The 114,967-nt window shown below is 61.6% G+C and carries 107 protein-coding genes (1 of these 107 running past the window's edge); 49 read left to right on the top strand and 58 right to left on the bottom strand.

Features of this window, described 5'->3' with window-relative positions:
• Positions 1-219: the start of a Dps family protein gene (locus tag N6L25_RS07255; RefSeq protein ID WP_271979132.1), read on the bottom strand. 255 nt of this gene lie to the left of the window's left edge; only the first 219 of its 474 coding nucleotides appear in the window; the start codon lies at positions 217-219; the stop codon falls past the left edge of the window.
• A gap of 188 nt (positions 220-407) precedes the next feature.
• Here N6L25_RS07255 and N6L25_RS07250 point away from each other — a divergent pair, with 188 nt between their 5' ends.
• The gene (locus N6L25_RS07250; protein WP_271979131.1) at positions 408-701 is read left to right on the top strand and encodes a DUF2061 domain-containing protein; all 294 of its coding nucleotides are present in this window, start codon (positions 408-410) and stop codon (positions 699-701) included.
• Here the strand turns inward: N6L25_RS07250 and ccoG are convergent.
• The 3 genes from ccoG to N6L25_RS07235 form a co-directional block, all read right to left on the bottom strand.
• Positions 639-2,045: a cytochrome c oxidase accessory protein CcoG gene (ccoG, locus tag N6L25_RS07245; protein ID WP_271979130.1), complete on the bottom strand. Its 1,407-nt coding sequence runs from the start codon at positions 2,043-2,045 to the stop codon at positions 639-641. The genes N6L25_RS07250 and ccoG overlap by 63 nt on opposite strands.
• A 117-nt stretch (positions 2,046-2,162) precedes the next feature.
• Positions 2,163-3,572, bottom strand: a complete 1,410-nt coding sequence (locus tag N6L25_RS07240; protein ID WP_271979302.1) for an aminotransferase-like domain-containing protein — start codon at positions 3,570-3,572, stop codon at positions 2,163-2,165.
• 54 nt (positions 3,573-3,626) lie between these two features.
• Positions 3,627-5,069, bottom strand: a complete 1,443-nt coding sequence (locus tag N6L25_RS07235) for a dihydrolipoyl dehydrogenase (RefSeq protein ID WP_271979129.1) — start codon at positions 5,067-5,069, stop codon at positions 3,627-3,629.
• Between the two features lie 195 nt (positions 5,070-5,264).
• On the opposite strand from N6L25_RS07235, the gene N6L25_RS07230 reads away from it, so the two are divergent.
• From N6L25_RS07230 to N6L25_RS07205, 6 genes are all read left to right on the top strand, one after another.
• Positions 5,265-5,927: a LysE family translocator gene (locus tag N6L25_RS07230; protein ID WP_271979128.1), complete on the top strand. Its 663-nt coding sequence runs from the start codon at positions 5,265-5,267 to the stop codon at positions 5,925-5,927.
• A gap of 224 nt (positions 5,928-6,151) precedes the next feature.
• Positions 6,152-6,490, top strand: coding sequence for a hypothetical protein (locus N6L25_RS07225; protein WP_271979127.1), 339 nt, complete (start codon positions 6,152-6,154; stop codon positions 6,488-6,490).
• 90 nt (positions 6,491-6,580) lie between these two features.
• Positions 6,581-6,859 carry a hypothetical protein gene (locus N6L25_RS07220; protein ID WP_271979125.1) on the top strand — a complete coding sequence of 93 codons (279 nt, stop codon included), beginning with the start codon at positions 6,581-6,583 and terminating at the stop codon, positions 6,857-6,859.
• A 67-nt stretch (positions 6,860-6,926) separates the two neighbouring features.
• Entirely contained in the window at positions 6,927-8,417 is a 1,491-nt protein-coding gene (locus N6L25_RS07215) for an efflux RND transporter periplasmic adaptor subunit (RefSeq protein WP_271979124.1), read from the top strand.
• 14 nt (positions 8,418-8,431) lie between these two features.
• Positions 8,432-8,773 (top strand): copper-binding protein, encoded by a 342-nt coding sequence (locus tag N6L25_RS07210; protein ID WP_271979123.1) that lies wholly within the window; start codon positions 8,432-8,434, stop codon positions 8,771-8,773.
• 68 nt (positions 8,774-8,841) lie between these two features.
• Positions 8,842-11,988 carry an efflux RND transporter permease subunit gene (locus N6L25_RS07205; RefSeq protein ID WP_271979122.1) on the top strand — a complete coding sequence of 1,049 codons (3,147 nt, stop codon included), beginning with the start codon at positions 8,842-8,844 and terminating at the stop codon, positions 11,986-11,988.
• Positions 11,989-12,108: 120 nt separating this feature from the next.
• Here N6L25_RS07205 and N6L25_RS07200 read toward each other — a convergent pair whose 3' ends face one another.
• From N6L25_RS07200 to N6L25_RS07185, 4 genes are all read right to left on the bottom strand, one after another.
• Positions 12,109-13,041: a 6-bladed beta-propeller gene (locus N6L25_RS07200; RefSeq protein ID WP_271979121.1), complete on the bottom strand. Its 933-nt coding sequence runs from the start codon at positions 13,039-13,041 to the stop codon at positions 12,109-12,111.
• 15 nt (positions 13,042-13,056) lie between these two features.
• Positions 13,057-13,974: a transporter gene (locus N6L25_RS07195; RefSeq protein WP_271979119.1), complete on the bottom strand. Its 918-nt coding sequence runs from the start codon at positions 13,972-13,974 to the stop codon at positions 13,057-13,059.
• Positions 13,964-14,275 (bottom strand): heavy-metal-associated domain-containing protein, encoded by a 312-nt coding sequence (locus N6L25_RS07190; protein ID WP_271979118.1) that lies wholly within the window; start codon positions 14,273-14,275, stop codon positions 13,964-13,966. Before N6L25_RS07190 ends, N6L25_RS07195 begins: the two co-directional genes overlap by 11 nt.
• 268 nt (positions 14,276-14,543) lie before the next feature.
• Positions 14,544-15,584 carry a 3-deoxy-7-phosphoheptulonate synthase gene (locus N6L25_RS07185; RefSeq protein ID WP_271979301.1) on the bottom strand — a complete coding sequence of 347 codons (1,041 nt, stop codon included), beginning with the start codon at positions 15,582-15,584 and terminating at the stop codon, positions 14,544-14,546.
• Between the two features lie 405 nt (positions 15,585-15,989).
• On the opposite strand from N6L25_RS07185, the gene N6L25_RS07180 reads away from it, so the two are divergent.
• Positions 15,990-16,763: a secretin gene (locus N6L25_RS07180; protein WP_271979117.1), complete on the top strand. Its 774-nt coding sequence runs from the start codon at positions 15,990-15,992 to the stop codon at positions 16,761-16,763.
• Positions 16,764-16,774: 11 nt separating this feature from the next.
• Here N6L25_RS07180 and N6L25_RS07175 read toward each other — a convergent pair whose 3' ends face one another.
• Complete coding sequence (locus N6L25_RS07175) at positions 16,775-17,323, bottom strand: DnaJ domain-containing protein (protein ID WP_271979116.1); 549 nt, start codon at positions 17,321-17,323, stop codon at positions 16,775-16,777.
• A 237-nt stretch (positions 17,324-17,560) separates the two neighbouring features.
• Between N6L25_RS07175 and N6L25_RS07170 the strand changes: the two genes are divergently transcribed.
• The 5 genes from N6L25_RS07170 to N6L25_RS07150 all read left to right on the top strand — a co-directional run bounded on the left by N6L25_RS07170 (position 17,561) and on the right by N6L25_RS07150 (position 25,057).
• On the top strand, positions 17,561-18,670 hold the full coding sequence (locus tag N6L25_RS07170) for an efflux RND transporter periplasmic adaptor subunit (protein WP_271979115.1): 1,110 nt from the start codon (positions 17,561-17,563) through the stop codon (positions 18,668-18,670).
• Positions 18,670-21,735, top strand: coding sequence for an efflux RND transporter permease subunit (locus N6L25_RS07165; protein WP_271979114.1), 3,066 nt, complete (start codon positions 18,670-18,672; stop codon positions 21,733-21,735). Before N6L25_RS07170 ends, N6L25_RS07165 begins: the two co-directional genes overlap by 1 nt.
• Positions 21,736-21,875: 140 nt before the next feature.
• Complete coding sequence (locus N6L25_RS07160) at positions 21,876-22,199, top strand: DUF3301 domain-containing protein (protein WP_271979113.1); 324 nt, start codon at positions 21,876-21,878, stop codon at positions 22,197-22,199.
• Positions 22,200-22,323: 124 nt separating this feature from the next.
• Positions 22,324-23,640 carry a substrate-binding domain-containing protein gene (locus N6L25_RS07155; RefSeq protein ID WP_271979112.1) on the top strand — a complete coding sequence of 439 codons (1,317 nt, stop codon included), beginning with the start codon at positions 22,324-22,326 and terminating at the stop codon, positions 23,638-23,640.
• 118 nt (positions 23,641-23,758) lie between these two features.
• The gene (locus tag N6L25_RS07150) at positions 23,759-25,057 is read left to right on the top strand and encodes a pyridoxal phosphate-dependent aminotransferase (protein WP_271979111.1); all 1,299 of its coding nucleotides are present in this window, start codon (positions 23,759-23,761) and stop codon (positions 25,055-25,057) included.
• A gap of 58 nt (positions 25,058-25,115) precedes the next feature.
• Here N6L25_RS07150 and N6L25_RS07145 read toward each other — a convergent pair whose 3' ends face one another.
• From N6L25_RS07145 to N6L25_RS07130, 4 genes are all read right to left on the bottom strand, one after another.
• Positions 25,116-25,505, bottom strand: coding sequence for a roadblock/LC7 domain-containing protein (locus N6L25_RS07145; protein ID WP_271979110.1), 390 nt, complete (start codon positions 25,503-25,505; stop codon positions 25,116-25,118).
• Positions 25,506-25,522: 17 nt separating this feature from the next.
• Positions 25,523-26,056, bottom strand: coding sequence for a GTP-binding protein (locus N6L25_RS07140; protein WP_271979109.1), 534 nt, complete (start codon positions 26,054-26,056; stop codon positions 25,523-25,525).
• A 19-nt stretch (positions 26,057-26,075) separates the two neighbouring features.
• Positions 26,076-27,023 (bottom strand): hypothetical protein, encoded by a 948-nt coding sequence (locus tag N6L25_RS07135; protein ID WP_271979108.1) that lies wholly within the window; start codon positions 27,021-27,023, stop codon positions 26,076-26,078.
• Positions 27,024-27,202: 179 nt separating this feature from the next.
• Positions 27,203-27,559 (bottom strand): hypothetical protein, encoded by a 357-nt coding sequence (locus tag N6L25_RS07130; protein WP_271979107.1) that lies wholly within the window; start codon positions 27,557-27,559, stop codon positions 27,203-27,205.
• 339 nt (positions 27,560-27,898) lie between these two features.
• Here N6L25_RS07130 and N6L25_RS07125 point away from each other — a divergent pair, with 339 nt between their 5' ends.
• A complete protein-coding gene (locus tag N6L25_RS07125; protein WP_271979106.1) occupies positions 27,899-28,708 on the top strand; it encodes an inositol monophosphatase family protein in 810 nt (269 codons plus the stop codon).
• Between the two features lie 22 nt (positions 28,709-28,730).
• On the opposite strand, the gene slmA is transcribed toward N6L25_RS07125, so the two are convergent.
• The 9 genes from slmA to N6L25_RS07080 form a co-directional block, all read right to left on the bottom strand.
• Positions 28,731-29,321: a nucleoid occlusion factor SlmA gene (gene slmA, locus N6L25_RS07120; RefSeq protein WP_271979105.1), complete on the bottom strand. Its 591-nt coding sequence runs from the start codon at positions 29,319-29,321 to the stop codon at positions 28,731-28,733.
• Positions 29,322-29,370: 49 nt separating this feature from the next.
• The gene (locus N6L25_RS07115) at positions 29,371-30,180 is read right to left on the bottom strand and encodes a thiazole synthase (RefSeq protein ID WP_271979104.1); all 810 of its coding nucleotides are present in this window, start codon (positions 30,178-30,180) and stop codon (positions 29,371-29,373) included.
• A 101-nt stretch (positions 30,181-30,281) separates the two neighbouring features.
• Positions 30,282-30,482, bottom strand: a complete 201-nt coding sequence (gene thiS / locus N6L25_RS07110; RefSeq protein ID WP_271979300.1) for a sulfur carrier protein ThiS — start codon at positions 30,480-30,482, stop codon at positions 30,282-30,284.
• A gap of 19 nt (positions 30,483-30,501) precedes the next feature.
• Positions 30,502-30,822 carry a DUF423 domain-containing protein gene (locus tag N6L25_RS07105; RefSeq protein ID WP_271979298.1) on the bottom strand — a complete coding sequence of 107 codons (321 nt, stop codon included), beginning with the start codon at positions 30,820-30,822 and terminating at the stop codon, positions 30,502-30,504.
• Positions 30,823-30,883: 61 nt separating this feature from the next.
• Complete coding sequence (locus N6L25_RS07100) at positions 30,884-31,684, bottom strand: symmetrical bis(5'-nucleosyl)-tetraphosphatase (protein WP_271979103.1); 801 nt, start codon at positions 31,682-31,684, stop codon at positions 30,884-30,886.
• Positions 31,681-32,517 carry a 16S rRNA (adenine(1518)-N(6)/adenine(1519)-N(6))-dimethyltransferase RsmA gene (gene rsmA, locus N6L25_RS07095; RefSeq protein ID WP_271979102.1) on the bottom strand — a complete coding sequence of 279 codons (837 nt, stop codon included), beginning with the start codon at positions 32,515-32,517 and terminating at the stop codon, positions 31,681-31,683. Before rsmA ends, N6L25_RS07100 begins: the two co-directional genes overlap by 4 nt.
• Positions 32,514-33,524: a 4-hydroxythreonine-4-phosphate dehydrogenase PdxA gene (gene pdxA, locus N6L25_RS07090; protein WP_271979101.1), complete on the bottom strand. Its 1,011-nt coding sequence runs from the start codon at positions 33,522-33,524 to the stop codon at positions 32,514-32,516. Before pdxA ends, rsmA begins: the two co-directional genes overlap by 4 nt.
• Positions 33,524-34,846 (bottom strand): peptidylprolyl isomerase, encoded by a 1,323-nt coding sequence (locus N6L25_RS07085; RefSeq protein WP_271979100.1) that lies wholly within the window; start codon positions 34,844-34,846, stop codon positions 33,524-33,526. Before N6L25_RS07085 ends, pdxA begins: the two co-directional genes overlap by 1 nt.
• 95 nt (positions 34,847-34,941) lie before the next feature.
• Positions 34,942-37,266 carry an LPS-assembly protein LptD gene (locus N6L25_RS07080; protein ID WP_442915222.1) on the bottom strand — a complete coding sequence of 775 codons (2,325 nt, stop codon included), beginning with the start codon at positions 37,264-37,266 and terminating at the stop codon, positions 34,942-34,944.
• Positions 37,267-37,574: 308 nt separating this feature from the next.
• On the opposite strand from N6L25_RS07080, the gene N6L25_RS07075 reads away from it, so the two are divergent.
• From N6L25_RS07075 to N6L25_RS07065, 3 genes are read left to right on the top strand one after another with little or no spacing between them, the layout of a single operon-like run.
• Positions 37,575-38,621 (top strand): aminoglycoside phosphotransferase family protein, encoded by a 1,047-nt coding sequence (locus N6L25_RS07075; RefSeq protein ID WP_271979099.1) that lies wholly within the window; start codon positions 37,575-37,577, stop codon positions 38,619-38,621.
• Positions 38,618-39,313 carry an N-acetylmuramate alpha-1-phosphate uridylyltransferase MurU gene (murU, locus tag N6L25_RS07070; RefSeq protein WP_271979098.1) on the top strand — a complete coding sequence of 232 codons (696 nt, stop codon included), beginning with the start codon at positions 38,618-38,620 and terminating at the stop codon, positions 39,311-39,313. Before N6L25_RS07075 ends, murU begins: the two co-directional genes overlap by 4 nt.
• Positions 39,310-40,065: a molecular chaperone DjlA gene (locus N6L25_RS07065; RefSeq protein ID WP_271979097.1), complete on the top strand. Its 756-nt coding sequence runs from the start codon at positions 39,310-39,312 to the stop codon at positions 40,063-40,065. Before murU ends, N6L25_RS07065 begins: the two co-directional genes overlap by 4 nt.
• A gap of 30 nt (positions 40,066-40,095) precedes the next feature.
• Here N6L25_RS07065 and N6L25_RS07060 read toward each other — a convergent pair whose 3' ends face one another.
• On the bottom strand, positions 40,096-41,250 hold the full coding sequence (locus N6L25_RS07060) for a DUF3530 family protein (RefSeq protein WP_271979096.1): 1,155 nt from the start codon (positions 41,248-41,250) through the stop codon (positions 40,096-40,098).
• A gap of 98 nt (positions 41,251-41,348) precedes the next feature.
• On the opposite strand from N6L25_RS07060, the gene rpe reads away from it, so the two are divergent.
• From rpe to trpC, 6 genes are all read left to right on the top strand, one after another.
• Entirely contained in the window at positions 41,349-42,020 is a 672-nt protein-coding gene (gene rpe / locus N6L25_RS07055; protein WP_271979095.1) for a ribulose-phosphate 3-epimerase, read from the top strand.
• A 2-nt stretch (positions 42,021-42,022) separates the two neighbouring features.
• A complete protein-coding gene (locus N6L25_RS07050) occupies positions 42,023-42,712 on the top strand; it encodes a phosphoglycolate phosphatase (RefSeq protein WP_271979094.1) in 690 nt (229 codons plus the stop codon).
• Between the two features lie 307 nt (positions 42,713-43,019).
• Positions 43,020-44,507 carry an anthranilate synthase component I gene (gene trpE / locus N6L25_RS07045; RefSeq protein WP_271979093.1) on the top strand — a complete coding sequence of 496 codons (1,488 nt, stop codon included), beginning with the start codon at positions 43,020-43,022 and terminating at the stop codon, positions 44,505-44,507.
• 11 nt (positions 44,508-44,518) lie between these two features.
• Positions 44,519-45,097, top strand: a complete 579-nt coding sequence (locus N6L25_RS07040) for an aminodeoxychorismate/anthranilate synthase component II (protein ID WP_271979092.1) — start codon at positions 44,519-44,521, stop codon at positions 45,095-45,097.
• A 228-nt stretch (positions 45,098-45,325) separates the two neighbouring features.
• Positions 45,326-46,357, top strand: coding sequence for an anthranilate phosphoribosyltransferase (gene trpD / locus N6L25_RS07035; RefSeq protein WP_271979091.1), 1,032 nt, complete (start codon positions 45,326-45,328; stop codon positions 46,355-46,357).
• Between the two features lie 31 nt (positions 46,358-46,388).
• Positions 46,389-47,201, top strand: a complete 813-nt coding sequence (gene trpC / locus N6L25_RS07030; RefSeq protein ID WP_271979090.1) for an indole-3-glycerol phosphate synthase TrpC — start codon at positions 46,389-46,391, stop codon at positions 47,199-47,201.
• Between the two features lie 56 nt (positions 47,202-47,257).
• Here trpC and N6L25_RS07025 read toward each other — a convergent pair whose 3' ends face one another.
• From N6L25_RS07025 to N6L25_RS07005, 5 genes are all read right to left on the bottom strand, one after another.
• Positions 47,258-47,923 (bottom strand): glutathione S-transferase family protein, encoded by a 666-nt coding sequence (locus tag N6L25_RS07025; RefSeq protein ID WP_271979089.1) that lies wholly within the window; start codon positions 47,921-47,923, stop codon positions 47,258-47,260.
• Positions 47,924-47,974: 51 nt separating this feature from the next.
• On the bottom strand, positions 47,975-48,589 hold the full coding sequence (locus N6L25_RS07020; RefSeq protein WP_271979088.1) for a glutathione S-transferase family protein: 615 nt from the start codon (positions 48,587-48,589) through the stop codon (positions 47,975-47,977).
• 79 nt (positions 48,590-48,668) lie between these two features.
• Entirely contained in the window at positions 48,669-49,403 is a 735-nt protein-coding gene (locus tag N6L25_RS07015) for an alpha/beta fold hydrolase (RefSeq protein WP_271979087.1), read from the bottom strand.
• Between the two features lies 1 nt (position 49,404).
• A complete protein-coding gene (locus N6L25_RS07010; protein WP_271979086.1) occupies positions 49,405-50,505 on the bottom strand; it encodes a M14 family zinc carboxypeptidase in 1,101 nt (366 codons plus the stop codon).
• 110 nt (positions 50,506-50,615) lie between these two features.
• Positions 50,616-51,584 carry an META domain-containing protein gene (locus N6L25_RS07005; protein ID WP_271979085.1) on the bottom strand — a complete coding sequence of 323 codons (969 nt, stop codon included), beginning with the start codon at positions 51,582-51,584 and terminating at the stop codon, positions 50,616-50,618.
• Positions 51,585-51,994: 410 nt separating this feature from the next.
• Here N6L25_RS07005 and N6L25_RS07000 point away from each other — a divergent pair, with 410 nt between their 5' ends.
• Positions 51,995-52,744 carry a glutathione S-transferase family protein gene (locus tag N6L25_RS07000; RefSeq protein ID WP_271979084.1) on the top strand — a complete coding sequence of 250 codons (750 nt, stop codon included), beginning with the start codon at positions 51,995-51,997 and terminating at the stop codon, positions 52,742-52,744.
• Positions 52,745-52,751: 7 nt separating this feature from the next.
• On the opposite strand, the gene N6L25_RS06995 is transcribed toward N6L25_RS07000, so the two are convergent.
• Positions 52,752-53,204, bottom strand: a complete 453-nt coding sequence (locus N6L25_RS06995) for a YbaY family lipoprotein (RefSeq protein WP_271979083.1) — start codon at positions 53,202-53,204, stop codon at positions 52,752-52,754.
• 73 nt (positions 53,205-53,277) lie between these two features.
• The gene (locus N6L25_RS06990) at positions 53,278-54,369 is read right to left on the bottom strand and encodes a helix-turn-helix domain-containing protein (protein WP_271979082.1); all 1,092 of its coding nucleotides are present in this window, start codon (positions 54,367-54,369) and stop codon (positions 53,278-53,280) included.
• An 89-nt stretch (positions 54,370-54,458) separates the two neighbouring features.
• Between N6L25_RS06990 and N6L25_RS06985 the strand changes: the two genes are divergently transcribed.
• The 8 genes from N6L25_RS06985 to N6L25_RS06950 all read left to right on the top strand — a co-directional run bounded on the left by N6L25_RS06985 (position 54,459) and on the right by N6L25_RS06950 (position 61,206).
• Positions 54,459-55,385 (top strand): sterol desaturase family protein, encoded by a 927-nt coding sequence (locus tag N6L25_RS06985; protein ID WP_271979081.1) that lies wholly within the window; start codon positions 54,459-54,461, stop codon positions 55,383-55,385.
• Positions 55,386-55,526: 141 nt separating this feature from the next.
• On the top strand, positions 55,527-56,468 hold the full coding sequence (locus N6L25_RS06980; RefSeq protein ID WP_271979080.1) for an alpha/beta fold hydrolase: 942 nt from the start codon (positions 55,527-55,529) through the stop codon (positions 56,466-56,468).
• An 82-nt stretch (positions 56,469-56,550) separates the two neighbouring features.
• Complete coding sequence (locus N6L25_RS06975; RefSeq protein WP_271979078.1) at positions 56,551-56,928, top strand: winged helix-turn-helix domain-containing protein; 378 nt, start codon at positions 56,551-56,553, stop codon at positions 56,926-56,928.
• A 79-nt stretch (positions 56,929-57,007) separates the two neighbouring features.
• Positions 57,008-57,823, top strand: a complete 816-nt coding sequence (gene modA / locus N6L25_RS06970) for a molybdate ABC transporter substrate-binding protein (protein ID WP_271979077.1) — start codon at positions 57,008-57,010, stop codon at positions 57,821-57,823.
• A complete protein-coding gene (modB, locus tag N6L25_RS06965) occupies positions 57,820-58,500 on the top strand; it encodes a molybdate ABC transporter permease subunit (RefSeq protein WP_442915219.1) in 681 nt (226 codons plus the stop codon). Before modA ends, modB begins: the two co-directional genes overlap by 4 nt.
• Positions 58,497-59,573 carry a molybdenum ABC transporter ATP-binding protein gene (gene modC, locus N6L25_RS06960; protein WP_271979073.1) on the top strand — a complete coding sequence of 359 codons (1,077 nt, stop codon included), beginning with the start codon at positions 58,497-58,499 and terminating at the stop codon, positions 59,571-59,573. Before modB ends, modC begins: the two co-directional genes overlap by 4 nt.
• Positions 59,574-59,669: 96 nt before the next feature.
• Positions 59,670-60,578, top strand: a complete 909-nt coding sequence (locus tag N6L25_RS06955) for an alpha/beta fold hydrolase (protein ID WP_271979071.1) — start codon at positions 59,670-59,672, stop codon at positions 60,576-60,578.
• A gap of 25 nt (positions 60,579-60,603) precedes the next feature.
• Positions 60,604-61,206, top strand: coding sequence for a DUF938 domain-containing protein (locus N6L25_RS06950; RefSeq protein ID WP_271979070.1), 603 nt, complete (start codon positions 60,604-60,606; stop codon positions 61,204-61,206).
• A 21-nt stretch (positions 61,207-61,227) separates the two neighbouring features.
• Here the strand turns inward: N6L25_RS06950 and crp are convergent, their stop codons facing one another.
• Positions 61,228-61,869, bottom strand: a complete 642-nt coding sequence (gene crp / locus N6L25_RS06945; RefSeq protein WP_091811031.1) for a cAMP-activated global transcriptional regulator CRP — start codon at positions 61,867-61,869, stop codon at positions 61,228-61,230.
• Positions 61,870-62,227: 358 nt separating this feature from the next.
• Between crp and N6L25_RS06940 the strand changes: the two genes are divergently transcribed.
• From N6L25_RS06940 to N6L25_RS06925, 4 genes are all read left to right on the top strand, one after another.
• Entirely contained in the window at positions 62,228-62,650 is a 423-nt protein-coding gene (locus N6L25_RS06940) for an OsmC family protein (protein WP_271979069.1), read from the top strand.
• A 341-nt stretch (positions 62,651-62,991) separates the two neighbouring features.
• Entirely contained in the window at positions 62,992-63,783 is a 792-nt protein-coding gene (gene speD / locus N6L25_RS06935) for an adenosylmethionine decarboxylase (RefSeq protein WP_271979068.1), read from the top strand.
• Positions 63,784-63,931: 148 nt separating this feature from the next.
• Positions 63,932-64,534 carry an FMN-dependent NADH-azoreductase gene (locus N6L25_RS06930; protein ID WP_271979067.1) on the top strand — a complete coding sequence of 201 codons (603 nt, stop codon included), beginning with the start codon at positions 63,932-63,934 and terminating at the stop codon, positions 64,532-64,534.
• Between the two features lie 29 nt (positions 64,535-64,563).
• Positions 64,564-65,406, top strand: a complete 843-nt coding sequence (locus tag N6L25_RS06925) for a pirin family protein (RefSeq protein WP_271979066.1) — start codon at positions 64,564-64,566, stop codon at positions 65,404-65,406.
• A gap of 86 nt (positions 65,407-65,492) precedes the next feature.
• On the opposite strand, the gene N6L25_RS06920 is transcribed toward N6L25_RS06925, so the two are convergent.
• From N6L25_RS06920 to N6L25_RS06910, 3 genes are all read right to left on the bottom strand, one after another.
• Positions 65,493-67,535 carry a CHASE domain-containing protein gene (locus N6L25_RS06920; protein WP_271979065.1) on the bottom strand — a complete coding sequence of 681 codons (2,043 nt, stop codon included), beginning with the start codon at positions 67,533-67,535 and terminating at the stop codon, positions 65,493-65,495.
• Positions 67,536-67,712: 177 nt separating this feature from the next.
• Complete coding sequence (locus tag N6L25_RS06915) at positions 67,713-69,131, bottom strand: sigma-54-dependent transcriptional regulator (protein ID WP_271979064.1); 1,419 nt, start codon at positions 69,129-69,131, stop codon at positions 67,713-67,715.
• A gap of 37 nt (positions 69,132-69,168) precedes the next feature.
• The gene (locus N6L25_RS06910; protein WP_271979063.1) at positions 69,169-72,249 is read right to left on the bottom strand and encodes a response regulator; all 3,081 of its coding nucleotides are present in this window, start codon (positions 72,247-72,249) and stop codon (positions 69,169-69,171) included.
• Between N6L25_RS06910 and N6L25_RS06905 the strand changes: the two genes are divergently transcribed.
• The gene (locus N6L25_RS06905; protein ID WP_271979062.1) at positions 72,236-72,700 is read left to right on the top strand and encodes a hypothetical protein; all 465 of its coding nucleotides are present in this window, start codon (positions 72,236-72,238) and stop codon (positions 72,698-72,700) included. The genes N6L25_RS06910 and N6L25_RS06905 overlap by 14 nt on opposite strands.
• 216 nt (positions 72,701-72,916) lie before the next feature.
• Positions 72,917-75,010 (top strand): putative bifunctional diguanylate cyclase/phosphodiesterase, encoded by a 2,094-nt coding sequence (locus tag N6L25_RS06900; RefSeq protein ID WP_271979061.1) that lies wholly within the window; start codon positions 72,917-72,919, stop codon positions 75,008-75,010.
• Positions 75,011-75,222: 212 nt separating this feature from the next.
• On the opposite strand, the gene N6L25_RS06895 is transcribed toward N6L25_RS06900, so the two are convergent.
• The 11 genes from N6L25_RS06895 to N6L25_RS06845 all read right to left on the bottom strand — a co-directional run bounded on the left by N6L25_RS06895 (position 75,223) and on the right by N6L25_RS06845 (position 89,282).
• Positions 75,223-76,377: a hypothetical protein gene (locus tag N6L25_RS06895; protein ID WP_271979060.1), complete on the bottom strand. Its 1,155-nt coding sequence runs from the start codon at positions 76,375-76,377 to the stop codon at positions 75,223-75,225.
• Positions 76,378-76,416: 39 nt separating this feature from the next.
• Positions 76,417-77,175, bottom strand: coding sequence for a type II secretion system F family protein (locus N6L25_RS06890; protein ID WP_271979059.1), 759 nt, complete (start codon positions 77,173-77,175; stop codon positions 76,417-76,419).
• A 59-nt stretch (positions 77,176-77,234) separates the two neighbouring features.
• Entirely contained in the window at positions 77,235-78,110 is an 876-nt protein-coding gene (locus tag N6L25_RS06885; RefSeq protein ID WP_271979058.1) for a type II secretion system F family protein, read from the bottom strand.
• Positions 78,107-79,420, bottom strand: coding sequence for a CpaF family protein (locus tag N6L25_RS06880; RefSeq protein WP_271979056.1), 1,314 nt, complete (start codon positions 79,418-79,420; stop codon positions 78,107-78,109). The genes N6L25_RS06885 and N6L25_RS06880 overlap by 4 nt, the downstream gene beginning before the upstream one ends.
• Before the next feature lie 2 nt (positions 79,421-79,422).
• Complete coding sequence (locus tag N6L25_RS06875; RefSeq protein WP_271979055.1) at positions 79,423-80,157, bottom strand: hypothetical protein; 735 nt, start codon at positions 80,155-80,157, stop codon at positions 79,423-79,425.
• 10 nt (positions 80,158-80,167) lie between these two features.
• Positions 80,168-82,123 carry a pilus assembly protein N-terminal domain-containing protein gene (locus tag N6L25_RS06870; protein ID WP_271979054.1) on the bottom strand — a complete coding sequence of 652 codons (1,956 nt, stop codon included), beginning with the start codon at positions 82,121-82,123 and terminating at the stop codon, positions 80,168-80,170.
• 10 nt (positions 82,124-82,133) lie between these two features.
• Positions 82,134-82,895 carry an OmpA family protein gene (locus N6L25_RS06865; RefSeq protein ID WP_271979053.1) on the bottom strand — a complete coding sequence of 254 codons (762 nt, stop codon included), beginning with the start codon at positions 82,893-82,895 and terminating at the stop codon, positions 82,134-82,136.
• Between the two features lie 253 nt (positions 82,896-83,148).
• Positions 83,149-83,919 (bottom strand): hypothetical protein, encoded by a 771-nt coding sequence (locus tag N6L25_RS06860; protein WP_271979051.1) that lies wholly within the window; start codon positions 83,917-83,919, stop codon positions 83,149-83,151.
• A 76-nt stretch (positions 83,920-83,995) separates the two neighbouring features.
• A complete protein-coding gene (locus N6L25_RS06855) occupies positions 83,996-84,376 on the bottom strand; it encodes a hypothetical protein (RefSeq protein ID WP_271979050.1) in 381 nt (126 codons plus the stop codon).
• 269 nt (positions 84,377-84,645) lie between these two features.
• A complete protein-coding gene (locus N6L25_RS06850; protein ID WP_271979049.1) occupies positions 84,646-85,512 on the bottom strand; it encodes a phosphoribulokinase in 867 nt (288 codons plus the stop codon).
• Positions 85,513-85,535: 23 nt separating this feature from the next.
• Positions 85,536-89,282, bottom strand: coding sequence for a DUF1631 family protein (locus N6L25_RS06845; protein WP_271979048.1), 3,747 nt, complete (start codon positions 89,280-89,282; stop codon positions 85,536-85,538).
• Between the two features lie 303 nt (positions 89,283-89,585).
• Between N6L25_RS06845 and N6L25_RS06840 the strand changes: the two genes are divergently transcribed.
• Positions 89,586-90,656, top strand: a complete 1,071-nt coding sequence (locus N6L25_RS06840) for an aminopeptidase (protein ID WP_271979047.1) — start codon at positions 89,586-89,588, stop codon at positions 90,654-90,656.
• Here the strand turns inward: N6L25_RS06840 and argA are convergent.
• The 7 genes from argA to coaBC all read right to left on the bottom strand — a co-directional run bounded on the left by argA (position 90,627) and on the right by coaBC (position 99,786).
• Positions 90,627-91,943, bottom strand: a complete 1,317-nt coding sequence (gene argA, locus N6L25_RS06835) for an amino-acid N-acetyltransferase (RefSeq protein ID WP_442915218.1) — start codon at positions 91,941-91,943, stop codon at positions 90,627-90,629. The two genes, N6L25_RS06840 and argA, sit on opposite strands and share 30 nt — an antisense overlap.
• The gene (gene argE / locus N6L25_RS06830) at positions 91,943-93,118 is read right to left on the bottom strand and encodes an acetylornithine deacetylase (RefSeq protein WP_271979045.1); all 1,176 of its coding nucleotides are present in this window, start codon (positions 93,116-93,118) and stop codon (positions 91,943-91,945) included. The genes argA and argE overlap by 1 nt, the downstream gene beginning before the upstream one ends.
• Positions 93,115-94,392 carry an acetylornithine deacetylase gene (locus N6L25_RS06825; protein ID WP_271979044.1) on the bottom strand — a complete coding sequence of 426 codons (1,278 nt, stop codon included), beginning with the start codon at positions 94,390-94,392 and terminating at the stop codon, positions 93,115-93,117. The genes argE and N6L25_RS06825 overlap by 4 nt, the downstream gene beginning before the upstream one ends.
• Before the next feature lie 34 nt (positions 94,393-94,426).
• A complete protein-coding gene (gene argB, locus N6L25_RS06820) occupies positions 94,427-95,323 on the bottom strand; it encodes an acetylglutamate kinase (RefSeq protein WP_271979042.1) in 897 nt (298 codons plus the stop codon).
• Positions 95,324-95,369: 46 nt separating this feature from the next.
• A complete protein-coding gene (locus N6L25_RS06815) occupies positions 95,370-98,000 on the bottom strand; it encodes a phosphomannomutase/phosphoglucomutase (protein WP_271979040.1) in 2,631 nt (876 codons plus the stop codon).
• Positions 98,001-98,094: 94 nt separating this feature from the next.
• Complete coding sequence (gene dut / locus N6L25_RS06810) at positions 98,095-98,556, bottom strand: dUTP diphosphatase (RefSeq protein ID WP_271979038.1); 462 nt, start codon at positions 98,554-98,556, stop codon at positions 98,095-98,097.
• 15 nt (positions 98,557-98,571) lie between these two features.
• Entirely contained in the window at positions 98,572-99,786 is a 1,215-nt protein-coding gene (coaBC, locus tag N6L25_RS06805; protein ID WP_271979036.1) for a bifunctional phosphopantothenoylcysteine decarboxylase/phosphopantothenate--cysteine ligase CoaBC, read from the bottom strand.
• Between the two features lie 366 nt (positions 99,787-100,152).
• On the opposite strand from coaBC, the gene radC reads away from it, so the two are divergent.
• From radC to rpmG, 3 genes are all read left to right on the top strand, one after another.
• Positions 100,153-100,827 (top strand): RadC family protein, encoded by a 675-nt coding sequence (gene radC / locus N6L25_RS06800; RefSeq protein WP_271979035.1) that lies wholly within the window; start codon positions 100,153-100,155, stop codon positions 100,825-100,827.
• A gap of 185 nt (positions 100,828-101,012) precedes the next feature.
• Positions 101,013-101,249, top strand: coding sequence for a 50S ribosomal protein L28 (gene rpmB, locus N6L25_RS06795; protein ID WP_271979034.1), 237 nt, complete (start codon positions 101,013-101,015; stop codon positions 101,247-101,249).
• 11 nt (positions 101,250-101,260) lie between these two features.
• Complete coding sequence (rpmG, locus tag N6L25_RS06790) at positions 101,261-101,416, top strand: 50S ribosomal protein L33 (protein WP_271979033.1); 156 nt, start codon at positions 101,261-101,263, stop codon at positions 101,414-101,416.
• A gap of 71 nt (positions 101,417-101,487) precedes the next feature.
• Here the strand turns inward: rpmG and N6L25_RS06785 are convergent, their stop codons facing one another.
• The 3 genes from N6L25_RS06785 to N6L25_RS06775 form a co-directional block, all read right to left on the bottom strand.
• Positions 101,488-102,348 (bottom strand): endonuclease/exonuclease/phosphatase family protein, encoded by an 861-nt coding sequence (locus N6L25_RS06785; protein ID WP_271979032.1) that lies wholly within the window; start codon positions 102,346-102,348, stop codon positions 101,488-101,490.
• A 62-nt stretch (positions 102,349-102,410) separates the two neighbouring features.
• Positions 102,411-103,046 carry a thiol:disulfide interchange protein DsbA/DsbL gene (locus N6L25_RS06780; RefSeq protein ID WP_271979030.1) on the bottom strand — a complete coding sequence of 212 codons (636 nt, stop codon included), beginning with the start codon at positions 103,044-103,046 and terminating at the stop codon, positions 102,411-102,413.
• 200 nt (positions 103,047-103,246) lie between these two features.
• Positions 103,247-103,855, bottom strand: a complete 609-nt coding sequence (locus N6L25_RS06775; protein WP_271979028.1) for a c-type cytochrome — start codon at positions 103,853-103,855, stop codon at positions 103,247-103,249.
• A gap of 177 nt (positions 103,856-104,032) precedes the next feature.
• Here N6L25_RS06775 and yihA point away from each other — a divergent pair, with 177 nt between their 5' ends.
• Positions 104,033-104,683: a ribosome biogenesis GTP-binding protein YihA/YsxC gene (yihA, locus tag N6L25_RS06770; protein WP_271979027.1), complete on the top strand. Its 651-nt coding sequence runs from the start codon at positions 104,033-104,035 to the stop codon at positions 104,681-104,683.
• Positions 104,684-104,897: 214 nt separating this feature from the next.
• Here the strand turns inward: yihA and N6L25_RS06765 are convergent, their stop codons facing one another.
• A complete protein-coding gene (locus N6L25_RS06765; RefSeq protein ID WP_271979026.1) occupies positions 104,898-105,569 on the bottom strand; it encodes a TetR/AcrR family transcriptional regulator in 672 nt (223 codons plus the stop codon).
• Positions 105,570-105,791: 222 nt separating this feature from the next.
• On the opposite strand from N6L25_RS06765, the gene N6L25_RS06760 reads away from it, so the two are divergent.
• The 3 genes from N6L25_RS06760 to N6L25_RS06750 all read left to right on the top strand — a co-directional run bounded on the left by N6L25_RS06760 (position 105,792) and on the right by N6L25_RS06750 (position 108,248).
• Complete coding sequence (locus N6L25_RS06760) at positions 105,792-107,237, top strand: coniferyl aldehyde dehydrogenase (protein ID WP_271979025.1); 1,446 nt, start codon at positions 105,792-105,794, stop codon at positions 107,235-107,237.
• A gap of 110 nt (positions 107,238-107,347) precedes the next feature.
• The gene (coaD, locus tag N6L25_RS06755) at positions 107,348-107,830 is read left to right on the top strand and encodes a pantetheine-phosphate adenylyltransferase (RefSeq protein WP_271979024.1); all 483 of its coding nucleotides are present in this window, start codon (positions 107,348-107,350) and stop codon (positions 107,828-107,830) included.
• Between the two features lie 169 nt (positions 107,831-107,999).
• The gene (locus N6L25_RS06750; protein ID WP_271979023.1) at positions 108,000-108,248 is read left to right on the top strand and encodes a YfhL family 4Fe-4S dicluster ferredoxin; all 249 of its coding nucleotides are present in this window, start codon (positions 108,000-108,002) and stop codon (positions 108,246-108,248) included.
• 233 nt (positions 108,249-108,481) lie between these two features.
• On the opposite strand, the gene ppk1 is transcribed toward N6L25_RS06750, so the two are convergent.
• Both ppk1 and hemB read right to left on the bottom strand, forming a co-directional pair.
• Positions 108,482-110,620 (bottom strand): polyphosphate kinase 1, encoded by a 2,139-nt coding sequence (gene ppk1 / locus N6L25_RS06745; protein ID WP_271979022.1) that lies wholly within the window; start codon positions 110,618-110,620, stop codon positions 108,482-108,484.
• A 61-nt stretch (positions 110,621-110,681) separates the two neighbouring features.
• The gene (gene hemB, locus N6L25_RS06740) at positions 110,682-111,695 is read right to left on the bottom strand and encodes a porphobilinogen synthase (RefSeq protein ID WP_271979021.1); all 1,014 of its coding nucleotides are present in this window, start codon (positions 111,693-111,695) and stop codon (positions 110,682-110,684) included.
• A gap of 295 nt (positions 111,696-111,990) precedes the next feature.
• Here hemB and N6L25_RS06735 point away from each other — a divergent pair, with 295 nt between their 5' ends.
• From N6L25_RS06735 to N6L25_RS06725, 3 genes are all read left to right on the top strand, one after another.
• Positions 111,991-112,620, top strand: coding sequence for a TetR/AcrR family transcriptional regulator (locus tag N6L25_RS06735; RefSeq protein ID WP_271979020.1), 630 nt, complete (start codon positions 111,991-111,993; stop codon positions 112,618-112,620).
• Between the two features lie 2 nt (positions 112,621-112,622).
• A complete protein-coding gene (locus N6L25_RS06730; protein WP_271979019.1) occupies positions 112,623-114,323 on the top strand; it encodes an isovaleryl-CoA dehydrogenase in 1,701 nt (566 codons plus the stop codon).
• Between the two features lie 69 nt (positions 114,324-114,392).
• Positions 114,393-114,731 carry a DUF503 domain-containing protein gene (locus tag N6L25_RS06725; RefSeq protein ID WP_271979018.1) on the top strand — a complete coding sequence of 113 codons (339 nt, stop codon included), beginning with the start codon at positions 114,393-114,395 and terminating at the stop codon, positions 114,729-114,731.
• The last annotated feature ends 236 nt before the right edge of the window (positions 114,732-114,967 follow it).

The raw sequence follows: 114,967 nt of genomic DNA, 5'->3' as shown, positions 1-114,967 counted from the left end.
TGTGAGCACCCGTTCCGCCACCTCATCCACCTTGAGCAACAAGTCGTTGTACAACTCCTCGAACTTCGCATGCAGTTCAAAAAAATTCTCGCCCTTGATGTTCCAGTGATAGCCCCGGACGTTCATATAGAAGATCTGGTAATTGGCCAACAAGTCGTTCAGGGCCTCGGCCAGCTGTTGGGTCTTGGCGGTGTCCAATCCAATGATATTGGTGCTCATTCAGCATCTCCCTGGATGATCGTGTGAGTTGACATGCATCCAATATAGCCACCACTGGCTGAGCCGTGAAATTTAAGCTGCCAATCCAACCGATAGCTAACTCCAATGATCTAAAGACAAACAATTCCATTATGCTATCAACAATCCTGATCATGACTCGTCACTGAACATGCACACCGGAGTCCACCATGAGTGCCATGAAGCAGCTGATCCAGCAGCGCCACCGGGTCACCGACCGGTCGCTGCTCAAAACCGCGACCTTCGCCATCACCCACTTTACGGTCGCCTTCTCCGTGGCCTACCTGTTGACCGGCGATCTCCTGATCGGCGGTCTGATCGCCATGGTGGAACCGGCCATCAATACCGTCGCCTACTTTGTCCATGAGCAAGTATGGCTGCGCCTCGACACCGCTGCCGGCTCACGAGCCCGGGGGCCCGGTGAAACGGCTGACACGGCTGACACGGCTGGCGTGCTGGCCTGACTGCTCAGCGTCGATGGCGCTGAACACCAGTTCGCTGCTGACTCGGTGCAGTTGTTCCGGCGCCAGCGCAACCGCCCACGCCAACTCCCGGCTCTCCCCGGCGGCCAGCCGTACCCGGGTCTGGCCATTGACCGTCAACGCCTCAGCGCCGCTGACCGACAGCAACAGCGTGCGGGGCTCGCTGGCCTTGTTCAACAGCTTGAGCCGGTAGCTGTTCTCGACTTGGCCGGCGGCGTTGTAGCGGAACAGCGACCGATCCTTGGCCACTTCCAGGCCGATCAGATCCCTTGTCGCCACGCCCCAGGCCAGGGCCACCACCATCGCCGTCAGCACCGCGGCATAGGCCAGCAGCCGCGGCCGCCATAGCCGCAGGGGCCCACCGCTCAGCTGACGCTGGCTGGCGTAGCGGATCAGCCCGCGCCGGTAGCCCATCTTGTCCATCACCGAATCACACACATCGATGCAGGCGGCACAGCCGATACACTCCATCTGCAGCCCATCGCGAATGTCGATGCCGGTGGGACAGACCTGCACGCACTGCTGGCAATCAATGCAATCGCCCAGCCCGGCCTCCGCCGGCGCCAGCTCCCGCCGGCGATGGCCACGGGGATCGCCCCGGCCGGCATCGTAGCTGATCACCACCGAATCGTCGTCCAGCATCACCGACTGAAAACGGCCATAGGGACACATGTGCAAACAAACCTTCTCCCGCAACCAGCCGGCATTGAGGTAGGTGGCGGCGGTAAAGAAAAACAGCCAGAACAGACTCATCGCCCCCGCCTCCAGGGCCACCAGCTCCGACACCAACGGCCGGATCGGGGTGAAGTAGCCAACAAACGTCAACCCGGTGGCCACACTGATCAGCAGCCACAGGACATGCTTCTGGCCCCGGCGCCACAGCTTGGTCACTCCCCAGGGAGCACGATCCAGCTTAAGGCGCTGGTTGCGGTCACCTTCGCTGAACTGCTCCACCCACAGGAACAGCCAGGTCCACATGCTCTGGGGGCAGCTGTAGCCGCACCAAATCCGGCCCGCCAACACGGTGATGAAGAACAGGCCAAAGGCACAGATCACCAGCCCCCCGGTCAACAGGGTCAGGTCCTGCGGCCAGAAAGTGGCGCCGAAGATGTGAAACTGACGCTGGGAGATGTCCCAAAGCACCGCCTGGCGACCGTCCCAGCTCAGCCAGACGGTGACGAAATACAGGCCGAACAGCAGTCCCCCACCGGCAATCCGGAGATTGCGGTAACGGCCGCGGAAGCTCTTGGTGACAATGGGTTCAGCGTTGTGCGCCGGCGCGACGGTTTGAACCGGAATGTTGGTGGCAGGTATGCGCTCGCTCATGGGCGGGTTCCCAAGCTAGGTACTGGATCGACACCAGTGTCCCCTTGCGGCCGCCTAAGAAACAGACTCAGTTTTACTATTTAAAAGCGTATCAGTTAATCAGAAGCCGCGACCCCCTCAGGCTTGGCCGATCAGCCCCCCCAGGGTCGCCATGGCCGCATCCAGCTGCTCCGACCAGGGATGGCCGAAATTCAGCCGTAGGCAGTGGTGGAAGGAGCGAGTGGCGGAAAACATCGGCCCCGGCGCGATCGAAATGCCAGCCTCGGCCGCCCGCCGGAACAGTTGCAGGCTGTCGACGTTCCTGGCCAGCTCCAGCCACAGGAAGTAGCCGCCATCCGGTCGGGTCACCCGCACGTCGGCTGGAAAGTAGCGGTCGATGGCCGCGAACAGCTGATGCTTCTGGGCCTCCAGCTCGGCCCGCAGGCCGCGCAGGTGGCGGTCAAAACCACCGAACTCCAGGTAATCCGCCAGCGCCGCCTGGGCGGGCACCGAGGCGGACAGCGTGGTCATTAATTTGAGGCGCTGTAGCCGTTCCAGATAGCGCCCCGCGGACACCCACCCCACCCGATAGCCGGGCGCCAGGCACTTGGAGAACGAACTGCAGTGCAATACCAGGCCATCCCGGTCAAAGGACTTGGCCATCACCGGTGCCTGCTGGCCAAAATACAGCTCGCCGTAGACGTCGTCTTCCACCAGCGGAATCTGGTGGCGGTGCAGCAGCGCCACCAGCTGCTGCTTGCGCTCGGCATTGAGCGAGACCCCGGTGGGGTTCTGGAAATTGGTCATGAACCAACAGGCCTTGATGTCGTGCTGTTGCAACGCCCGCTCCAGCACCGCCAGGTCAATGCCACCGCTGGCCGCCACCGGAATCTCCACCGCCTGCAGCTGTAGCCGCTCCAGCACCTGCAGGCAGGCATAGAATGCCGGCGCTTCGATGGCCACCAGGTCGCCGGGCTGGGTGATCGCCTGCAGGCACAGGTTCAGCGCCTCCAGGGCACCGTCGGTTACCAGGATCTCGTCCGCCGGCACCGACACCCCCGAGATGGCATAGCGCACCGCGATCTGCCGCCGCAACTGCAGGTTGCCCGGCGGCAGATCGGTCACCACCGAGTTGACGTCCATCAGCCGGGTCGCTTTGGCCATGGAACGGGCCAGGCGCCGCAACGGAAACAGGCTGGGACTGGGGAAGGCCGAGCCCAGCGGCACCTGGCTGGCCTCCCGCATGGAGCGCAGGATGGAGAACACCAGTTCGCTGACATCCACCGGCGTGGTCCTTGGCTCCCGCTGCGGGGCGGAGGTTTCCGGTAATGGATGGGACGTCAGGCTGGTGACAAAGTAGCCGGACTGGGGGCGGGCATGAACCAGCCCCAGGTTTTCCAGCAGATAGTAGGCGCGGAAGACGGTGGACGGGCTGACATTGTACTGGCGACTGGCCATACGCACCGAGGGAATCCGCTGGCCGGGCTGCAAGGTACCGCCGCGGATCAGCTCCGCGATGTCATGGGCAAGTTGTTCGAATCGCTTCATCGACGCCATTTCGGGCCGTCCACCGTTGGGCGGCCCGCCGCTGCGGCCAGGAGGTCAGGCGCCCGGACCGCAATCCATGCAGCGCTCGACCATTTCCGGGCCGATGTGGAGGTTGTGGTTTAGGTCGCGCAGGACCGTGCGCAGTCCTTCTTCAATCACCGGGTGGTAGAACGGCATGTCCAGCATCTCGCTCACCGTCATGCGCATTTGCACCGCCCAGGCCAGCAGGTGGCCCATGTGCTCGGCCGCCGGCGCAAACATCTCGGCGCCCAGAAATAACCCCGAGCCCTGCTCGCCATACACTCGCAACAAGCCGCGGTTGCGGCCCATCACCCGGCTGCGGCCCTGGTCTTCGAACGACACCTCACCCACGCCGTAGCAGCCCTGGCAGCGCACATCCACTTGCTCAAGGGTCAACCCGATCGTGGCGATCTGGGGATCGGTGAACACCACCGCCAGCGGAACCCGTCGCAAGCCGGAACGGAGGTCAGGATACCGGCCCGCGTTGTCACCGGCAATGCGCCCCTCATCCGCCGCCTCGTGCAGCAGCGGCAGATCGTTGTTGGCGTCGCCCGCAATGAACACCGGGCGGTCGCCACATTGCAGGGTGAAACGGTCAAACTTCGGCACGCCCCCCGTATCCAGCGGCAGTTCGCCGTGCTGCAGGTCCAGGGTATCGACATTGGACCGCCGCCCGGTCGCCGCCAGCAGGTAGTCGAAGGTCTCGGTGACCTCATCACCGCCGGCGCCGGTGAACGTCACCGCCACACCGGCCCCGGTTCGCGCCACCGCCGAAACCCGGGCGTCCGGGTCCAGCGGAAACTCGGTGTTAAAAGTGGCCAGGGCATAGTCGCGAATGGCCGGATCGCGGATCGGCCCCACCGCCCCGCCGACGCCAAACATGCGCACCCGCACACCCAGCCGGTTCAGGGCCTGACCTAATTCCAGCCCGATGACTCCGGGCCCGAACACCGCCACCGACGTCGGCAGCGCCTCCAGTTCGAACAAGTCGTCGTTGACGAGGAGCCGATCCTCCGCCCCCCGTAAAAACGCCGGGACGTTCGGTCGCGAACCGGCGGCGATGACAATCCGCTCCGCCTGCAGTTCCAGCCGGTCGTCGATCACCAGCCGCTGGGGTGCGACAAAACGGGCCTGGCCCTGGACCTTGTGCTCGTCGGCAAAGTCCGCCAGCGATGCCAGCACGAAGCCGACGAAGCGGTCCCGCTCGGCACGCACCCGCGCCAGGACCGCCTTGCCATCAACCCACGGCGCGTCGGCGTGGACGCCGAACAGCGCCGCCCGGTCGATGTCATGGGCGGCGTCCGCCGCCGCAATCAGCAATTTGCTGGGCATACAGCCCACCCGGGCGCAGGTGGTTCCATGGGGGCCGGCCTCGATCAGCGCGATGCGGTCGGTGTGCTTGCGGGCGGCCCGGTAAGCCCCCAGACCGGCGGTGCCCGCGCCGATGATGGCGACGTCCACGTTACGCGTTTCCATACAGTCCTCCCCACCGTGTGGGGACGATGGCCAATAGCCATCGCCCTATGGGTTTATGCGGATAGCTCACACATTAATTCACTGTAGTTTAGCCAGGACAAGTTGGCGTGCCGCGATTAACCTGGCTCCGGAGCATCGCTGGCGTTTGCAGGCGCCCCGAATACCATCATCCCCAGCAACGAGGCTAAGAGGATCATGCACAGCTATTGGCCGGAATTTCTGACCGTCGCAATCGTTCATCTGCTCGCCGTCGCCAGCCCCGGCCCGGACTTCGCCGTGATGATTCGCCAGGCACTGTGCCAGAGCCGGCGCAATGCCCTGCTTACCGCCACCGGCATCGGCGCGGGCATCCTGGTGCATGTGACCTACTCATTGCTGGGGATCGGCCTGATCATCCAGCAGTCGCTGGTGCTGTTCAGTATCCTCAAGGTGGTGGGCGCGCTGTACCTGACCTGGATCGCCATCCAGTGCTTGCGTTCCAAGGCCGGCAGCCTGCCGGTAGACGCCGGCGATGCCCGGCCACAGAGCGGCTTCGCCGCCATCCGCCTGGGCTTTTTGACCAACGCCCTCAATCCCAAGGCCACGCTGTTCTTCGTCTCGCTGTTCTCGGTGCTGATCAGTCCGGACACCCCCATCGCCATCCAGACCGCCTATGGGCTGTATATTGCCCTCGCCACCGGGCTCTGGTTCGCCATGGTGGCCAGCTTCTTTACCCTGCCCCGGGTAAGGCGCGGGTTCAGTCGCTTCGGCCACTGGCTGGACCGGATGATGGGCGGCATCCTGGTCCTGCTGGCGGGGCAGCTGCTGTTCTCCACGGTCTCCGGCGCCAGCGAGCCGGCGCTGAGCACTAAGCACTAAGCACTAAGCACTAAGTACTAAGCGCTATGCACTTAGCGCCATCGCCATCGCCATCCCCATCGCCTCAACCTTATTGTTGACCTGTGAGTAGCACACAGGTTTACCATGACGCTTGTTGAAATAACGACGTACACAGGATTATCGATTAACCAGCGGGATCACCTTTCTTGCCACACCAGCCGCGCCACAAAGTCATCTTGACCCTGTTAATTCTGGCAGTGCTTATGCAGCCGGTACTGTCGCTCGGGCAATCAACGGTGGAAGCCACAAGCCAGAATGTTTGGGCTGCACACGCGGCCATGATGGATTGCTGCCAAGCGGTATCACCCGATACCTCCGAGCATGTTGCACAAGGTATGGCTTGTAATGACATGACATTAGCCGATTGCGCCTTCTACGCCAGTATTGGCAGTTGTGGCGCATCGGTGCCCGCACTCCTTCAAAACAGTGAAGGCGTGATCGCTCCATCCATTTCCAGGCTGAACGCCCGTGATCTCCCAAACGGCTATCTCAGCATCGTACTCGATACCTTGACCCCTCCGCCAAATTCCTCGTTGGGCTAACTCTCAGCCTTTTTTCAAAGCTTATCGGACACCGGAACGACAATCGTCGGCGCTGGTGGGCAACCGTGCGCCAATTACGAGGACTCCACCATGAATCTCATTTACTCCACCATCCTTTTATCTGCGCTGTCATTAGGCAGCCCTGTCGCATTGGCCGACAGCCGCTATTCGGAGGAGCTCCCGCCCCCCGAAAAAAGCCCTGAGGCCACCCTACCTCAGCCACAAGAGCGTGACATGGACATGATGCATCGGAACATGCACGAGATGATGCGCGGCATGTCCGCCAGCCACTCGCGCAGCATGATGCACACCTGCATGAACATGATGCTGGAATTTCAGGGCGACAAGAGTTCGCAAATTGATCACTGATTGGCGCTTGGCAAGGCGGATCCACTAACACGACCCGCCTTGCCCAACCCACTCCAGGAGCGCATCCATGCGTGTTGCATTTATCGCGGTAGTGGTCGCTATCGCCTTTAGTGCCGGTTGGTTGGCCAGTCGGCAAACTTTACCTACGTTCGAGTCAACCGCTGCCAGCGGCCAGACTGGGAGACCGCCTGACAAAGAACCTCTGTATTGGGTCGCCCCCATGGATCCCAATTATCGCCGTGATAAACCCGGCAAATCCCCAATGGGGATGGACCTGGTGCCCGTTTACGAAGAAGACACCGGTCGGGCTGATGGCGGTGTGCGGATAAGGCCCGCCGTTAGAGCCAGCCTGGGGGTCAGAACTCAGGCGGTTACCCAGGGGCCAGTTTCCGTCCCGATCCGCACGGTAGGCTACGTCACCGACGATGAGGAGGGACTGATCCATGTACATAGCCGCATTGCCGGTTGGATAGAGGTGCTGCATACCCGCTCACTGGGAGAGAAGGTACGCCGTGGCGAGCCGCTGTACGAGATCTATTCGCCCGAGCTGGTGAACGCCCAGCAGGAGTTCCTGATGTCCGAGCGCATGAACCGGGATTCGGCAGCGACCACAACGGGCGGCAAGCTAAGGGCATTGGGCATGACCGACGCCCAAATTGCCAACCTGAGAAAAACAGCACAGGTGGCCGAGCGCATCACCGTGTTTGCCCCCCGCTCCGGTTACGTGGCCTCGCTCCCAGTTCGCACCGGCATGTACGTGCGGCCAGATTCCGAGATCATGGCCATAGGCAGTCGCAGCTCGGTATGGGTGATCGCCGAGTTCTTTGAACGTCAGGCCGGTCTGGTCAGGGCCGGCCAGGCGGTCGAATTTACCACGCCCTCCATGCCAGGCACCCAATGGCAAGGCAGCCTTGATTACGTCTACCCCGAGCTGGATGCGACAACGCGAACGCTGCGGGCACGGATGCGAGTTCCCAACGGAGATGGCCGACTGCGCCCTAACATGTTCGTGGACCTTACAATGAACGCCCCCATCGGCGACAACCTTCTGACCATCCCTCGCCAGGCACTGATCCAGCGTAGTGATCGCCAGCACGTGCTAGTGGCCGAAGACGACGGCTATTTTCGCCCAGCGCTCGTCACTACTGGCCAAGAAGCCGGTGACCGAGTTGTGATTGAGGGAGGACTTGAGCCGGGTCAGAAAGTGGTCGTGTCCGCCCAATTTCTCATCGACTCCGAGACCAACCTTGAGGCCGCCCTGCTGCGACTTGAAACAGAGGAGCAACGTGCTAGCGATGCTGGTTCAGATAACTCGTCGTCAGAGCTGATCGGGGGCGTAGGACGGATTGCAGAACTAGACACCGAAAGCAACTCGATCACCCTTGATCATGCCCCCATCGACAAACTGAACTGGCCCGCCATGATCATGGCGTTTGATCTTGCCAAGTCCGTGAGCACCGACACTCTCGCCCTCGGTCAGCTCGTCAACTTCAGCTTTCGAGAGACACCGGAAGGCTACCTAGTCGAAAGCGTTCAACCAGCGCAAGACGCGCAATAACTCTGGAGAAAGCGATGCACCTAAACACCTTACTAACTGTACTTGTACTCGGGTCAACCGTGGCCCCCTCCCTGGCGGTCGCGGAAGACACCCACGGTTCCATGCCTGGCATGGCCACCCAAGCATCAATGGACCCGGTTCAGGGCCGGGGCGTGATCACCGCGATCAACGCCGACAAGCGCCAAGTCACCCTCGATCACGAGCCAATTGCAGAGCTCAACTGGCCACGCATGACTATGGGGTTTTCCATCGCGCCAGAGGTGGATCTGGACGGCCTGAACAAGGGTGACGTCGTTACCTTTACCCTGACGCCAACCGGAAAAGGCCAGCAGTTGACGACCATCAGCAAGCAATAACGAATGTCCGGGAGCGGAGCCTGGTGCCTGGTGCCTGCTCCCGGCAACCAACAAGCCGGATTCCGCTCATGATTAACGCCATTATCCAGTGGTCGCTTCATAATCGATTTTTTATAGTGCTTGCCACCCTTATATTGACGGGCTGGGGAGGCTATTCCATCAGAGAAACGCCCATTGATGCCATACCGGACCTGTCGGATGTGCAGGTGATCATCAAGACCTCCTATCCGGGCCAGGCACCACAAGTGGTAGAGGATCAGGTCACCTACCCACTCACCACCGCCATGCTCTCAGTGCCGGGCGCCAAGACCGTTCGGGGCTATTCGTTCTTCGGCGATTCCTTTGTCTATGTGATTTTTGATGACGACACCGATCTGTACTGGGCCCGGTCTCGGGTGCTGGAATACCTAAGCCAGGTTGCCGGGCAACTACCCGACGCCGCCAAACCGGAACTGGGGCCGGACGCCACCGGTGTAGGCTGGGTTTATTCCTACGCCCTGCTTGACCGCAGTGGTCAGCATGACTTGGCGGAACTGCGGGCTATACAGGACTGGTTCCTGAAATTTGAACTGCAAACCGTGCCCGGAGTCTCCGAAGTGGCCAGTGTGGGCGGCATGGTCAAGCAGTATCAGGTGGTGGTGGACCCAAACCGACTGCGCGCCCACGACATCACCCTGCAGCGAATCCATGCCGCCATCCATCAAGCCAATCAGGAAACCGGCGCATCGGTGGTGGAAATGGCCGAGGCGGAGTACATGGTTCGCGTCACCGGCTACCTACAGAACGAAGCCGACCTGCGCCGGGTGCCACTTGGTGTAAATGATAATGGCAAGCCTTTGTTATTGAGCGATGTGGCGGAGATCCAACTCGGCCCCCAAATGCGCCGGGGCATTGCCGAACTGGACGGCGAAGGGGAAGTGGCCGGTGGTATCGTGGTGATGCGTTTCGGAGAAAACGCCCTCGAAACCATCAACGGCGTAAAGCAACGCCTGAACGACATCAAGGCCAGCCTGCCGAACGGCGTTGAAGTGGTGCCCACCTACGACCGCTCCACGCTGATCAATAACGCCGTGGACAACCTGTACGGTAAGTTGCTGAAGGAATTTCTGCTCGTCGTCGTGATCTGCGCAGTGTTCCTGTTCCACCTGCGCTCGTCGTTGGTGATCATCGTCAGCTTGCCAGTGGGTATCCTCGCCGCCTTTGTGGTCATGCACGCCCAAGGCATTAACGCCAATATCATGTCTCTCGGTGGCATTGCCATCGCCATCGGCGCCATGGTTGATGGCGCCATCGTGATGGTGGAAAACGTTCATAAGCACATGGAACGCACGCCCCTCTTGACGGAAAATCGGTGGGGAGTGATCGCACAGGCCGCCGGTGAAGTGGGACCCGCGCTGTTCTTCTCGCTGATGATCATTACCGTGAGTTTTCTGCCGGTGTTCACCCTGGAGGCCCAGGAAGGAAAGCTCTTTGCGCCCCTGGCCTTTACCAAAACCTACGCCATGGCAGCTGCCGCCGGGCTTGCCATCACCTTGGTGCCGGTACTGATGGGATACTTTATCCGCGGCAAGGTACTGCCAGAGCACCGCAACCCCATCAACCGACTGCTGACTGCCAGCTATACGCCGGTCATCGCATGGGCACTGCGGCGGCCATTGCTGACCCTTGCCGGTGGCCTGATGATACTGGTGGTGGGCTTCTGGCCAACCAACAAACTGGGCAGTGAATTCATGCCACCGCTGGACGAAGGGGACCTGATGTACATGCCCACCACTTACCCCGGCATCTCCATTGGCAAGGCGCGGCAGATTTTGCAGCAAACCGACAAGCTAATCGCCACTGTTCCGGAAGTGGAAACGGTCTTCGGCAAGATCGGTCGCGCCGAAACCGCCACTGACCCCGCCCCCCTGACGATGATCGAAACCTTTATTCAGCTCAAGCCCCGGGACCAATGGCGACCCGGAATCACACCGGAGTCCCTGCGCGAAGAGCTGGACAAGGCGGTCAAACTTCCCGGCCTCACCAACGCCTGGGTCATGCCGATCAAAACCCGCATCGACATGCTGTCCACCGGCATCAAGACCCCGGTGGGCATCAAGGTCGCCGGGCCAGACCTGGCGGTAATACAGGAGATTGGTGTCGCACTGGAGCTGGTGCTGTCCGGCATTCCCGGCACTGCCTCCGTCTTTTCCGAGCGTGTCGCCGGTGGCCGCTACATCAAGGTGGACATCCAGCGCGAGGCCGCCGCCCGTTTCGGACTGAATATCGCAGATATCCAATCGGTGGTGCGAACCGCCATTGGTGGCATGAACGTAACCAGCACCGTAGAAGGCCTGGAGCGTTACCCCGTCAATCTCCGCTACCCTCAAGGCTACCGGGATTCAGTTGAACAGATGCGATTGCTTCCGCTCATCACCCCCAACGGCCAGCGTATCGCCCTCGCGGACGTGGCAGACATCCGGATCGACCAGGGGCCACCCATGATCAAATCGGAAAATGCCCGCCTCAACGGCTGGACCCTGGTGGATATCGACGGTCGTGATCTGGGCAGCTGGGTCACCGAAGCCCAAGCCCGGGTACGGGATCAGGTGGCCCTGCCTCCTGGCTACTCCCTCGCCTGGTCGGGCCAGTACGAATATATGCAGCGAGCCAAGGAGCGTCTGACCCTGGTAGTCCCCTTAACGCTAGCCATTATCATAATCCTGCTCTACCTGAATTTCCGCAATCTGACCGAAGTAGGCATTATCCTCGGAACCCTGCCGTTTGGCATGATCGGTGGCGTCTGGCTGATGTATCTGCTGGACTACAATCTTTCGGTCGCGGTCATCGTAGGTTTTATAGCCCTTGCAGGGGTAGCGGTGGAAATCGGCGTGCTCATGCTCGTATATCTGAATCAATCCCTGCATAACGCGTTGGAATCGGTGGATCACCAACCGGCCGAGCTTTCATCGCACGCCCTGCGCCGGGCGATCAGCCAAGGTGCAGCGCAGCGGGTGCGGCCGATCATGATGACCTTCGCCGCTATTGTCGCCGGCCTGATACCCATCATGCTGGGCAGCGGTACCGGTTCGGAGGTCATGCAGCGCATTGCCGGCCCCATGATCGGCGGCATGGTGACTACGCTGCTGCTGACGCTGCTACTGATCCCGGTGATTTTCTATCTCTGGCAGCGCGCACGACTGACCAAACTCGCCAGAAAAACAGACGCTCAATAATCCGATGGCAGGTGATCAGAACCCTGCGGCTGTGCCTGCAGATTTCAGCGTCCCTGAACGCACCAGCTCGGGCCACGGTGGATCGGAATTTCGTTTGGTAATGACGGTTTCCGACCTGCTTTATGGCCGCCAGCGCTCGACCCGGCTTGCATCAGAATTCACTGTCCACAGGGTCTGATCGGCATCGACCGCAACCGACACATGGGATTGTGCCGGACCCTGGGAAAGGGTGCCGAACGCCGTGAGGAAACGCCCCCACGGGGTAAATTTCTGGATGCGGTCGTTGTAAAAGTCGGCAACGTAGACCATCCCGTCTGGACCGACCGCCACCGATGTCACGACGCTAAACCACCCCTTGAATGGCCCATGGATGTTCATCGCAAACGGACCGCCCCATTTGTGGACGAACTCGCCGTCGCGGCTGAACTGCAGGACCCTATCGTTGTAGCCGTCAGCCACGTAGAAGCCACCATCGAGCGCCACGGCTACATCGGTGGGATAGTTGAACGCCCCTGGGCCGATACCCCGCCCATTCCAGCTCTCAAGCCGTTTGCCAGCAGGGTCAAGGTGGACAACTCGCTGGCCATAGGTATCAGCAATCAGCAGTGTGCCGTCGGGGCGCACCGCAACACCGCCAGGACTGGTTAAGCCATCGTCTGCCTCAATCGCCCGGCGGTATTCACCATCCAGAGTGAAGACATGGATGACGTCCTTGAAATAGTCAGGCACGTAGAGCCTGTCGCCGGCGATCGCCAAATTCATTGGACGACCCAACACCGTGCTGCCAAAGCCCCGTTTGTACCGACCCAGTTTATCGAAGACCTGAATACGGCTGTTGCCGGCATCTGCAACGAAAACCTCATCGGCCGTCACAGCAATACCGGTGGGGTTATTGAATTGACCCCGGCCGTGGCCTTGCTCGCCCCAGTGCCGGGCCAGTACATAGGATGGCTCCCGGTGCCAGTTAAGCGCACCTCCCGCCCACGCCAAAACGACGAGCAGTGCCAGAATAGCTAAGGTGCCGTAGCCCAGCCAAGGGCCAAACCTGACCATCCCCTGCCTCCAATGCTAGAAATTGCGACGAAATCCCACCCGCACGATGTAATCGTCCTGGATCGCGGCTCCATTCGGGGCTTCCGCCACGGGCAGCTGCACCGTGCCTTCAACGATCCAACGCCGGTTGACGTATTGCAGCCCCGGTGCCAACAACCACTGTGTACCGCCGGATTCAGTCCTGGTAGCGCCGCCAATTTCATCTCGCTCACGGTGGATGAGGTTGGATTCAAACAGGGCATAGACGAAATCTGGCGTTCCGGCCAGGTCGTTCATGCGCGGGGGCCAAATCCGATACTGCAGCGAGGCATCGAAGTGCATTTCGTCGCCGCGCGCGAAGCCGTCGTGGCGACCGTTCTCATGGTAGAGCAACTGCGCATCCAGCTGGTACTGCAGGGTTTGGTAGGTGACCACCAGGCCGCCAAAGGCATCCCAGGCGCCATCACCGGTCTGCAGCGGTCGCGGCAGTTCGCCGAGGGAATCGCGGTCGTTGTCTTCGCCGGTGGGCGCCGTCACACCGAACACCGGTGCTATACGCAGGGTACCGCCGGTGAAGTCGTCCTGGAGAATCGTGTAGCGGCCGAAAACCGACACATCGCCCATGCCACGGGTGTCACGCTCAACCCGGCCCATTGACGAGGTAACGTCTAACGCCTTGTTGTAAAAGTAAGGCACTGCCCCGAACAGGGCGAGCTTTGACGTGACGCCATAACCCAGAACACTAACCAGTGCCCGTATCGACACCTCGCGATCCATGGTGCCACCACCGGAGCGCTCACGAAGCACCAGTTGCTCGCGCCACAGGTATTGCCCCTCGGCCACTGGCAGAGCGGTGTTGGAGGTGTTGGGAGCGGCCAGCGCCGGGTTTCCCCCGGACAGTAGCAAGACGCTAACCAGCAGTGACCTACCCATTGGGTAGCCGTCACTGCGCATCGTTAGCTCCGGTTTTGGCCACGGAGAATGATCGCAGAGTGAAGCCAGCCTCCGCGACTGCCTGACGCGCCTGCTCCTCGGTGAGCGTCTTGCCCTCTTGCAGGGTTACTCGTACCACACCATCAGCGACTTCGACCTCGATGCCGGTGACGCCCTCAACTTTGGTCAACCGCTTCTCGACACCGAAGGCGCAGAACGGGCAGGCCAGACCATCCACGCCAAGAATGTAGTGATTGTCGACCGCGAGCGCGACGACGCTGAACGCCAACGCCGCTAAGGACAAAGACAGCTTCTTAACCATCACGGCGCCCTTTTCTTATGAACCGTGTCATTGTACAACCTGGCACCTACTCCCAAGTCAAGGCACCTTAGCCCGTCAATACCTATCAAGTCACCGGCCACGAGGCTTTTGTAGCCCTAGGGCCTAGCACCGTCGATGAGCAAGACGTCCCTCTCGAGCCACACGACTGTACGGGGTGATACGATCCGGCGAACCCCACCACGCCCTCCCCATCAGCGATGAGCCGATTCAACCAGCCCGGCTCGGCCCAGGCTCATCGGCACAACGGTTACAGCGAACGCAACAGCGCCTCGGTCTGCGCCCAGCCAAGGCACGGATCGGTAATGGAGCAGCCGTACACCAGCTCATCGCCGTCGTCCTGCCGCCCCGGCTGCAGGAAGCTCTCCAGCATCAAGCCACGAATGTGATCGTTGCCCGCCCGTTTCTGGGCGATCACCTCCCGGGCGATGTCCAGCTGGCGTTCGGCCTGCTTGCGGGCGTTATCGTGGCTGCAGTCCACCATGATCGCCGGGGAGACACCGGCGGCGGTGAGCGCCGCCACCGCCTCGGCAATGCTGTCGGCGTCGTAATTGGTGAGCCCCCGGCCGCCGCGCAACACCAAGTGAGTATCCGGGTTGCCCGCGGTGGTGACCATGGCCGGTACACCGGCGTCGGTCATGCCCAGGCGATGATGACCGTGGGCCGCCGATGTCATGGCATTGATCGCCACCGTCATGCCGCCGTCGGTGCCGTTCTTGAAACCCACCGGCATCGGCAAGCCACTGACCAGCTCGCGATGGATCTGGGATTCGGTGGTGCGGGCGCCGATGGCGCTCCAGCTCACCAGGTCCGCCAGGTAATCCATGGCCATGGGGCTGAGGGCCTCGGTGGCTAGGGGCAGCCCCAGCTCGGCCAGGTTCAGCAGCAGCCGGCGACAGCGGATCAAGCCCTCATGCAGATCGCCCTCTCCGGTTCGCGCCGGATCGTACAGCAGCCCCTTCCAGCCGACCGTGGTGCGGGGCTTCTCCAGGTAGGCGCGCATGACGATCAGGAATCGGTCACTGACCTGATCCGCCAGCGCCGCCAGTTTTTCGCCGTACTCCAGCGCAGCCACCTCATCGTGAATGGAGCAGGGCCCCACCACCACCAGGGTGCGGGGATCGTCGCCGTACAGGACCCGGCGAACGCTCTGCCGGTGCCGCTCAATTTGCTGGCCAAGCACGGCAGGCACCGGCATGTCGTGGCGCAGCTGCTGGGGTGTGGGCAGGATCATGGTGCGGGTCTCCTTGTCGATGGCCGAGACGGCGGTTGCTCCTGCCCGGGCGGGCATTTCCGTGGTTTCCCGGGAATCCATGGTTTCCATGGTTTCGATGTTCAACGGCATGTTCATGGTCAGTGTTTCCATTTCCCTAATCCAGAATCAAAAAAGCCCCGGCTGGGCTACCAGTCGGGGCTTGTTGAGTCCGGTGGCAGCCTGGGTTCCTGCCGGGCTGCCTTCCTCGTTATTCGGTCGATGAAGATCTTATGGACGGCCCGGGCTCTGGCTAAAATAAAAGCCATAACCAAACCACCAGAAAAACACAGCAGCGACCTCAGCCATCGGTACCGAGATGGCTGACAAAACATTCAATTGACAGGTCGAGTGTGAGGTCTTCATGCTCAACAATATATAATCCGGGTTTTACCCATTGCAACCCATTTGCGCAAATTCCCCTGATTTTGGTTGGACACGCCCATGCTAACCGTTCGTTTCTGGCTGACCTTCGTACTGGCCCTGCTACTCGCTTCCCCATCGATGGCGGCAATCGAGACACGCAACTATGAGCTGCACCATAGCCCCGCCGAGGACGTGGCCCTCCAGCTGCGGACCCTGTATCCCGGCGACCAGGCAGCCATCACCGCCCATGGCCAGCGCATGGTGATTCGCGCAGACACCGTGATTCTCGATGAGATCGGCCAGCTCATCGACACCATGGACGTCGCCCCGGTCCAGTTGCGCATCACCGTACGCAGCGGCGGCACCGACAACGGGGTGCACCGCGGCGGCAGTGTCAGCGTGCAGGATGGCCGCGTCACCGTCAGCGCCGAGAGCCGAACCACCACCACCCGTCGCCAACGGGAACAGACCCTGGTGATTCTGGATGGTCAATCCGCCCATATTCACTCAGGCCAGGTACGCGTGCTGCCGCTGGCGCTGCAGGGCGGCTTCAACCCTGCGGTGCTGTATCAACAGGTGCCCATTCGCAGCGGCTTTGTGGTGAGCCCCCGGGTGATCTCGGGGCAACAGGTGGAACTGAGCGTAATGGCCTTCGACAACATGCCGGTCAGCGAGCAGCCGGGTTATCAAACCGAGGCGGTGATGACCTCTCGCCGGGTCGCCCCGGGCACCTGGGTGGACCTGGGCAGCAGCAGCCAAAGCTCCGTGCGTTCGGAGCGGGGTATCGTGTATCAGGTTGGCAATGATGGTCAGGGCGGACAGCGATTTCAGGTTCGCATCGACCTGCTCTAGGCAGACTCTGGCTAACCTCGCTGCCGGAGCAACACCGTCTTCGCCTCATTGAGCTTGGCCGCCAGGTAGTCGGTGCCCCCGCGATCCGGATGCAGCTTCTGTATCAGCCGCCGATGCGCGGCCACCACCTCCTCCGCGGTGCAGTCCGGCGCCACCCCGAGCACCTCGCAGGCTTCCCGATAGGACATGGCCCCGCTACCACTTGCCTGCTGGTGCCGCCCTCCCTGCTGCTGGTTATGCTCGCTGCCCCGATGGCTCTCTCGTTCGCTCCGTTGTTCCCCCCCTGGCCTATCACGGCGCTGCTGGCTCGCCCACCGGTCCAGCAGCGGCCAATAGCGCAACAGCGCCGGTAATTTCTTCAGTAGCGGCAACAGGGCGGCAATACCGGCGGTGATGACGTGAATACGGCCGGTCACCACCAGTATGATCAACACAATCGCAAAGCCTGCCAGCAACAGTTTCCAGCCGGACCGCTTGCGCTGCTCCGGCGACATGGCCCCCCATTGCCTCAGGACCACAAACACGATGGCGGCCAGGGCCAGCCCAAGTACCCATTGCATTTATGCTGTTCCCTATATCTCTGCCGGTAACTTTAAGGAGCCTAAGGATTCTACTTCGGTAACTTACCGTAAGTATTAACCCAGATAACCCGGTGACAACACCCATCTGGCTTGTATAGGATGCTATCGTTTAAGCTAAAGCTACACATTCTCAACTTTTTACTTGATTCATCATTCTCTGGTGGCGGCATTCCGGGGCTGCCACCGTTACGGAACTTGTGATCCAGGACCTGAATTATGCGCACCGCCTCCCGCTTTCTGATCGTTCTGCTCTTCCTCGGTGTCGTCCTCGGCGGCATTTTTGGCTACAAGTTTTACCAGTTTGGCCAGATGAAGCAGATGTTTGCCCAGCCCCAGCCACCGGTGATGATCTCCGCTGCCACCGCGCGCCTGGACAGCTGGACACCCGCCAAGAAGGCCGTGGGCAGCACGCTGGCGGTCAACGGCATCGAAGTCGCCAACGAAGTGCCCGGTGTGGTTGAGGTCATCAATTTCGAATCCGGCGACGCGGTGACCGCCGGAGACGTGTTGCTGCGACTCGATGCCGCCATTGACGAGGCGGCGCTGCGCACCCGCCGGGCCGAAGCCCAGCTGGCGGAGCAGGAGTTCAAACGGGTTTCCGACCTGCTGCCCCGACGTGCGGTGTCACAATCCCAGTACGACGAAGCCAAGGCCAATTTCGACGCCGCCCAGGCCCGGGTCAACGAGGCCGAAGCCACCCTGAGCAAGAAAGTGATCCGGGCGCCGTTCGACGGCACCCTGGGCCTGCGCATGGTAGACCAGGGCGAGTACCTGGCCACCGGCAGCGCCATTGTCGAGATCAACATGCTGGACCCGATCTACGTCGATTACACCCTGTCGGAGAAGGATCTGCCCCTGGTCCAGACCGGCTATGACGTGGAGGTCACCGTGGCCGCCATGCCCAACGAAGTGTTCCATGGTCGGGTCAGCGCCATCAACACCTCGGTGAACCCGGAAACCCGCACGGTGCGCATCCGCGCCACCATCGACAACCCCGCCGGCAAACTGCGCCCGGGCATGTTCGCCACCATCCACACCCGCCAGCCCGACGACGTGGAGGTGATTACCGTGCCGCAGACCGCGATTTCCTACAACACCTACGGCGACTTTGTCTTCGTGATCGAAGCCAGCGAAGGTGACCAGCTGGTGGTCAACCGCCGCACCGTGGAAACCGGCGCCGTGCGGGATGGCCGGGTAACGGTGCCGAGCGGCCTGATGGCCGGCGAACAGGTGGTGTCCAAGGGCCTGCTGCGGCTGCGGGCCGGTCAGCACGTCAAGATCCAGGATCCCGCCGCGGAACAGCCCACCACGGAGGCCACTGAGTAATGAGATTCACCGACATTTTTGTCCAGCGACCGGTGCTGGCGACAGTGGTCAGCCTGCTGATCCTGTTGCTGGGTACCCGCGCCGCCCTGGACATGGAAATCCGCCAGTATCCGAAACTGGAGAGCACCACGGTCACGGTCACCACCGCCTATCCGGGGGCCAGCTCTGACCTGGTCAAGGGCTTCATCACCAACCCGCTGCAACAGGCAATTGCCGAGGCCAGCGGCATCGATTACCTGACCTCCACCAGCTCCCAGGGTGTATCCACCATTCAGGCCCGGATGGAGCTGAACTACGACGCCAACGCGGCGCTGGCGGAAATTCAGGCCAAGGTGGCCAGTCAGCGCAACGTGCTGCCGGCGGCGGCCCAGGACCCGGTGATCACCTCCACCACCGGCGATTCCACCGCGCTGATGTACATTGCCTTCTACAGTTCGGAACTCAAGGTGCCCCAGATCACCGATTACTTGGCGCGGGTGGTGCAGCCCAAGCTGCAGGCCTTGCCGGGCGTGGGTCAGGCCGGCCTGCTGGGCCGCAAGTTCGCACTGCGGGTGTGGCTGGACCCGGACCGACTATCGGCGGTGGACATGACGCCGCGGGAAGTGGTCGACATTCTGCTGAAGAACAACTACCAGGCTGGGGTCGGCAACACCGAGAGCGACTACACCAAGATCTCGCTGACCAGCGATACCGACGTCGCCGACCCGGACCAGTTCCGGGATCTGGTGATCCGGGAGTCGCAAGGCACCCTGATTCGCCTACGCGACATCGCCCGAGTGGAGCTGGGCTCGGAATCCTACGATGAGCTGGCGCTGTACAAGGGCCAGCCGGCCACCTACGTGGCCATCGAGCTGTCCCCCGGCGCCAACCCGCTGTCCGTGGCCGGGCTGGTGAAAGACATGCTGCCGGAAATCGAGCGGCAGCTGCCGTCCGGCCTCGACGTGCGGCTGGCCTATGACGCCTCGGACTTCATCGACGACTCCATCGACGAGGTGATCCAGACCCTGGTCGAAGCCCTACTGATCGTACTGGCGGTGGTGTTCCTGACCCTGGGCTCACTGCGAGCCGCGATCGTGCCGTCGGTGGCGGTACCGCTGTCACTGGTGGGCGGTGTGTTCCTGATGCTGCTGATGGGCTTCTCCCTGAACCTGCTCACCCTGCTGTCGATGGTGCTGGCCATCGGCCTGGTGGTGGACGACGCCATCATCATGGTGGAGAATGTCCACCGTCACATCGAATCCGGTGAGACCCGCTTCAACGCGGCCCTCAACGGCGCCCGCGAAATGGCCATCCCCATCATCGCCATGACCACCACCCTGGTGGCGGTGTACGCCCCCATTGGCTTTATGGGCGGTCTGGTGGGCTCCCTGTTTACCGAGTTTGCCTTTACCCTGGCGGGCACGGTGGTCGTCTCCGGGATCGTGGCGCTGACCCTGTCGCCGATGATGGCCGGCAAGGTGCTCAAGCCCCACGGCAACCCGGGCAAATTCGAGGTGCTGGTGGAGCGGGTCTTCACCGGCCTGGCCAACGGCTACAGGCGCGCGCTGTCCTCAGCCATGGAAACCATCTCCGTGGTGCTGTTCTTCGCCACGATGGTGCTGGTGTCCATCGTGTTCATGTTCATGCTGAGTCAGAACGAGCTGGCCCCCACCGAGGATCAGGGCATCCTGTTCTATCAGGGCCTGGGGCCGCAGACCGCGAACCTGGACTACCTGCAGGAGCACGGCGACGAGGTGCAACGGCGGATGGCGACCATTCCGGGTTACGAGGAAGACTTCATGATCCTCGGCATCACCGGTCCCAACGCTGTGTTCGGCGGCTTCAAGATGGCGCCGTGGAGTGAACGGGAGATCTCCCAGTTCGAGGTGCAGCCGATGCTGCAACAGGAGCTTGGCAAGGTCACCGGCCTGCAGACCGCGGTGTTCCCGGTGCCGTCCCTGCCCGGCTCCGACGGCCTGCCGTTCCAGTTCGTGATCACCACCGGCGACGACTATGATCGCCTCGACGGCGTTGCCAACGAGCTGCTCGGCCGCGCCATGGCCAGTGGCAATTTCATGTTCCTGCAGAAGTCCATCAACTTCGACCGCCCGGTCACCCGCATCCACGTCGACCGCGACCGGGTCGCGGATCTGGGATTGTCGATGCAGGATGTCGGCCAGGCGCTGTCCAGCATGCTCGGCGGCGGCTACATCAACTGGTTCAGCATGGACGAGCGCTCCTATCAGGTGGTGCCCCAGGTGGAGCGTGACTTCCGCGCCAGCGCCGAGGCCCTGGATGCCTACTACATCCGCGCCGACAGCGGCGACCTGGTGCCCCTGGGCAGCGTGGTCAGCTTCAGCCACGACGTGGAGCCGTCCCAGCGCACCCAGTTCAACCAGCTCAACTCGCTGACCCTGCAGGGCGTGGTGATGCCCGGGGTGACCTCCGGCGACGCCATGGCGTTCATGGAAGGCCTGGCCGAGGAACTGCTGCCGCCGGGCTTCAGTTTCGACTACACCGGCGAGAGCCGGCAGCTGGCCACCGAGGGCAGCGCCCTGATGGTGACCCTGTTGCTGTCCTTGCTGGTGATCTACCTGGTGCTGGCGGCGCAGTTCGAGAGCTGGCGTGACCCGCTGATCATCCTGGTGTCGGTGCCCATGTCCATCGCCGGCGCCATGGCGTTCATCGTGCTGGGCTTCACCACCGTCAACATCTACACCCAGGTGGGGCTGATCACGCTGATCGGGGTGGTGGCGAAGAACGGCATCCTGATTGTCGAGTTCGCCAACCAGCTTCAGCAGGAACGGGCCCTCAACAAACGCCAGGCGGTGATCGAGGCGGCGGCGATCCGGCTGCGGCCGATCATCATGACCTCGCTGGCGTTGATCGTGGCCATGGTGCCGCTGCTGATTGCCTCTGGCGCCGGCGCCCAGAGCCGCTTCGCCATCGGCATCACCATCACCGCGGGCCTGGGCATCGGCACCCTGTTCACCCTGTTCGTGCTGCCGGCGGTGTACATCCTGCTGGCCCGGGAACACCACGACGTGGCCCCGGCGAAGCTGCACCAACCGGAACCCCAGGCCTGATCGCCTTTTAGCCTCAGGGGGACAGGCTTAAGCCTGTCCCCTCCCATCCTGAACCTGTCCCCCTCGCCTTTCAGTCGCATTTCCCCGGCGGTTCGGTGTAGGCTTGCATCACTTTCCCTCACCCACTGCGAGACCCTGACGTGACCCTCGGCACTCTCTTCTGGCTGTTCCTGTTCGGCTTTGTCATCTGGTACTGGTGGCGGGCCAAGGCCATCAAGGACTCGGTGCTGACCGCCGCCAAACGCTATTGCCAGCAGATGGACGTGATGTTGCTGGACGATGCCGTGTACCTGCGAGGGCTGTGGTTCAAGCGCGACCGCCAGGGCCGCATCCGGGTGTGGCGGCGATTCCTGTTCGACTTCACCGCCACCGGCGAAGAGCGCTACGTGGGCCGGGTGATCATGCTGGGTCAGCGGATCGAACACATGGAGCTGGAACCCCACCGTTTTGACAGCAGCCACTGACACCACCCTCACCCCAAGCCATTGATCCGGCAACACTTTGTTACACGGCTGTCATCGAATTGTCATAAAACTGTCGCATTCTGACCGCGTTTCCCAAATTTGCTGGTCATTATGAGGCTCTATCATGTTGTCTGCGGTCCGCCACTTCCGGGCACTGTGCCTGCTCGCCCTTGCCCTGCCCGTCCTGACTCACGCCAATGACATCGAGCTGCACGGCTCCAACACCGTGGGCGCCACCCTGGCGCCGATGCTGGTGAGCGGTTTTCTCGGCCAGCGCTTTGGTAGCGAGGTGAGCGCCAGGGCAGGCCAGGCGGATAACGAACAACTGCTGACCGCCAGCCAGGGCAGCAAGCCGGTCTCCGTGCGGATCGCCGCCCACGGCTCCAGTACCGGCTTCCGCGCCCTGAACGACGGTACGGCTGACCTCTGGGCCTCGTCCCGACCGGCCAAACCGGCCGAGATCGATGCCCTGGCCGCCGAGGCAGACCTGACGGCCGCCGACAACGAACACGTCATCGCCATCGACGGCCTGGCCATTCTGGTGCACGCCTCCAACCCACTGGATCGCATCAGCATCGACACCCTGGGCCGGATTTTCGCCGGGCAGATCCGCAACTGGTCCGAGCTCGGCGGCCCCAATCGCCCGATCCGCCTGTACGCCCGGGACCACCAATCCGGCACCTGGGACACCTTCAAGACCCTGGTGCTCGGCAACACCTATACCCTGGACGGCTCCGCCTTCCGCTACGAATCCAACGACCAGCTGTCCGACGATGTCAGCCGTGATCCCGCCGCCATCGGCTTCAGCGGCCTGGCCTCGGTGCGTAACAGCAAGCTGCTGGCGGTGTCCGATGGCCAGGCCCCGGCCCTCAAACCGACCCAGCTGACAGTGGCCAGCGAAGACTATCCGCTGTCCCGACGCCTCTTTTTGTATAGCCGTAATGACGATCCGACACTGGTGAACGAACTCATCGAGTTTGCCCAGAGCAGCGCCGGCCAGGACCTGGTCGCCGCCGCCGGCTTCATCTCGCAAACCCCCATCGCGATGGATGTGGCTCACGACCACAGCGTGCCGGAGACCTTCCGCACGCTGACCCGGGACTACCGCCGGCTGTCAGTCAATTTCCGTTTCGCCGAGGGCCGCACCCGGCTCGACAACAAGGCCCACCGGGACTTGCTGCGTATCCGCGAGTACCTGGCGCGGGAAAACAGGGAAGGCTCTGACCTGATGCTGATCGGTTTTGCCGACCAGCAAAGTAACGAGCTGCGCGCGCAGATGATTTCCGAGTTACGGGCGATGTCGGTCAGCCGAGCACTGCGGAACCTTGGCTCCAGGGTCACCGCCTACACTGGCTATGGTCACTACATGCCTGTGGGTAGTGCCGGCGGCGAGAGCGGCGCCCAGCGCAATGGTCGGGTGGAAGTCTGGGTCAAGCGCTGAGCCGATCCAGAGCGGACACAGGCCTTCGGCAATTCCCTATTCCGCTGCACTAACCCCGGCGAGAACGGTTTTCTATACTGCAAGTGAGGCTTACCCCTTTCACTTGCAGACCGGGACCATGGACATCAACAGCAGCGACCACCACTACGCCATCAACCTGAACGTTCGCGGCATTCAGCCGTCGGCCACCCTGCGCATCAACGAGCTGAGCAATCAGCTGCGCCAGGAAGGCCGGGACATCATCAAGCTCGGCCTGGGCCAGTCACCGTTCCCGGTCCCCGATCGGGTGGTCAAGGCCTTGCAGGCCCATGCCCACGAGAAGGACTACCTGCCGGTCAAAGGCCTCAGGGCGCTGCGGGAGTCCATCGCCGGTTACATCAACCGGGGCGAACGCATGCGCTGCAGCTGGGAGGACGTGCTGATCGGCCCCGGCTCCAAGGAACTGCTGTTCATCCTGCAGCTGGCCTACTACGGCGACCTGCTGATTCCGCGGCCAAGCTGGGTGTCTTACGCCCCCCAGGCGCGGATCATCGGCCGCTCGGTGTACTGGCTACCGACCCACGCCGAGAACAACTGGCAGCTGACCGCCGAAGAGCTGGACATCATCTGTCGCGACGACCCGTCCCGACCGCGCATCCTGATCCTCAACTACCCGTCCAACCCCACCGGCTGCACCTACACCGACGACCAGCTGCTGGCCATCGCCAACGTGGCGCGCCGGTACAAGCTGATCCTGCTGTCGGACGAGATTTACGGCGAGGTTCACTTCGAGGGCAAGCACAAATCCATCGCCCGCTATTACCCGGAAGGCACCATCATCAGCACCGGACTGAGCAAGTGGGCGGGCGCCGGCGGCTGGCGCCTGGGCACCTTCATCTTCCCGGCGGAACTGCGGCCGTTGCAGGACGCCATGGCGATCATCGCCAGCGAAACCTACACCGCCACCAGCGCACCGATCCAGTACGCCGCCATCACTGCGTTCGACGGTGGTGACGACATGGATGAGTACCTGACCCAGTCACGCCGGGTCTTGAAAGTGGTGGGGGAATACCTGCACCGCCGGCTGAGCGAGATGGGGGCCATCGTGCAGAAACCGGAAGGGGCCTTCTACCTGTTCCCCAACTTCGACAACTTCCGCGACGCCCTGGCCCGCCACGACATCATCACCAGCCAGGCGCTGTGCCAGGCGCTGCTGGAGAGCACCGGCGTGGCCATCCTGCCGGCCAGCGACTTCGGTTTCGTGCCGGACCACCTGGGCGCCAGGCTGGCATTTGTGGATTTCGATGGCGCCGGCGCCCTGGAACTGGCCGGCGGCGACTACGCCAACCAGCCTCTGGGCGACGACTTCGTCCGGCAGGCCTGCCCGCGCCTGGTGCTGGCGATGGACAAGATGGAGGGGTGGCTGGGGCAGTTGTAGGCCCGCCCAGCATCACAGAGGGCACCTGCGGCTCACTGCCGGGTGCGCCAGGCTCGGCCTACTTCAAACACTTGGCCAGCTTCTCCGCCGCGGTGCGGCTGATGTTATGCAGAATACCCAGGTTGGCGTCGGTGGAGGCAATCACACTGAGCACCAGTTTGTCCTTCAGTTTCAGGGTCAGGATGTAGCCGTCGCTGTTTTCCACAATGACGAACTGGCACTGCTCCTGCTTGGCTTCCCGGGCGATGGTTTCGCCCAGCGCCAGCATGGAACTCATCATTGCCGCCAGCTTGGCACTGGGCAGGTCCCGCTTGAAACGATTGATCACGTCGTGCCCGTCCACCGTGGATATCAGCACGCCATAGACCGCGGCGCTCTTCGCCATCATGGTGTCAAATACGTCTTCGCAAAAACGCTGGCCACCTTCAGTGATTTTTACTTGGTTCATGGGTTCTGCATTCCTGATCATGCCGTTGTAAATTCAAGGGAGGAAATCAAGGCGGTCACCAGCAGGCTGACATCTTCGGCGTCCCGCACGTCCACTTCCATCGCCGGGAACACCCGCCCCCAGCCTTCCAGGCGTTGGTAGACCTCGTCCAGGGAGGGCGTCTCGCTCAGGTCCCGCCGAGTAACACCGATCACCACACTGGTACGCTCAATAAAGTCGGCGAAGTTTTCCAGGTACATGTCGAGGTCGGCGAGGGGATCTTCCCGACTGCAGTCCACCAGAATGATGAGCCCCAGCCCGCCTTCCACCAGGATATTCCACATAAACTCAAAACGACGTTGCCCCGGGGTGCCATAGATAAAGACCTTCTGACCGTCGTCCAGGGTGATTTCGCCGAAATCCATCGCCACCGTGGTGACCTCCTTGACCGCGGCCAGGTCATCGGTGGTGGCGGTATCGGTCTTGACCGGGGGCGTTTCGCTGATGGCAGCGATGGCTGTGGTTTTGCCCGCACCCGGTGGACCGGTAATGATGAGTTTTATTTCCGACACTGGCAGCCTCGCATTGACGTCATTTTTTTAGGCGGGATCGAATTTTTTCAAACAGGCTCTTGTTGGCCGCGGGCCTCTCCCGGACCACCGCGACCGGCTCGCTCGCCGCCAACCGCGTCCTGAGAATTCCGAACAGCGCGGCGGCATTGAGGAACGCCACCACCTCGCCTTCGGGCAATCGGGTCAACGCCTGAATGTCCGCAACCGTGATCCCGGATTTGCGGCTCAACAAAGCACACAGATTGAAATACTGCTGGGAACTCTTGATCAGGGCCGGCGGCGGCCAACGCACCAGCTTGAAGTTGCTGGACGGGTCCAGATGTTGCAACAGCCGACCCTCGGAGCCATGCAGGCCAACCCACCACAACAACGACTGGGCATTGCGCCACTCGTGCCCGCTGGCGACCTCGACAAAGGCCTCGGCGCTGGACTCGATGATCAGCTCCGCGGCGGGAAGGGCAAACAGCCCTGGTAGATTGGCTGCGGCAGCGGCGGTCGTACAGGTATCATTCGAGCGGTTGAACACCACGTAATCGGTGCCGGCACTGATCTTCAGGTAACCACTGGCGCAATCCGACACTTGCTGCGCCACGGACCCCGTCGTGGCGTCAGCCAAGGTGGCTACGGTTCTGTCGCCCTGGGCATGCCCGCCAGCGAGAACCGGATCCGACAGCCCATTGAGTATGGCAATCAGATCGGCGGCTCGCAGCGGTTTGTTCAGCCGCCGGTTCAAGGGAAGGTCCGGGGAGCTGGCAGAATAGGCAATGGTGGTACAGCGGTCATCCTGGCCGGTTTGCTTCCAGGCCGTCACCGCTTCCGGGTTGTCGGTATCCAGCAGCACCACATCTGCCGCTTCCGGCGCTGAGTACACCCAGTCTTCGCGAGTCCTGGCCCCCAACAGATCTGTCAGTGCCTTGAGAACCGTTTCGTCCTTCGGAGAGAGCCCGATACTGGAAAGGTTTTTCACTTCGAGGTTCCCCAACTCATCCTGAGCCAATTGCCAAGGCCTTATATATAATCCGCCATTACTCTGGGGACCGCTCAATATAAGAAACCGGCAATACACGACAAAATGAATGTCATTAAACAGACATATATGCCGCCCAAATGGGCGGCATATATAACGGTCAGTAAAAACCGGAGGTCTTAAATGGCAAGATCCAGGCCTTTTTCGACTTTCTTGAGCACCATGCGGGCCATGCCCAAGTTGCCACTGGCTTTGTCCAGTACCACGTAGAGGAAGATGGCCTCGTTACTGTCCAGCATCCGAATCAGGTGGTATTGGTCGTCCAGGGTGATCAGGATGTCTTCGATCCCCCCATCAATACCCAATGCTTTCATGGTCTTGCGCTTGGCCCGGATCACTTCGGTATTGCCTGCCGCCGCGGTATCCAGATCAAACTCACCGCCCCCTTGCTTACCCAGAACAAGACCCGAGTCACTGTCCACCAGACAGGCACCCACAATTCCTGTGATTTCCTTCAACCCTGAAATATCGGCCATTTTTAAATTTACCTCGGAACAATTATTTGGTTATTGAATTATTTTGATATGCAAGTTTTTATCCATACACTGCGACTAAAGTTGAATACTGCCTGACCACCACCTTAGTCATTGATTTAAAATTATATCCAGCCCAATTCGGGCGCAATGACATTGCTGTATCCGAGTGTAATAAGCTTTGATACATTCGCTGACAAAACTGTAACTAAACGTGGAAGTGTCCCAAAACCACAGGCACTCAGTCCCTATCGTTCTCAACACCGGACCAGTAGACCCCTTGTCCCGACCCTCCAGGAATGGTTCCATACTCGCTTCCCTGATCCACTTGAGGAAGGCGCCTTGTCTGCTATTACCGATTTCGCTGAGCAACTCGCCCGGGACGCCGGCGACCTGATCCGCCGCGAGCGGGAGGAAAATACCCTCCGTACCGATTACAAGAAGCAGACCGAGCTGGTCACCCACGCCGATCTGCTGGCGGACAAGTTCATCACCGACGCCATCCGCCAGCGCTTTCCCGGGCACCGTATTCTCTCCGAGGAGTCCATGCCCGATCTGCGTCAGGCCGAGGAGCTGGACACGCCATTGTGGATAGTCGATCCCATCGACGGCACGGTGAACTACGCCTACGGCCACCCCCAGGTGGCGGTATCCATCGCCTTTGCCGAGAAAGGCCAGGTGCAGGCTGGGGTGGTGCATGCGCCGTTTTCCGGCGAGACCTTTCGCGCCACCAAAGGCGCGGGAGCCACGCTCAATGGTGCGCCGATTCAACACAGCGGCTGCGCGGTGCCGCGGGAAGCGCTGTTTGCCACCGGTTTCCCCTACACCAAGGATACTCTGGCACCGCTGGTACGGCGGCTGGACGCGATGATTCACCACTGTCGGGACCTGCGCCGGATCGGTTCGGCGGCGCTGGATATTTGCTGGGTGGCCTGTGGCCGGCTGGATGTGTACTACGAAACCGTTAGCCCCTGGGACTTTGCCGCGGCCCGGCTGATTGCGAAAGAAGCGGGCGCGCGGGCCGGGCACTTTGGCACCGTGCCGGCGGGCTACCCGGAGGATTTGTGGGGGCAGGACATTCTGATCTCGGCACCGGCGCTGTTCGAGACGGTGCGGGCGCTGCTGATGCAGGCGGGCGCCGAGGCGGACTGATCGTCACCGGCGCGGGACGGCCTCAGCCCTGCCAGACGCCGTCCACCAGCACCGGCCAGGCAGCGTCGAAGTGGGCCGTGGGCTGACGCTCGAAGGACGACCGCACGAAGCGCTGCAGCCGGCCCTCGACAAACACCAACACCCAGTCGGCGGCGCGGGTGGCGCTGCCATTGGGCCGCAGGCCCTGGCGAATCTCGCCCTCCTTGATGACCTGACGGATCTGGGTTTCCAGCCGTTCGAAGAACTGGGAGGCGCGCCGGCGCAAGGCCTCGTCCTCACCCATCAGGGCATCGCCGGTCAGCACCCGGGTCAGCCCCGGGTTGCGCTCGGCGAACACCAGCAACAGGTGCACCAGCTGGCGCAACCGGATCGGGGCCTCGCTTTGCTCCTGCAGGATCAGCTGGCAGCGGGAGAACACCGTGTCCTCGGCGAACTCAATGAGACCCTCGAACATCTTGCGCTTGCTGGGAAAGTGGCGATAGAGCGCCGCCTCAGTCACGCCAACGGTACGGGCCAGGCCCGCCGTGGTGATGCGGGCGCCGGGGTCGGTTTCCAGCAGACTGGCCAGGGCTTGCAGGATGACTTCCTGACGGCTTTGTTGTTTTTCTGTCATGGCGATACAGCGTGTCCAGGGTCAGAGCGGTCAAAAGGGTTGGATGGGCTCAGAAAAAGGTGCCATCCAGCGGCGACGAGGCACTGGCGTAGAGCTTCTTGGGCATCCGCCCCGCCAGCCAGGCCTCGCGGCCGGATTCGATGGCCAGGCGCATGGCGTTGGCCATACGGATCGGATCCCTGGCCTGGGCAATTGCGGTGTTCATCAGCACACCATCACAGCCCAGCTCCATGGCGATGGTAGCGTCGGAGGCGGTGCCCACGCCGGCATCCACCAGCACCGGCACCCGGGCATTCTCGACGATCAGGCGGATGTTGTAGCGGTTCTGGATGCCCAGACCGGAGCCAATGGGGGCGCCAAGCGGCATGATGGCGATACAGCCCATCTCTTCCAGCCGTTTCGCCAGCAGCGGATCGTCGGAGCAGTACACCATGATCTGGAAACCGTCCTTGATCAGTTCTTCCGCCGCCACCAGGGTTTCGGTCATGTTCGGGTACAGGGTCTTTTCCTCCCCCAGCACCTCCAGCTTGACCAGGTTGTGGCCATCAAGCAGTTCCCGCGCCAGTCGGCAGGTGCGCACGGCATCCTTGGCGGTGTAACAGCCGGCGGTGTTGGGCAGGATGGTGTAGCGCTCCGGCGAGATCACATCCAGCAGGTTGGGCTCATCCGGGTTCTGGCCAAGGTTGGTGCGGCGAACTGCCACGGTGACGATTTCCGCCCCGCTGGTCTCTATGGCCTGCGCGGATTCGGCCAGGTCACGGTACTTGCCGGTGCCCACCAGCAGCCGGGACTGATAGGTCCGGCCGGCGAGTACCAGCGGTTTGTCTTCGGGCAAAGATGGGGCGGCAACGTTGGTCATGGTACACCTGATTAGATCGTTGGACGGGGACCCTCGGCAGGGCGCTGAGCGCTGCGTTTAACCGCTCTGCCGGGCATCGGTAAAAGGTTGGGCGGCCGCGGTCAACCGCCGCCGATGGCGTGCACCACTTCCACCCGGTCACCGGCACTGAGCCGGTAGTCACCGTGCTGGCTGCGGGGCACGATCTCTTCGTTGACTTCCACCGCCAACCGCTTGCCCTGCAGCGCCAGGCGCTCCAGCAGGGTGGCGATGGTCGCCGGCTCGGCCAGTTCCATGGCGTCGCCGTTTACGTGAATATTCATCATTCGGACACTCTATCGTTCAACGCCGGAGCCCGGCCACAACAACCAGCCCCCAGCCAATCATAAAACACAATCCACCCAGCGGGGTGACCGGCCCCAGCCAGCTCAGCCCGGTCAATACCAGCAGGTACAGACTGCCACTGAATAGCAGGATTCCGGCCAGGAAAAACCCGGCCGCCGCCAGCAGCCAGCGCCGGGGGCCACCCAAGGCTACCAGCATTGCCACCAGGATTAACGCTAGCGAATGGTATACCTGATAGCTGACGGCGGTGTGGAACACCTCAAGCCCCCGTTCCGTCACCAGCGCCCGCAGGCCATGGGCGCCGAAGGCGCCGGCCATCACCGCCAGCAAGGCCAGCAGCGCCCCCGTGACCAGGGGAAAACGCGGCAGCGACAAGCGTTCAGCAGTCACAATGAATTCGCTCCCCGCTGTCCAGGTTCATGATGGTGAGGGCACCGCCCCAGACACAGCCGGTATCCAGGCCAATGAACTGCTCACTGCCGGTACGCCCCTCCAGCGCGGCCCAGTGCCCGAAAATCACCTTGACGTTATCGTGACGGGGGTAACGGAACCAGGGCGCGAAGCCGCCCGGAGCGGCGTCGGCGGATTCCTTGGTGGCCAGCTCCAGGGTGCCATCCTCCGCCACGAAGCGCATCCGGGTGAAGTAATTGGTAATCGCCCGCCAGCGATCGATGCCCGTCAGACCGTCGTGCCAGCAGGCCGGCCGGTTGCCGTACATGTGGGTAAAGTAGTCCCGGGCCTGGGGACCACGAATGACCGCTTCCACTTCCCGGCCCAGGGCTTGGGCCTGATCAAGGCTCCAGATGTGGGGCAGACCGGCATGGGCCATGAACAGGTGCCGGTCGCGATCGTACAGACACAGCCGCTGCTGACGCAACCAGGCCACCAGGCGGTCGTGATCGGGCGACTCGAGAATATCCGCCAGGGTGTCCTTCCTGCGGGTCTGGTGGCCACCGAGGGCCACCGCCAGCAGGTGCAGATCGTGGTTGCCCAGCACCACGGTGGTCGCGCCGCCGAGACCTTCCAGGAAGCGCAGGGTTTCCAGCGACGCCGGACCGCGGTTGATCAGATCTCCCGCCACCCACAGACAATCCCGGGACGGCGAAAAAGCCACCTTGTCGAGCACCGACCGCAGACGGTCGTAGCATCCCTGAATGTCGCCGATGGCGTAGTCGGTCATGACGGTTCGCGCTCCCCCGCTCCTTCATCGCCCGTAGCCGTTTGCGCGGCGGCCACGGTGTCGGCAATGGCCACGTACTGGGCCAGGGTCAGATTCTCCGGGCGCAGGCCATCATCGATCTCCAGCGCCTGCAACTGGGCCACCGACACCACGCCGCCCAGGGCCTTGCGCAGGGTCTTGCGGCGGGCATTGAAGGCGGTACGCACCACCATTTGCAGCACCCCAAGGTCCTGGGCCGGGTGTGGCAAGGTCTGGTGGGGCACCAGCCGGACGATGGCCGAGTCCACCTTGGGTGCGGGCCGGAACGCCCCGGGACCGACCTCGAACAGCGGCAGCACCTTGCAGAAATACTGCGCCATGATGCCGAGGCGGCCGTAATGGTTGTCGCCGGACACCGCCGCCAGCCGCTGCACCACTTCCTTCTGCAGCATGAAATGCATGTCCTGCACCACACCCGATTGACTGAGCAGGTGGAAAATCAGCGGCGTGGAGATGTTGTACGGCAGGTTGCCGACGATGCGCAACGGCCGCTCCGCGACCAGCTGACGGAAGTCGAACTTTAACGCGTCGGCTTCGTGGATGCGGAACTGCGGGTAATTGAAAAACTTGGTGCGCAGCACCGGAATCAGGTCCCGATCCAGCTCCACCACCTGCAACGCGGGATTGACCGCCAGGATCTCCTCGGTCAGCGCGCCGAGGCCCGGACCGATCTCCACCATGGCGTCGTCCGGCTGGGGATTGATGGCACGGACGATGCGTTCGATCACCCCCGGATCGTGCAGGAAGTTCTGGCCAAAACGTTTACGGGCTTGATGCCCGGCCTTGCGACTCATGGGGATTCTCCAGACGGTTGGGCACGATGGCAGCGCGCCATCTGCTGAGCCACCGCAATGGCGGTGTGCAGGCTGCCGGCATCGGCGCGGCCGGTTCCGGCCAGATCCAGGGCGGTGCCATGATCCACCGAGGTCCGCACGATGGGCAGCCCCAGGGTAATGTTGACCGCCCTGCCGAAGCCCTGGTACTTGAGCACCGGCAGCCCCTGATCGTGATACATGGCCAACACCGCGTCCGCCTCCCGCAGCCAGTGAGGGGTAAACAGGGTATCAGCCGGCAGCGGCCCGGTCAGCTGCAGGCCTTCGCCGCGCAGGGCGGCCAGGGTCGGTTCGATCACCTCCAGTTCCTCCCGTCCCAGATGACCACCCTCGCCGGCATGGGGATTGAGTCCGGCCACCAGGATGCGCGGCCGGTCGATGCCGAAAAAGCGGCGCAGGTCCTGATCCAGGATGCGGGCCACCTGGCTCAGCCGCTCCGGTGTCACCGCCGCAGCCACGTCTTTCAGCGGCAGGTGGGTGGTGACCAGGGCCACCCGCAGCTCCTCGGTGGCCAGCATCATCACCACCCGCTCGACCCCGCACATGGCCTGGAGGAATTCGGTGTGGCCGCTGAAGGCGATGCCGGCCTCGTTGATCACGCCCTTGTGTACCGGCGCGGTCACCATGCCGTCGAAACGGCCGTTGAGGCAGCCCTGACAGGCTTCGCGGAGGGTATCGAGCACATAACGGCTGTTGCCGGCATCCAGGTGGCCGGCGCGGCTGCTGACCAGTCCCGGCACATGGTACACCGACAGCTGGCCGGCTTCCGTCACCGCCGTGGCCCCCGGCTGCCAGGGCACCAGGGTCACGTTCAGGCCCAGCGTCTGGGCCCGCTGCTGCAGCAGGTCATGACTGGCAATGACCACCAGACCGGCACTGCGCTGCGCCTGCGCCAGCTGCAGACACAGTTCCGGGCCAACGCCGGCCGGCTCTCCGGCGGTGAGGGCGAGGGTGACAGGCCGGGGCATCAGGCGCTGTCGCCCCCGTGATCACCGACCTTCACTTCCACAAAGGCCTCATCACGGATTTCCCGCAACCAGGCCTGCAATTCCACGTCGAACTTGCGGCGGTATATGGCCTGACGGGCCTCACTCTGGCGGATCTGGTCGCTGATGTCTTTTTGCCGGCGCTCCTGCACCTGCAGGACGTGCCAGCCGAACTGAGAGCGGAACGGCCCCTTAAGCTCGCCGAGCTCTGCCTCCACCATCGCCTGCTCGAACTCCGGCACCATCTGGCCACGGTTGACCCAGCCCAGATTGCCGCCATCGGAACCGGACACCGGATCGTCGGACTGGGCCTTGGCCAACTCGGCAAAATCCGCACCCGCCTGCAGTTCACGGTACAGGTCACGGATACGACGCTCGGCCTGAATGTCGGTCACCGTCTCGGTGGGCCGGATCAGGATGTGGCGAACCCGGTGCTGCTGGATCAGCTGTTCGGCGTCGCCGCCCCGTTTCGCCAACACGGTGATCAGGTGAAAGCCGCTGCCGCTGCGCAACACCGCGGACGGTTGGTTCAACGCCAGCGTCGGCACGATGTCTTCCACCAGCGACGGCAGCTGGCTCTCTGGCCGCCAGCCCATCACGCCACCGTCCAGGGCGTTGCTGGCGTCGGACTCCGCCACCGCCGCGGCACGGAAATCGCGGCCATTGCGAATCTCGTTCAGCAGCCGCTGGGCCTTGGCCCGGGCCCGTTCCACCGCTGCGTCGTCACTGAAGTCATCCACCGCCACCAGGATGTGGGCCAGCTGGTACTCGGTACCGCTGTCCGGACGGCTAGCCTGGGCGGTCAGGTAGTTGCCGACTTCACGATCGGTCACCCGCACCCGGTTGCCGACGCTGCGTTGCTGCACCCGACTGATCAGCATTTCCTCGCGGATCTGATCCCGCGCCTGGGCGTAGGTCAGACCCTCGGCGGTGAGCTGCTGCTCAAACTGCTCCAGCGACAGATTGTTGCGACGGGCGATGGAGTGCAGGGTCTCATTCAGCTCATTGTCGCTGATGCGCATGCCCATCTGTTCGGCCCGCTGCAGCTGAATTGAATCGGTAATCAGCTGATCCAGCACCCGCTCCGCCAGCAACGACCGAGGCGGCAGGTTCGTGCCCTGGGCCGTCAGCCGGGACACCACCGTGCGGACCCGGGCATCGAGTTCGGACTGCAGAATGACGTTGTCCTCAACGATGGCGATCACCCGGTCCAGGGGCTGACGCTCGGCCTGAACGCCGGCGGCCAGCAACCACACCACCATCAACACCATCGCTTGTACACTTCTGCGCCAATTGGCCCTCATAACCACCTCTGTCTGCTTCATTGGCAACGGCCATGAATGTGTTTGGTAACCCGGGAATCAGCACGGCCGCCTACGCGCCCGCATGTCCTGGGTTGCTAGTACTGATCGCCGAATCGCCGACGTTCACGTTCGTCGAAGCCGTAGATGGCGTCGGAGATCCGGCTGGACGAACCGCTGCTGCCGCCCAGCCCTTTCAACTGAATCTGGAACAGTACCCGGTTTTCCAGCTGCTCGTCGTCGGTCAGATAGTTCTGATGCACCAGCTGCACGCTCCAGCAACAGCTGTTGTATTCCAGCCCGGCCAGCGACCCCACGGTCCGGTTCAACTGGCTGTCGTAGACCCAGCGGCCAATCAGGCTGACCTGATCTGTGACCGGAAAAACCGCGGCAATATCCGACTGTTCGAACGCGTCCCGGCTGTAGGTGTGGCCCAGGCTGGCCAGGTAGCGGTAATCCTCCGAATGGAACACCAGCTGGCTGCGGCTCTCCTCGGTGACGTTGTCACGCACCTCCCACAGCATTGAGTGACGCAGGTCCAGGGTATCCAGCGGCCGCAGCACCAGCTCTCCCGCCAGCGGCGAGTCGCTGCGGTCATCCGCCCCCAGGCCATCAAGCGTGACCGCCCGGTCATCGTAATAGTACACCTGCCCCAGGCTGAACCGGACCCGCTCGCTGCCAGTCTCCAGGTCATTGAAACGGCTGGTGAGCGCCAGGGTCAGCTGGTTGCTGTCACCGACCCGGTCGCCGCCGCTGAAGCGATTGCGGCGGAACAGCTCGTCGAAACTGAAGGAACGCAGCGCCGAATCGAAGTCGGGGATAGTGTCCTGATCGGCGTCGGCGTCGGCCCAGGCGTAGTACAGCCGGGGCTCCAGGGTCTGATTGTAGTCGGTGCCGAACAGCGCCAACCGACGATCGAAATACAGCCCCGAGTCCCACTCCAGCACCGGCACGGTGCGATCGAACTGACGCTCGCCCAGCTCGTAATCCTCCAGCTTGTAGTAGGTATGATCCAGCGTTAGCGAGGGCCGGGTGTAGCCCCACAAGGCCCGCAACGGCAACGCCAGCTCCGGCAGCAGGCGCAGGCGCTGGCCATTACTGCGGTCCAGCCCGGTCAGCTCGGCATTGTCGCGGTAGAAATAGCTGTACTGGCTCTCCAGACCGGCTTCCAGCGGCCCCAGGTTGACCCGGCCGCCATAGAGCAGCTCCGGCAACTGGGCGTAGGGTTTGTTGCTCTCCACAATGCGGTCGGCAATGGTCTGGTAACCGTTGAGGTACGCCTCGAAATACTGATGGTCATCGGCATAGCGGATGCCGCCGCGCCGCTGCAGGTGGGTCGCCTGGCTGATGTCGAGGGAACGGTTGAGGTCACTCAGGTAGTCGTTGTCGGACACCACCGAATAGTCACCGTAGCCACTCCAGCCGTCGGCGAAGCGGGCCCGGGTGGTGAAATCGAGGGCCCAGCGCTGGCCGTTCTCGGCCGGGTGCTCGTCCTTGAATTCGGAGTCGTTACCGATGTAGCCCAGCTGCAGCACCGACTCGCCAAAGCGGCTCAGGTAACGCCCCTCCGCTTCCGACAGCAGGCCCCGGCCGTGGATGTACTGGGGGGTCAGGGTGGCGTCGTAATGGGGCGCCAGATTGAGGTAATAGGGCACCGAGAGGAACAGACCGGAGCCGGTATTGGAGGTGCCAAACGCCGGGTACAGGAAACCGGTCTTGCGGCGATCATCAATGGGGAAACTGGCGTAGGGCCAGTAGAACACCGGCACATCCTTCACCTCCAGCCGCAGATGGCGAGCGGTCCCGAAGCCCTCGGCCTGGTCCAGCAGGATTTCGGCTGCCACAATGGACCAGTCATTACGATCAGGCGCGCAGGTGGTGAGGGAGCCGTCCCGGATCAGCACCTGCTGATCGGACAGCCGCGCCAGGGTTGCCGCGGAACCACGCATTTCGGCCTGATGAAACAGGAAGGTCGCGGTATTCAGCGCAAATTGGCCGGAGACGGTATCGTACTGGGCCTCATCGCCGGTCAGCAGGAAACCCTCGCCCCGACTCACCAGGGAACCGCCTAATTGTACCGTGCCGGTGCGCTGATCGTAGCGGGCCTCGTCCCCGCTGACGGAGAACGCCCCCTGCCGCAAACGGACATCGCCGGTCAGGTAGAGTTCCCGGTCGATCTCATAGCGGGCGGACAGCCCGCTGGCGTGAATCGGCAGATCTCCGGCCGCCACGCCCCCCAGGGCTGGCATCGGCGCCCCGCCGCCGGTGGACGGCAGATAACCGCCCTCGCAAAACACCGGCAGGCGATCCCGAACCTCGGCCGGCAGTTCGGCACGCGGGCGCCAATCCAGTTCCGCCGCGCTGGGCGATGGCTCGGCCAACAGTGGAGATGCCGCCAACAGTCCGGCCAGGGCAAAGGTCAGCCGCTGCGACTCGGCACGACAACAAGCACGTCTTGGCGTTCGCAACTGACTTGGCACGGTGACAACAATCCTGTCCTGGTAACTGGGGGGTTCCGGAGCCAACTGGCCCGGTCCTGCTCGGGTAGCCGCCTCTGAAAAGCGCCGAAGCGTCTCTGCGCACCAGAAATGGAACTGGAGCTATCCAGAGGCGCCCTAGTTTACACGGCACATTCCGCCTTGTTAACGGAAACCGTTTTACCCCTGCCACCGGCTTCTGCTAACTTTCGTGTTTTATCATCCCCAAATCACCAACAACAGAACTCCCGCGCATGGACACCCGCTTGCAACAGCTGACCGACTGGGTCAGACAGTTTCCGGGCCTGGAGCAGGCCCAACCGGTGCCGGTTTCCGGCGATGCCAGCTTCCGGCGCTACTTCCGGGTCACCAACGCCGGGCGCACCTACATTGTGATGGACGCCCCACCCAGCCACGAGGACTGCGTTCCCTTTGTCGCCCTGGCCCAGCACTGGCACCAACAGGGGGTGGCCGTGCCCGCCCTGGTCCAGCAGGACCTGGCGCTGGGATTTCTGCTGCTGGAGGATTTCGGCGATGAGCTGCTGCTGGGTGCGCTCACCGAACCCGATGCCGACAATCTGGACAGCGCCGACACGCTGTATCTGGGTGCGCTGACCGAACTGCTGCGTATCCAGCAACTGACCGAGGCGCCGGACTTCACCCTGCCGCCCTACGACGCCGCGCTGCTGGACCGCGAAATGCAGTTATTTCCCGACTGGCTGCTGAGCCAGCAGCTGGGGCTGGAACTGGGCAACAGCGAACGGGCCTTGCTGGACACCGCCTTCGCCTATTTGCGGGAAAGCGCCCTGGCGCAACCGGAAGTGGTGGTGCACCGGGACTACCACTCCCGCAACCTGCTGGTGCGGCCGGGCACCGAGCTGCCTGGAGTCATCGACTTTCAGGATGCCGTGCGCGGGCCGGTCACCTACGATCTGGTGTCGCTGCTCAAGGACTGCTACATCCGCTGGCCCGAGGACAAGCTGGATCAGTGGGTCGCGCACTATCACCGGCTCAGCCTGGACGCCGGCCTTCATCATGCCGACGCCGACACCTTCCGCCAGTGGTTCGAGTTGATGGGCATGCAGCGGCACCTGAAGGCCGCCGGCATCTTTGCCCGGCTGTCGATCCGCGACGGCAAGACCGGGTATCTGGGCGACATTCCCCGAACGGTTCAATACCTGGTGGATGCCAGTGCCCGCCAAGGCGCGTTGCGACATTTCCACAGCTGGCTGGCCGAGGTGGTGATGCCAGCCATCGAGCGTCGGCTGACCGCACCAGCGCTGGAGAGCCCGGCACCGTGAAAGCCATGATTCTCGCCGCCGGCAAGGGCGAGCGCATGCGGCCGCTGACCCTGACCACCCCCAAGCCGCTGCTGCAGGCGGGTGGCCAGCCACTGATCGGCTACCACCTGCAACGCCTGCAGGAAGCGGACTTTCGCGATGTGGTGATCAACCATGCCTGGCTCGGCCAGCAGATCGAGACCGTTCTGGGTGATGGCGCTGATTACGGCCTGCGGATCGAGTACTCGCGCGAAGCCGAACCGCTGGAAACCGCCGGCGGCATTCGCCAGGCACTGCCGCTGCTGGCCTCAGACGAACAGGACTGGTTCCTGGTGATCAATGGCGACATCTGGTGCGATTTCGACCTTCACCAGCTGACGATACCCCGTCGCCCCGGCCTGCAGGCTGTCCTGGTACTGGTTGACAACCCGGCCCACAATCCCGGTGGCGATTTCCACCTGAGCCCCGACCGCCTGGTGCGTGCCGAGGGCCCGCACAAGCTGACCTTTGCCGGCATCAGCCTGCTGCATCGCTCGCTGTTCGAGACTCTCCAGCCTGGCTGTCACCCGTTGGCGCCGCTGCTGCGACAGGCCATGACCCAGCAGCGGGTCACCGGCATGCACCACACGGGTCGCTGGTACGATATCGGCACCCCGGAACGACTGGCCGAGCTGGATTGCCGGCTGAAACAGGACATGGAGCACCAGCCATGAAAACGGCGGCCCGCGAGCCGGCGCTTGCCCCCCGCATCGAGGCGGCCCTCAGCCAGGTCCTGGATGAACTGGCGCAGCACCAACACCGCGCCAGCGCCCTGCTCGCGGCAACGGGCTTACCCCGCTGGTGTCAGCGCAGCCTGTTCTTTTTTCTCGGCTACATCGCCAAGTCCAACGGTCGGGTGACCGAGCAGGACATCGGTTTTGCCGAAGCACTGATCGAGGCCCTGGGTCTGCCACCCCGTCGGCGCCGACGCGCCATCGAACAGTTCCAGCTTGGCAAGCAGTGTCGCACCCTGCCCTCGCTGAAAGCCCTGGGACTCAGGGTGAGCCAGCGCTGGCGACCACTGCCTGCGGTGCGGGTAGCGCTCTATCTGTGTCATGCCGCCCAGCTGCACGGCCGACCCAACAAGGCCCGTCGCTATCGCTGCGAAGATGCGGTGGATTACATCGGGCTGGACATCAAGGTGGTGGAAGAGGTGCTGGAAAACTATGCCTGCAAGGTGTGGGTGAACCAGCCGGAGCACCAGGCGGTCCCCAAGTCCTATGAGGACGCCTGCAAAGTCCTGGGCATTACCCGCCGCGATTCGCTGAAAACCGTCAAACAGACCTACCGCAAACGGGTGTCCAGCTGCCACCCGGACAAACTGCCCAAGAACATCAGCCCCTCCGAACTGGCCCTGGCCAAGGAACGACTGTTGCGTTACCAGCAGTCCTGGGAAATCATCCGCAAGCACCACCAAAGCGTTTAAGCCTCTGCCCCCATCGCCGCAGGCCGAGCGTCAGTAAGACCCGGCTCGTCCCAGCCAGGCCACCACCCGATTCACCAGCCGCGGCGCATCCCGGGCTGTCAACGGCAAGGCCAGCACCGACACCTGCTGCTGGTAACCGACCAAGCCCTGCCGCCTGAAGGCCGCCGCTCGAGCACGGGCCGCGGCGAGATCGTTCAGGCTGCTGGTCAGATCCAGCACGGGCCAGCGCTCCAGGCCCGCCAACCGCCCCGGCCAGTCCGTCTCGGTCGCCACCGGGAATCGGGGCGCAATCCACACCAGTTCGCCAGGCTCCCCGCTGGCCAGCGCCGCCTGCATCACCGGCTCCGCCGCTTGACCTACGCCCATCAGCACCACTCGCTGGTGGCCCCGTGCGTGCAGCTCCGCCTGTGCGGCGGCCAGGGTCGAACGCACCCGCTCCCGGTAGTGCTCTAGCCGCTGCTCCGGCGCCGGCGCAGCCATCACATCAATCATCACCGACTGTTGCGGAACCGCCGGCACGTCGGCAGCCGCTGCGCCCTTTTCCGGCTCCTGCTCCGGCTCCGGCTCCGGCTCATGCTCCGGTTCCGGTTCCGGTTCCGGTTCCGATTCCGGGACCTCGCGGACCGGCCTGGCTAGGCGTTCGGTCAACGGCGCCAGCGGCAAGCCCAGCGTCATCGCCGCCCAGCCCCGCTCGGCCAGCAACTGACGGACCGCGCCTTCGAAACCGCCACCGCCGGACAGCCCCTCGCCCGCCAGCAGCAGCACCGCACCTTCGGCCTGTGGCTGGTGGGCCGGTTCCAGCAGCGCCAGTTCGGAGCCGCCGTCACTGTTCTCCAACCAGACCGCGGCTTGTGGATAGCGCTCTGCCAGGGCGCTCTGGCCCAGGCCGGTTGCCACCGTCAGCCGCTCACGGACGACTACCGGCGCCGTCGAAGACGCCGCCGGCTCTGCGCTGGCCTCCTCGGGCGCTTGCGCCGCCGCCCCCGCGCTCAGCAGCCAGTACGCCGGCGCCAGCAGCCAGCGCCAGCGCCTTGCCTGCGGATTCCTGGCAGCACGTCGATGCACCACGATTTCGGTCGCGGCCTTCATGGCTTCCGTCATGGCTTCCCTCACCGTTTCTCTCACCGCTCCGTTCACCGCTCCGTTCACCGCTTCGTTCACCGTTCCAGTTACCGCGTTCGGCAAGACTGAAAACACCGGCCACAAGCTGTTAGACTAGCAGCTTTGCGACGGGGCCCAGCCTGACCCCGCCACCGAACCCAACGCCGTCCGAGAGAGCCACCATGATGCCGTTTCAGATTGCCCCATCGATCCTGTCTGCCGATTTTGCCCGTCTCGGTGAAGAAGTCGACAATGTCCTCGCTGCGGGTGCGGACATCGTACACTTCGATGTGATGGACAATCACTATGTGCCGAACCTCACCATCGGCCCCATGGTGTGCGAGGCCCTGCGCAAGCATGGCGTAACGGCCCCCATCGACGTGCACCTGATGGTGTCGCCGGTGGACGACCTGATCCGCATGTTCATCGACGCCGGTGCCACCTACATCACCTTCCACCCGGAGGCCTCCCAACACATCGACCGCTCGTTGCAGCTGATCCGGGACGGCGGCTGCAAGGCCGGCCTGGTGTTCAACCCGGCCACGCCTTTGCATTACCTGGACCACGTCATGGACAAACTGGACATGATCCTGCTGATGTCGGTCAACCCCGGCTTTGGTGGCCAGAAATTCATCCCCGGCACCCTCGACAAACTGCGTGAGGCCCGCAAGCGCATCGACGCCAGCGGTTTCGACATTCGCCTGGAAATCGACGGCGGCGTCAAGGTGGACAACATCCGGGAAATCGCCGCAGCCGGCGCCGACACCTTCGTGGCCGGTTCCGCCATTTTCAACACCGACGACTACCAGGCCACCATCGAACGGATGCGGGCGGAACTGGCCCAGGTTCGCTAGGCATGAAGTTGACCAAGCTGTTCGACGGCCAGTGGCCGCAAACCATTCTGTTCGACCTGGACGGCACCCTGGTGGACAGCGCCGCCGACCTGGCGGCGGCCATTGATCAGATGCTGCTGGCGCTGGGCCGGGAACAGGCCGGTGAGGCGCGCGTTAGGCAGTGGGTGGGCAATGGCGCCGCGGTGCTGGTGCAGCGCGCGCTGGCCGGGTGCCACGACCACGACGCAGGCGCCCCCATGGATCAGGCCACCTACCATCAGGCGCTGACGCTTTTTTTCGACGCCTACCACGACCACAACGGCCTCCATGCCACGGTCTACGACGGCATTGAGGATTTTCTGGTGCGGGCCCAGCAACAGGGCTGCAAGCTCGGCGTGGTCACCAACAAGCCCGCCGCCTTTACCGACGCCCTGCTGGAGCAGATGGGGCTGTCGCACTGGTTTGGCGTGACCGTCAGCGGCGATACCCTGACGGTCAAAAAGCCCGATGCCGCGCCGCTCCACCACGCCCTCGCCGCCTTGGGCGGCGACGTCGGCAGCGCCCTGATGGTGGGGGATTCGGTGACCGATATCCGCGCCGCCCGCAATGCCGGCGTGCCGGTGGTGGCGGTGCGCTACGGCTATAATTACGGCGACCCCATCGACAGCCTGGGGGCGGAGATTGTGGTTGATTCACTGGCGGAGCTTTTGTAATCTCCTCAGCAACCTTTCGGTTCAACTCAGTTTTTGGGAGATTCCTGCCGTGCAGGGACTGAATTTGACGACCGCGCGCGGCGTGCTTACATCCCGCGCAACACGATGGTGGCGATGGCGTAACGGCTGAGCGTTCAGCCCGGTGGTGCCGGAGCAATAGCCAACCGCACTGCCCTGAGCGACGCCTCTCAACGGCTACTTGCAGGCCGAGTCTGATCAGACTTGCACAACCTGAGCCCGAGTATGCTGAGAATGTTGAGAGCGTCGATACCCGATTCCGTGTTTCGTCAAAGTGCAGGAAGATTCCATGACCCCCGAACAGTTCATCGAGCTGGCAGCCGCCGGCTACAACCGCATTCCCGTGTCCCGGGAAGTCCTGGCAGACATGGACACCCCGCTCAGCACCTATCTCAAGCTTGCCAGTGGGCCCTACTCCTATCTGTTCGAGTCGGTGCAGGGCGGTGAAAAGTGGGGCCGTTACTCCATCATCGGCCTGCCCAGCCGCGAAGTCCTCAAGGTCCACGACCACCGCATCACCATCACCCGGGACGGCCAGGTGGTCGAGAAGACCGACAGCGACGATCCGCTGGCCTTTGTCGAGGCCTACCAGCAACGCTTCCAGGCCCCGGACCTGGACGACCTGCCCCGCTTCAACGGTGGCCTGGTGGGGTATTTTGGCTACGACACCGTACGCTACATCGAAAAGCGGCTGCAGCCGTCCTGTCCGCCGGACCAGATTGGCACCCCGGATATCCTACTGATGGTGTCTGATGAGATCGTGGTCTTCGACAACCTGCGGGGCAAGCTGCACCTGATTGTGCATGTCGACCCCGACCTGGACGATGCCTTCGATCAAGCCCAGGCGCGGCTCGAGGAACTGGAACGCCGCCTCCACCGCCAGACCGCCGACGCCCCGCGCACCCCGGACCATCTCAGCGGCAAGACGGTGAATGAAGAGGACTTCATCTCCGGCTTCAGCAAGGAGAGGTTCGAGGCGGCGGTGGACAAGATCAAGGAATACGTGCTCGACGGCGATGTCATGCAGACGGTGATTTCCCAGCGCATGACCATTCCGTTCGAGGCGCCACCGCTGAACCTGTACCGTTCGCTGCGGGTGTTGAACCCGTCGCCGTATATGTACTTCCTCGACCTCGACGATTTCCAGATCGTCGGTTCGTCGCCGGAAATCCTGGCGCGGGTGGAGGAAGGCGAGGTCACCGTCCGCCCCATCGCCGGCACCCGCAAGCGTGGCGCCACCGACGCCGAAGACCGGGCGCTGGAGGCCGAACTGCTGGCCGACCCCAAGGAAATCGCCGAACACCTGATGCTGATCGACCTGGGCCGCAACGACGCCGGCCGGGTCTCCGAGACCGGCACCGTGCGGCTGACCGACAAGATGATCGTGGAACGCTACTCCCACGTCATGCACATCGTCTCCAACGTCACCGGCCGGCTGAAGGATGGCATGTCGTGCCTGGACGTGCTGCGGGCCACCCTGCCCGCCGGCACCCTCAGTGGCGCGCCCAAGATTCGCGCCATGGAGATCATCGATGAACTGGAGCCGGTCAAACGCGGCGTCTACGGCGGTGCCGTGGGCTACCTGTCGTGGAACGGCAACATGGACACCGCCATCGCCATCCGCACCGCGGTGATCCAGGGCAAGAAACTCCACATCCAGGCCGGCGCCGGCGTGGTGGCAGACTCCATTCCCCGGCTGGAGTGGAAAGAAACCATGAACAAGGGCCGTGCCATCTTCCGTGCCGTCGCCATGACCCTGAACGACTTTGACCACTGAGGAGCCGCCCCATGTTACTGATGATCGACAACTACGACTCCTTTACCTACAACGTGGTCCAGTACCTGGCGGAGCTGGGGGCGGACGTGCAGGTGCACCGCAACGACGAAATCACCATCGAGCAGATCGAGGCGCTGAAGCCGGAGCGGCTGGTGATCTCCCCAGGGCCCTGCACGCCCAACGAGGCCGGCATCTCCATGGCCGCCATCGAGCACTTTGCCGGCAAGCTGCCGATCCTCGGCATCTGCCTGGGCCACCAGTCCATCGGCCAGGTGTTCGGCGGTGACATCATTCGCGCCGGCCGGGTCATGCACGGCAAGGTGTCCCCGGTGTTCCACAACGACATCGGCGTGTTTCGCGGCCTCAACAACCCGCTGCAGGCGACCCGTTACCACAGCCTGGTGATCGATCAGGACACCCTGCCGGACTGCCTGGAAGTCACCGCCTGGACCCGCAACGAGGATGGCTCGGTGGAAGAGATCATGGGCGTCCGCCACAAGACCCTGCCGATCGAAGGGGTGCAGTTTCACCCGGAATCCATTATGACCGAGCAGGGTCATGAGCTGCTGCGGAACTTTTTGCGGAGTTGAAAGAAACTTCGGAGCGAAGGAGCAGGCAGGAGGGAACTTTCGGAGCAGCGGCAGGGAAGCCGCGGAACCCGAGCCGGCACAGGGACGTGCCGTCTCGGGTGGCGGAGAAAGTGCCCTCCTGCCGGCTGTGCTCAGTAGTGAAAATCAACTCACTCAGAAACATTAAGCGAGCCTGCTTGCTAAGCTCTCTAAAGGCAACGACAAGAACCGACCAGAAGAGACCACCGAATGGACATCAAAGAAGCGCTCAACCGAATTGCCGCCAACCTCGACCTGAGCCGTGAAGAAATGCGGGATGTCATGGGCATCGTGATGAAAGGCGAAGCCACCGATGCCCAGATTGGCGCCCTGCTGATGGGCCTGCGCATCAAGAGCGAAACCATTGAGGAAATCACCGGCGCCACCGAAGTCATGCGGGAGTTGGCCACCGGCGTCAACATCAACGCCCAGCCACTGGTGGACATCGTCGGCACCGGCGGTGACGGCGCCAACCTGTTCAACGTCTCCAGTGCCGCCACCTTCGTGGTCGCCGCCGCAGGCGGCTACGTTGCCAAACACGGAGGCCGGGCGGTCTCCTCCAAGAGCGGTAGCGCCGACCTGCTAGAAAAGGCGGGCATCAACATCAACATGAACCCGGAACAGGTGGCCCGCTGCGTCGAGCAGATCGGCGTCGGTTTCATGTTCGCCCCGGCTCACCACAGCGCCATGAAGCACGCCATCGGCCCACGCAAGGAACTGGGCATGCGCACCATTTTCAACATCCTCGGCCCGATGACCAACCCCGCCGGCGTCAAACGCCAGCTGATCGGCGTGTTCACCCGAGAGCTGTGCCGGCCGATGGCAGAGGTCCTGAAGACTCTGGGCAGCGAACACATCCTGGTAGTGCATTCCAAGGACGGCCTGGATGAAATCAGCCTGGCCAGCGAGACCTACGTCGCCGAGCTTAAAGACGGCGCCATCACCGAATACACCCTCAAGCCGGAAGATCTGGGCATCGCCAGCCAGACCCTGGTGGGCCTGGACGTGACCACCTCCGACGAATCGCTGAAACTGATCCACGCCGCGTTCGGCCGCGGCCACGACGACATGGCCGAGAAAGCCCGCGACATGATCGCCCTCAATGCCGGCGCCGCCATCTACGTGGCCGGCCTGGCCGACACCATCAAGCACGGTGTCGACATGGCCCTGGATGCCATCGGCAGTGGCCTGGCAGCGGGCAAACTGTCCGAGCTGTCCGATTTCTCTCACTGCTTTGACTAACGCTGAAACCATTCCCTGAGCATTCGACGCCATGACCACTAAACAGAACGACCGGACCCCGACCATCCTGCGCAAGATTGTCGAGCGCAAATGGCAGGAAATCGACGAGCGCAAACCCAAGGCGCCACTGGCCGAGCTGAAGGCCAAAGCCGGCGACCAGCCCCCGGCACGGGGTTTCGCTGCGGCCATGGCGGCCCGGATGACCGCACAGCAGCCCGCGGTGATTGCGGAAATCAAGAAGGCCTCGCCGAGCAAGGGCGTCCTGCGGGACCCCTTCGACCCACCGGCTATTGCCGAGAGCTACGCCCAGGCTGGCGCCGCCTGTTTGTCAGTACTCACTGACCGGGATTTTTTCCAGGGCCATGAGGACTACCTGGTGGCGGCCCGCAACGCCTGCGAACTACCGGTGATTCGCAAGGATTTCATGGTCGCGCCCTACCAGGTGTACGAAAGCCGAGCCCTGGGCGCGGACTGCATTCTGCTGATTGCGGCCTGCCTGACCCGGGATCAGATGCAGGAACTGGAAGGGATCGCCCATGAAACCGGGCTGGATGTACTAGTGGAGGTGCATGACGGCGACGAGCTGGACGATGCGCTGACGCTGACAACCCCCCTGGTGGGCATCAACAATCGCAACCTGCACACCTTCGAGGTGTCATTGGATACCACCTTCACACTGCATGAACGCATTCCGTCCGAGCGATTGACCATCACTGAGAGCGGCATCCTCACCCGGGCCGATGTCACCGCCATGACCGAGCGCAATATCTACGGTTTTCTGGTGGGTGAATCCTTCATGCGGGCGGACAACCCCGGCCATAAGCTGCAAGAACTGTTCTTCTGAGCGTCGCCGGGGGCGGTTGGGCTGACCATCCGCCCGCCACGGCCATGCCTTAGCGCTCAGGTGGTCACCATGGTGCGCGCCACTTTCACCAGATCCTCCGATTCGCTCATCCGCTCCGGCTTGCGCACGCCACTCTGGCAGCCAGGCCGGGCCGTCAGTTCATCGAGCCAGCGCTGCAGGTGCGTCAGCCCCTCCACCGACACCCCCGACCAGGTGTAGGTCCGCACCCAACACCAGTTGGCGAAGTCGGCAATGGTCAACTCGTCGCCCGCCAGATAACGGGCTGCGGACAGACGCCGGTCGAGCACCTCGAACAGGCGGCGGCTCTCGTGCTGGTAGCGGTCAATGGCGGGCTGGAGCTTCTCCGGGAAATAGCGATAGAACACGTTGGCCTGGCCCATCATCGGGCCGACCCCGCCCATCTGGAACATCAACCACTGCAGGGTACGGGAGCGCGCCTTGGGCTCTGGCGGGTAGAACTTGCCGTATTTTTCCCCCAGGTAGATCAGGATCGCGCCGGATTCGAACACCACAAAATCGTCGTTGTCGCGGTCGACAATCACCGGAATCCGGCCGTTGGGGTTCATGGCCAGAAATTCCGGGGTCTTCTGCTGTGCTTTGGACAGATCCACCGGGATCAGGTTGTACTCAACGCCCATTTCCTCCAACGCCACGGTGATTTTGTGGCCGTTGGGCGTGGGCGAGGTATACAGGTCAATCATCGGATAACTCCACTGTGGTGATGAGTGGTGATAAGTGTTGGTGAGCGGTGATCAGACCGACGCGGACGGACGGGCCTTGATCCGGTCGAACCAGGCCTGCAGATGGGTCTGCTCCGGGTGGATGCGAATCTGGTTAACCTTGTTGAAGGCCATGGTCACAAACGCATTGATATCGGCGGCGGTAAACTGGTCGCCACAGATGTAATCCCGTCCCTCCAGGTGCTTGTTGAGGAAGTGGAGGAACTTCTCCACGTTGAGCCGGCAGTCCTCACCCCATTCCTTGACCGGGTTCATCCGGTCCTTGAAGAAGCCGCTGGTGTGCTGAAAACACATGCCGGTGGGCAGGAAAAAGTAGAAATCGATCCAGCGCAGCCACTGCTCGATGTGGGCCTTCTCCCTCGGCGTATTACCCAGCAATGGGTGATCGGGGTGGGTTTCTTCGAAGTAACGGCAGATCGCCATGGTTTCGGCGATATGGCTGCCGTCATCCAACTCCAGCACCGGCACCTTCTTCATCGGGTTCCTGGCAACAAACTCCGGGGTGAGGTTGTCGCCCGCCTGCAAGTCGAGCTCAACGAACGCCACCTGCTCCAGCAGGCCCTTCTCGGCCAGGAACATACGGACGCGGCGGGGATTCGGTGCCATCTTGGCTTCGTAGATTTTCATTGTGGTGCCTCTGCTGCGGTTTGATTTGCCTGCACCACAGAGACTGCCCACTTAAAAGAGTTGCGTCAAGCAACCATTATCACCGACCCAGAAACTGCTCGATCTGCTGGATGATCCACTGCGGGTCGTCCAGCGGCAAATCGTGCCCGGCGTCGGGATGCAACTTCAGTGTCCACTGCCAGCGCTGTTCCAGGGCCTGGCTGCACCGCCAGCTCACCAGCCGGTCACCGCAGCTGGCCAGCAACAGCGCATCCGCCATTGGGCGCTTTTCTGCCGGACGAAACCGGGCGGCGGCGGTGATCTGGCGCAAGGCGTTACGGGCACTGACCGGACGCTGACGCTGGATGCTGTACCAGTGCTTCACGGTGCCCAGCGCCAGCGGTCGATTGGAACTCAGCGCCAGCACATCCGCTTCCCGCTGGAACAGTTCCCGACGGGCGAGCAACCGCAGCAGCCGCGGCCAGGCGCCCGGCCGCATGCGTTGCCACGGTGGCGAGAACCCGGAGCTGGTGTTGATCAGAACCAACTGCTGAATCTCGCCCTTGCTGACGTGCTGGGCCCAGTCCAACGCCACCATACCGCCCAAAGAGAGGGCCAGCACATTGTAGGGCGGCGGGATGTGGGCCACCTGACGCTGCACACACTCACGGATCTGCCCAATGGTGAGCGGACTGGTGTCCTTGAAATGCACACCGGTGCCTGGCAGGTCCACCGGATGAAACTGGTGACCGGGAAACGCCCGGCGCAACTGTTCGATAAACGACCCCCAGTGGCCCTGCTCACGCGCCAATCCCCGCAACAGTATCCATTTCATATCAGCCGTTTTCCCGGTACCAATGCATGATTGCTGCCTCTCTCAGCATGGACTCGTCTTCCATGGCTGGCAACCAATGGCGATGGCTGGCCGCGGCGTTGAGCAGAAAATCCATCAGCGGAAGGTGACTGCGCAAGGCTCGTTGATGGCGGTGAGGCACCAGCGGGTTGAACAGTCCATCGAGCCGCAACAGTTGTCTTGGGCGCTTGCGAATCCAGCGCCAGGAGCCCATCTCCAGGGTCAGCGGAATAAAGGTGCCATCGCCGGCCCGGTTCACCTGCTTGTAGAAGTAGTCCCACAGGTCGCCGTGGGTCAGGTAGTGGCGGGACTGGGGCTCAAAGCGGTAACTGTGATTGGGATAGGCCTGTTCCCAGATCAGTTTCAGCGCCATCACCGAGGCAATCCGACGCATCGGCCGGCGGCGGTAGGCGTAGGGAAACCAGATCTGGTCCTGCCAGCCAAAGCCGGAATGACAGTCCAGTGCCAGGCCAAACGGACGGCCCGGCAGCAGTTCGCGGATCACCCCCTCCAGCGCCTGATTCTCCGGCTCCATCCCCTGGGCCGGATCGCCGGTGTACCACGGCAGCCGCGGCGACAGCTTCTGGCCGCCCAGCAAGAAGGCACTGCGATCCTGGGCAGTGATTGGGGCATTGCGCATCAAATCGACGCCATTGGGATTGCTGCGCTGATTGAGGTACATGCCGCCCGGATTGAGGATCGGCAAGACGGTGATGTGGACTTTGTCCAGCAAGGCTTGCAAATGCTCGTCCCAGCGCAGCCGGGCCACCAGGTTGGCGAGCCAGGCGATCACCACCTGGCTGCCGATGCGCTCAAGACCATGGACGCCACCCACCAGCAGCAGGACCGGGGCCTGTGGCGAATCGCTGCCAACATCGGCACGGTAGATGGGCACGGTGACATCGTTTACCGTCACCCGCTCCAGCACCTGGCAGGTCACCGACGCCGGCGCTTCCGCCAAGACCCGTTCCAGCTGCACCAGCTCCGGCAGGAAGGTTCGCAACAGCCGGCGTTGGCGGCCACTGCGAGCGGACTGCTCGCCGGGAATGGCCTCGTGAGGGGTCAACGCGCGCAGTTCCGTCATAATCGGCTCCCAGTCAGTGGTGACGTTCTTGTGTCCCGTGACACAAGACTATGACGCTGTTACTGCAGTTTGGTGACACCCTGATCACCACATCCCCCACGGGACAACGCTCAGCGGCCCAGGGTTTGATGACTCTCGGCCACCAGCGTACGACCGTCTGTGCCGGTGAGCACCAGTGCGCCACTGGCGCTGAAATCAAACCGTTGCACCGTCTCCAGGATCGTCAGGAAACGCTGTTCCTGCGCCATCACCTCAGGCGCACAGGCCATCATGGTGGTGGCCATGCGACTGAACCCCAGCGCCTCTCCACTGAGCTGGTACTCGCCCATGAACCTGTTGCAGGAAGCCTTGCCTGCCGCACGGCCCTGATCGAGAAAGTTGAGACTGGCTCGGGTGCCGTCAGCCACTGGCTCGCCGTCGATGGCCGTCACCGCCCACTCAACCCCTTGCAGCAGCCGCGCCGGCTCGCCGCCGCAACCGGAAAATCGCTCAGCATCGACCCTGAGACGCACCTGATAGGGGTGGGGCATGCCGGTCATGGAATCCCGGCACAGCTGGCGCGCGACCGCGACCTCCAGCTCATGTTCGGTGTTGTCACCGGCCAGGGTTTGGCCGGTGGACGTGGCACTGACGACTGAAGCATCCGCGACAATCTGGCGCCCGCCCGGCGCCTCCAGCAGCAGTTTGTCGTCGGCCACCGTGAGCTGCCAGAACGGCTCATTGCCACGGGCCACGAACGGTTCGGTCAGGCCACCCGCCGGCACACACTCCGGCCAACGCCGGCCACCGGTTTCCAGCAGCGCGCGTTCACCCTTGCGCCAGAACCAGGTCGACGGGTCCACCGGCAGGGCGTAGCGGGCGCCCGAGGCGCTGCGGGTTTGCGCCAGCAGGTAGTCCTCCTCGCCAACGCGAAGCAACAGACCGTCGTCCCGAGGAAGGAGCAAGATGTCCAACTGGCCGCATTCCATGGCCGTTGTCTGGATGACCGCTGTCGTACCCGGAGCGGTGGCCTGACCGGCGCATCCCGCCAGCGCCATGGCACCGGTCAATACAACGGCGGTCGCTTGAACTGCTTTCATGGGAAGAATCCTTGTCGAGGGTTTTTCGGGATCTTAAGGAGCCTCGGATTAACTCCGAATCGCCTCTGCGCGATCTGAAGGCTGTAGATGCAAGACGCGGTTCGCCGCCAATGGCCCTGTTTTGATAAAGAACTTAGCCCTTGGCAAGAGCCGCAACGCCGCAGGTGCAGCCTTCAGAGCGCGCCCTGCGGGGCGTTCAGAGCCATCCACACTCGGCGTTGCGCCTTTTTGCAAGGTCCAGACATTACTGCCAAGTCCAGACATAACTAAAAAGTCGCGCCTTGATTGTGAATGGCTCTGAATGCCAGAGGCGATCCGGAGTTAATCCGAGGCTCCTTAATCCGATTTTCTTATAAAATCCGTGAAAAAACATTACTCTTATGCAATGCCTAGCTGCGGAGCCCACAATCATGGCCATCAAACTCTACCAATTCGCCATCTCCCATTACTGCGAGAAAGTCCGCTGGGCGCTTGACCTTAAGGGCGTGCAATACCAGCCGGTCTATTTGTTGCCGGGACAGCACATCAAAGTGGTCAAGCAGCTGGTGGACCAGTCGTCAGTACCGGTGCTGGAGCACGACACACGGGTGATACAGGGTTCGGCGGCCATCCTCGATTACCTGGACAGCCATTTTCCAGAGCCCCCGCTGCTGCCAACCAACCCGGAACTGCGGCAACGGGCGCTGGAATGGGAGCGGCGCCTGGACAGCGTCGCCGGGCCAGCGGTGCGTTGCTACTGCTACCATTACCTGTTGCAACGCCCAAGGCTGGTGACGCCGATGCTCGCCGCCCGGACGCCGTTTTACAACCGCTACCTGATCCGCCTGGGTTTCAGCCGGTTGGAGCACATCATGCGCAAGTGGATGAAGATCAACGAACAGACCGCGCGCACCTCGCGGGATGCCATGGAACAGATGCTGAAGGACCTGGCGACGGCCTATCAGAAGTCCGACTTTCTGGTGGGCAACCAGTTCAGCCGCGCCGACCTGACCGCCGCCGCCCTGTTCGCGCCGCTGTTCCAGCCGGAGCCCTACCCGGTGCCCTGGCCCGCCCAGGACAAACTGCCGGAGCCCATGCGGGCCTGGCTGGCTCAACAGGAGCAGGCGCTGTTGCCGCTGCAACGGCTATACTCGCAGCACCGCGCCGCCCGACCCGCTTAGGGCGCCACTAGCGGCTGGTCACCCGCACCAGCACCAGCTCGCCCAGATCCGCCCCGGACTGCGCGGGGTCAATGGCATGCACGGTGTCGGTGGTCCACAACAGCTGACCGCGGACATCGTGAATGGTCGCTCGCACCGCGTAACGATGGCGCGGTTGCAGCGCTGCGGAATCCAACTCCAGCAGGAACTTGAACGGCACCTGGTTCCGGTCGGTGACCATGACCGTCTCGGCCATGGTGACCGCCGCCCGATCCGCCAGGGAAATGTCCTCCAGCACCACCGTCACCACGCTCTTTGGTGGTAACGCAATCCGCTCCCGGTAAGTCACTTGCCCGGTTATCCGATAGGGGTCGGCAGCCACCGTCGGGGCCGACACCGGCTTGATCGCGCCGGCACAGCCCACCAAGCCCCAGGCCAGACACAGCAAAAGGACGTGACGTCCCAGCACACTCATGGTCATAGCTTTCCTCTGCCTCCACAGGTCTTCGCCTCACAGCTTCACGGCCCCGAGCCGCTTGCCCCAACCTTTTACCTCAGGGGCTGTCGGGGCGCAATGCCCCGGCGCCGGCGCGACGGACACGGCCGGGAGAGCAGCCGGTCCAGCGCCGGAACGCGCGGGTGAAGGCACTTTGCTCCGAGAACCCCAGCAACAGGGCGACATCGGTCAACGACAGGGAGACATCGTCCAGGTACTGGCGCGCCAGCTGTTCGCGACTGCGGTCCAGCCACTGCTGCCAGCTCAGGCCATGGCTGCCCAGCTTGCGCTGCAAGGTGCGGGCGGACATGTGCATGGCGTCGGCGGCACGAACCAGGGTCGGCTCCCCTTCCGCCAGCAGCCGCAACAGAACCTGCTGTAACTGACGTTCCACCGCCGAGCTCGCCGGTAACGCCCGCAGCAGCGCCTGGGCCTGACGATCAAGCACCGCCCGCAGGGCAGGATCCCGCCGGGGCATGGGGATGGCCAGATACTCCACCGGAAATCGCACCCGCACGTGACTGTCTTGCCAGCGGATCGGGCAATCGAAAAAAGCCTCGTAGGTCTCGGCGGCGGCGTCACTCACCGAGCCCATGAAGCTGATACCGGAGGGCGGCGGCGATTCGTCCAGCTGCCGGCGCAGGAAGGTAACCAGGGCGGCGATGGCAACACCGTCGGCTTGCTGTCCCAGCTCCTGTTCCGCCGGAGGCCAACGAATCTCCGCTTCCCGCCCCAACAGTTCCACCTCGGCCAAACGGGTGCCGTAGAACAGGGTTTCGTAGCGCTGGTACGCCAGCATCGCCTCGCCCAGGGTGTCCGCGGCCAACACCAGATAACCCAGCACCCCCACATGCCCCGGGCTCACCCCGGAGCCAATCGCCAACTCCGGCGCCACCCGATTCGGCACCAGGGCCCTGGCCTCTACCAGCATCTGCCGCCACACCGGCACCGGCACATTCTCCTCACTGGCCCAACGCGCCAGCGCCGCCCGCAGCGAGCGCGCCTCTATCCCTTCCCGGTCGAGCCAGTCAGACAACAGCCCCACCCAAGCCCCAGTCACCCTGATGACCGCCACATCGCCTCCTTCGTTTTCCGCCACACCGTCGAGCGCCTTGACGCCTTTGGTCAAAATGGCGTCGTCAATCGTCAATCAATACCGACATAAAAGCACAAGAATAGGCACATCAACAACAACAGTGCGCTTCGGCGATTCCCAAAATTTGCAAGAGGGCCCTCCCCGTGACCCTGACCGACATGATGCTTTCCGTACTGGAACAAAGTGGCCTGCTGCCACTCTGGCAAGCCCTGTCCCCGTGGCTGGCCCTGGACGAACGCCAGCTGATCTTCGTGTTCGCCACCCCAGTGTTTCTGCTGCTGGCTGGCTGGGAATACCGGAAGCTCCGCCACGACCAGCAGCGCATGAACACGGCCGAGGCGATCCGCAACTTCGCCCTCGGCGCCGGCTACCAGATCACCGAACTGCTGTTTGCCGGCATCATCGCCTTTCCGGTGTACGCCTGGCTGTACCACCACCGACTGCTGGATCTGGAACTGAACTGGCTAACCGGCGCCCTGACCTTTGTCGGGGTGGAGTTCTGTTTCTACTGGATGCACCGTTGCAGTCATCGCATGCGCTGGTTCTGGGCCGCCCACGTGGTGCACCATTCGTCGCAACGGATGAACTTCTCCACCGCCATGCGCCAGAACGCCACCAACATCTTCAATGGCGCCTGGATCTTCTACCTGCCGCTGGCACTGATCGGTTTCAATCCGGTGTGGATTGGCGTGGCCTACGCGCTGTCGCTGGTGTATCAGTTCTTTATCCACACCACCCTGGTGGACCGGTTACCGCGCGGCATCGAACTGATCTTCAATACCCCCAGCCACCACCGGGTCCACCATGGCCGTAATCCGTGCTACATCGACCATAACTACGGCGGCGTACTGATCGTCTGGGACCGACTGTTTGGCACCTTCGTCGCCGAAGACACCCAGAATCCGCCCGAGTACGGCATCACCACCCCCGTTCCGGATAACCGGCTGATCACCCTGTGGACCCACGAGTACGTCGACCTGTTCCGTGACATGGCCCGCTCGACAAACTGGCTGGAGCGGCTAAGACGCCTGTGGCACCCGCCGGAGTGGCGCCGCCAGGACGCGGACTGAGCCAGCGCTGATGCCTGGCAGGAGCAGCCGCCGGCCCTCAGCGCCGGCGGTGGAATTTAAGGAGCCTCTGATTAACCCGGTTCTCATCCCCCTGACCCTGAAGGTGTTAAACTGTGCCTTCACTGCAACGGACTGCCCACCATGAGTTACCAAGAGACCTTCCTGATTGCCAGCGACAGCCACCGCATTCCGGTTAAGACCTGGCGTACCGATCAGCCCCGAGCCGTACTGGTGATTTCCCACGGCATGGCTGAGCACGGTGCCCGCTACGCACCGCTGGCCCAGTGGCTCAACGCCCAGGGCATCCTGGTGGTGGCGCTGGACCACCGCGGTCATGGCCCCCACTGCCCGGTTGAGGCACGTGGCCATTACGCCGACCGTGATGGCTGGCAGAAAGTGGTGGACGACCTGCATCAGGTCATCCGCTATGCCCGCACCCTCGCCCCGGCGGTACCACTCACGCTGTTTGGTCACAGCATGGGCTCGTTCATCGCTCAGGCTTGCGCCCAGCAATACGGCGAGCATCTCGACAGCCTGCTGCTGTGCGCCACCAACCGCATCCACCGTGTCGAGTTGCACGCCTCGCGCCTGCTGATCGGCACCCTGCGCACACTGCGGGGACCGCGCCACCACAGCAAACTGATTGGCGACATGACCTTTGGCGCTTTCAACAAAAAGTTCCAGCCCACCCGCACCAGCCACGACTGGCTGAGCCGCGACCCGGACCAGGTCGACCGCTACCTGGCCGACCCATATTGCGGGTTCGAGTGCACCACCCAGCTCTGGTACGATTTTGTCACCGGCATGCTCGGCATCGATCCGCGCCAGTGGCGCAAGGATCTGCCGGTGCACCTGGTTGCCGGCAGCGCCGATCCGGTCGGCGAGATGGGCCGGGGCGTGAGCCTGCATTGCCGGGCGCTGCACCAAGCCGGGATCTCGGTGGCCTCGTTCCGCCTGTACAGCAGCGCCCGACACGAGCTGATCAACGAGGTCAACGCCGGGGAAATCTGGCAGCACCTGCTCACCTGCCTGCCACGGACCAGCGCCCAATCCCGGCCCGCCATGTCGCCGATCGGCGGCTGACGCCCCGACTTGCCGGACCCTGGCCCAGCGGTCTAGTCTGGCGAATGACTGTGTTTGCCAAATCCGCTCCGGGATTGCCGTTATGCCTGACCCCATGCGCAAGCCAACCCTGACTCCGCGACTGCGCCTGAAATTGGGCGAGGCGATTGCGCTGGGACCGGGCAAGGCGGAACTGCTGGAGCAGATCGACCAGACCCAATCGATCTCCGCCGCCGCCAAGCGCATGAACATGAGTTACCGACGAGCCTGGCTGCTGGTGGACACCATGAATCGCTGCTTCAGCTCCCCGCTGGTGGACACCGCCACCGGCGGCAAGCGAGGCGGTGGCGCCCGCCTGTCAGCAACGGGCCAACAGGTGTTGCAGCTGTATCGCGACTTCGAACAGCGCCTGCAATCCAGCCCGGAACTGGAGGCGCTGACCGCGCTCACCCACTCGCCCCACCCCGATGAGCAACATTGAACCGCAGTTGCAAAGCTCGTAGGATGACGCCTACCATTGTATTCATTCGTATATAACGCGCTGCACTCGAAGGCCCGCCATGGCACCATCCGCTCGCACCCTGTTTGCGCATCCGCTTGCCGCTTTACTGCTCCTGCTGACGCCGGCCACCCAGGCAGCGGAGGTGCTGGTTGCGGTCGCCGCCAATTTCACCGACGCCACCCGGGCGCTCGCGACCGCATTCGAGCAGCAGAGCGGCCATCGGGTGCGCGCCAGTTTCGCCTCGACCGGCACCCTCTACGCCCAGATCGCGCACGGCGCGCCCTACGAGGTGTTCCTGGCCGCGGACCAGCGGCGGCCACAACTGGCCGAGCAGCAGGGTTGGACGGTCGGCGGTAGCCGCTTCACCTATGCCCGCGGCAAGTTGGTGCTGTGGAGTGCCGAGCCGGGACGGGCCGATCGCGGTGAGCGCTACCTGGCCACCTTGACCGACGGCCACCTGGCCATCGCCAACCCGCTAACCGCTCCTTATGGCCTCGCCGCCCAACAGGCGCTGACCCGGCTACAACTGTGGTCAGCGCTGCAGGAGCGGCTGGTACGGGGCGACTCCATTGCCCAGACCTTCCAGTTTGTGGCCACCGGCAACGCCGAGGCCGGCCTGGTCGCGCAGTCCCAGGTGCAGAACTGGTCCGGGCCGAGCGGATCGCTGTGGCCGATACCGACCGAGCTATACCAGCCCATCGTACAGCAGGCGGTACTGCTGCGCCGTGGCCAGGACAACCCGGCGGCCAGAGCCTGGTTGGCGTTCCTGCGCAGCGAACCGGCCAGGGCAATCATTCGCCGACACGGCTACGACGCCGAACCAGAACCAGAACCAGAACCAGAACCAGAACCAGAACACGGTTGGCGACCATGACCGCAGAATGGCAAGCGGTCTGGCTCACCCTCAAACTGGCCACCACCACCACCGTGGTACTACTGGTGCTGGCGACACCCCTGGCGTGGTGGCTGGCCCGCAGCCGGCATTGGTTGCGCCAGCCGATCTCGGCAATTGTGGCGATGCCGCTGGTACTGCCGCCCACCGTACTGGGGTTTTACCTGCTGATCCTGATGGGGCCGTCTGGCCCGGTGGGCCAGTTCACCCAGAGCCTCGGTCTGGGCACCCTGCCCTTCACCTTCGAGGGTCTGGTGGTGGCCTCGGTGATCTATTCGCTGCCGTTCACCGTCCAGCCCTTGCAGAACGCCTTCGCCGGCATCGGCGAACGCATGCTGGAGGTGGCGGGCACCCTGGGCGCGTCACCCTGGGACCGGTTTTTCACCGTTGCCATACCGCTGGCACGACCGGGCTTTCTCACCGCCACGGTACTGACCTTCGCCCACACCATTGGCGAATTCGGCGTGGTGCTGATGATCGGCGGCAACATTCCCGGCGAAACCAAGGTGTTATCGGTGGCCATCTACGACCACGTCGAAACGCTGCAATACGCCCAAGCCCATTGGCTGGCCGGCGGCATGATCGCCTTCGCCTTCCTGGTGCTGTTGTGCCTGTACCTGATCAACGGTCGCCTGGGCGGCGGCGAGTGGCGACCGTGAACGACCACATTCGTGCCACGCTCACCAGTCACCACGACCGCTTTACCCTGGCCGTCGACCTGACCCTGCCAGGCCGAGGGGTGACGGTGATCTACGGCCCGTCCGGCTGCGGCAAGACCACCCTGCTGCGCTGCCTGGCCGGCCTGCAACCGGCGCACGGCCATGTCAGCGTCAATGGCGACTGCTGGCAACAGAACCACCACCGGCGCCCGGTGCATCAGCGCCCGCTGGCCTACGTGTTCCAGGAGGCCAGCCTGTTCCCGCATCTGACCGTACGCGGCAATCTCAACTACGGCTACCGCCGGGTTCCTCGCGGCCAGCGTCGCATCGGCTTCGACCAGGCGGTAGTCTGGCTAGGTTTAAGCAATCTGCTGGAACGCCGTCCGCACCAGCTGTCCGGCGGCCAGCGCCAGCGCGTCGCCATCGCCCGGGCACTGCTCACCAGTCCTCGGTTGCTGCTGATGGACGAGCCGCTCTCCGGCCTCGACCGGCAGAGCAAGCTGGACATCCTGCCCTATCTGGAGCGGCTGCACGCCGAGCTCGCCATCCCGGTGCTGTACGTTACCCACTCGCCCGATGAAATGGCCCGTCTGGCCGATCACCTGGTGCTAATGGACCATGGTCGGGTACTGGCCCAGGGGCCGCTGAACGAGATCCTGTCACGGCTGGATCTGCCGCTGGCCGAAGAGGAAGACGCCGGGGTGATCATTCCGGCGGTGATCCGCGAGAGCGATCCGCGCTGGCACCTGTGCCGGGCCGAATTCGCCGGCGGCAGCCTGTGGGTCCGGGACCAGCCCGGCACCGACATCGGCCAGCCTATTCGGCTCAGAATCCTGGCCCGGGACGTCAGTATTGCCCTGGCCGCGCACCCGGATCAAAGCATCCAGAACCTGCTGCCAGCCACCGTCAGGCAGCTGGCGACCGAGGCGCATCCGGCCATGACGCTGGTACGCCTTGCCCTGGGCCCCACCCCGATACTGGCCCGCCTCACCAGCCGTTCCGTCCATCGCCTGGAGCTGAGCCCGGAACAACCGGTGTGGCTGCAGGTCAAATCGGTAGCCATTGTCGAGTGACCCATTACACCCGTCATTTGGCCTAAGCCTCCGTGGTCGTGAGCTGGGAGGCCACGTACCATGCCTGCAGCCAATCCATCATGCAGGAGTCCCCTTATGGCGCGCATCACCACCCACGATAATCGCAAGCTGTACGTCCGTGAGATCGGTCGGGGCCCGGTGGTGATCCTGGTCCATGGCTTCGGCATGGACAGCCTGCACTGGATGCCACTGATAGTGCCTCTGGCCCATCGCTACCGCTTCATACTGCCGGACCTGCGGGGTTTCGGCCGCTCCTCGCGCCTGGACTGCAGCGACGACTGCGTTGTCAGCAGCCATGCCCAGGACCTGCACGCGGTAATCCAGCACTACTGCCCTGACGGCGATGTGCGCCTCGGCGGCATCTCCCTTGGCGCCACTACCGCGCTGCGCTATCTTGAACTGTTTGGCCCGGATGCGGTTCGCCATTACCTGCACATTGACCAGGCACCGAGGGTATCCCATGGCTCGGACTGGCGTTGGGGCCTGTTCGGTGAAGACGGCCCGGCGCGCATTCGTGACTGGCAGCCGACCCTGGACTTTCTCGCCGGCGCCGATCGCAGCAGCCGCTTCGAGGACTTTCCGCAAGCCGAGAAGGAACGGTTTTACGAGCATCTGGGCAGTTTCCTGGCAAAGGCGTTGAGCCGACCTTGGATGAAATGGAGTGCGCAGCGTCTGAGTCGCTGGCCGCCCGTTGCCCACCAGCTGGTGCCGGTGGAAAACTGGTACACCATGTACCAGCATCTGCGTGCCTACGCCGAACGGGATTACGATTTCCTGCCGTTACTGCCTTCCCTACAGGTGCCGACCACCATCATCACCGGCCGCCACTCGGAAATGTATCCCTGGCAGGGCCAGGCCAGGATGCACGAGCTGCTGCCAGACTCCCGGTTGGTGATGTTTGAGAACAGCGGGCACATGCCTATACTGGACCAACCCATTCGTTTTATCCGGGAACTTGACCGCGCTTTCGGTCCGCGCGCCTGAGCCACCCGACACGGAGATCACCGGGATGACCGACAAGCCGTTCTCCCAGGCCTGCGAGAACAACAAGCACCCCATCCTGGCTCAGTTACGGCGATGGCTGCCCGAAGCCGGCCTGGTATTGGAAATCGGTACCGGCACCGGCCAGCATGCGGTGTGCTTTGCCGAAGCCCTGCCGACCCTGACCTGGCAGCCCAGCGATCAGCCCGGCGCGGAGGCTTATTGCCTACCCTGGCTGGCCGAAGCCAACCGGGACAATATCCGCCCCCCGCTGGCGCTGGATGTGAGCGCCAGCTCCTGGCCGGTGACGGCCGCCGCGGCGGTGTTCTCCGCCAACACCGCCCATATCATGGCCTGGCCCGAGGTTGAAGCCATGTTCCGGGGCGTTGCCCGGCTGCTGGTGCCGGCGAGTGTGTTTTGCCTCTATGGCCCGTTCAATGTCCACGGCCATTTCACCAGCGCCTCCAACCAGGCCTTCGATCAGTACCTGCGGAGCCAGAAGGCCAGCATGGGGATACGGGACATCGACGACCTGACCGCGCTGGCCAGCAAGGTGGGAATGGTTCTGGAGCAAGACATCGAGATGCCGGCCAACAACCGCCTGCTGGTATGGCGCAGGCTGGATGGCTGACCGGCGGGGAGACGGTGAACGTTAGCGGGTGCCGTATACCACCATGGTTTTGCCTTTGACCTGCACCAGACCCTGATCTTCCAGCGTCTTCAGCACCCGGCCCACCATTTCGCGGGAGCAGCCGACAATACGGCCGATTTCCTGACGGGTAATCTTGATCTGCATGCCGTCGGGATGGGTCATGGCGTCAGGCTCTTTGCACAGGTCCAGCAGGGTGCGGGCCACCCGGCCGGTGACGTCCAGAAACGCCAGGTCGCCCACCTTGCGGGTGGTCTGGCGCAGACGGGTGGCCATCTGTTCACCGATAAAGTACAGCACCCGTGGATCCTGCTGGGCGATCTCACGGAATTTGGTGTAGCTGATTTCCGCCACCTCGCACTCGCTTTTGGCCTTCACCCAGGCGCTGCGGGAATCCATGTTGTCAAACAGCCCCATTTCGCCGAAAAAGTCGCCGGCGTTCAGGTAGGCCATGATCATTTCCCGGCCATCATCGTCTTCAATGATGACGGTAACCGACCCTTTGACGATATAGAACAGGGAATCACTCTTGTCGCCGGCGTAAATGATGGTGCTTTTCGCGGGGTAGCGCCTGCGATGGCACTGCGACAGAAAATAATCCAGATGTTTGGTCTTTTGCTCAACCGGCTTGACGATAGTGGCCATAGTGCGAGTCATGCCTCCTTAATGCTGGCGGGTCCCGGTGTTGTTTTATGTGCCCTGCTTTCCTTGCGGGTTCGCTTTCTTTCATCGGGCCACCGGGTGCTCGCGGAACGGTTCGAGCAGGAACGGTGTTTGGGCGGCCCACAGTGCTCTTGTTGGCACCTCGGCGTCGCAACGTATAACCACGCAATTTATAACAAGATGGTCATTTTTCGGCAACCTGAGGGAGTATAGAACAGTTGTTCACGAGAAGGGAGCCCGGCGACTTCCCGCCCGGGTCGGCGCCAATTCCGAAACGGTGTCGGGGCCGGGCAAATGTGCTAGCATCCGGCGCTGGCCTGATACAGCGGAGACCCTACAGATGAAGACGACCATTGACTGGACCGGCAACGCCAGCTTCAAAGCCACCAGCGGCAGCGGCCACGGCGTTCAGATGGACGGGCCTCCCGATCACGGCGGCAACAACCTCGGCCCTCGGCCGATGGAGATGCTGCTGATGGGTCTGGGCGGTTGTTCGTCCTTCGATGTGATGAGCATCCTCCAGAAAAGCCGACAGGACGTCACCGCTTGTCGCGCCGAACTGGAAGCCGAGCGGGCCGACGCGGTTCCCGCGGTATTCACCAAGATCCATCTGCACTTCATTGTCACCGGCAACAACCTGAAAGAGAACCAGGTCAAGCGCGCGGTCAGCCTGTCGGCGGAGAAATACTGCTCCGCCTCCATCATGCTGGAACAGGCCGGCGTCGAGATCACCCACAGTTACGAAATCCACGCCCCCGCCTGACATTTCCTCTGCGGTTTCGGGCACAGATTGGCCCGGAAAAACAACGCGTTACCGGGGCCATCCCGACCACGCTCCAGCCGCCGGAATGACGGCGGTTAAAATGTTTTTCTAAACTCTATCCAACACCATATTCGATGTGCATAATACGCACCCTTCTCCGCCGGTCTGCGCAAAAGGTGATCAACGGAGGCTGAGTAATAACGCCATGAGTGCCGGCTAGCCTGGCCAGGCACAATGGTTTTTACACAGCCTCGAATCCGGTCAGTAATCGGTGGCGGCCGAGGTGACACGCCCTGGTGGCGGCGTCATTGTCATTCATCTCCATCATTGGGGGGGCTGAAATGGAAACCAAACTTCAATTACACGGTTTCAACAATCTGACCAAGTCGTTGAGCTTCAATATCTACGATATCTGTTATGCACAGACCGAAGAGCAGCGTAAGGCCTATATCGACTACATCGACGAGATGTACAACGCCGAACGCCTGACCCAGATTTTATCCGACGTGGTCAAGATCATCGGCGCCAACATCCTCAACATCGCCCGCCAGGACTACGAGCCCCACGGCGCCTCGGTGACCATGCTGATCGCCGAGCACGAGGTGACCGGCCCTGAAGCCAACAACGAGGAATCCCCGGGCCCGCTGCCGGACACCATTGTCGCTCACCTGGACAAGAGCCACGTCACCGTGCATACCTACCCGGAGAGCCACCCTCACGAGGGCATCAGCACCTTCCGGGCTGACATCGACGTGTCCACCTGTGGCCTGATCTCGCCGTTGAAGGTACTGAACTACCTGATTCACAGCTTCGACTCGGACGTGGTCACGGTGGACTACCGGGTGCGCGGTTTCACCCGCGACGTGGACGGCACCAAGCACTACATTGACCACGACATCAACTCGATCCAGAACTATCTGACCGAGGACACCCAGAACGCCTATCAGATGATCGACGTCAACGTGTACCAGGAAAACCTGTTCCACACCAAGATGATGCTGAAGGAGTTCAACCTCGACAACTACGTGTTCGGGGTCAACGCCAGCGACCTCGATCCGGCCCTGGCCCAGTCCATCGAAGAGCGCCTGAAGCGGGAAATGCTGGAAATCTTCTATTCCCGCAACGTGGAATAACCCCTGCCGCAGCGGTGAGCCCACGCCGGCTCACCGCTTATTCAGTTTTTTTGAGCAAGCTGCCCAAATCTCTCCGATATCATCTCCCGGCTGATCCCCGTTTAATAGCTCCATAGCCTGACAACACAGAACTTGGAGCAAGACAGCCATGAAAAACATCCTCGTCATCACCACCAGTATTTTTGGTCAAAACGGTCAATCTTCTCAGCTGGTCGCCAAGACCCTGGACAAGCTGACCCGTCAGTATCCGGATGCCCAGGTCCACCTTCGCGACTTGGCGAAGAATCCGGTGCCCCATCTGGACGCCGAACGCTTTGGCGCCTTCCTGGCGGCCCAGGACGATGCGACGGCGGAACAGGCCGAGGTGCTGGCCTACTCCAACGAGCTGATTGCAGAGCTCAAACAGGCAGACGCGGTGCTGTTGGGCGTGCCCATGTACAACTTTGGCGTACCCTCGGTTCTGAAAGCCTATTTCGACCACATCGCCCGCGCCGGCGTCACCTTCCGCTACACCGAAAACGGTCCGAAAGGCCTGCTGGCAGACAAGCCGGTGTACGTCCTGGCGGCCCGCGGCGGCATCTACGCCGGCACCCCGAACGACAGCCAAACGCCGTTCCTGCGCACCATCCTGGGCTTTTTCGGCCTCAAGAGTGTTGAGTTCATTTATGCCGAGGGCCTGAACATGGGTGACGACAGGAAGACCGAGGCGCTGGACCAGGCCGATAGCCATATTGACACGCTGACCGCCTAACGCTCAGCCGGTCCAAGAGGAGGTGTGACATGACCGAACGTACCATCAGGCAGATCATCCCCGCCATGGAAACTTCCGACGGCGCGGGTGTACGCATCAAGCGATCCCTGGGCCAAAGTCAGGCGGTGCGCATGGACCCGTTCCTGATGCTGGACGAGTTCGGCTCGGAGCAGGCCTCGGACTACATCGCCGGTTTCCCGGCCCACCCCCATCGCGGCTTCGAGACGGTGACCTACATGATTGAAGGGCACATGCTCCACGAAGACCACCTGGGCAACCGGGGAAACCTGAAGAACGGCGGCGTGCAGTGGATGACCGCCGGCCGGGGCATCATCCACTCGGAAATGCCCCAGCAAGACGAAGGCATGATGCGCGGCTTCCAGCTCTGGCTCAACCTGCCCGCGGCAGAGAAGCTGAAGCCGGCGGGCTACCGGGACATCCAGGCGGAGGAAATTCCGCGGCTAACCTTCGATGGCGGCGCCATCAAATTGATTGCCGGCAGCCTGGTGCTGAACGATCAAAGCCATCGGGGCGCCGTCAACGGCGGCAGCACCCGGCCGGTCTACCTGGACATCGAGCTGAACGCCAACGGCGAGCTGAGCCTGCCGCTGGATGTCGAACTCAATGCCTTGCTGTACCTCTATGAAGGCAACGCCCGGCTGGCCGGCGACGAGCTACACAGAAGCGCCGCCACCCTTCTCGGTGCCGGCGACAGCCTGACCCTGCGGGGTGGCCCGAACGGCGCCCGCCTGCTGCTGATCGCCGGCAAGCCCATCGCCGAACCCATCGTGCAGTACGGGCCGTTCGTGATGAACAGCCGGGAAGAGATCGAGCAGGCGCTGGCGGACTATCGCGATGGACGACTCACCTGATGCGACCACGCGTCCAAGCAACGGGCGCCCACGGCGCCATCTCGGCGGGACGGCGAGGATGAGCCGCCCGCTTAAGGAGCCTCTGATTAACTTTCATCCAAGACAACCACGTAGGACTGCGTCAGCAACACCTCCAGGGCAACCGGTTGCTCACCCTCGCTGCGCACCAACAGCTGGGCACCCAGCTGCCGAGCCAGCCCCCCCAGCAGGCTCACCCGAAATGCCTCCGCTTCGGGTTCCTCGTAGGCGTCCCCAGGCGAACCGCCGCCTTTCAGCAAATCTGGCAGATGATTAGCCAGTGGCAGCCGCTCGACACGCTCAATCCGAAACAGCAGCGTCGAAGCGCTCCCCCCGTCAGTGACGGCCAACTGCAGGTGGATGCGGTCATCAAAGGACGACTCGGCAACCAGCGCAATGGCTTGAACCAGCACATTCAGCAACACTCGTTCATCGGCATAAATTTCCGGATTCACTCCGACGTCCAGCCCCACGGACAACGTCAGCCCAGAAATACCCGTCAAGCTGATCGCTTCGTTGCTCAGTTCCGCAATCAGCTTCTTCACATTGAAGGTGTGGGCCTCCAACGGCAGCTGATTAAGTTCGCAGTCGATCAGCTGTTTTCCCTGGCGATTCCAGGACCAGGCCTGATCCACCCAATGCTTCAGCTGCACCTCGCTGGCCGTGGATCTGGATTCGATGAATTTCCGCAACCGGCTGGAGGACTCCTCCAGCGATCTCGATAACTGGTTCACAAACTGTCGATTCTGCCGCAGACACTCATCCTTTGCCTCCACCAATCGGTCGTATTTGACGGCCAAATCGGTCACGTCCACTAACATCAGTGCCGTGCTGCCGTTCGAAGCTCGGCCCAACACAGAGCGCATCACGCGGCCGTCAGACAGCGCCTCATCCCGCACCCCCCGGCCAATGTCGAAACGATGAATTTTCTCCGCAAGCAGCGAGCCTTCGCCAAGGGGCGTGTCAGTAACACGGGGGTAAACACCGGCCTTGATCGCTTCTGCATAGAGTTCGCGGGCAGACATCCCGGATTCAACCCGGTTACCCGCCGAGCCAAAGCCCGCCTTGAAATCATCATTCATCGTCACCAGCTTCCCGCTGCCATCAAAACAGGCAAATGGCGCAGGAATATGTTTTATAAAGCTGGATTGTTCTGCGCGCACCTCCACCAAGGCCCGCTTCGCATCAAGCAAGGCCTCAGACAGAGACCACGTGCGGCGTCCCCAGACGAACAGCCCGAACGTCAGCAAGGCGACCAAAGTGACATAGATCAATACCTCCAGGTAGAAGGTTGCGTCCTCAGTTCCGTCCCGGGAACGAACTGCAGCAAGCTGCCAAGTACCTCCAGGAAGTGTTATTTCCATGGTCTCCGGGTCCGAGGCAAACACATCTGGCTGACCATAAATTTGTTCACCAGCCTTGCTCATGCCATCGAGGCCGCGCAGGGCGAACCGGAATTCGGTGTCAGCTTCAAGTGGCTCACTCATGCTTTCAAGAATGGCGTGCCAATCCACGAGAATGGTAGCAAAGCCCCAAAATCGCTCGCTTTCACTCTCTCGGGCTCTCGTAAAGATAGGGTAGCGGCCAATCAGAGCAACACCGCCCTGAAGCAACTGGACGGGACCGGCAACCCACAGACTGCGGCTGTCAATCGCAAGCTCGGCCGCCAGACGCCGCTGGGGGTCTTCCAGAAGCTGATGGCCAAGCGCCTGTTTGTTTTGCTCAAACGGCCAGACATGACTAACCACGCCGTCTTTCGCAAGCTGTAAGCTGAGAACGTTGGGGTCACTGCCGGCAAGCTCGGATGCCACCTGTGCAAAAACTTCGGGATCCACCGAATCATCCAAAATTGGTAGCGCCACCAAGCCCTTGACCCGAAACAGCTCGTTATTGAGGTAGGACTCAATTCGAGCCCGCAACACGGACAATTCACTGAGAACAGCGGCACGCTCTCTGGCGGCCTGTAATTCTTGACGTTCCAGCGCATGGTGCCCCCAGACGCCGAGCAACGATGTCAATATTGCTAAAGACACCAAGACAGGAATGGAATCCCTCAGTTTGCGAACTATCGGGCGGCTTTTCGAATTCTCACTTTGCACCAGAGTGGCCATCTGCAATTCTCCTAACAGCTAAGCGAGACCAAGCAAACATTGAGCCCATTTGACAACCCAAGATAAAACCCATGAAATCAATTGATTGGTAACGCGACGCAATCGTCCAAAACACAACCGCTTTCAGCACGCAGCCTGCGAGTCAATTCGCTTTGCAAATTGCAAAGCAAAATCGGCCTACAAACCTTCCGCGGCCCAACTCTGGCGTTTTCGGTATACGGTTGAGGCGCTGACCTCCAGTAAAGCCGCAGCCCGCGGCACATTTCCATCGCAGAGCGCGATAGCCCGCTCGATAATGCGCTTTTCCTCCAGCCACAATGGCTTGATATCCGCCATACTGCTTGCCGTACGCGACGCCACCAAGCCATCGGAGTCACCAAGCAACGCCAAATCCGGCTCGTCCTGCGTCATCGTGCGCCGGTCTATTCCATGCTTGAGGCTTGGCGGCACCATATCTTCCGTTACTTGGCGCCCATCCCCCATCACCACCATATTCAAAATGGAATTCTCCAGCTCGCGGACATTGCCCGGCCACGGATAATTCAGCATTAAGCGCTCCACTTCTGGCGCAAGACCTTCGAAGCGCTTGCCGTTCTTTTTCGACAGAGCTTCCAGCATCCGCCCCGCGATCAAAAGAATGTCTTCGCCTCGCTCCCGCAGCGGCGGCAACCGCAGGGGGATGACATGGAGCCGGTAATACAGGTCCTCGCGAAATCGGCCGGCCTTGACCTCGGCCAAAGGATCGCGATTCGTCGCACACACAAAGCGGATATCCACTTTTTTGGTTACGCCAGAACCAACACGCTGAAACGTGCCGCTCTGAATGAAGCGCAGCAATTTGCTCTGCAGATCCAAATCCATCTCGCACAACTCATCGAGAAACAACGTGCCGCCGTCCGCCATGCTCGCCGCCCCTTCCCGATCGGTATGGGCGCCGGTGAAAGCGCCTTTCACATGACCGAAAATCTCGCTCTCCATCAAGTCCTTTGGAATCGCAGCGCAATTGAGGGTAATCAGGGGGCCACCAGCCCGACCGCTCTGCCGATGAATGGCCTCGGCGCACAACTCTTTTCCGGTACCGCTTTCGCCAGTAATGAAGATGCTAGCCTGGCTGGGCGCCGCGGTTTCGATGATTCGATACACACTTTGCATAACCGGCGAAGCGCCAATCAGGCCCTCGAAATGATCTCGCTCGATCTGTTGCTGGTAGGAGCTGACGATGTGCTCGAGCCGGTGTTGCTTGAGCACATTGCCCACGGTCACCATCAAGCGACTGGCATCCACCGGCTTGGTCAAAAAATCCGCTGCCCCCAGGCGAATAGCCTCCATGGCGGTTTCAGCCGTATCGTGACCGGTCGCTACAATAGTGGACACTGGCCATTGCTGTTCCTGCACGGACTTGAGCACCTCAAATCCATGCATGTCTGGAAGCGACAGATCCAGCACCAGTAAATCGAACCCGCCTTCCTCAAGCAGCACCAGGGCCTGCTTTCCGTTCTCAACGTGGACCACATCGTAGCCACCGGCCACCAGGTATTCGCGGTAAACCATTCCCAGTAGCTCGCTGTCCTCGACAATGAGGACTCGGCCAGTCACAGCTACAGTCTCCATAACATAAAACCCCTAATCACTCTTAGGCCCTGATTGTTAGTTCATACTCGGCGATGGTTTGAGTAAGCACTTCCTCCAACTCCGGCAACAGTTCGCACACCCTGTCACGATCCATGCGCTTGCAGGATTTCTCGATTTCTCGGGCCAGGTTGGCAAGACACACCGCACCGAACGTCGCCGCATTGCTTTTCATGGTATGTGCTTCGTCTTCCACGCGATGACAGTCTTCGGCTTCCATGGCCTCCAGCAAACTCTTATGGCGACGCTTGAGTTCTACGACAAAAACCTCGGTCATCCGTGCCACCACCGACACCGAGGTTTCGGCTCGCAAGCGCTGCAAGGCCGACGGGTCCATCAACGGCAACTGGGGATTGGGGCTTTCAACTTCGCTAGAAGCCCCTTTTCCGCACAGCTGGTCTATGGTCTCCAGCAGGCGTTCGAGTCGGAAGGGTTTACCGATAAAGCCGTTCATTCCGGCCGCCTTGCAACGTTCCTGATCTTCCCGGGTGGCATTTGCGGTCAGCGCCACGATCGGCACTGAGGCATATTCACTGCCAGATTTCCGGATCCTGCGGGTTGCCTCAAGCCCATCCATCCTGGGCATCCGCAAATCCATCAGCACCAGATCAAACCGAGCCTTTTCCAATGCCGCCAGGGCCTCGACGCCGTTGATCGCAACCGTGACCCGGTACCCGGCATTTTCCAGCATTGTCACCGCAACCATTTGGTTCGCCTCACTGTCCTCGGCCAACAAGATGCTAGCCTTGGGCAACTCGTCTGAGCGCGCGCGCTCCAATCGGTCCTCGTCAACTGATGCGACGTCTCGTCGCTTGGCATCGCAGTCCGTCAACACCGACAGCAAATCGCTGTAGCGCACTGGCGTTGTCAACAGGTCACTGATCTCAGCGTGACAGTGCTCCTCACTCAGCGCCTCTTTGGCGGTCACTATGCCAACAATTCGCGTGTGTGCCAGGTATCCGGAAGGCAGAGAGTTCGACTCAATCGGCCCATTGCCTTCAACAAATAGCCAATCGGGTGCGGAGCCCTGCGCCGGTAATGACTCCAGGTCTTCCGCCGCATGAGCGTCCAGTCCCAACAACCTCAACTGTCGCACCAATGAACAGCCACTGCCCGCTTTACCATAGACAACCCATGCGCTCTGGCCACCGGCAGGCACTCGGGGCCTGGCGGTGGTCGGCCGCTGACAACTCAGTGGCACTTTTAGCGACATTCTGGTGCCCAGGCCTACCTCGCTATTGAGTTCCAGTGTGCCCCCCATCAGGCCCACCAACTCCCGAGATATCGTCAAGCCGAGCCCGCTACCGCCGTGCCGGGTTGCGTCGGTGCTGTCCACTTGGGTAAACGCATCAAATATGATCGCCTGTTTCGCTTTGGGAATGCCAATACCGGTATCCTCCACCACAAACTCAACGTCCTTGCCCGAAGGGTGAACTTCAAGCGTAACCCCCCCGTCCATGGTAAATTTGAGGGCGTTATCCAGGAGGTTCAGCAGTACCTGCCGGAGTCTCACCGCCGCGCCGACGCATTCCAGGTCGACAGCAGGATCTACGATCAGAGAGAGCGAAATTTCGCCGTTCATCGGCTGAAGCGATTTGATGTCCACCACACTCTCAACGACATCAACTATTTGAAAGGCCTCGTTTTCCAGTTCGATGGTGCCTTTTTCGATGCGCGCAAAATCCAGGATGTTATTGACAAGGGATAACAACGCATCGGCGGACTTGCGCGCAGCACCAATCAACGTTTTTTGCCTCGCATCCATGCCAGTGTCCGAAATCAGCTCGAAACAGCCGATCACCGAATTAAGGGGGCTGCGGATTTCATGGGTTACATGGGACAGGAAATCAGACTTGGCTTGACTCGCCCGTTCAGCAATCTCTTTTGCTTCAACCAGGCTCCGCTCGGTCTGGCTCTGCTCGCGTAAGTCGTGAATCATCAAGGTGGTATAGCCTCGACCGGACCACATGAAATGGAATCCACTGATGCCCACGGGAACCACCTTGTCATCCCCCAGACTCAGTTTCAGGTATTTTTGCCGCATCCGGCTCTGGTCACCCATTTCGGTAGCTTCTGCAACCAATTCCGCAATGGAAACCTCCCCCGGCTGGGGCTTAAGCACCTCCGAAATCTGACTGAACAGAACGTTCTCCCGAGTGAGCCCGAAAATGGCGCTGAAGCTCGGATTGACATCCACCACCCGGTTATCATAATCGAGCACCAGAATGCCGTCTTCGCTGGCGACACTTACCGCCTTGTTGAGCAGATCACGACGCTCCATCTCTGAAAAATTTTCCAGTTCATGGGTCAGGTCTCGAAATGAAAAGACTAGCTGGGTCTCTTGCTCGGTTCGCAGCAGGCCGCAGTTGAGGTCCACCCAGACCGGGGCATGCTCCCGTGCCGACAGCAGTATCTTGCCGAAACCGATGCGTAGGCGGCCAGATGCCGACTCCAGGGCTTGCGCCAAAGCCTGTTTGATGCGGTCCACGTCGGTCGGGTCGACCAGCAGCTTCGCCAAGGATTTGCCCTTGCGCTTTTCAAGCTTCACATGGAGGTTGTGTTGCGCCACGGTGTTCATATCGATGATCGATAAGCCGGCATCAGTCACTATGACCCCATCCGAGACGGTGTCCAGCAGAAGATTGAGGTCTTTTTCCCGCCCCTTCAATTGCTCCACCAGGTCGGTCACCTGGGTCAGCACATCCATCTGCTTAACTTCGCGAGCCCGCAGTTCAGCCGTCATTAGGTTAAAAGCGTCGACCACACCGGCTAAGACTCCACCACCACCCGCCAACTGGAGTTTGGAATGGCTGTCACCGCTGGCCACACTTGCCAGCCGATCTCGCAGTTCAGCCAAATCACGGATCAGATAGCGCCCCAATGCCCACGTCAGTAACGCAATAAGACCGACACCCAGCACAACAAGTCCAACCAAGCGAAACGACGCGGTCAAGATTAACGAATCAAGCTTTTGGGTCGATACCCCGGTTTCGAGCAGGCCAATAGGAATCCCTTCGGCATAAATCAATTTGCGCACGTCATAAATGCCATCATCAACGCTGGCTATGGAAATGTCGGCCGCCATCCGCGCTTCCGGTCTCGCCAGCAAGCCCAGTTCAACCAGGGCACTGGATCGATCCGACAACCGCAGATACTGGCTACCGGATCGCCGCATGTACTCCACCCCCAACGCTTCCAAATTCGCGATATCGGCGGACAGCACGGCGTCACGCGCCGATACCGCCAACCATTCCGCGGTCGCGTCCAGCTCCCGCTCAAAAGCGATTTCGTTCGACGCCTTAAGGATATACAGGCTGGTCGCCACCAGCCCAAGCAGGACAACTGTCGCCACCAAAGCGACCACAACCGTCTGGGCGCGAAAGGTCATAACGAATCACTCCCATGCCCTTGTCGGCGAATACAACAACTTTCATGATCAAAGTTCATGGCCGCGCCCCACATATTTCTATTTGAAATTTGCAAAGCAAAATAAGGACCACATTATTTTAGTTTTATTTTACAACCAGTTGGAGTAAACCCATGTAGTTGAAGCTCGATATCATTTGCATTTTGCAAAGAAAACCCTGGTGCCATTTGCAATTTGCAAATATTTTGAAGAGCCCCCTCACGTCCCAAATGCGCAAACAACTGCCAGTGCAGACAACTGTCTATTAAATCAACGGGAAATTTGACCTTGGCACACATTTGGCTGCGAGCAGCGGCAACCGACCCACGCTGAATACAGGTGCCACATGCAAGACGCCAGAGTCAGACCTCAGCTGCGCAACAACGCTGGATCCAACAGCAACGCCGCCTCCCTCGAGGTTTTAGTGATTGACGATGACACGCTATGCCGTATGCACCTGCGCGAAGCCTTGGCTTGTGAAGATATCAGGATTTCTGAAGCTGCCGATGGGGAAACAGGCATAAATGCCCTGACCAAGACACTCTTTGACATAGTGCTGCTCGATGTCCGAATGCCAGGAATGGATGGATTCAAAGCCTGCAGGTTAATCCGCGACGGTGATTTGAACGCCAACACGCCCATTATTATGTTGACCGGTAGTGATGACCTCGAATCCATCCAGGCCTCTTTGGCCGCAGGCGCCAATGACTTCATTACCAAACCTTTTCGGACCACCCTGCTGAGGCAACGGATTCATCATATTGTTCAGGCACATAGAAACCACCAAGCGTTGGAACAAAAACGGTCGGAACAACAAGCGCTGTTGTCTGCGCTACCGGACAGTATCCTGCGCTTCGACGCCGCCAATCGGCTCACCGACACCAAACTCAGCAATGACTTACCGCTCCCTCTGCTGGACAAGCTGAGCATCGGCGCAAAGCTGGAGGCGATCTATGCGGCCCCCATTGAAGCGGTCAATGAGCGAATGATTCGGGTAGAACACGCTGGAATTGATATGTTTTTTGAACTGCGCTTTGCCACTTCAGCGGGCAACGAGCGGCTGTGCATCGTCCGGGACATAACCGAGCAGGAAACACAGAAACAGCAAATTGAAACACTGTCTCTGACCGACCCCATCACAGGACTGCCCAATCAGGCTCACCTGATCCAACGGCTACAAAAATTCTCAAACGAGCATCCAGGTCTGGAACTGGCTCTGATCAGGCTTTGCCTCGATAATCTGGACAGCCTTGAGGACAGTGTGGGGCGTCGAGTCACCAATGATGCCCGCAGCCACATTGCCCAATTGCTACGCCACTTGATGAAACGTGTTGATAGCGAGCTTGCGAAGCGCAACACAACCGCCGGGTTATTCCTGGCCAGCACCGGGAAAGGTGAGTTCCATATTTTGGCGCCCTTGCCCTCCCAGATGGATCTGACGGAACGACTGCGTCACCTCATCGTTTCCGCATTTGCTCAAACTGTAGAACTTGCAAATTATTCCTTGTCGTTCCAGCCGCGAATTGGCATTGCAACCTGTAAAGCCGGTGACGTGGCCGTGGATAAGCTGATACAGCAGAGCGCTCTGGCGGCGAAAACCATCAATATCAACCAGGAAACCCGACGTGGTGACTACAGCCCGGAACTCGAACGTGCGGCGAATCGAGCCCTGACCATGGAGTCGGCTCTGAGGACCGCGATACTGCGGGAAGAGCTGACATTGGTGTACCAACCGAAAGTCTGCGCGCAAAGCGGTGCGCTGCACGGCATGGAGGCACTGCTTCGTTGGCATTCTCCGAGCCTGGGGTTCGTGTCCCCCGGCGAGTTCATTCCTCTTGCAGAGGAGACTGGCCAGATCCTCGCCCTAGGTGACTATGTATTGCGAGCCGCATGCCGACAAGCGGTTGCCTGGCGCGAGTCCGGCTTTCAAACGGTTCCTATCGCCGTCAATGTGTCGGGGCATCAGCTCAACCAATCCCAGTTTGATCAAAAAGTGCATGCAATCTTGGCGCAGACCGGGGCCCGGGCCCACGAAATTGAACTGGAGGTCACCGAAAGTGTCTTCATGGGCAACCAGGACATGACACTGGCGTACCTGCAAACACTTCGTGCCGATGGTTTACGCATTGCGCTGGACGACTTTGGCACAGGTTTCTCGTCCCTGAGTCAGCTCAAGCAACTGCCAGTGGACATACTGAAGATCGATCGTTGCTTTGTGACGGACATCGAAAGCGCAAACGGCAACTATGCGGTTGTGGATGCCATCATTGCCCTGGCGAAGGCGATGCAATTGGCCATCGTCGCCGAAGGCGTGGAAACCCCAGAGCAACTGGAATACCTGAGAGAAGGCGGCTGTCATCTTATTCAAGGCTATCTCACCGGTAGGCCCTGTCAGCCCGAGGAAATTGAACCCCGCTTCCAACCAGGCCCAGTGGAATAAGCACTCGCCACCGCACAACCACTCATTTCGGACAGGCTGAATGAGAGTCCAAGTTAGCTCCCACCTCACCGTAACGAGGCGCCAACCTGGCACGCAGGAATAGGGGCCAGGTTGGCGTTCACCAATCATCTAGCCGGTGCCCCATCCGCTACCACTGAAGGAACCGCTGAATAACTCCCGATCGCCTGTGGTATTCAGAGGTTCCTTCGGCGTTACCAACCCTCTCCTGGCGTTGGCGGTACCGACATCCAGACGCCTGACTGACCCGCAGGCTGACTCAGCGAAAACGGTGCGGTAAACTGATCGAGCACATTCTGTGACGGCAGAACCGGATCAGGGACAGAAACAGCGCTGCGCAGTTCTATTGAGGCCGCACAGCTGAGATCCCCCTGCAAAGGCGCCAGCAATTCATGGAGTGCCGCCTGAACCCCGGGGAAGAGCGACAGATCCAGCTGGCCGAGAAGCCGGTCTAGAACTACATACACAATGGCATTGACCACGTTATCGTTCTGCAGCGCCATGGCTTCGGGACAGCAAAGGCTGCCGACTTCTACCGGAGCAAGTTGCTGCCCAGTCGGCAGCAGCAACAGGTTGACGGTGGCGAGCGTGGTGCCCAGTAACGTATCCACCAATGGCAGGTAATTGCTTAGCACGTCATCCTGATTCTGGTAGCCCGGCGGACACTCGCACGGTTCAAGCAGGCTGACCAGGCAGCCGGTAAACGCAGAGGCCCGAGTTTCTTCCATCAAATCAATCGGTTCGCAAGGCGGCCCCGCCACCACCTTCTGGGAGATCCAGCGAGACCGGATGTCGCCGATAGCGACCGGGCAGGCAGCACCCGAATCCCGGTACAACGCTCCGGACAGGCCATCGCCACTACGGCCCACAGCGTAATTGGGTCCTCGTTGCAGTGCATTGAAATAGCTAACATTCCCTGTGCCCACGAGACCATCGACGCCCACGCTATCGCTGCTCTCGTCGCTGATGCCTTTCAGGCACGGCACGCCGCTGCAGTTTGGACCGGCATAATAGACCGCCTCGCGAGATGTAAAGCGATCATCTCGCACCCCAATCAGGGTGCGATAGCTGCGAGGCAAGGAGCGATCGATCAAGACTATTCTGGGAGCGTCGTGTTCGTCGAAATCCACGGCCTTGCCGAGCACCTTGCCGCCGGCATCCGCCACAATGGCCTGCTGTGATTGGCTGTTCACATACTGTTTTACCAGAGCGTCACGGATCGCAACAATGCCCACCATGGAGCCCAACACCAGGATGGTCACGATCAACAGCAACTCCAGGGTAATCACAAAACCAGCCTCCCGACCAGGTACCCCGGGCATCCGGCAAAAATGATGATACTTTGGCATGTCGTTGGCTCCACTCTGTGGCGTAGATTTGATAGCGGCTCAGAAGAGCGCTCTTAGCAGTGTGAAGATTTCGAACACCTTGACCGCGGCCGGGAACAGGACAATCACACCAAACATCGGCATTCCCACCAGCATCATTGCGAGCAGCATCATGATGCTTCTCTGGCTAAGCAGTTTGCGATTGATTTCTGTCTGCTGCTCGCGCAGAACCTCCGCCTGCCTGGCCAGGGTGTCGCGGATGGAAGCACCGGTACTGCGCCCCACTTCAATAACGGAGGCCAACCGCCGTATTTCCTCGGTGCCGGTGCGCTCATACATGCGGGCGAACGACTCGGCGAAGCTCTGACCAGCCGCGACCTCCCGTGAAATCAGCCGCACTTCAGCGGCCAGCGGATGGCCAGGTTCGAACCCAAAGCGCGCCGCCAGAGTAAAGGCCTGGCCAACCGGCGAACCGGACTTCAGGTGGCCATTCATCAGATCGACAAAAAAACTCAAGCTACCGCGCAGCCTCTGACGGCGGCGTTGTCGTCGCCGCCACAGATAGAGGTCTGCGCTTACGAATCCGAATACTCCAGTCCAGAGCCAAGCCCACCAAGGTGCTGCCGGCTGCAGTTGCAGCAGTACCAGCGGTGCTAAACCCAGTAATATGAGTTTTGAAGGCCAATAGATCAGCAGCAGTTGATCCGGCATAAACCCCGCCTGCCGGATCAGCCGGGCGGGAAATAGCCACTGAGGAAAGCGGCCATTTTGCCGGCCTGAAAGCACGTCAAGCTTCAACTCAGGCTGATTCAGCACCATAGTCAGCGCCAGGCAGCACACCAACAAGCCCCCAATTGCCAAGTCCAACAGATAATTGACTACCATTTGGGACTCCTCAAAATCACCCGCATCCAAAGAAAACCAATCACTTGGCAGACAATCGCCGCATACAGCAGGCCCGGACCAGCCGGATGAGAGGTCAACGGCAGCAACCAATCAGGCTCTTTCCAGTTCAAAAAAGGTATGAGCAGATAAGGCAAACCAGCGGCCATCACCAAGGCGTACTTCGCCCCTGCCAACTGCCCACGAAGTGCCATTTGGTCTGAGCGCCGCTGACGTAGTACAGTGACGAGCGCTCGAATCAGCGCGTCAAGCTGTCCGCCTTCATGCCAGTAAAGCCGGAGGGTCATAACAAACAGACGGCAGCCATCCGTGCGAAACAGCTGCAGCATTCCGTCGGTCGCCGCTTCGATGGTTTCGCCGTAACGCAATCGTGCCACCAACTCTCCAAGCGGCTTGCCTGTCGCGCTCGCGCCTCCTTTAGCTGAGGCCTCCAGCGCCTTTAACAGTGGCACACCGCTGGCAGTCAACACGCCCAGCAGATCCAGGACATCGACCAGATTGTGGTCGAATGCTTCGGCCCGGCGCTGCACCAGGTCCCGCATGAGGATCAACGCGGCGGGCAAGAAGGTTGCGCCCGCCAACAGGGCAAACCCGGCGCGATCTGGGTACAGCGTTAAAACGATCAACCCCACCGCTGTGCAGCAAAGCACCAGTCCCGCGACAAAAAGCAGTGGCTCCAGGTCAAGACCCAGCACCCGCAGCCAACGACCCAGTTGAGTCGGGTTCCGCTGGCTGGTATACAGGTTTGCCCCCTCGCCTGCAGACCGATGCCGCGTCAGATTTCGAACAACCAGCCCTGCCGACCAAAGGAGCACCAGCACCACGCCCACCAGCAAGAGTGCCGCCATCATCTGTCTGGCTCCGTGATGTGCCAAAGTTCCTTCAACTCGGCCGTCAGCGCGTACTCTTTCGCCTGGATGGTGGCTAGACACTCCGGGCGACGCTCACAATGAACATGCTCATACCCATTATCGGCAACTGCCGCCGAGCTGGACGGTTGCCGCCGGCTGAGGCGGAACAACTCAATCACCTCGGACCTATCGCTACGTTCCACTACCTCACAGATACTGGTAACCCGGCGGCGGCCATCACTCATACGAGCCACCTGCACGATAATCTGGACGGCACCGTTGATCATGTTCTGGATGGCGGCTCGGGAAGCCCGGCCATCGGCAAGTAATGCCAAAGTTTCGAGCCGCTTGAGAACCTGCTGGGGGTTATTGGCATGTACGGTCGTCAGGCTTCCGTCGTGCCCGACATTCATTGCCTGCAGCATGTCGAACACCTCCTCTCCACGAACTTCGCCGACGATGATGCGGTCCGCACGCATCCGAAGGGCATTCCGAAGCAGATTACGCAAATCAACTCGACCCACGCCCTCGCTGTTACCCTGACGACTCTCCAACGTCACCACATGGGGATGGCGCAACGCCAGCTCTGCGGATTCCTCAATAGTGATGATGCGCTCCTGGGCAGGAATCGCCTCGGACATAGCGTTCAGCAGAGTCGTTTTACCCGCACCAGCGCCACCGGCAATCACGAGGTTGACCCCCCCCTTTACGACCAGTGACAGGAACTCGGCCATAGGCGGAGAGAGCATCCCAACCACCACCAAATCGTGCAGCGATGAGTGGGAGGTTTGAAAACGCCGGATGCTAATAACGGTGCCTCCCTGGCTCAGTGGCGGGATCACGACATGCATCCGGCTGCCATCAGGGAGCCGGGCATCGACCGTGGGATTGTTTGAATCTAGCTGCTTGCCCTGAAAGGCAACAAATCGATCAACAAATCGCCGGACGTGGGCTTCGTCATCGAATGAGTGATCGGTTTTTTGCAGCAAGCCCCCTCGGTCAACCCAAATATTGCTAGCACCATTTACCAGAATATCCGTGATCGACGAATCGGCCATAAGCTCCGCCAGCGGTCCAAATCCCGTCACCTCATCAGCCACCTGGCGACAGAGTAAGCGGCGGTGGTCAGGGCTGAACTGCTTTCCGGTCTCGTCTTGCAATCGCTCCAGCAACCTCAGGATTCGCTTGTCCAGCTCGTCCCGGTCGTTCATCCATGGCTGCTCGACCTCCACAGAGTTGATCAGGCGCTGGTGTAAGCAATGTCGAGCCTTGCGCAACAACTCCGCCGTCCCGTCGATACCGAATTCCATAGTCATGAGCGTTCTCCAACCAATTTTGCCAACTCGAAACAGCCTACGTGGTCGGCAAGCGCCACCAAGCGGCCCTGAGCGATTTGGAAATCCGGGCGCCGACTAAAGGCTTCGGCATAGTGTTCACATGCCGCCGCTTGGTTGCCGCTCTGCTCAAACAGCAAGCCTCGATGGTAAGCAATGCGCCAAAGCGGCGCGCCAAGACGCTGAGAAACCGCCAACGCCTCAAAGGCACGATGTGTATGCTGATCCATGAAATAGACCGACGCCATCAGTTCATGCAGCATCGAATCCATCGGGTGAAGTTGGATCTGAGCGTTCAGCAGAGTGCGGGCTCGCTCTACATTGCCTTGCTCAAGCGCGATCCGCGCTCTCAAAGCGGTAGCCTCCGAACGCGGACGCTGGCCCCTCAATACCTGATCCAGGAAGTTTCCTGCCTGCTCGTAGCGACCGGTGTGATAGCTGACAACGGCTATCGCAAACTGCACCCGTTCGTTACGCGGGAAAGCCGAATACAGGGCAAACAACCGACGCATTAAATCATCGCAGTCATTCAAGTCCCCGCTGCGATTGTCATCCTGGCAGGCCACCCCCGACGCCAGCTGTTTTTTCCATTGGCTCAGAATCTGCCGAACCACCAAGTTCGGATCCTGCGCATCTGCGCTGTATCGTCGTTCGGTGGTGGCACACCCCGCCAACGCTACAATCATCACCAGAGCTAACATGACCGGTTTCATAGTGTGACTCCTAACCATCTTGTTTAGTGGGCAACGCGCGGCGGACCAGGTCCAACGGTGTTGGGAAGGCCCATTGGTGTACGCGGCTGTCAGACTCCCTGACCAAGGTGGGAGTCACTACAATCACCAGTTCGCGATCCTGTTCCGAATTGGCGGTAGCCTCCGCCAGTCGCCCCAATAGCGGAACCCGATGTAGACCCGGCGTCTGGCTATTCTGGGCCGACTGGTCCTGGTAGATGAGCCCCCCGAGTATGAGCGGCTGACCATCGCCTAGCCTTGTGGTCGTGGCAATGCTGCGGGTGTTGAATGCGGTGGAATTGAGGGCTGAGCCGGTACTGTCCGAAATCAGCTGAGTGAGTGAGGTATCCGGCGCGGAAATCGTTGGATGCACATCCAGGGTGATACGATCGTTCTCATCAACCATTGCCCGGACGATGAGTTCCACTCCAAAGGTCTTGAAACTGGTGCCACTAAAAACTCCAGGAGTGTTGGTCGCCACCTCATCGCCAGACTTCAGCCCGGTCGGTGCGAAAGCCGTGGGCACCGGAACCTCACCTCCCACGCTGAACACGGCTTGCTCTCCCGCCAGGACCGTGAGGGTTGGCTGGGACAGAGTGCGGGCGATGCCCTCCTGTTCCATAAGTGAGAACAGCAGATCGAATGCCAGATCGCTACCGCCCACCTGCAGGTTATTGGTCAGCGTCCCGCCCAGTATCTGCAAGGCATTTTCCACCAGCGAACTATCTGCGGTCAGGGTTCCGAGTCCGCCAAGTGCAAACAGCCCAGCATCGGAATAGCCGTTGGTCACCACCGACAGATCGGGACGCCAACGAAGCATACGCGTCCTGTTCACCTCGTGAATCTGTACCGAGATTCTTACCTGGGGGAGATCGAGCACGTCCAACATAGCCAGAATTCGGCCGTTGGCCAGCGAGACCAGCTTCGATCGCGCAATGTTGGCCCGCACATTGTTGAAGGAATCACCTCCATTCTGGAGTTGACTGAGCCCGCCAAACTGACCACTCCGCTGACGGCTAGCAGTTCGGGCATCCAGCAAGCCGCCGGCTTCATCCGTCATCGCGACAACATCCGCATCACCGCTAGCAGTGTCGGCATTGGGCAGCAACCGGGAGACCACGCTTAGCACTCGGGTCAAGGTGACCTGATCCTGAACCTCACCTTCAAGAATCAAGGTGTCGCGGGTATCGTCGGCGACTTCACCGCGAATAACCCGGCGAACGCGCACGTTCTGCCCGCCCAGATCTTTGATCGCCGAAGCGACTTTTTGCTCCAGGCTCAGCGGCAGGGTGTCCACCCGAATCAGATTAATAACGGCAATTCGGTTGTCATTGGGGACGTTGCCGGGGTTTAGTCGAAACGACGGATCCATTGCCCCCGCAACGGCGGATTGCAAATGCAGCGAACTGCTATCCACCGAACCGGCAAGAACCCGATTGCCCCCCGCCCTGGGACCCGAGCGTGCGCCCAGGTAATGGCGAGCCGCTGTTTCGGCAGCCACCTTGTAATCAATCGTCGGGACCCGACCTCGCAAGACCAACGCCGGACGATCTGGTGCCGAATCAATGCGAATGGCACTGTGGATATCGCTCAGGGCGCTGCGGAGTACCGACAAATCCTCTGTCACGCTGAACAGGTAGGTTTCACTGTCACCGCCGGCGTACCAGACCATCAAGGTCGTACGCCCCACATTTTTGGCCAGCATCAGCAGCTCGCGCCCATTCAGTACCTCCACCTCAAGGGTTCTGTCCTGCCCCACGGCGACTCGTTCCAGGTCACGATCAAACACAAGCCGGGAGTGGGTCCATTGGATAAGTTCTCTATGGTTGGCGGAGTGGCGGCCATTGGCATCTTCGACATATTTCAGGCTGGCCCCTGCCGACGCCGTGCCAACCCCGAAGGTCGCGACCAACAGATAGCTCCCGATTAACCGAATTAACTGGCGCATCGACGTCTCCTTACTTGAGTTCTACTGCGTCATCTCGGTCGATGACGGCACGGGAAAAACAGGATGGGTACTCGCCGCCGGCGGCCTGCTCCGGGGGTGAAACGAAGGTGATGAGTTCAACGCGCCGGTTGGCAATAGGAAGCTGGTCTGGAGCCGCACCACTCACCGGAATCAACTCCCCGACGCTGGAAGTCCGGAGTCGATGAGGAGCAACGCCCTTCCGAATCAGGTAATCCGCAACCGCCTGGGCTCGCCGCTGGCCCAGATGATGATTGTAGGCAAGCGAGCCATCCGTGTTGGTGTGACCAACCACATGAAGGGTCAAGGGGTCGGGCTGAGGTGACATTTGCCAATAGAACCAGTCCAGTTCTTGGGCGAGTTCACTGCTAATCTGCGCACCGCCCTGGGCAAAGCCATGGCGCGGTACAAAACGCTGATAGCTTGCGTGAAAGTCGTATTTCGGCGCTTGGCGATGGGGCCGGTCCATTACAGCAACACCCTGGCGGCGCGGCTGCGATGGGTCTCGCGGAATGAGACTCGGCTGAGAAAACTCCAGCGCACAGCCCGGCACAAGCAGTGACACAGCCGGGCGCACATCGCTGAACTCGTGCTCCACCGGATTCAGATCGGAAGCGCGCAAGCCAGTGGTGGCGAGAGCCCGGGCATCGGCACGGTTTTTTGTTGTTGGAATCTGGGGGACGCTTTCATAGTACTTATCGGCAGTAACGCACCCACTCAGCAGGACTGGGAGTATCCATAACAGCTTGTTCATAGTTTGCTTCCCGGACAATGACTCGATCTAAGGCGGCTACTGCAACCCTCTGCCACAGTCCTTGCAGAACTCATACCAAAATCGGATTCAAAATTATTGCTATATTTTTCAGCATGTTATGTAAACGGCGGCGGTGGAGCTGAAGGGGCGTGCAGTAGTGATTGCAATTTGCGACGCAGCATCGAAAGCTAAAACAAAAAGCGAGGCCTTGAGGCGCTCGCCCAATAAATGCTGGCAATAGGTCGTGCGGGGATTAGGGAGTGCCGGCCAGTATCTTCACCGGAATCAGCTTGCGCTCCAGACCGGTGACTACTTCAACCAGCCGTTGAGTTGGTGGTGGTTCAATTCTGGGTCGTTCATCAGCCTGCCGGGCCGACGTCCCGTGCAGGACAATAGACACCTTGTCTTGCGGTCCGAGGCTGGCCAGCGGATAAACGAACTGGGGAGCCAGTGCCACCACCAACGAGGTCGCCGACTCCCTTTGCGGGTGATGCGCAGCCGCTCTCATCAGGCCCGTGCCGCCTGCGCCACTTGCGGCCGAAGATCTGGCAGACAAAACACCGATCAAGCGCACGTCCTGTGCCACCGTACGCACGCCGGCGGGCCCTGTAGCGATCACATCGAACAAGTCACCATTACGTAGTTGTGAGTGAGGGATAGAACCGGACTGGGGAGCCAAGGTGTACAGCACCTTTCCCTCCGGAACCTGCTGTGCCAACCAGGAGCGCACGGGGCGACTTAACTCGGCTGGGCGGATTATTGCGCCATGCTCCACGTTACGGGACAGTTGTTTACCCAGCACCTGCCTCGGATCGGTAATACCGGGTTCGGCGGCGTCTATCCGCACTCGTGTCAACATGTCGGGGACAATCTGAGTACCCGCGGGCCAGCTACCAACAATGCCCAGCACTTCGTGGGTAGTCACTCGTTCGTATTGCCGCACCCCCAAAACACTCGCCAACACTCCTGAGATCAAAAACATGCCGATTGCTGCGGTGGTACTGCCATTCAACTTCCGCCTCATGTCACACCTCTCCTATGCCATGCACATCTCACCTGGCATGAGGCCGACCAGACCTCAGGCCAGGCAACCATTACGGTTAGGGAGCCAATACGGTACCGGCATTGCTTGAAGCGCTGGAGCCCAGGCTGGCTGCAGTGGTCGCGCCCTCCAAGGGTGTTGCTGCCACGAAGGAGAACTCCACATCATCCCCGGCCAGACTGTCGGTAGCATCGCCATAGACAGATCCCTCTACGGCAGCCGTGTTTTCCCCATTAACGATGCCATTGAAGGCGTAAGTCTGATCGAGATGGCCAATTGCCTCCGCCACATCTTCCATTTCGGCGGTGAGGGAGTCTCGCATGGTGACCATTCCGGCAACCAAGCCGATGACCATCACTGTGGATAACAAAACCAGTTCGGTGGTCATAACGAAACCGGCTTGTTTTTTGGAACCTTGAGAAAGTTTGACTGTTTTCATGGATTACACCCCTTGGCGTGAAATTGTTATGTCAATTGTCGTGAATTTATCCTCACGCCCAGAACACGAACAAACTCCATGCCAAAACGCAAATATCCATTAAATACAACATGATAGATAAATAAAATTCATTCAAAAAGCACAGACCAGCTTCCGCTGTCGCTATTTATTTCGCATATTGCAATGCGTAACGGAGCTGGCCTTGAGACACAGTTGTACAAGGAGGGATACCGCTGAAAACACCGTGATCTGAGCTAGGTAGCCTCTAACTACGCAAACGGCTTCTGCGCCATCAGGTTTAACACCATCGGTCGCAGGATCAGGTCCATGGCGAGGGAGAGTTTGGGGCCGGGGATGACCAGGGTGTCGTGGCGGGACACGGAACTGCCGGCGATCATCTGCAGCAGGTAGGGGAAGTCCACCTCACTGGCGTCGCGGAAGCGAATCACCACCATACTCTCGTCCTCGGTGGGCACGTCCCGCGCCACAAACGGGTTGGAGGTGTCCACCAACGGGATGCGCTGGAAGTTGATGTGGGTATGGGAGAACTGCGGCACGATGTCGTGGACGTAATCGTCCATCCGGTTGATGATGGTTTTCACCACCGCCTCCTGGGAATAGCCGCGGCGGAAGGTGTCGCGGTGAATTTTCTGAATCCACTCCAGGTTGACGATGGGCACCACGCCCATCAGCAGGTCGACGTATTGGGCGGTATTGTAGGTGTCACTCACCACGCCGCCATGCAGGCCCTCATAGAACAGCAGATCGGTGTTGGCCGGCAACGACTCCCAGGGCGTAAAAGTGCCGGGCTTGTGGCCCGCCTCGATCAGCTCCAGATCCTCATCATGCACGTACTGGCGGTGACGGCCGTTACCGGTGTGGCTGTAGTCGTAGAACAGCGCTTCGAGCTTGTCGATGTGATTGGCCGCCAGCGCGAAGTGATTGCGCTCACCAAATTGGCCCTTGGCCGCCAGGCGGGCCATCTGCTCCCGAGTGTAGCGGTGAAAGCTGTCGCCGCTGACCATCGCCGCACTGAGGTTTTCGCTGGCAAACAGCCGGCTGAAGACGCGGCCGGTGGTGGTGGTACCGGCCCCGGAGGAGCCAGTCACGGCAATGATTGGATGACGCTTGGACATAAACCAGATCGGTTCCGAAAAGTTCAGTTGAGGCTGCCGAGCAGGCGGGGTTTTTCGATCACGAAGCCCTGGGCGTAGTCGACGCCCAGCTGGCGCAGGATATCGAGCACTTCGCGGGTCTCCACCTGGGACGCAATCACCTCCCGCTTCATGTAGTGGGCCATATCCACCATGGAGGCGACCATGGTGCGGTCGGTTTCGCTGGTAGCCAGCTGGGCGGTAAAGGCGCCATCCATCTTGATCAGATCCACCGGCAGGCTGCGCATAAACTGGTACGAAGCGGGGCCACTGCCGAAATTGCCGAGACAGAAGCGGCAGCCCAACTCCTTCATCTCGACAATGAAATCAGCCACGCCCTGAAGGTCATGGATCGCCGCCGCTTCGGTAATCTCGAACCAGAGCCGTTCGATGGGTGCCTCTTTTTCGCTGAGCTTGTCGTAGACGAACTCCAACAGGGATTCATCGTTCAGGGAGTGGCCAGACAGGTTGATGCAGACCCCGCCCAGGGCCTCGTTACCGGCCGCCCTCAGCCAATCCAGCATATGGCCGACCACCCATCGGTCCACCACCTGCATGCGGTTGTAACGCTCGGCGGTGCGTACAAAATCGCACCCGGTAATCAGGTTGCCGGTGTCATCGTACATGCTGATCAGGATTTCATACTGGGTCGGCATGGTGGTTTGGCCGTGCAGCGGGATCATCTTCTGACATCGCAACAGCATGCGTTCCTCATCCAGATCCGCCAGGCTCGCCAACTTGGCGGCAATCTGCTCCTGACGACTCTGGTCGCCGGCGTCCAGTGCGTGCCAGCACAACCGCCCATTGCCCTGCTGCTTGGCGCCTTCACAAGCCTCGAGCGCGCCCCGCAGCCAACGCTCCGGGCTCGACAGCGCCGGCATCGGCGCCGCCAGCCCAACATTGGCAGACAGATGATAGCGGCGGCCGGAATAATTCAGCGCCAGTGCCTCAATGGTGCGGATAACCAGGGTAACGATGTCTTCCGCCGGTTCCGCCGGCATCAGGAAGGCAAACTCATTGCCGGACAGCCGCGCCAGCGGCAGGCCCTCGCCAACCTGGTTTCGCAGGATGTCCGCCACCGCCTTGAGCGTCTCGTCGCCAGCCTGGTAGCCCGCGGTGTCATTGAGCAGACGGAACTGGCGCAAATCCAGCACCGCCAACACCCGCTCGTCGTCATGACGCGCCAGCTGCTGTTCCAGCATGCGTTCGAACTCGCGACGGGCCAGCAGCCCGGTGAGTTCGTCGTGCGTCGAAGCCCAGGACAACTGGTCGTAGACCTTGCGCACCATGCGATCGATGCTTTCATCCACCAGCGGCCGCTCATACTGGCTGTCGGAGACAAGCAGCCCCTGTTTCATCATCCGGGCCAATTCCTGCAGTTCCAGCTCCACCACCCGCATGCCCTGGTGATTCACAAACACGAACCGGCTAAAGCCGCGAGCGATCCAGACCAGGCGGATGTACTGAATCGCCTCCGGTTTTTCCTGGTCCCGCATCCACTCCCCGGTACGCAGCTGCTGGGCGCGCTGGATCCAGCGCTGCAGACTGCGATCGTCCTGCCCGGGCGCTTCGTCGGCGGGCTTGATGGCGGCCAGCTCGTCGGTTACCTCCACCATCTCCACCGCTGACTCCGGCTTACGCACCAGGAACTGTTTCAGTTCGTCGCGGATCTGGGATGGCGGCAGGTGGTTGCTGGAGATCGAAGCCAGGCCGTCCTGAATCACCCGCAGCAACTCCGGCAGGTTGATGGCACTGTCGGGGTCCTCACCGAAGGCGATCAGCGAGTCGATCACCGCCAGATAGTCTTCCCACAACTGGCTCTCGGGCCCCTGGCGAATCCAGGTCAATGACAGCAGGTCGCGCCAGCCCCCATTGAGCAGGCTGAGCACCACCTTGGGCACCCGCCGCCCCTGCAGGCGCGGCGCCAGGGCCTCGGTCACCGCGTCCTTCGAATCCGATACCTTCTGCGCCCCTTCCGCGGCCGCCGCAACCCGCTCCACGTTCCGCCGGTACACCAGGTTCTGGCGTTCAATGAGACCGTCCAGCTCCCGCACCGCCCAGTCGAACACGCCGGTGTCCTGCTCGAAATCGCTGACCACCCGCTGGATCACGTCCCCCACCCGACGCTGGGTAACCGGATTAATCCGCCCACCCTTCACGCTGAGCTGAGCCATCCGGTTCAGGACACCACGTACCGGACTGTTCTTGTCGTCAAAAAAGTTCCGGTCCCGCATGACCACCTTCAGCACCGGCACCTCCAGTTGTCGCAACTGGCCCTGCATCAGCTGGCTGATGCGGGGACTCTCCACGACACTGGCGAAAAAGCGGTCAACCACGTCCAGTGTGCCCTGCTGATCGTCGTTCAAGCGCGTGTCGCCAGTGCTGCGAACCTGCTCGATCACCCGTTCCTTCAAGGCCGGCGCGGAGGCGTCGACATTGAGACTGTCCATCTGCAGTTGCTGTAACTGGTACTGAAACTCACCGCTGGAGAGTGGACGGGCATTGGGCGGGAAATCCGCTGGCTCGGGATCGCCATGGGCGATCCGGCTTGCACTCAGGGTTGCGAGCAGATTGCGCACCGTGGCGAAGGCCGAGCGTGCCTCCTGGGCATGGAGCCGAAAGCCCTCCCCCCCTGGCGATGGCGGACGGGCAGAAGAAGCCGCCATCGGTGTTGGCGACGGTTCCGCTGCGGCAGCGCTGGCCGTTGCGGCCACCGGTGCCGGCGCTGGGTTTGGCTTTTGCTTTGGCTCAGGCGAGGGTTTGCGCTCACTGAGGTACTTGCTCAGATCGAGATTCGGCAGGATACCGTGACGAACCAGGATTTGATTCAGCTCCCCATACAGCGGCTCGAGCTGGCCCAGCACCTGTGTCTCGAAGACCTTCAGGCACACCTTCTCCACCGCACGGGAGGCCTTCATCAGTGCCAGCCCGGAGTGAAACGACTCGCACACCAGGGCCGGCCCCAGTGGGTTCTGGTGGCCGGTTTCATTACTGACCCCGAGGTTGTCCAGGCGCAACTTCAATTGCAGCAGCTCCGCTCGGTACAGGGTGTCGGCCTTGGTCACCATCACCCGAAGGGTCAACCAATCCTCGAACTCGCCCTTGTCCACCAGTGTCAGCTCCGCGCCAGGAGGCCCCTTGGGGCGAGGTTTCAGGGGCGATTGCAGGGCCTGACTCATCTGGTGCCAGATGATTTTCTGGCGTGCGGCCAGCTGACCCGAGGCATCCATGAATTCACTGGCCTGCTGGTCGTTGGCCGCTTTTTGCGCCGATTGCTTGAGGGCCTCGATCATCCGGCCGAAGCAGCCGTCCATTTGGGGTTCAAGGTATTGCACCACAACGCGGGCGCACTGGTGCAGGATGAACTGAACCCGTTCACTCGGTGGCCGCAGCATCGGCCGTTCGGTGTCGCCGCTGCCTGCGCACATCTGCAGCATGGCCGCGACAGCTTCCGGGTTAGTCCGGGCAAAGATCACCCCCATCGCGCCGGCCAAACGGCGCACGATATCCACCACCAGCTCATGCCGGCCCTTGCCGTCGGAGCTGCGGAAACGGATAAGGACACGGCTGGCGCCCTGCCGTGACAGGCAGGCATTGAGTTTGTGCTCGGTATCGGCGGAATAACGCACGAAGAGGCCTTCCGCGCAGAAATCAGCTATCTGGCAGGGCAGACCTTGGCTGTCGCCCAGTACGAGCTGGGCAGCAAGTTTGATGGGCCTTCGGAGACTGGCGCGACGTTCCTTCGAATCCATTGACTACCTGATAGCGTGCGATGCCGACAACCCGAGCGGGAATCAATCCGGCTCGATCATCAGCCAATGTCCCTGTAATGTCAGCAGAAAGTCACTGCCACTCCGGGAGTCTTGTGACCGTAGTATAGCCGTTACGACGTCGTGACAGAAAACGTCAAATGACGCCAGGGTGGCGCCGGCCGGTGGTATTACGATGCCAGCCGCCACGCCGTTGTAGAGTCCCGTGCGGGTAATTCGGTAATCTACACCGTAACCTCGAGAACCATAATCGATTCACCAAACAGCCCGACGGGACACCAGATTATGAGACAGCTTAGTCAGTTCTGCCTCGTAATGCTAACGCTGCTGAGTGTCGCCGGCTGCACCTCGTTGCGTTACTACAGCCAGGCCATCGGTGGTCAGCTCAGGCTGATGGTCTCGGGGGCACCCATCAGCGACCTGCTCGCCGACCCGGAACTGGCCCCGGCGCTGCGCGAACAATTGCACACCGCGATAGCGGCGCGGGAATTCGCCGGCGACTGGTTGGCGCTGCCCGTGGACGGCAGCTTCGCGCGCTATATCGAACTCGACCGCCCCTATGTGGTGGTCAATCTCACGGCGGTGCCCGAGTTTTCCCTCACGCCTCACCAGTGGTGTTACCCGGTGATTGGCTGCCAGTCCTACCGCGGTTACTTCGATACGGCCGACGCCCGCCGCGAGCAGGCCCATTTCGAGGCGCGGAACTACGACACCCTGTTGGGCGGGGTCACCGCCTACTCCACCCTGGGCTGGTTCGACGATCCACTGCACAGCGGCTTCACCAACCTGCCCAGCGCCCGCATGGTGGCGTTGCTGTTCCACGAACTCAGCCATCGGGTGGTCTATGTCGCGGGGGATACGGTATTCAATGAAAGCTTCGCCACCGCGGTGGAACTGGAAGGCCTTCGCCTGTGGCTCGCCCAGCACGGCGAGCAGGCCGAATTCGAACAGGCGCTGCGGCGACTGCGCCATCGCGACCAGACCCTGGCCCTGGTGAATAATGCCAGCGATCAACTGAGTGAACTCTACCGCCAGGCCGGACAGCGACCGGTCGCCGAACTACGGGCGGCCAAACAGCAGATCTTGCAGCGGCTGCAGGAGGATTACCAAGCGCTGTCGGTGGACTGGCCCGAGGCCGGGCCGCTGGGTCGTGAGCCGGCAGACCTCAACAACGCCCATCTGGCGCTACTGCGCCAGTACCACCAGTTCGTGCCGGCGTTCCGCCAGCTGTTGCAGGACCACAACTACGACTTCCCCGCCTTCTACCGCTCGGTCAAGGAGCTGGCCCGGCTCCCGCCCGATCGGCGTCAGCGGCGCCTGGCCCGGTTAGCTCAGCGGTTTGACGAACACCTTTGAATTGCGCTGGGCGTTGTAGACCGCCAGTTTGGGCCCCGGCAATGCCTGCACCGTCGAGGGCTGGAATCCGCGCTCACGGAACCAATGCTCGGTCTGGGTGGTGAGCACAAACAACCGCTGCAGGCCCTGAGTTCGAGCCATCTGTTCGATCATCGCCAGCAGTTCGTCGCCGCGACCACCGCGCTGGTAGGCGGCATCCACGGCAAAGCAGGACAGCTCGCCGGCCTGTTCGTCCGGATAATGGTAGAGCGCCGCACAGCCGACCACGGTGCCGTCCCGATCGGCCACCACGAAACGGTCGATTTCGGTTTCCAGCATTTCCCGGGACCGCCGCACCAGGATGCCCTGCTCCTCGAGTGGGCGGATCAGCTCAATAATGCCGCCGATGTCTTCCACCCCGGCGGCACGAATCTGCTCATAGGTGTCGCCGCTGACCAAGGTGCCGGAACCGTCGCGGGTAAACAGCTCTTCCAGCAGCGCGCCATCGAGCTGATAGCTGATGATATGGGCTCGCTGCACGCCTTTGACACAGGCATTGCAGGCCGCCCGCAACAACTCGGCATCCTCGCCACTGGCCTGGGACGCGGTCAGCCGCTCCGAGGCCTGGCGCGCCGACAATTCCCGGATCAACGCCCCCTGCTCGTCCAGTACGCCCGGAAGGCGGGTGTAAATGATGAGTTTGTCCGCCCGCAGTGCGGCTGCCACCTGGCTGCCAACGTCCTCGTAGGACAGGTTGAACACGTCGCCCGTGGGCGAATAGCCCTGAGGCGGCACCAGAACGATGTGGCCGAGGTCGAGCAGACTCTCGATGCCGCCAATATCCACCCGACGGACCTTGCCGGTGAAGCCGAAATCGACACCGTCCAGCACCCCGACCGGTTTCGCGGTGACAAAGTTGCCGCTGCTGACCCGGATTCGGGCATTGTGCATGGGCGAGTTCACCAGGCCGAGGGACAACTGGCTTTCCAGATAGCTGCGCATCCCACCGATCGCCTCCAACACCAACGGCAGCTGGCTTTCCCGGGTAATGCGCAGGCCGCGATGGAACGATGACGATTCGCCGGCAAGGTCCAGTCGCCGCTGGATCTGAGCCCGTGCACCGAAGGTAATCACCAAGCGAATGCCCAGGCTGCTGAGCAGGGCCAGATCGTGGATGATGTTGATCAGGTTATCGTGGGCCAGCGCATCGCCACCGATGGTCAGCACCACGGTACGGCCACGATGGGCGTTGATGTAGGGGGACGAGTGGCGAAACCCGTGCAGCCAGTCGGTCGATTTCAAGAGCATCACTCCAGACAGAAACGCTGTATCAATTTGCGCAGCACCGTCACCGTCGGAGCCACCTGGGACAGCGCCAGGTACTCGTCGGGCTGGTGCGCCTGATCAATGGAGCCCGGCCCCATCACCAGCGTTTCCAGGCCAAGCTGCTGCAACCAGGGTGCCTCGGTGGCGAAGGCCACGGCTTCGGCTCGATGTCCGGTCAGGCTCTCGCATACCCGCACCAGCTCGGCATCGGCAGCGGTCTCAAAGGGCGGCACGCCATCGAACAGCGGACTGAACTCGAGCTGCAGCTCGCGCTGACGGGCCAAGGGCTGCAGCCGGTCGAGGATGGCCTGGCGCAGCTCGTCCATTTGCATGCCCGGCAACGGGCGCAAGTCAAAATGCAGCTCGCAGCGGCCGCAGATTCGGTTCGGGTTGTCGCCGCCATGAATGCAGCCCAGGTTGAGGGTGGGCACCTGAACCTCGAAATTGGGATTCTGGAAACGGCCCTGCCATTGGCGCCGCAACGCCAGCAACTCGCCGATGGCCTCGTGCATACCCTCCAGGGCATTGCGGCCGAGCGCGGGATTGGAGGAGTGGCCGGACTGCCCCTGAAACACCAGCCGTTCCATCATGATGCCCTTATGCATCCGGATGGGCTTGAGGCCGGTGGGCTCGCCAATCACCGCATAGCGCCCTTTGGGGCGGCCGGCTTCCGCCAGGGCCCTGGCACCATTCATCGAACTTTCTTCATCGGCGGTGGCCAGCAGGATCAGTGGCTGCTTTAGCGGCTGGCCCGCCAGGTCGCGCATCGCGTCGATGGCCAGCGCGAAAAAACCCTTCATATCACAGGTGCCGAGGCCGTACCAGCGGTCATCCCGCTCGGTCAGGGTAAACGGGTCGCTCTGCCAGCGCTTGTCGTCATAGGGCACGGTATCGGTATGACCGGACAACACCAACCCGCCCGGCCCGCTGCCCAAAGTGGCAATCAGGTTAAACTTGCCCGGCGAGTCGGGCACCGGCATCAATTCGGTCTTGAAGCCCAGTGGCCGCAGCCATTCCGCCAGCGTCTGCACCACGGCCTCGTTGCTCTGGTCCCAGGCCGGCGAGGCGCTGCTGACCGACGGCAACGAAATCAGCCGGGTGAGCATGTCCCTGATGCCCGGGGGCTGGGGCACCGGGTTATTGCCGTTCGCGGTCATCGGATTCTCCTGCCAGGCTCATTGCTTTCGACGCCGCTGCCGCGCCGCCAGATTTCAAACCGGGTGACGGCTGCGGTGGCCATGGGGTATGCCACTTCACCACCGTCCACCGGCCGGGCCACTTCCAGCTGGCGCTCGTCCGCCCGCACCAGTCGGCCTTCCACCGTCCGACCGCTGCTCAAACCGACCCGGACCCGGTGTCCAAGCCATTGCGACGCAGCGGCCACCGGCTGGGTACGCCAACTGCCCTCCGCCGCCCGCTGACCTCCGTCCTCCGGCGTCGCCAGCTCGGAGCTGGCTTGGGGCGGCGACTGGGGCGGCGGGGTATAGTGTGTCAGGTAGACCCCGGGCACTTGAGCGCCGTTGTAGCTTAGCGCCAGCTCGGCGGTGCTGGTGGCTTCGTCGTCACGCACCGGCACGCCGTAGGTGCTGGACTGCGGCGAGAGCACCACCGTCAGCTCCCCACCTTCAACCAGCCATCGGCGGTACAGGGCGAGCAGTTGGTCACTGGCCTGGTAGCCGGTCTGCTGGAGCTGGCGCTGAAAGCTCGCCAGCACCTGATTGGACCAGTCGTTTTCCGCCATGCCCGACTCGCGGGCACAATAGGCCGATACCCGGCGCATCAGTCCGCCATCGCGCACGGTCACCGTCAACGCGGCGGCCGTGGCGCCCGGCAGGGGGTCGGCATCGTCAAAGCGGAAGCGGACCCCTGGCCAATGGATTTCCAGGCTGCCGGTGCCCTCGGAATTGAGTTCCAGATAAAGCTCGTCAGCGGTCTGCCTCAGCAAGGCCTCGGCCCGGAGCTCGGTGATGCCAACCCGCACCAGGTCGCCACTGCCCAGCCGCTGCCGCGAATCCGGCCCGCACGCCGGGGCAAACAGTGCCGATTCCTCCGGGCCACCGGCCGTCACCCAACTGCGGAACATGTTGGCATCCAGCCCGAGCCGGAGGCCCGTCGCCGTCAGCTGCCACTGGCCCGGCAGTACCGACGGATCGGCCAGAAAGCTCAGCAGCGCCAGCGGTGAGCCCGCATCGAAGGTCAGCTGCCCCATCTGCAACGGCTGCGTCAGTCGAAAGTCCTGATAACTCGCCTGTTGCAACGTGACTAATCCGCCCAGACTGGAGCGAATGGCGCCCCGTTCGATGACGCCCCGGTCCGCAATGGTCTGCTGCGCCTGATTCACGTTGCGATCCACCAACCACCAGACCGCGGCCTTGAATCCAACGAAGCCCGCCAAGGCCAGCACCAGCAACGTGGTTAACAGTTTCTTCAACGGTCGCCTCCTCTCACCGGCGCGCCAGGCGCCATCAGTTCCGGGAAATCAGGGTACCCACGCCCTCGTCGGTGAAGATTTCCAGCAGGGTGGCGTGTGCAACCCGGCCGTCAATGATGTGGGAGGTCTGCACGCCGTGCTCCACCGCACTCAGCGCACAGCGAATCTTCGGCAGCATGCCGCCATGGATGGTGCCATCCTCGATAAGATCATTGACCTGGCTGGCGGTCAGTCCGGTGAGCACCTCGCCAGCTTTGCTCTTGAGGCCGGACACGTTGGTCAGCAGAATCAGTTTCTCGGCCTTGACTGCCTCCGCCACCTTGCCCGCCACCAGATCGGCGTTGATGTTGTAGGAGGCGCCATCGTCACCAACGCCGATCGGCGCAATCACCGGAATCACATTGCTGCGGGTCAGCATGTCGATCATTTCGACGTTGACCTGCTTGACCTCACCGACATGGCCAATATCGATGATTTCCGGGCGCGCCAGCTCATCGGCGTGGTTATGCACCGCCAGCTTGCTGGCCCGGATCAGGTTGCCGTCCTTACCGGTCAGGCCCACCGCGGTGCCGCCCTGCTGATTAATCAACGACACGATCTGCTTGTTGACCTGGCCACCGAGCACCATCTCCACCACATCCATGGTTTCGCTGTCGGTGACCCGCATGCCATTGACGAAATGGGACTTGATGTTGAGCCGCTCAAGCAGCTCGCCAATCTGCGGACCACCGCCATGCACCACAATCGGATTGATGCCCACCAGCTTCATCAACACCATGTCGCGGGCAAAGCTGCTCTTGAGTTCCTCGTTTTCCATGGCGTTACCGCCATACTTGATCACCACGGTCTTGCCGGTGAACCGTTGGATATAGGGCAAGCCCTTGCTTAATACCGCGGCCACCTGCATGGCCGTATCTCGATCCAGTGCCATTCACTACACCTTCGATTATTCAATTCGTCTATGTTATCGGTCGGGTTCAGAAATCCAGCGCCAAATCGGGCGCGATTTTATGCAGCTGGTCGCGGAACACCGACTTGATGCGTTCCAGCGCGCCCTCATTCTCTGCCTCGAAACGCAGCACCAACACCGGCGTGGTGTTGGAGGCCCGACACAGCCCCCAGCCGTCCGGATAATCCACCCGAATACCGTCGATGGTACTCATACTGCCCTCACCGAACTCGCCTTCGGCGCTGAGCCGTTCCATCAGCTGGAACTTGCGGCTCTCGGTGACTTCCACGTTGAGCTCCGGAGTGCTCAGGTCTTCCGGGAAATCGGCGAACACCTCGTCACTCTGGCGGTCCTCGATACCGAGAATCTCCAGCAATCGGGCCGCCGAGTAGAGGCCGTCGTCGAAGCCGTACCAACGCTCCTTGAAGAACACATGGCCGCTCATTTCGCCGGCGAGCAACGCCCCGGTTTCCTTCATCTTCGCTTTCATCAGCGAGTGACCGGTCTTCCACATGATCGGTCGCCCGCCCGCCTCGTTGATGACCCCGGCCAGGCGGCGGCTGCATTTAACGTCGTACAGCACATCCGCACCGGGATTGCGGGACACCACGTCCCGGGCAAACAGCATCAACAGACGGTCAGGCCAGATGATCTTGCCGCTGTTGGTCACCACCCCCAAACGGTCGCCATCGCCGTCAAACGCCAGCCCCAGATCGGCGCCTTCGGCCTGCACCCGATTGATCAGGTCCGTCAGGTTGGCGGGCTTGCCCGGGTCCGGGTGGTGATTGGGGAAACTGCCGTCGACGTCGCAATACAGCGGCACCACCTCGCAGCCCAGCTCCTCGACCAGAATCGGGCCGAGTTCACCGGCAATTCCGTTGCCGGCATCCAGCACCACTTTTAGCGGCGCGGCCACCGCGATGTCGCCGACGATTCGGTCCAGGTAGGCGCGGCGGACATCCTCCTGGGACAACGCGCCCTGGCCGCTGGCGAAGTCCCCGGACTGGATGCGCTGCAGCAGTTTCTGGATGGCCTCACCAGACAGCGTCTCGCCCCCGAGCATCATCTTGAGGCCATTGTAATTGGCCGGATTATGGCTGCCGGTGACCATCACCCCGGACCCGGTGTCGAGCTGATGGGTGGCAAAGTACAGCACCGGCGTCGGCACCGCGCCGATTTCGATGACATTGCAGCCAGTGGACAGGATCCCCCGCGCCAGTGCGGACGCCAGCTCGGGGCTGCTGTGGCGACCGTCATAGCCCACACACAGCGTATCCAGGGCCCGCTGCTGGGCTTCACTGCCGATCGCCCGGCCGATGATTTCCACCACCGCCGAGGTCAGGTTCTCCCCGACAATGCCGCGAATGTCGTAGGCCCGGAAAATGTCCGCTGATACCTCGACGGCAGGCGCGGCCACCTCTTCGATGGCCACGCCTGCGGCGCCTCCCGGTGGCGTGCCACCCAGCCCCAGCACGTCGTCATCGCCGTCAAGCATATCAATATCGAGGACATCTTTGTCCTGGAACAGCGGCTCGTCACCGGCAGCCGCGGGGGCGTTGGCTTCGACGGTAGCCGCCGGGCGTGTGCCACGGGCGGATTCGGCGGCCTTCAGCAAGCGTTTCTCCACTGACTGAGCCAGCCGCTGTAACACCTCCGCCAAGGCGGCCGGGATGTCCCAACGAGTCTTCGGCAGCGCCTGGCGCTCACCACTGAAAGCCTTTTGCGCCCACTGAATCAGCGCCGACACGTCCTGGCGTAGCCCCTTTTGGGCATTACCAAGCAACAGCCAGATCACCACCGCAGCGATCGCCAGCGGCACCAGAATCACCACGACGGCGAGCACCGTGCTCACCAGGGGCGCCGACGTCGAGGCTGGGGTGTATTGCAGACTCCAATTGGGCGTGGCCAGGGCAAGTTCAATGCGTTCACCACTGCCGCTGCCCTGCCTGATTACTTTGGTCGCCTTGCCCGACACCGTTTGCACCAGCGCCAGTTCCCCACCGAGTTGAGCCGGCGATGTCGCCAGCGCTGGCGCCAACGCACTGGTCTTGAACTGCACCAGCAGGCTGCCCGCCACCACCCCGTTATTGGGCTTGGTCACCGCCGAGGCGAGCTGGATATACCACTGGCCATCCCGGGGGAAGGCATCCGGCTGAAGCGGCCGACCGGACTCCGCCTTGCGGGCCAAATCGAGGCTGGCGAAGCCCAGGGATTCTGAGCCAATGGCCGAACGGGGAATCTCGCCATAGGGAAACAGGTAAACACCGTCAATGGCTGGCATTAACCGCTGCAGGTCTTCGGTGAGCGCCGCCATCTCCGCGGGATCAGCCAGCGCGTTGAGCACCCGCTGCTGTTGGGCCATGCCCGCCACCAGCCCCTGCATCATCACCAGGCGCTGCTCCAGTCGGGCTTTGGCGTGTTCGGCGACCAAACGGGTTTCGCCCGCCCACCGGTCGCTCTCAGCGGGCTGGATGACGGCAACATGCAGCACGGCCGCCGCGACCAATCCGGCCACCATCACCGCAGCCGTCTGCAGCCCGGCAATGCTCGTCAGCTGCTTCAGGCCGGCCCCCTTGGTGCGCTGCGCCTTCTTGCCACTGCCGTCCGGTTTGCTGGCCGTTGCGTCCTCGGCCGACGCCTTTTTTTTCCCCAGTTTCATAGCGAACCCTGCATGACAGTTGACGGCCATTTAAGGCACTGAATCCTTTTAAAAAAGTATAGTCTTTACGATGTACACCTGCGTACCCGCAGGTTCAGCGGGTGCCAGTAGAGCCAAAACCACCGGCGCCGCGGTCGCTGGTTTCGAACGAATCCACCACCTCGAATTCGGCCTGCACCACCGGCACCAGAATCAACTGGGCAATGCGCTCTCCCACCTCGATGGTGAACGATGTCTGCCCCCGGTTCCAGCAGGACACCATCAGCTCGCCCTGGTAATCCGAATCAATCAGCCCCACCAGATTGCCCAACACAATGCCGTGCTTGTGGCCCAAGCCACTGCGGGGCAGGATCATGGCGGCCAAGGACGGGTCTTCGATGTGGATGGCGAGTCCGGTCTTGAGCAGCTCGGTTTCCCCCGGCGCCAGGGTCAGCGGCTGATCCAGGCAGGCCCGCAGATCGAGACCGGCAGAGCCGTCGGTGGCGTATTCCGGAAAGGCGATGGCATCACCAATGCGCGGGTCCAGCACCCGTACCTGCAATTTTCGTTTGGTCATGAATGGTTCCTGTGCTTACTGCTGAGTCGTGTTCGAACGGACGGTCTGGTAATGATCGGCGATCAGCGCGACCAGCTGCTCCGCCAGCAAGGTTTTACTCTGTGGCGCAAACGCTTGCTGGCCGCCGGGCCAGAACACCGTGACCGCGTTGTCGTCGCTGTTGAAGCCGAGCCCGGGGCGGGAGACGTCGTTGGCGACGATCATATTGAGATGTTTACGCTGCATTTTATCGTTGGCATACCGGGCCACGTCCGTGGTTTCCGCGGCAAAACCCACCGTGAACGGCGCATTGGCCCGGCCAGCGATGGTGGCCAGGGTATCGGGATTGCGGACCAGCGCCAGCGACAGTTCGCCGGCGGTCTTCTTGATCTTTTGATCGGCACAAGTCGTCGGCCGGTAATCCGCCACCGCTGCGGTGGCAATGAAAATATCGCAACCCTGGTCGACCGCCAGCCCAGCGGCCGCGAGCATGTCTTCGGCGGTCACCACCGACACCCGCCGCACCGCAGCTGGGGCTTCCAGGTTCACCGGCCCACTGACCAGGGTAACCTCAGCGCCCGCGGCCCGCGCCGCCGCCGCCAGGGCGTAACCCATTTTGCCGGAACTGTGATTGCTGATGTAGCGTACCGGGTCGATGGGTTCCCGGGTTGGCCCGGCAGTGATCACCAGGCGCACACCGCTGAGCGGCCCCTCGGCGCAGGCATTGAGCCGGTCGGCCAGTTCCTGAGGCTCCAGCATCCGCCCCGGGCCGGTGTCGCCACAAGCCTGCTCGCCCTGATCCGGCCCCCACAGGGTGACCTGGGGATCTTCCGCCAGCAGCGCCACGTTGCGCTGAGTTCGCCGGTTGCGCCACATGGCCTGGTTCATCGCCGGGGCCACCACGATGGGCGCCTCGGTGGCACAACACAGGGTCGTTAACAGATCATCCGCCATGCCCTGGGCCAGCCGAGCCAGGAAGTCCGCCGACGCCGGCGCCACCAGTACCGTATCCGCCCATTTGGCCAGTTCGATGTGGCCCATGCCGGCCTCGGCCTCCGGGTCCAGCAACGAGGTCCGCACCGGTTCGCCACTCAAGGCCTGAAACGTCAACGGCGTGACAAACGCTTCCGCGCCCCGGGTCATGACGACCCGCACCGCGTGGCCCGATTTTTTCAGTAATCGCACCAGTTCCGCGCTCTTATAGGCCGCGATGCCGCCCGTCACTCCCAGCAGAATTCGTTTCTGCACCATGGTTTCTCCCATTCCTAATACCGGCACCGCGATGCAGGCGGCCCAACCGCCAGCCGGACACGCTCAGCCATGCCAGGAAGCTCCGCCCGGGAGGGCGTGTAAAAACGTCTTGGGCGCAGCGAAGCGCCGTCAGCCAATGCCTGACCGCCGAATTTTAACGCCCCATAGCCAAACGCAATGATTTTTACACGGTCTCCCTGGGAGCCCCTAAAAATAAAGACTTATAAGATAGCACCGCCGGGCCTTCGCAAACACCCCGCCGCGCTAGCATCGCCCCCGGCCATGATACACTCGGCAGGGGCGCGGGAGGCGCCCAGGCAATCGCAGAACGAACTCATCGAACAAAATACTTGAAAGGACTCTACGATGACCAATACATCCTGGCCGACGGACGAACGACCGCGGGAACGGCTGCTGAGCCATGGCGCGAGCAGCCTCTCCGACGCAGAACTGCTGGCCATATTCCTGCGCACCGGCACCAGCGGCACCCCGGTCATGGCACTGGCCCGCCAGCTCATCGACAGCTTTGCCGGCCTGCGCGGCCTGATGACCGCATCGCAGCGCCAGTTCTGCAGCGTTCGGGGACTGGGCACCGCCAAATACGCCCAGGTTCAGGCCGCCATGGAGATGGCGCGACGGGTGATGGACGAACCGCTGCGCCAGGGCAGTCCGTTACGCTCCCCCGAGGATACCCGCAGCTACCTGCGCAGCCGACTGGGGACTTATCCCCATGAGGTGTTCGCCGCGCTGTTTCTGGACAACCGGCACCGGGTCATCCAGTATCGGGAACTGTTCCGCGGCACCATCGACGGCGCGGCGGTCTATCCTCGAGAAGTGGTCCGTCAGGCCCTGGAGGACAATGCCGCGGCGGTGATCTTCGCCCACAACCACCCGTCCGGCGTCGCCGAGCCCAGTCAGGCCGACATCTCCCTCACCGTGCGGCTGAAGGAGGCGCTGGGGCTTGTGGACATACGAGTATTGGATCATATGGTGGTGGGCCATGGCGAGGTAGTCTCGCTGGCGGAACGGGGCTTGATCTAGGGGGCGGCGAAAATATTGACCAAATTCCCAACAATTTTTTGCGTTGCCAGGGCAGTTCTGGTATAAAAGCGTCCCTTTCTGGCGGAGTCTGGCAGGCAGCGCGTGCATCCCAAGGCGCAAGTAGCAACCAGAGACGCTATTTAACGAATTCGTTCAGTAGACCAACGCTCAGGTCGGAGGCAATTATGTCCAGAGTTTGTCAGGTTACCGGTAAGCGACCGGTAACCGGTAACAATGTTTCTCACGCGATGAACCACACCAAGCGTCGTTTTCTGCCCAACCTGCAGAACCACCGCTTCTGGGTTGAATCCGAGAACCGCTTCGTAAAGCTGCGCACCTCCACCAAAGGCATGCGCATCATCGATAAAAAAGGCATTGACGCTGTGCTGGCCGATCTTCGCGCCCGCGGCGAGAAAGTTTAAGGAGCCGCATCATGCGCGAGAAGATCAAACTGGTATCATCAGCAGGCACTGGTCATTTCTACACGACCACCAAGAACAAGCGCAACACCCCGGAAAAGGTCGAGATCAAGAAGTACGATCCGGTCGTCCGCAAGCACGTTGCGTACAAGGAAGCCAAGATCAAGTAATTCCGATCTGGCGACACAAAAAACCCGGCCATGCGCCGGGTTTTTTGTGGGCCTTTCCTTCCAGAAACGCCCTAGTACTTTTCCAGATAGCCCTTGGGCAGCGCGATGTCCATGGCGATGGGCAGATGATCCGACAGCGGATAGCTCACCACCTCCGAGCGCCGAACCTCCAGACTGGAGCTCACCAGGATGTGATCCAGCGCCCGCTCGGGCCGCCAGCTGGGGAAACTGTGGGCGGTATCCGGCAACGGCACCAGGTCGGTCTCCCGCAACGGCGTCTGCTCCAGCAACTCCTCGGCATGGTTGTTCATATCCCCCATCAACACCACGTGCTGATAGTCGGCGATCAACTCACGAATGTAACCCAACTGACGCTGCTGTGCCGACTTACTCAGGGACAGGTGCATCATCACCAGCACCAGCGGGTCCTCTTCCGCCCCATAGCGGGCAATGATGGCGCCGCGACCGGGAATCAGCGCCGGCAGCCGGTGCTCGGTCACATCCAGTGGCCGGTAGCGACTGAGCAGACCGTTGCTGTGCTGCGCCAGCGGCCCCAAATTGCGGTTCAACTGCTGATGCCAGTACGGAATTCCGGCGGCCTCGGCCAAGTACTGAACCTGGTTGATGTAGCCGCTACGCAGGCTGCCACCATCGCACTCCTGCAGCGCAACCACGTCGTAACCCCGCAGCAGGGCCGCAATCCGGTCCAGGTTTTCGATACGACGCCGGTGCGGCAACAGGTGCTGCCAACTGCGGGTGACGTAATGATGGTAGGACGACGTGTTAATGCCCACCTGTATATTGAAGGTGAGCAGGCGGATGTGGCGCTGGGGCTCGAAGTCCGGCACATGCACCAGACCCGAGCAGGCCCCACGGGGTATCGCTTCCGCCCCTGGCACGCCTGTGAACTGCTTGCGGATACGCTTGTACATGACTCGCTATTCACCACCCGATACGGGCGGATGACCGGCAACCGGCCCCGCCCAGCTAGGCCTTACTCGGAGACGGCACGCTCCTGCTCAATCAGATAGTCCACCACCTGGATCATCTGCTCATGCCCGCCCGCGGTGGAACCGCTGACTTTGTACTTCCCATTTACCAGCATAGCCGGAACTCCGGTAATGCGCGCGCCGCGCACTTTCGATTGCGCCTGCTGGAATCGGGCATTTACACCAAAGCTATTGAAAGTCTTGGCAAACGCCTCGGGGTCGACGCCGTATTCAGACAGGAAGCCGGCGATGGCATCGGCGCTATTGAGGGCGCGACGCTCACCCGCCAAGACATCGAACAGCGCATCGTTGGTGGCCGGATTCAACTGCCCCATGGCCTCCAGCGCATAAAAAGTGCGAGCATGTACCTCCCAGGTCCGCCCCAGAGCCGCCGGCACCATGGAGAATTCAACATCCTCCGGCAACTCCGCCTCCCAGGCTTCGACCAGCGGCTTGAACTGGTAACAATGGGGACAGCCATACCAGAACACTTCCACCACTTCGATCTTGTCCGAACTGGTGGTGCGAATCGGATTATCCAGCCGCTCATAGTGACGCCCTTCTTCCCACTGGGTCTCGGCCTGGACCGTAAAGGCCGCCGCCATCAGTAGCCACAGCGTCATCTTAAGCATTTTGATCATCGCAAGTCTCCGGTTTGCAAAGTTACTGGGTTTGGCCTGACGGCCCAAGGCTGCTTATGAGCCCGCTCCCGTGAATAAGTTCCCGATAGGCCACCGATTATGGCCCAGTCCCGGCGAAGGGCGCCACACCTACCGGGTTACACTGGGTTAACCCACAAAAAAACCCGCCGAAGCGGGTTTTTTTGTGGGTGGCCAGGCAATCAGTGCAGGCCGGACACGTAGTTGGCCACCGCCTCGATCTCGGCATCGCTCAGACGTGCCGCCACATCGGCCATAATCTGTGCGTTCAGGGTTCCACTGCGGGTCCCGTCGCGGAACGCCTTCAGCTGCTTGGCAACGTAGTCGGCGTTCTGGCCGCCCAAACGAGGGTAACCGGCCGGCTCATTGCCCTTACCCTGGGGGCTGTGGCAGCCAGCGCAGGCCGGAACTCCGGAGGCCAGATTACCACCACGGTAGATGGCGGCACCACGCTCGACCAGATCCGGGTTGGCCTGAGCAATAGAGACACCTTGCTGGTTGAAATAGGCCGCCAGATCCTGCAGATCTTGATCAGACAGGTTATTGAGCAGGCCAGTCATTTCCGGCACCGTGCGGGCGCCTGACTTGATGTTGCTCAACTGGCGGTACAGGTAGTTTTCACCGATACCGGCCAGCTTGGGGTAGGTTGCCATAACAGGCTGGGCGCCACCCTGGCCGTGGCAGCCGGCACATACGGCCGCATTTTGCTGGCCCGCTTCAGGGTTTCCTGCCCCGTGCGCCAGCGCAGTAAGGCCAACGCCGAGAACAACACCTGCGATCAGTTTCTTCATGCTCGCTCCGCTTCTCTCTCATCTCAAAAAAAGATTATTCGTCATGCAGCCGGAGGCAAAGGCCTTCGAGGCGCTATCCGGGGCTGTCTGCAGCTACGCTCGGCGTGCCGCCCAAAATTGGTGTAGCATTATACATTAATCCCTGATAACTGAAATCCAATAGGAAAACCTAATTCCGTGACGGATGAACAGCAGCCCAAACCCGTATCGTTCAACAGTGCCCGCTTCCTGATCAGCGCCTCCCGATTGCCGGAGTGTCCGCCGGATTTCGGCGCCGAGGTGGCCTTTGCCGGCCGCTCCAACGCCGGCAAGTCCAGCGCCATCAACTCCATCACCGGCCATGGCAAGCTTGCGCGCACCAGTAAGACTCCGGGCCGAACCCGGTTGATCAACTTTTTCTCCCTCAACCGCGAGCATTGTCGGTTGGTGGACCTGCCCGGCTATGGCTACGCCAAGGTCTCGCGGGACATGAAAGACGACTGGCAACAACACCTTGGCCATTACCTGAACGACCGCACCTGTTTGCGGGGCCTGGTGCTGGTGATGGATATCCGCCACCCGCTGACCGACTTCGACCAGATGATGGTGGAGTGGTGCGAACACAACAACTTGCCGCTGACCATCCTGGTCACCAAGGCCGACAAGCTGAAGTTTGGCCAGGCCAAGACCACCATGCTGACCATTGGCAAGAAGCTGAAGCCTTTCGCGTGCGTACACCACCTGGTGATGTTCTCCGCCACCTCCAAGCGCGGGGTGGATGAGGCACGCGACATTCTCGCCAGCTGGCTGGAAGTCCCGCTCACGGATGCGACGCCGGCCCAGGGATAACACCCGCCGCCCCAGAGACAAAAAAGCCGGCTCACCATTGGCGGAGCCGGCAATACGTCAGGGTTTGCGACGTGCTAAAACCTGAGAACTCACTCAGGAGACGCCCCGGATGTCCGAATCCATCAGCGTCAGAACTCCGACCCGCGAACCGATCAAAAGTTCCGCAACCATTCCGCCCACGACGCCCCGGCTTCCGCTGGCGCCGGTCGAGGCGTCAGGCCAGCTCGCCCGAACGATTGCCCGGCAGGTCCGGCCGGTACTGCTCCCGCAGCGCCATCACCCGATCATGGAAATCCGGGGTCAGATAGGGGATCTCCAGAGTCAGCACCTGGTAGATGCCCTGCTTCATCCGGGTGATGGACAGACTGCTGTCCATCTCGGTGCCGTGCGCGGTCTTGAGGAATGCCATCCAGTTGGTGATGACCAGCCAGACATTGAGTGACATGGCCCGACGCAACTCATCCGACGGCGCCTGAATCATCCCAGCCGCGGCCAGACCGACAAAAATCCGGTTGATGGCGTCGAGACAACGGTTAGTGAACTCGCGGTAGTCCTGTCGCAAACGCTGGTCGCTGTCGAGCAGAAATTCCAGATCCCGGTGGAAGAACCGGTAACTCCACAAGCCATTAAACACCGACTCCAGATAGAACTTCATGTCCTCTATCGTGAGCTCGCGATCGTCCGGGATCTGCAGGTAGTAATCCACCAGCTTTTCGTACTCGAGGAAAATCTCGTAGATGATGTCGGACTTGTTGCGAAAGTGGTAATACAGGTTGCCGGGCGAGATCGCCAGATGGGCCGCAATGTGATTGGTGGTTACGTTGCGTTCGCCCCGCTCATTGAACAGCTCCAGGCTCGCCAGGATGATTTTGTCTCTGGTTTTCATACGCTCACAGTAATTGTTGTTGTTCGCCCCGCCATTGACCGGCGTGACAAAAGACCCATTCGCCGGCCGTTCGCCGTGCTTGACTGCTAGAGTATATACTCTAATAATGACAACAAGCACAACCTGAACAAATTACATACAACACAGCCAGTTGTGCAATCCGATACAGCACGGCTACCGGGGCGCGCCTATAGCCCCGCCTGTAGGAACGAGGAGAACGCTATGGGTGCGACCGTTATCGAACTGACCGAAAGCAAGAAGCAAATCCAACACACCGGGCTGGTACTAGAGGCTCAGCGGGCGGCGTTTCGCAAGAACCCGATGCCGTCCTTGGCGGAACGGCTGGAGAACCTGAAGCGCCTGAAGCGGGCGCTGCTTTCCAATGAAGCCCAGCTGTTGGAGGCCATCGACAAGGATTTCAGCGGCCGCTCCCAGGATGAAACCCGCATCGCCGAACTGATGCCCTCGGTTCAGGGCATCAACTATGCCATGAAAAACCTGTCGGATTGGATGAAGCCATCGAAACGCCATGTGTCGGTGCTGTTCCAGCCCGCCAGCAACCAGGTGCATTACCAGCCCAAAGGCGTGGTGGGGGTGATCGTACCCTGGAACTATCCGCTGTTCCTGGCCGCCGGCCCACTGGTGGCGGCACTCGCCGCCGGCAACCGGGTGATGATCAAGATGTCCGAGTTTACCCCGCACACCTCGGCGCTGTTCCGCGAAATCATCACCAGCACCTTCCCGGAAGACCTGGTCGCGGTGATCGTGGGCGAGGCGGACGTCGCCGCCGATTTTTCCGGCCGTCCGTTCGACCACCTGTTGTTCACCGGCTCAACCTCGGTGGGCAAGATCGTCATGCGCGCCGCCGCGGAGAATCTCACCCCGGTCACCCTGGAACTCGGCGGCAAGTCGCCCGCGCTGCTGTCGGCGGACGTGCCCATGGCGGACGCGGCCCAGCGCCTGGCCTTCGGCAAAGCATTCAATTCAGGCCAGACCTGCGTGGCGCCGGACTACGTGCTGTGCCCAGCCGACCGGACCCAGGCCTTTGTCGACGAATTCCGCAGCCAATTCTCCAATATGTACCCCACCCTGCGGGACAACGAGGACTACACCGCCATCATCAATGAGCGCCAGTACCAGCGTCTTCAGGGGTATCTGGACGATGCCCGGGCAAAAGGGGCGGAACTGATCGAGATCAATCCGGCACGGGAAAACCTGAAGGACGGCACCCGCAAGTTCCCGCTGACCCTGGTGCTCAAGACCAGCCCGGACATGAAGGTCATGCAGGATGAAATCTTCGGCCCGATCCTGCCGATTGTCAGCTACGGCAGCCTGGACGAAGCCATTCATTACATCAACGACCGTCCGCGGCCGCTGGCGCTGTACTACTTTGGTTACGACAAGGCCATGCAGGGCCACGTGGTGCAAAACACCCATTCCGGCGGCATGTGCATCAACGATGCGCTGATGCACGTCGCCCAGGACGACCTGCCCTTCGGCGGCATCGGCGACTCCGGCATGGGCCACTACCATGGCAAGGAAGGCTTCCTGACCTTCTCCCACCATCGCTCCATCTTCGCCAAGCAGCGCTTCAACAGCGGCAAGTTCGTCTATGCCCCCCACGGCACCGCCATGCACAAGATGGTGTACAAGCTGTTCATCCGCTGAGAGCGTGAGCACTGCGGGCACTCCCATCCTCAGACAAAGGTGGGGTGCCCGGCCAACATTGCCGCCAGATGCTGGTATGCTACCCGCTTCCAGACCAGAAGGAGCCCAGTATGCCCACCGTCATTTACCCCGGAACCTTTGACCCGATCACCAATGGCCACACCGATCTGATCGAGCGGGCCGGCAAGCTGTTTGATCAGGTGGTGGTTGCCGTGGCTTACAGCCCCAAGAAGCAGCCGTTACTGTCTCTGGAAGAACGTGTCGAGCTGGTGCAGCAGTCTACCCGCCACCTGGATAATGTGCGGGTCACCGGGTTCAGCAACCTGCTGGCCGAGTTCGTCCGGGAACAGGGCGCGACCGTCATTCTGCGGGGCCTGCGGGCGGTGTCGGATTTCGAATATGAGTTCCAGCTGGCGGACATGAACCGCCGCCTGGCACCGGAAGTGGAGAGCGTCTTTCTCACCCCTGCCAACCACCTGTCCTACATTTCCTCCACTCTGATAAGGGAAATCGCTTCCCTCGGCGGCGATGTGTCGGAATTCGTCGCCCCGGTGGTGGCCGACGCACTCAACCGCAAGTTCGGCAAAGGCTAAGCCACCAACCGCGTCGCTGTTGAGGTGTTGAGATGCCGGCGGTTGCGCTTTGCGGCAGCCGCGCTGAAGGCAAACCGGGGCCGGGCCCCGGCGTTACAATATCTCGCCCAATTGCTGACAGTTTCCGGTAGAATAGCGGTGTTTCACGAGTACCCCGAGGTGTAGCCTGATGGCCCTGATGATTACCGACGAATGCATCAACTGCGACGTCTGTGAACCGGAATGCCCCAACGAAGCAATTTCGCCGGGGGAAGAAATTTACGTGATCGATCCCAACAAGTGCACTGAGTGCGTAGGCCATTACGACGAGCCCCAGTGCCAGGCGGTCTGCCCGGTAGACTGCATCCCGGTGGACCCCGAGCGGGAGGAAACCCAGGAGCAGCTGATGGAGAAGTACCATCAGCTCACCGGTCAGTAAGCCCTTGGCGCTCCCGTTAAACAGTCCTTAGCGCTTAAACAGTCTTAGCGCTCTGTTTAAAAATACCCTTAGCGCTCCGGACAAAAAGCGTTTAGCTCACCAGCCAATCCGCCCTCAGCGCCCCGCCCAGACGGGGCCAGCAGCCCCGCTCGGAGCAGCGGCGGCAACGACCGCAGCTGTGCGTTGAGATCCAGCGCCGAGCCGGCGCCCCTCGGCCGAATGATGCGGCCATGCTACTTACCGGTCAGGCGTTCTAGCAGCGTAAGCTGCGATGCGAAACGCTCCACTCCTTCTTCCGGCTGATTCTGGACGTACTGGCCATCGGGCTGCAACTCCCAGCTCTGGCAGTTGTCGGCCAGGTAGGCATCCAGCTCGCCGCGCAAACGCTCCGCCAGGTCACGGTCATCCACCGGGAATGCCACCTCAACCCGGTTGATCAGGTTGCGCACCATGCCATCGGCGCTGGAACAATACACCTCCGGTTTGCCGTTGTTGCCAAAGCTGTACACCCGGGTGTGCTCCAGGAACCGGCCAACGATGGAACGGACGTGAATGTTCTCCGACAAGCCCGGCACGCCCGGCCGCAGACAACAAATACCACGGATGATCAGATCCACCCGCACCCCGGCCTGGGACGCCCGGTACAGCGCCAGCATCACCTCCGGCTCGGTCAAGGCATTGATTTTGAACACAATGTGACCCTGCCCGCCATGCCCGGCCTCCCGGTCGATCAACTCGATCAATTTCTTGTGCAGGGTAAACGGGGCATGAAACAGCTTCTTGATCTTGAGGGCCTTGCCCATGCCGGTAAGCTGCTGGAACAGCTTGTTGACGTCGTCGCCAAGGGCGTCGTCGCAGGACAACAGGCTGTAGTCGGTGTACAGGCGGGCATTACCGGCGTGGTAGTTGCCGGTGCCGAGGTGAACATAGCGCTTCAATCGACCCTCTTCCCGACGCACGATAACAATCATCTTGGCGTGGGTCTTGAAGCCCACCACCCCATACACCACGATCACCCCGGCTTCCTGGAGCCGGCTCGCCAGCTCCAGGTTTTCCGCCTCGTCAAAGCGGGCCCGCAACTCAATCACCGCCGTGACTTCCTTGCCGCGGCGAGCGGCGTCCATCAGGGCCTCGACGATTTCGGAATCGGCCCCGGTACGGTACAGGGTCTGGCGAATCGCCAGCACCTGCGGGTCCTTGGCCGCCTGACGGAGGAAATCAATCACCGGGGTAAAGCTCTCGAACGGGTGCAGCAGTAACACCGGTTTCTGCCGGATGACGTCGAAAATGTCCTCGTTGTTACGGATCTTTTTCGGTACCGCCGGGGAAAAGCCGGGATACACCAGGTCTTCCCGATCCACCAGACCACTGACCGCCATCAGCCGGGTCAGGTTGACCGGGCCATGCACCTGGTACAGATCCCGCTCACTCAGGCCGAATTCCCGCAGCAGAAACTGCACCAACTCTTCCGGGCAGTTATCGGCCACCTCCAGCCGCACACCGTCTCCGAAACGGCGACTGAGCAACTCGCCGCGCAGGGCCGATGCCAAATCTTTCAGATCGTCTTCCAACTCCAGGTCGGCATTGCGGGTCAGGCGGAACTGATAGCACCCCTTCACCTCCATGCCCGGGAACAGCTCGTCGGCATGGGCGTGGATCATCGACGACAGGAACACCAGGTGGTCGCCGCCGTCGCAGACATCATCCGGCAGCCGCACCAGTCGCGGCAGCGAACGCGGTGCCGGCACGATGGCCATGCCAGTTTCCCGGCCGAACGCATCCTTGCCGTCCAGCTCGACGATGAAGTTGAGACTCTTGTTGACCAGCCGGGGAAACGGGTGGGAGGGGTCCAGACCAATGGGGTTGACCACCGGCAGGATCTCCTCTTCGAAATACTGCCGCACCCATTCCGCCTGGGCGGGCGTCCACTCACGACGCCGGACGAAGTGGATGTTTTCCTTCTCCATCTCCGGGATCAGTACGTTGTTGAGAATGTCGTACTGTTCGGTGATGTATTGGTGCGCCACCTGACTGATTTCCGTCAACAGCTGGTTGGGCAGCATGCCATCCGGCCCCACACTTTCGCGGCCGTACTTCATCTGCTGGCGCAGCCCCGCCACCCGGATCTCGAAAAACTCATCCATGTTACTGCTGAAAATGCAGCAGAACATCAACCGGTTGAGTAACGGATGGGTGGGATCCAGCGCCTGCTGCAACACCCGGTAGTTGAACTGCAAATGACTCAGCTCCCGGTTGAAGTAATAGTCTCTGGCGGTCGGATCGATCGCCGGCAGCCGTTCATCGGCCGGCAGCTGTTGCCCCACCAACACATCATTGGCGGGTTTCAGGGCTTTTGCAGATTCCGTACTCATGTCGCTAGGATCCTTCGCTTCGATTCTGGTAGAGGGCCAGGCCGGTTGCCGTGCCGGCTCCTCAACCCTGTTGTTTCAATAGCCGTGCCGCCCGCACCGCGAAATAGGTCAGGATGCCGTCGGCACCGGCCCGGCGCATCGCCATCAGGCTTTCCATCATGACCTGATCGCCGTCGAGCCAGCCGTTCCCGGCGGCGGCCATGTGCATGGCATACTCGCCGCTGACCTGGTAGACAAAGGTTGGTACCTGCAACTCCCGTTTCACCCGGTAGACGATGTCCAGGTACGGCATGCCCGGTTTGACCATGACCATGTCGGCGCCTTCGGCCAGGTCCAGCGCCACTTCATGCAAGGCCTCGTCGCTGTTGGCCGGGTCCATCTGGTAGGTCGCCTTGTTGCCCTTGCCCAGATTGGCGGCGGAGCCAACGGCATCGCGGAATGGGCCATAGTAGCTGGAGGCGTACTTGGCCGAATACGCCAGAATACGGGTATTGATGTGGCCATTCTCTTCCAGCGCCTGGCGGATGGCGCCGATGCGGCCGTCCATCATGTCGGACGGCGCCACCACGTCGGCGCCGGCATCGGCATGGCACAGCGCCTGGTTCACCAGGGCCTCCACCGTCACATCATTGAGCACGTAGCCATCGTGATCGATGATGCCGTCCTGGCCATGAGTGGTATACGGGTCGAGGGCAACATCGGTGATCACGCCCAGCTCGGGATAGGCGCTTTTCAACGCCCGCACGGCACGTGGCACCAGTCCCTGGCTGTCCCACGCCCCGGACGCCGAGAGCGACTTTTCCTCCGGCGGAATAACGGGAAACAGCGCCAGCGCCGGAATACCCAAAGCCACCCACTCCGCCGCCTGCTCCACCAGCAAGTCGATACTCAGCCGCTCGACGCCCGGCATGGAGGACACGGCCTCTCGCTGGCCCTCCCCTTCCAGGACAAACACCGGGTAGATCAGGTTATCAACACTGAGCCGGTGCTCCCGAACCAGGCGACGGGAAAAATCATCGGCCCGATTTCGGCGCAGGCGGGCAGCAGGAAATGCGCGCTGGGTGGGATTGGCCACTAAAACCTCCTGTAGGTGTCTAAGGCAATTCGGAAACGGAACAGCTTGCCCCCTAATCATACACGTCCGGACACCGGCGCAGACAGGCCCTTAACAGGGTAACCGCAGACCGGTGACCAAATGATGACACCGCCTCAAGCCTTCACCCCTGCCCCAGCCAGCGCGGGAAGCCAGCACCGATTTACGGTAAGTTACGATCAGCGCCAGACGTCAGGGAGGCGACGGCGTCGTCTGAACGGCGCTTGACACAAAAAATGAATGCTGATTCACTTGTTAGCAGGCAAAGAGGAACCGCATGGCTTATCGCGAGACTGAGAAAATGCGCCAGCGCAAGGCCCTGGCCCGACAGCGCATTCTGGACTGCGCCCAACTCCGGGTGACTGAAGGCGGCTTTCGCAACGCCCAGATCAGCCAGGTCGCGAGCCAGGCCGAGGTGGCCACCGGCACCATCTATCGCCACTTCGAGTCGAAGGAGGAGCTGTTTGCCGAGGTGTTCCGCGCCGCCACCGAGCGCGAGGTCGGCCGGGTGGCCAAGGATCTGGCGGGAGACGGCGATGCCGTCGAGCGGCTTGCGCAGGCCCTTCGGCATTTCGCCAGACGCGCGCTGCGGGCGCCCACCATGGCCTGGGCCCTGATTGCCGAACCGGTGGACCCGCGCGTGGAGGCGGAGCGACTACGGTACCGCCGGGCCTACGCCGAGCTGTTCGAGGCGGCCATACGCGAAGGGGTGAGGGAAGGCTCGCTGCCCGCCCAGGAGGCCCGACACAGCAGCACCTGCCTGGTCGGTGCCATCGCCGAGAGTCTGGTGGGGCCGCTGTCGCCGGCCCAGAGCACGGACGGCAAGACGCCGCCAACCGACTATGAATCGCTGGTCAACACCATTGTCGGCTTCTGCCTGCAGGGGCTGACCGGCACCCGGAGGTAACCATGAAGACCCAGCAGCAAGCCCAGCAGTCTCAGTTCGACGAGTCGCACGACCGCTACCTGGCGGCGACCCACGAGGTCACCAATCAACCTCCAGCACTGGAAAACTACAACCTGTACCTGCAGGATCGGGCGCTGCAGGAGGCCGCAGCCCGGGAAGGTGCCGGCTGGGCCCAGGAGGCGCTGGTGCAATTCGGCGCGCTCGCCGGTCGCCCCGAGACCATCGAACTGGGCTTCAAGGCCAACGAAAACCCGCCGCTGTTCCACACCCACGACCGCTTCGGCCACCGCATTGACGAGGTGGAATTCCACCCCGCCTACCACGCCCTGATGACCATCGCCACGGAACACGGTCTGCACAGCAGCCCCTGGACCGAGCCCGGGCCTGGCGCCCATGTCGCCCGCGCGGCCAAGTACTATATGCACTCCCAGGTGGAGGCGGCCCATGGCTGCCCGATCACCATGACCTTTGCCGCCATCCCGTCGATTCGCCAACAGCCGGGGCTGGCCGCCGACTGGGAAGCCAAGATCCTCCATAACAGTTACGACCCCCGCAACCTGCCGGACCGTCAGAAGCAGTCGGTAACGATCGGCATGGCGATGACCGAGAAACAGGGTGGCAGCGATGTCCGCGCCAACAGCACCCGGGCCTACCCGCTGGGCCAGGGCGGCCCGGGCCAGGCCTACGAGCTGGTCGGGCACAAATGGTTTGTCTCCGCGCCCATGTGCGACGCGTTCCTGGTGCTGGCCCAGGCACCGGGCGGACTGTCTTGCTTCCTGATGCCCCGCTGGCGCCCGGACGGCAGCAAGAATCCCTGGCAGATCCAGCGCCTCAAGCACAAGATGGGCAATGTGGCCAACGCCTCCAGCGAGGCGGAACTGCGCGGTGCGCTGGCGTGGATGATTGGCGAGGAGGGCCGGGGCGTGCCGGCCATCATCGAGATGGTGTCGATGACCCGCTTCGACTGCATGATTGGCAGCGCCGGCGGCATGCGCCAGGCGGCGGCTCAGGCCCTGCACCACTGCCAACACCGCAGCGCCTTCGGCGCACGCCTGAACCAGCAACCGCTGATGCAGAATGTGCTGGCGGACCTGGTCCTGGAAAGCGAAGCGGCACTGGCCATGACCCTGCGGGTCGCCCGGGCGCTGGACCACCAGGACGACGAACATGAGCGCCTACTGACCCGGCTTGCCACACCGGTCGGCAAGTACTGGATCTGTAAGCGCACCCCCAATCATGCCTATGAAGCCATGGAATGCATCGGCGGCAGCGGGGTGATGGAAAACTGCATCATGCCGCGGCTGTACCGGGAAGCGCCGGTGAACGCCATCTGGGAAGGCAGCGGCAATGTCCAGTGCCTGGACACGCTGCGAGCCCTGCAGAAGTCACCCCAGGCGCTGACTGTGTACTTCGACGAACTGGAGCGGGCCAAGGGCGGCGACGCCCGCTTCGACCGCTTCGTCCACGCCCTCAAGGCGGACTTTGGCAAACCGGACGACCTGCAGTACCGGGCCCGCAATCTGGTGGACCGACTGGCACTCTCGCTGCAGGGCGCCCTGCTGCTGCAACATTCCGATGCCGCGGTCGCCGACGCGTTCTGCGCCTCCCGCCTGACCCACCAGGACGGCCGCAACTACGGCAACCTGCCCAGCGGGGTGGATGTGCAAGCCATTATTCAGCGGGCGACGCCTGTAGTAAACTGAGCAGATCCACCCGCTGACCGTGTCCGCCACCCGCGGCGGGCACGTCGGTCATTGCACAAGGGCCCCTTCATGTCCGAAACTGTTCGCCGCCTGCTCAACAAACCCAGCCAACAGCCGGCCATCACGCCGCACATCGGCGTCATGACCCTGCATTTTCAGGTCTACGGGTGTGATGACATCAAGGCCAAGCGCAAGGCCTTCGCACCGCTGCGGGCCATTTGGGGCAAGGAGCCGGATCTGGCGGTATCCGAGACCGCCGACCTGGACGCCCTCGACTGCGCTACCTGGACCATTGCCGCCCTGGGTACGTCATCGCAATTGATTAGCCAGCGGCTCGACCAGATTGAAAAGGCCATTGCCGAGCGCATCGACGCGCCGGTACTGAGCGTCCACAGGGAATTGCTCTGACCCCGGCGAGCAGTCTTGCCAATTCGCCACCGCTACCGCCCCCAATCAGGCCACCACAATCGAGGCCTTAGACTATGGGCTGTGTGGCGCGATCCTGGGCGACCCCGTATACTACGCCACCCAAAGGCGGGTGCGTAACAACCTCACGCGCGCAGGCCAGGCTAAATTCGGCGAAAAATCGCAATTTATCAGTTAAAAGTGCGCATTTTTAGCCAAATATTAACGCTTCATAGCCA

It is taken from the genome of Marinobacter sp. SS21, from assembly GCF_028369065.1.
In the GTDB taxonomy this organism is placed as follows: Bacteria; Pseudomonadota; Gammaproteobacteria; order Pseudomonadales; family Oleiphilaceae; genus Marinobacter.
The sequence above is the reverse complement of the archived record's forward strand: the minus strand, read 5'-3'. Positions and strand labels throughout refer to the sequence as shown.

Excerpts from the sequence above, each read along its gene's own strand:
- N6L25_RS07250 (WP_271979131.1), top strand. The coding sequence starts at position 408 with ATGAGTGCCATGAAGCAGCTGATCCAGCAGCGCCACCGGGTCACCGAC.
- ccoG (WP_271979130.1), bottom strand. The coding sequence starts at position 2,045 with ATGAGCGAGCGCATACCTGCCACCAACATTCCGGTTCAAACCGTCGCG.
- N6L25_RS07240 (WP_271979302.1), bottom strand. The coding sequence starts at position 3,572 with ATGAAGCGATTCGAACAACTTGCCCATGACATCGCGGAGCTGATCCGC.
- N6L25_RS07235 (WP_271979129.1), bottom strand. The coding sequence starts at position 5,069 with ATGGAAACGCGTAACGTGGACGTCGCCATCATCGGCGCGGGCACCGCC.
- N6L25_RS07230 (WP_271979128.1), top strand. The coding sequence starts at position 5,265 with ATGCACAGCTATTGGCCGGAATTTCTGACCGTCGCAATCGTTCATCTG.
- N6L25_RS07225 (WP_271979127.1), top strand. The coding sequence starts at position 6,152 with ATGCAGCCGGTACTGTCGCTCGGGCAATCAACGGTGGAAGCCACAAGC.
- N6L25_RS07220 (WP_271979125.1), top strand. The coding sequence starts at position 6,581 with ATGAATCTCATTTACTCCACCATCCTTTTATCTGCGCTGTCATTAGGC.
- N6L25_RS07215 (WP_271979124.1), top strand. The coding sequence starts at position 6,927 with ATGCGTGTTGCATTTATCGCGGTAGTGGTCGCTATCGCCTTTAGTGCC.
- N6L25_RS07210 (WP_271979123.1), top strand. The coding sequence starts at position 8,432 with ATGCACCTAAACACCTTACTAACTGTACTTGTACTCGGGTCAACCGTG.
- N6L25_RS07205 (WP_271979122.1), top strand. The coding sequence starts at position 8,842 with ATGATTAACGCCATTATCCAGTGGTCGCTTCATAATCGATTTTTTATA.
- N6L25_RS07200 (WP_271979121.1), bottom strand. The coding sequence starts at position 13,041 with ATGGTCAGGTTTGGCCCTTGGCTGGGCTACGGCACCTTAGCTATTCTG.
- N6L25_RS07195 (WP_271979119.1), bottom strand. The coding sequence starts at position 13,974 with ATGCGCAGTGACGGCTACCCAATGGGTAGGTCACTGCTGGTTAGCGTC.
- N6L25_RS07190 (WP_271979118.1), bottom strand. The coding sequence starts at position 14,275 with ATGGTTAAGAAGCTGTCTTTGTCCTTAGCGGCGTTGGCGTTCAGCGTC.
- N6L25_RS07185 (WP_271979301.1), bottom strand. The coding sequence starts at position 15,584 with ATGCCCGCCCGGGCAGGAGCAACCGCCGTCTCGGCCATCGACAAGGAG.
- N6L25_RS07180 (WP_271979117.1), top strand. The coding sequence starts at position 15,990 with ATGCTAACCGTTCGTTTCTGGCTGACCTTCGTACTGGCCCTGCTACTC.
- N6L25_RS07175 (WP_271979116.1), bottom strand. The coding sequence starts at position 17,323 with ATGCAATGGGTACTTGGGCTGGCCCTGGCCGCCATCGTGTTTGTGGTC.
- N6L25_RS07170 (WP_271979115.1), top strand. The coding sequence starts at position 17,561 with ATGCGCACCGCCTCCCGCTTTCTGATCGTTCTGCTCTTCCTCGGTGTC.
- N6L25_RS07165 (WP_271979114.1), top strand. The coding sequence starts at position 18,670 with ATGAGATTCACCGACATTTTTGTCCAGCGACCGGTGCTGGCGACAGTG.
- N6L25_RS07155 (WP_271979112.1), top strand. The coding sequence starts at position 22,324 with ATGTTGTCTGCGGTCCGCCACTTCCGGGCACTGTGCCTGCTCGCCCTT.
- N6L25_RS07150 (WP_271979111.1), top strand. The coding sequence starts at position 23,759 with ATGGACATCAACAGCAGCGACCACCACTACGCCATCAACCTGAACGTT.
- N6L25_RS07145 (WP_271979110.1), bottom strand. The coding sequence starts at position 25,505 with ATGAACCAAGTAAAAATCACTGAAGGTGGCCAGCGTTTTTGCGAAGAC.
- N6L25_RS07130 (WP_271979107.1), bottom strand. The coding sequence starts at position 27,559 with ATGGCCGATATTTCAGGGTTGAAGGAAATCACAGGAATTGTGGGTGCC.
- slmA (WP_271979105.1), bottom strand. The coding sequence starts at position 29,321 with ATGACAGAAAAACAACAAAGCCGTCAGGAAGTCATCCTGCAAGCCCTG.
- N6L25_RS07115 (WP_271979104.1), bottom strand. The coding sequence starts at position 30,180 with ATGACCAACGTTGCCGCCCCATCTTTGCCCGAAGACAAACCGCTGGTA.
- thiS (WP_271979300.1), bottom strand. The coding sequence starts at position 30,482 with ATGAATATTCACGTAAACGGCGACGCCATGGAACTGGCCGAGCCGGCG.
- N6L25_RS07105 (WP_271979298.1), bottom strand. The coding sequence starts at position 30,822 with ATGGCCGGCGCCTTCGGCGCCCATGGCCTGCGGGCGCTGGTGACGGAA.
- N6L25_RS07100 (WP_271979103.1), bottom strand. The coding sequence starts at position 31,684 with ATGACCGACTACGCCATCGGCGACATTCAGGGATGCTACGACCGTCTG.
- rsmA (WP_271979102.1), bottom strand. The coding sequence starts at position 32,517 with ATGAGTCGCAAGGCCGGGCATCAAGCCCGTAAACGTTTTGGCCAGAAC.
- pdxA (WP_271979101.1), bottom strand. The coding sequence starts at position 33,524 with ATGCCCCGGCCTGTCACCCTCGCCCTCACCGCCGGAGAGCCGGCCGGC.
- N6L25_RS07085 (WP_271979100.1), bottom strand. The coding sequence starts at position 34,846 with ATGAGGGCCAATTGGCGCAGAAGTGTACAAGCGATGGTGTTGATGGTG.
- N6L25_RS07075 (WP_271979099.1), top strand. The coding sequence starts at position 37,575 with ATGGACACCCGCTTGCAACAGCTGACCGACTGGGTCAGACAGTTTCCG.
- N6L25_RS07065 (WP_271979097.1), top strand. The coding sequence starts at position 39,310 with ATGAAAACGGCGGCCCGCGAGCCGGCGCTTGCCCCCCGCATCGAGGCG.
- rpe (WP_271979095.1), top strand. The coding sequence starts at position 41,349 with ATGATGCCGTTTCAGATTGCCCCATCGATCCTGTCTGCCGATTTTGCC.
- N6L25_RS07050 (WP_271979094.1), top strand. The coding sequence starts at position 42,023 with ATGAAGTTGACCAAGCTGTTCGACGGCCAGTGGCCGCAAACCATTCTG.
- trpE (WP_271979093.1), top strand. The coding sequence starts at position 43,020 with ATGACCCCCGAACAGTTCATCGAGCTGGCAGCCGCCGGCTACAACCGC.
- N6L25_RS07040 (WP_271979092.1), top strand. The coding sequence starts at position 44,519 with ATGTTACTGATGATCGACAACTACGACTCCTTTACCTACAACGTGGTC.
- trpD (WP_271979091.1), top strand. The coding sequence starts at position 45,326 with ATGGACATCAAAGAAGCGCTCAACCGAATTGCCGCCAACCTCGACCTG.
- trpC (WP_271979090.1), top strand. The coding sequence starts at position 46,389 with ATGACCACTAAACAGAACGACCGGACCCCGACCATCCTGCGCAAGATT.
- N6L25_RS07025 (WP_271979089.1), bottom strand. The coding sequence starts at position 47,923 with ATGATTGACCTGTATACCTCGCCCACGCCCAACGGCCACAAAATCACC.
- N6L25_RS07020 (WP_271979088.1), bottom strand. The coding sequence starts at position 48,589 with ATGAAAATCTACGAAGCCAAGATGGCACCGAATCCCCGCCGCGTCCGT.
- N6L25_RS07015 (WP_271979087.1), bottom strand. The coding sequence starts at position 49,403 with ATGAAATGGATACTGTTGCGGGGATTGGCGCGTGAGCAGGGCCACTGG.
- N6L25_RS07010 (WP_271979086.1), bottom strand. The coding sequence starts at position 50,505 with ATGACGGAACTGCGCGCGTTGACCCCTCACGAGGCCATTCCCGGCGAG.
- N6L25_RS07005 (WP_271979085.1), bottom strand. The coding sequence starts at position 51,584 with ATGAAAGCAGTTCAAGCGACCGCCGTTGTATTGACCGGTGCCATGGCG.
- N6L25_RS07000 (WP_271979084.1), top strand. The coding sequence starts at position 51,995 with ATGGCCATCAAACTCTACCAATTCGCCATCTCCCATTACTGCGAGAAA.
- N6L25_RS06995 (WP_271979083.1), bottom strand. The coding sequence starts at position 53,204 with ATGACCATGAGTGTGCTGGGACGTCACGTCCTTTTGCTGTGTCTGGCC.
- N6L25_RS06980 (WP_271979080.1), top strand. The coding sequence starts at position 55,527 with ATGAGTTACCAAGAGACCTTCCTGATTGCCAGCGACAGCCACCGCATT.
- N6L25_RS06975 (WP_271979078.1), top strand. The coding sequence starts at position 56,551 with ATGCCTGACCCCATGCGCAAGCCAACCCTGACTCCGCGACTGCGCCTG.
- modA (WP_271979077.1), top strand. The coding sequence starts at position 57,008 with ATGGCACCATCCGCTCGCACCCTGTTTGCGCATCCGCTTGCCGCTTTA.
- modB (WP_442915219.1), top strand. The coding sequence starts at position 57,820 with ATGACCGCAGAATGGCAAGCGGTCTGGCTCACCCTCAAACTGGCCACC.
- N6L25_RS06955 (WP_271979071.1), top strand. The coding sequence starts at position 59,670 with ATGGCGCGCATCACCACCCACGATAATCGCAAGCTGTACGTCCGTGAG.
- N6L25_RS06950 (WP_271979070.1), top strand. The coding sequence starts at position 60,604 with ATGACCGACAAGCCGTTCTCCCAGGCCTGCGAGAACAACAAGCACCCC.
- crp (WP_091811031.1), bottom strand. The coding sequence starts at position 61,869 with ATGGCCACTATCGTCAAGCCGGTTGAGCAAAAGACCAAACATCTGGAT.
- N6L25_RS06940 (WP_271979069.1), top strand. The coding sequence starts at position 62,228 with ATGAAGACGACCATTGACTGGACCGGCAACGCCAGCTTCAAAGCCACC.
- speD (WP_271979068.1), top strand. The coding sequence starts at position 62,992 with ATGGAAACCAAACTTCAATTACACGGTTTCAACAATCTGACCAAGTCG.
- N6L25_RS06930 (WP_271979067.1), top strand. The coding sequence starts at position 63,932 with ATGAAAAACATCCTCGTCATCACCACCAGTATTTTTGGTCAAAACGGT.
- N6L25_RS06925 (WP_271979066.1), top strand. The coding sequence starts at position 64,564 with ATGACCGAACGTACCATCAGGCAGATCATCCCCGCCATGGAAACTTCC.
- N6L25_RS06920 (WP_271979065.1), bottom strand. The coding sequence starts at position 67,535 with ATGGCCACTCTGGTGCAAAGTGAGAATTCGAAAAGCCGCCCGATAGTT.
- N6L25_RS06905 (WP_271979062.1), top strand. The coding sequence starts at position 72,236 with ATGTCGGCCGCCATCCGCGCTTCCGGTCTCGCCAGCAAGCCCAGTTCA.
- N6L25_RS06910 (WP_271979063.1), bottom strand. The coding sequence starts at position 72,249 with ATGGCGGCCGACATTTCCATAGCCAGCGTTGATGATGGCATTTATGAC.
- N6L25_RS06900 (WP_271979061.1), top strand. The coding sequence starts at position 72,917 with ATGCAAGACGCCAGAGTCAGACCTCAGCTGCGCAACAACGCTGGATCC.
- N6L25_RS06895 (WP_271979060.1), bottom strand. The coding sequence starts at position 76,377 with ATGCCAAAGTATCATCATTTTTGCCGGATGCCCGGGGTACCTGGTCGG.
- N6L25_RS06890 (WP_271979059.1), bottom strand. The coding sequence starts at position 77,175 with ATGGTGCTGAATCAGCCTGAGTTGAAGCTTGACGTGCTTTCAGGCCGG.
- N6L25_RS06885 (WP_271979058.1), bottom strand. The coding sequence starts at position 78,110 with ATGATGGCGGCACTCTTGCTGGTGGGCGTGGTGCTGGTGCTCCTTTGG.
- N6L25_RS06880 (WP_271979056.1), bottom strand. The coding sequence starts at position 79,420 with ATGGAATTCGGTATCGACGGGACGGCGGAGTTGTTGCGCAAGGCTCGA.
- N6L25_RS06875 (WP_271979055.1), bottom strand. The coding sequence starts at position 80,157 with ATGAAACCGGTCATGTTAGCTCTGGTGATGATTGTAGCGTTGGCGGGG.
- N6L25_RS06870 (WP_271979054.1), bottom strand. The coding sequence starts at position 82,123 with ATGCGCCAGTTAATTCGGTTAATCGGGAGCTATCTGTTGGTCGCGACC.
- N6L25_RS06865 (WP_271979053.1), bottom strand. The coding sequence starts at position 82,895 with ATGAACAAGCTGTTATGGATACTCCCAGTCCTGCTGAGTGGGTGCGTT.
- N6L25_RS06860 (WP_271979051.1), bottom strand. The coding sequence starts at position 83,919 with ATGAGGCGGAAGTTGAATGGCAGTACCACCGCAGCAATCGGCATGTTT.
- N6L25_RS06855 (WP_271979050.1), bottom strand. The coding sequence starts at position 84,376 with ATGAAAACAGTCAAACTTTCTCAAGGTTCCAAAAAACAAGCCGGTTTC.
- N6L25_RS06850 (WP_271979049.1), bottom strand. The coding sequence starts at position 85,512 with ATGTCCAAGCGTCATCCAATCATTGCCGTGACTGGCTCCTCCGGGGCC.
- N6L25_RS06845 (WP_271979048.1), bottom strand. The coding sequence starts at position 89,282 with ATGGATTCGAAGGAACGTCGCGCCAGTCTCCGAAGGCCCATCAAACTT.
- N6L25_RS06840 (WP_271979047.1), top strand. The coding sequence starts at position 89,586 with ATGAGACAGCTTAGTCAGTTCTGCCTCGTAATGCTAACGCTGCTGAGT.
- argA (WP_442915218.1), bottom strand. The coding sequence starts at position 91,943 with ATGCTCTTGAAATCGACCGACTGGCTGCACGGGTTTCGCCACTCGTCC.
- argE (WP_271979045.1), bottom strand. The coding sequence starts at position 93,118 with ATGACCGCGAACGGCAATAACCCGGTGCCCCAGCCCCCGGGCATCAGG.
- argB (WP_271979042.1), bottom strand. The coding sequence starts at position 95,323 with ATGGCACTGGATCGAGATACGGCCATGCAGGTGGCCGCGGTATTAAGC.
- N6L25_RS06815 (WP_271979040.1), bottom strand. The coding sequence starts at position 98,000 with ATGAAACTGGGGAAAAAAAAGGCGTCGGCCGAGGACGCAACGGCCAGC.
- dut (WP_271979038.1), bottom strand. The coding sequence starts at position 98,556 with ATGACCAAACGAAAATTGCAGGTACGGGTGCTGGACCCGCGCATTGGT.
- coaBC (WP_271979036.1), bottom strand. The coding sequence starts at position 99,786 with ATGGTGCAGAAACGAATTCTGCTGGGAGTGACGGGCGGCATCGCGGCC.
- radC (WP_271979035.1), top strand. The coding sequence starts at position 100,153 with ATGACCAATACATCCTGGCCGACGGACGAACGACCGCGGGAACGGCTG.
- rpmB (WP_271979034.1), top strand. The coding sequence starts at position 101,013 with ATGTCCAGAGTTTGTCAGGTTACCGGTAAGCGACCGGTAACCGGTAAC.
- rpmG (WP_271979033.1), top strand. The coding sequence starts at position 101,261 with ATGCGCGAGAAGATCAAACTGGTATCATCAGCAGGCACTGGTCATTTC.
- N6L25_RS06785 (WP_271979032.1), bottom strand. The coding sequence starts at position 102,348 with ATGTACAAGCGTATCCGCAAGCAGTTCACAGGCGTGCCAGGGGCGGAA.
- N6L25_RS06780 (WP_271979030.1), bottom strand. The coding sequence starts at position 103,046 with ATGATCAAAATGCTTAAGATGACGCTGTGGCTACTGATGGCGGCGGCC.
- N6L25_RS06775 (WP_271979028.1), bottom strand. The coding sequence starts at position 103,855 with ATGAAGAAACTGATCGCAGGTGTTGTTCTCGGCGTTGGCCTTACTGCG.
- N6L25_RS06765 (WP_271979026.1), bottom strand. The coding sequence starts at position 105,569 with ATGAAAACCAGAGACAAAATCATCCTGGCGAGCCTGGAGCTGTTCAAT.
- N6L25_RS06760 (WP_271979025.1), top strand. The coding sequence starts at position 105,792 with ATGGGTGCGACCGTTATCGAACTGACCGAAAGCAAGAAGCAAATCCAA.
- coaD (WP_271979024.1), top strand. The coding sequence starts at position 107,348 with ATGCCCACCGTCATTTACCCCGGAACCTTTGACCCGATCACCAATGGC.
- N6L25_RS06750 (WP_271979023.1), top strand. The coding sequence starts at position 108,000 with ATGGCCCTGATGATTACCGACGAATGCATCAACTGCGACGTCTGTGAA.
- ppk1 (WP_271979022.1), bottom strand. The coding sequence starts at position 110,620 with ATGAGTACGGAATCTGCAAAAGCCCTGAAACCCGCCAATGATGTGTTG.
- N6L25_RS06735 (WP_271979020.1), top strand. The coding sequence starts at position 111,991 with ATGGCTTATCGCGAGACTGAGAAAATGCGCCAGCGCAAGGCCCTGGCC.
- N6L25_RS06730 (WP_271979019.1), top strand. The coding sequence starts at position 112,623 with ATGAAGACCCAGCAGCAAGCCCAGCAGTCTCAGTTCGACGAGTCGCAC.
- N6L25_RS06725 (WP_271979018.1), top strand. The coding sequence starts at position 114,393 with ATGTCCGAAACTGTTCGCCGCCTGCTCAACAAACCCAGCCAACAGCCG.